Annotated in this window: 87 protein-coding genes and 17 pseudogenes (1 of these 104 running past the window's edge); 49 read left to right on the top strand and 55 right to left on the bottom strand. The window is 39.4% G+C overall.

The features are described 5' to 3' along the window. Window positions 1-296: the 5' end (the start) of a 4'-phosphopantetheinyl transferase family protein gene (locus AC0VZ4_RS12265; RefSeq protein ID WP_475439807.1), read on the bottom strand. Its footprint begins 463 nt before the window's first position; the window shows 296 of its 759 coding nt (coding positions 1-296); it begins with the start codon at window positions 294-296; its stop codon lies off the left edge, out of view. Between the two features lie 141 nt (window positions 297-437). Between AC0VZ4_RS12265 and AC0VZ4_RS12260 the strand changes: the two genes are divergently transcribed. Beyond that, on the top strand, window positions 438-1,760 hold the full coding sequence (locus AC0VZ4_RS12260; RefSeq protein WP_007581906.1) for a sodium-dependent transporter: 1,323 nt from the start codon (window positions 438-440) through the stop codon (window positions 1,758-1,760). Window positions 1,761-1,855: 95 nt separating this feature from the next. On the opposite strand, the pseudogene AC0VZ4_RS12255 reads toward AC0VZ4_RS12260, so the two are convergent. Then, window positions 1,856-2,835, bottom strand: a pseudogene (locus tag AC0VZ4_RS12255) (2-hydroxyacid dehydrogenase). An 83-nt stretch (window positions 2,836-2,918) separates the two neighbouring features. Beyond that, on the bottom strand, window positions 2,919-3,479 hold the full coding sequence (locus AC0VZ4_RS12250) for a glutathione peroxidase (RefSeq protein ID WP_475439806.1): 561 nt from the start codon (window positions 3,477-3,479) through the stop codon (window positions 2,919-2,921). Between the two features lie 121 nt (window positions 3,480-3,600). On the opposite strand from AC0VZ4_RS12250, the gene AC0VZ4_RS12245 reads away from it, so the two are divergent. Continuing rightward, a complete protein-coding gene (locus tag AC0VZ4_RS12245) occupies window positions 3,601-4,482 on the top strand; it encodes an NAD(P)-dependent oxidoreductase (protein WP_033028744.1) in 882 nt (293 codons plus the stop codon). 476 nt (window positions 4,483-4,958) lie between these two features. Here the strand turns inward: AC0VZ4_RS12245 and sbcB are convergent, their stop codons facing one another. Beyond that, on the bottom strand, window positions 4,959-6,404 hold the full coding sequence (gene sbcB / locus AC0VZ4_RS12240) for an exodeoxyribonuclease I (RefSeq protein WP_475439805.1): 1,446 nt from the start codon (window positions 6,402-6,404) through the stop codon (window positions 4,959-4,961). A gap of 495 nt (window positions 6,405-6,899) precedes the next feature. On the opposite strand from sbcB, the gene AC0VZ4_RS12235 reads away from it, so the two are divergent. The 15 genes from AC0VZ4_RS12235 (at window position 6,900) to AC0VZ4_RS12165 (ending at window position 26,693) form a co-directional block, all read left to right on the top strand. After that, window positions 6,900-9,629 (top strand): type I restriction-modification system subunit M, encoded by a 2,730-nt coding sequence (locus AC0VZ4_RS12235; protein ID WP_475439804.1) that lies wholly within the window; start codon window positions 6,900-6,902, stop codon window positions 9,627-9,629. Further along, a complete protein-coding gene (locus AC0VZ4_RS12230) occupies window positions 9,622-10,956 on the top strand; it encodes a restriction endonuclease subunit S (protein ID WP_475439803.1) in 1,335 nt (444 codons plus the stop codon). The genes AC0VZ4_RS12235 and AC0VZ4_RS12230 overlap by 8 nt, the downstream gene beginning before the upstream one ends. 9 nt (window positions 10,957-10,965) lie before the next feature. After that, on the top strand, window positions 10,966-14,991 hold the full coding sequence (locus AC0VZ4_RS12225; protein ID WP_475439802.1) for a type I restriction endonuclease subunit R: 4,026 nt from the start codon (window positions 10,966-10,968) through the stop codon (window positions 14,989-14,991). Beyond that, window positions 14,984-15,676, top strand: a complete 693-nt coding sequence (locus AC0VZ4_RS12220) for a M48 family metallopeptidase (RefSeq protein ID WP_033028747.1) — start codon at window positions 14,984-14,986, stop codon at window positions 15,674-15,676. Before AC0VZ4_RS12225 ends, AC0VZ4_RS12220 begins: the two co-directional genes overlap by 8 nt. Before the next feature lie 44 nt (window positions 15,677-15,720). Beyond that, on the top strand, window positions 15,721-16,533 hold the full coding sequence (locus tag AC0VZ4_RS12215; RefSeq protein ID WP_475439801.1) for an alpha/beta fold hydrolase: 813 nt from the start codon (window positions 15,721-15,723) through the stop codon (window positions 16,531-16,533). Between the two features lie 188 nt (window positions 16,534-16,721). Beyond that, window positions 16,722-17,129: a hypothetical protein gene (locus tag AC0VZ4_RS12210; protein WP_475439800.1), complete on the top strand. Its 408-nt coding sequence runs from the start codon at window positions 16,722-16,724 to the stop codon at window positions 17,127-17,129. 303 nt (window positions 17,130-17,432) lie between these two features. After that, window positions 17,433-18,401 carry an IS30 family transposase gene (locus tag AC0VZ4_RS12205; RefSeq protein WP_475439697.1) on the top strand — a complete coding sequence of 323 codons (969 nt, stop codon included), beginning with the start codon at window positions 17,433-17,435 and terminating at the stop codon, window positions 18,399-18,401. Window positions 18,402-18,927: 526 nt separating this feature from the next. Further along, window positions 18,928-21,057, top strand: a complete 2,130-nt coding sequence (locus AC0VZ4_RS12200; RefSeq protein ID WP_475439799.1) for a ferritin-like domain-containing protein — start codon at window positions 18,928-18,930, stop codon at window positions 21,055-21,057. A 110-nt stretch (window positions 21,058-21,167) separates the two neighbouring features. Then, on the top strand, window positions 21,168-22,073 hold the full coding sequence (gene bufB / locus AC0VZ4_RS12195; RefSeq protein ID WP_244958506.1) for an MNIO family bufferin maturase: 906 nt from the start codon (window positions 21,168-21,170) through the stop codon (window positions 22,071-22,073). A 23-nt stretch (window positions 22,074-22,096) separates the two neighbouring features. Continuing rightward, on the top strand, window positions 22,097-22,948 hold the full coding sequence (locus AC0VZ4_RS12190; protein ID WP_475439798.1) for an HvfC/BufC family peptide modification chaperone: 852 nt from the start codon (window positions 22,097-22,099) through the stop codon (window positions 22,946-22,948). 180 nt (window positions 22,949-23,128) lie between these two features. Next, a complete protein-coding gene (locus AC0VZ4_RS12185; RefSeq protein ID WP_475439610.1) occupies window positions 23,129-23,890 on the top strand; it encodes an IS5 family transposase in 762 nt (253 codons plus the stop codon). Window positions 23,891-24,013: 123 nt separating this feature from the next. Beyond that, window positions 24,014-24,352 carry a methanolan biosynthesis protein EpsI gene (locus AC0VZ4_RS12180; RefSeq protein ID WP_149604929.1) on the top strand — a complete coding sequence of 113 codons (339 nt, stop codon included), beginning with the start codon at window positions 24,014-24,016 and terminating at the stop codon, window positions 24,350-24,352. Then, window positions 24,345-25,682 (top strand): SPFH domain-containing protein, encoded by a 1,338-nt coding sequence (locus AC0VZ4_RS12175; protein ID WP_475439797.1) that lies wholly within the window; start codon window positions 24,345-24,347, stop codon window positions 25,680-25,682. The genes AC0VZ4_RS12180 and AC0VZ4_RS12175 overlap by 8 nt, the downstream gene beginning before the upstream one ends. Before the next feature lie 152 nt (window positions 25,683-25,834). Next, a complete protein-coding gene (locus AC0VZ4_RS12170; protein ID WP_182673482.1) occupies window positions 25,835-26,101 on the top strand; it encodes a YrhK family protein in 267 nt (88 codons plus the stop codon). Window positions 26,102-26,177: 76 nt separating this feature from the next. Then, window positions 26,178-26,693: a M23 family metallopeptidase gene (locus tag AC0VZ4_RS12165; protein WP_475439796.1), complete on the top strand. Its 516-nt coding sequence runs from the start codon at window positions 26,178-26,180 to the stop codon at window positions 26,691-26,693. 110 nt (window positions 26,694-26,803) lie between these two features. Here the strand turns inward: AC0VZ4_RS12165 and AC0VZ4_RS12160 are convergent, their stop codons facing one another. Beyond that, entirely contained in the window at window positions 26,804-27,751 is a 948-nt protein-coding gene (locus AC0VZ4_RS12160) for a sodium-dependent bicarbonate transport family permease (RefSeq protein WP_475439795.1), read from the bottom strand. 149 nt (window positions 27,752-27,900) lie between these two features. On the opposite strand from AC0VZ4_RS12160, the gene AC0VZ4_RS12155 reads away from it, so the two are divergent. Then, entirely contained in the window at window positions 27,901-28,845 is a 945-nt protein-coding gene (locus tag AC0VZ4_RS12155) for a LysR family transcriptional regulator (protein WP_475441650.1), read from the top strand. Window positions 28,846-28,864: 19 nt separating this feature from the next. On the opposite strand, the gene AC0VZ4_RS12150 is transcribed toward AC0VZ4_RS12155, so the two are convergent. The 3 genes from AC0VZ4_RS12150 to AC0VZ4_RS12140 all read right to left on the bottom strand — a co-directional run bounded on the left by AC0VZ4_RS12150 (window position 28,865) and on the right by AC0VZ4_RS12140 (window position 32,828). Further along, entirely contained in the window at window positions 28,865-29,866 is a 1,002-nt protein-coding gene (locus AC0VZ4_RS12150) for a LacI family DNA-binding transcriptional regulator (RefSeq protein WP_475439794.1), read from the bottom strand. Between the two features lie 74 nt (window positions 29,867-29,940). Beyond that, window positions 29,941-31,467 carry an MFS transporter gene (locus tag AC0VZ4_RS12145; protein WP_475439793.1) on the bottom strand — a complete coding sequence of 509 codons (1,527 nt, stop codon included), beginning with the start codon at window positions 31,465-31,467 and terminating at the stop codon, window positions 29,941-29,943. A gap of 32 nt (window positions 31,468-31,499) precedes the next feature. Beyond that, entirely contained in the window at window positions 31,500-32,828 is a 1,329-nt protein-coding gene (locus AC0VZ4_RS12140) for a GH1 family beta-glucosidase (RefSeq protein ID WP_475439792.1), read from the bottom strand. A gap of 238 nt (window positions 32,829-33,066) precedes the next feature. On the opposite strand from AC0VZ4_RS12140, the gene AC0VZ4_RS12135 reads away from it, so the two are divergent. Then, window positions 33,067-35,643 carry a glycoside hydrolase family 3 protein gene (locus tag AC0VZ4_RS12135; RefSeq protein WP_475439791.1) on the top strand — a complete coding sequence of 859 codons (2,577 nt, stop codon included), beginning with the start codon at window positions 33,067-33,069 and terminating at the stop codon, window positions 35,641-35,643. 256 nt (window positions 35,644-35,899) lie between these two features. Beyond that, on the top strand, window positions 35,900-37,078 hold the full coding sequence (locus AC0VZ4_RS12130; RefSeq protein WP_475439790.1) for an IS4 family transposase: 1,179 nt from the start codon (window positions 35,900-35,902) through the stop codon (window positions 37,076-37,078). 167 nt (window positions 37,079-37,245) lie between these two features. On the opposite strand, the gene AC0VZ4_RS12125 is transcribed toward AC0VZ4_RS12130, so the two are convergent. From AC0VZ4_RS12125 to AC0VZ4_RS12115, 3 genes are all read right to left on the bottom strand, one after another. After that, complete coding sequence (locus tag AC0VZ4_RS12125; RefSeq protein ID WP_475439789.1) at window positions 37,246-38,733, bottom strand: tryptophan halogenase family protein; 1,488 nt, start codon at window positions 38,731-38,733, stop codon at window positions 37,246-37,248. Next, on the bottom strand, window positions 38,726-40,276 hold the full coding sequence (locus tag AC0VZ4_RS12120) for a tryptophan halogenase family protein (RefSeq protein WP_475439788.1): 1,551 nt from the start codon (window positions 40,274-40,276) through the stop codon (window positions 38,726-38,728). Before AC0VZ4_RS12120 ends, AC0VZ4_RS12125 begins: the two co-directional genes overlap by 8 nt. A 102-nt stretch (window positions 40,277-40,378) precedes the next feature. Continuing rightward, window positions 40,379-43,345 carry a TonB-dependent receptor gene (locus tag AC0VZ4_RS12115; protein WP_475439787.1) on the bottom strand — a complete coding sequence of 989 codons (2,967 nt, stop codon included), beginning with the start codon at window positions 43,343-43,345 and terminating at the stop codon, window positions 40,379-40,381. 475 nt (window positions 43,346-43,820) lie between these two features. Here AC0VZ4_RS12115 and AC0VZ4_RS12110 point away from each other — a divergent pair, with 475 nt between their 5' ends. Beyond that, the gene (locus AC0VZ4_RS12110) at window positions 43,821-44,918 is read left to right on the top strand and encodes an ISAs1-like element ISPsesp1 family transposase (RefSeq protein ID WP_475439786.1); all 1,098 of its coding nucleotides are present in this window, start codon (window positions 43,821-43,823) and stop codon (window positions 44,916-44,918) included. A gap of 683 nt (window positions 44,919-45,601) precedes the next feature. On the opposite strand, the gene AC0VZ4_RS12105 is transcribed toward AC0VZ4_RS12110, so the two are convergent. From AC0VZ4_RS12105 to AC0VZ4_RS12090, 4 genes and pseudogenes are all read right to left on the bottom strand, one after another. Continuing rightward, window positions 45,602-45,781 carry a DUF6435 family protein gene (locus AC0VZ4_RS12105; protein ID WP_007375469.1) on the bottom strand — a complete coding sequence of 60 codons (180 nt, stop codon included), beginning with the start codon at window positions 45,779-45,781 and terminating at the stop codon, window positions 45,602-45,604. Between the two features lie 165 nt (window positions 45,782-45,946). After that, window positions 45,947-46,147 (bottom strand): annotated as a pseudogene (locus AC0VZ4_RS12100) (PQQ-dependent sugar dehydrogenase); the annotation flags it as partial. After that, a complete protein-coding gene (locus tag AC0VZ4_RS12095) occupies window positions 46,148-47,407 on the bottom strand; it encodes an IS4 family transposase (RefSeq protein ID WP_337119945.1) in 1,260 nt (419 codons plus the stop codon). Between the two features lie 90 nt (window positions 47,408-47,497). Further along, window positions 47,498-48,253, bottom strand: a pseudogene (locus AC0VZ4_RS12090) (PQQ-dependent sugar dehydrogenase); the annotation flags it as partial. An 82-nt stretch (window positions 48,254-48,335) separates the two neighbouring features. Here AC0VZ4_RS12090 and AC0VZ4_RS12085 point away from each other — a divergent pair. After that, window positions 48,336-49,220: an IS982 family transposase gene (locus AC0VZ4_RS12085; RefSeq protein WP_475441613.1), complete on the top strand. Its 885-nt coding sequence runs from the start codon at window positions 48,336-48,338 to the stop codon at window positions 49,218-49,220. On the opposite strand, the gene AC0VZ4_RS12080 is transcribed toward AC0VZ4_RS12085, so the two are convergent. Continuing rightward, window positions 49,217-49,489: a hypothetical protein gene (locus AC0VZ4_RS12080; RefSeq protein WP_475439785.1), complete on the bottom strand. Its 273-nt coding sequence runs from the start codon at window positions 49,487-49,489 to the stop codon at window positions 49,217-49,219. The genes AC0VZ4_RS12085 and AC0VZ4_RS12080 overlap by 4 nt on opposite strands. A 292-nt stretch (window positions 49,490-49,781) precedes the next feature. Here AC0VZ4_RS12080 and AC0VZ4_RS12075 point away from each other — a divergent pair, with 292 nt between their 5' ends. The 3 genes and pseudogenes from AC0VZ4_RS12075 to AC0VZ4_RS12065 form a co-directional block, all read left to right on the top strand. Continuing rightward, the gene (locus AC0VZ4_RS12075; protein WP_475439784.1) at window positions 49,782-50,825 is read left to right on the top strand and encodes a flavin reductase family protein; all 1,044 of its coding nucleotides are present in this window, start codon (window positions 49,782-49,784) and stop codon (window positions 50,823-50,825) included. Then, window positions 50,822-51,874 carry a fatty acid desaturase family protein gene (locus AC0VZ4_RS12070; protein ID WP_475439783.1) on the top strand — a complete coding sequence of 351 codons (1,053 nt, stop codon included), beginning with the start codon at window positions 50,822-50,824 and terminating at the stop codon, window positions 51,872-51,874. Before AC0VZ4_RS12075 ends, AC0VZ4_RS12070 begins: the two co-directional genes overlap by 4 nt. A 168-nt stretch (window positions 51,875-52,042) precedes the next feature. Beyond that, window positions 52,043-52,609: pseudogene (locus tag AC0VZ4_RS12065) on the top strand (IS982 family transposase); the annotation flags it as partial. A gap of 18 nt (window positions 52,610-52,627) precedes the next feature. Here AC0VZ4_RS12065 and AC0VZ4_RS12060 read toward each other — a convergent pair. After that, window positions 52,628-53,960: pseudogene (locus AC0VZ4_RS12060) on the bottom strand (IS1634 family transposase). A 96-nt stretch (window positions 53,961-54,056) separates the two neighbouring features. On the opposite strand from AC0VZ4_RS12060, the pseudogene AC0VZ4_RS12055 reads away from it, so the two are divergent. From AC0VZ4_RS12055 to tnpC (AC0VZ4_RS12045), 3 genes and pseudogenes are all read left to right on the top strand, one after another. Beyond that, window positions 54,057-54,380: pseudogene (locus AC0VZ4_RS12055) on the top strand (transposase); the annotation flags it as partial. A gap of 132 nt (window positions 54,381-54,512) precedes the next feature. After that, on the top strand, window positions 54,513-55,514 hold the full coding sequence (locus AC0VZ4_RS12050) for a branched-chain amino acid aminotransferase (RefSeq protein WP_475441649.1): 1,002 nt from the start codon (window positions 54,513-54,515) through the stop codon (window positions 55,512-55,514). Window positions 55,515-55,619: 105 nt separating this feature from the next. Beyond that, a complete protein-coding gene (tnpC, locus tag AC0VZ4_RS12045) occupies window positions 55,620-57,059 on the top strand; it encodes an IS66 family transposase (RefSeq protein WP_475439782.1) in 1,440 nt (479 codons plus the stop codon). Window positions 57,060-57,151: 92 nt separating this feature from the next. Here the strand turns inward: tnpC (AC0VZ4_RS12045) and AC0VZ4_RS12040 are convergent, their stop codons facing one another. Beyond that, window positions 57,152-59,722, bottom strand: a complete 2,571-nt coding sequence (locus tag AC0VZ4_RS12040; RefSeq protein ID WP_475439781.1) for a TonB-dependent receptor plug domain-containing protein — start codon at window positions 59,720-59,722, stop codon at window positions 57,152-57,154. Window positions 59,723-60,441: 719 nt separating this feature from the next. Further along, entirely contained in the window at window positions 60,442-60,756 is a 315-nt protein-coding gene (locus tag AC0VZ4_RS12035; RefSeq protein WP_475439780.1) for an Mpo1-like protein, read from the bottom strand. Window positions 60,757-60,923: 167 nt separating this feature from the next. On the opposite strand from AC0VZ4_RS12035, the gene AC0VZ4_RS12030 reads away from it, so the two are divergent. Beyond that, window positions 60,924-63,080, top strand: coding sequence for a prolyl oligopeptidase family serine peptidase (locus AC0VZ4_RS12030; RefSeq protein WP_475439779.1), 2,157 nt, complete (start codon window positions 60,924-60,926; stop codon window positions 63,078-63,080). Between the two features lie 270 nt (window positions 63,081-63,350). Then, window positions 63,351-64,790 carry an IS66 family transposase gene (gene tnpC / locus AC0VZ4_RS12025; protein ID WP_475439674.1) on the top strand — a complete coding sequence of 480 codons (1,440 nt, stop codon included), beginning with the start codon at window positions 63,351-63,353 and terminating at the stop codon, window positions 64,788-64,790. A gap of 722 nt (window positions 64,791-65,512) precedes the next feature. On the opposite strand, the gene AC0VZ4_RS12020 is transcribed toward tnpC (AC0VZ4_RS12025), so the two are convergent. The 3 genes from AC0VZ4_RS12020 to AC0VZ4_RS12010 all read right to left on the bottom strand — a co-directional run bounded on the left by AC0VZ4_RS12020 (window position 65,513) and on the right by AC0VZ4_RS12010 (window position 69,147). Continuing rightward, window positions 65,513-66,481, bottom strand: coding sequence for an IS30 family transposase (locus AC0VZ4_RS12020; RefSeq protein ID WP_475441477.1), 969 nt, complete (start codon window positions 66,479-66,481; stop codon window positions 65,513-65,515). 120 nt (window positions 66,482-66,601) lie between these two features. Next, the gene (locus AC0VZ4_RS12015) at window positions 66,602-67,720 is read right to left on the bottom strand and encodes an ISAs1 family transposase (protein WP_007378406.1); all 1,119 of its coding nucleotides are present in this window, start codon (window positions 67,718-67,720) and stop codon (window positions 66,602-66,604) included. A gap of 134 nt (window positions 67,721-67,854) precedes the next feature. Beyond that, window positions 67,855-69,147, bottom strand: coding sequence for an anti-phage deoxyguanosine triphosphatase (locus tag AC0VZ4_RS12010; protein WP_475439778.1), 1,293 nt, complete (start codon window positions 69,145-69,147; stop codon window positions 67,855-67,857). A gap of 375 nt (window positions 69,148-69,522) precedes the next feature. On the opposite strand from AC0VZ4_RS12010, the gene AC0VZ4_RS12005 reads away from it, so the two are divergent. Further along, on the top strand, window positions 69,523-70,329 hold the full coding sequence (locus AC0VZ4_RS12005) for a glucosaminidase domain-containing protein (protein WP_475439777.1): 807 nt from the start codon (window positions 69,523-69,525) through the stop codon (window positions 70,327-70,329). Continuing rightward, window positions 70,322-70,990: a DUF2987 domain-containing protein gene (locus AC0VZ4_RS12000; protein ID WP_475439776.1), complete on the top strand. Its 669-nt coding sequence runs from the start codon at window positions 70,322-70,324 to the stop codon at window positions 70,988-70,990. The genes AC0VZ4_RS12005 and AC0VZ4_RS12000 overlap by 8 nt, the downstream gene beginning before the upstream one ends. Window positions 70,991-71,061: 71 nt before the next feature. Here the strand turns inward: AC0VZ4_RS12000 and AC0VZ4_RS11995 are convergent, their stop codons facing one another. From AC0VZ4_RS11995 to AC0VZ4_RS11985, 3 genes are read right to left on the bottom strand one after another with little or no spacing between them, the layout of a single operon-like run. Beyond that, window positions 71,062-72,066 (bottom strand): LacI family DNA-binding transcriptional regulator, encoded by a 1,005-nt coding sequence (locus tag AC0VZ4_RS11995; protein ID WP_475439775.1) that lies wholly within the window; start codon window positions 72,064-72,066, stop codon window positions 71,062-71,064. A gap of 23 nt (window positions 72,067-72,089) precedes the next feature. Beyond that, window positions 72,090-73,412, bottom strand: coding sequence for a glycoside-pentoside-hexuronide (GPH):cation symporter (locus AC0VZ4_RS11990; protein WP_475439774.1), 1,323 nt, complete (start codon window positions 73,410-73,412; stop codon window positions 72,090-72,092). A 46-nt stretch (window positions 73,413-73,458) separates the two neighbouring features. Beyond that, window positions 73,459-74,787 carry a GH1 family beta-glucosidase gene (locus AC0VZ4_RS11985; protein WP_475439773.1) on the bottom strand — a complete coding sequence of 443 codons (1,329 nt, stop codon included), beginning with the start codon at window positions 74,785-74,787 and terminating at the stop codon, window positions 73,459-73,461. Window positions 74,788-75,054: 267 nt separating this feature from the next. Between AC0VZ4_RS11985 and AC0VZ4_RS11980 the strand changes: the two genes are divergently transcribed. Together AC0VZ4_RS11980 and AC0VZ4_RS11975 are read left to right on the top strand one after the other, a co-directional pair. Further along, window positions 75,055-76,329: a sugar MFS transporter gene (locus AC0VZ4_RS11980; protein ID WP_342864333.1), complete on the top strand. Its 1,275-nt coding sequence runs from the start codon at window positions 75,055-75,057 to the stop codon at window positions 76,327-76,329. Beyond that, window positions 76,329-78,880: pseudogene (locus tag AC0VZ4_RS11975) on the top strand (glycoside hydrolase family 3 protein). Before AC0VZ4_RS11980 ends, AC0VZ4_RS11975 begins: the two are co-directional and overlap by 1 nt. Before the next feature lie 186 nt (window positions 78,881-79,066). On the opposite strand, the pseudogene AC0VZ4_RS11970 reads toward AC0VZ4_RS11975, so the two are convergent. Then, window positions 79,067-79,957, bottom strand: a pseudogene (locus tag AC0VZ4_RS11970) (TIGR01777 family oxidoreductase). 170 nt (window positions 79,958-80,127) lie between these two features. Between AC0VZ4_RS11970 and AC0VZ4_RS11965 the strand changes: the two are divergent. Then, window positions 80,128-81,165: an AI-2E family transporter gene (locus tag AC0VZ4_RS11965; RefSeq protein WP_008138322.1), complete on the top strand. Its 1,038-nt coding sequence runs from the start codon at window positions 80,128-80,130 to the stop codon at window positions 81,163-81,165. A gap of 44 nt (window positions 81,166-81,209) precedes the next feature. Here the strand turns inward: AC0VZ4_RS11965 and AC0VZ4_RS11960 are convergent. Further along, window positions 81,210-81,824 (bottom strand): annotated as a pseudogene (locus tag AC0VZ4_RS11960) (FAD-dependent oxidoreductase); the annotation flags it as partial. Between the two features lie 14 nt (window positions 81,825-81,838). Further along, window positions 81,839-82,129 (bottom strand): annotated as a pseudogene (locus AC0VZ4_RS11955) (transposase); the annotation flags it as partial. Between the two features lie 48 nt (window positions 82,130-82,177). Between AC0VZ4_RS11955 and AC0VZ4_RS11950 the strand changes: the two are divergent. Then, window positions 82,178-83,275: an ISAs1-like element ISPsesp1 family transposase gene (locus AC0VZ4_RS11950; RefSeq protein ID WP_475439755.1), complete on the top strand. Its 1,098-nt coding sequence runs from the start codon at window positions 82,178-82,180 to the stop codon at window positions 83,273-83,275. A gap of 30 nt (window positions 83,276-83,305) precedes the next feature. Here AC0VZ4_RS11950 and AC0VZ4_RS11945 read toward each other — a convergent pair. The 3 genes and pseudogenes from AC0VZ4_RS11945 to AC0VZ4_RS11935 all read right to left on the bottom strand — a co-directional run. Beyond that, window positions 83,306-83,935: pseudogene (locus tag AC0VZ4_RS11945) on the bottom strand (IS982 family transposase); the annotation flags it as partial. An 89-nt stretch (window positions 83,936-84,024) separates the two neighbouring features. After that, window positions 84,025-84,324, bottom strand: a pseudogene (locus tag AC0VZ4_RS11940) (flavin monoamine oxidase family protein); the annotation flags it as partial. A 7-nt stretch (window positions 84,325-84,331) separates the two neighbouring features. Beyond that, window positions 84,332-85,444, bottom strand: coding sequence for an IS4 family transposase (locus AC0VZ4_RS11935; protein WP_475441648.1), 1,113 nt, complete (start codon window positions 85,442-85,444; stop codon window positions 84,332-84,334). Window positions 85,445-85,488: 44 nt separating this feature from the next. Between AC0VZ4_RS11935 and AC0VZ4_RS11930 the strand changes: the two genes are divergently transcribed. Beyond that, the gene (locus tag AC0VZ4_RS11930; protein ID WP_475439649.1) at window positions 85,489-86,238 is read left to right on the top strand and encodes an IS5 family transposase; all 750 of its coding nucleotides are present in this window, start codon (window positions 85,489-85,491) and stop codon (window positions 86,236-86,238) included. Here the strand turns inward: AC0VZ4_RS11930 and AC0VZ4_RS11925 are convergent. The 7 genes and pseudogenes from AC0VZ4_RS11925 to AC0VZ4_RS11895 all read right to left on the bottom strand — a co-directional run bounded on the left by AC0VZ4_RS11925 (window position 86,227) and on the right by AC0VZ4_RS11895 (window position 90,026). Beyond that, window positions 86,227-86,601, bottom strand: coding sequence for an IS4/Tn5 family transposase DNA-binding protein (locus tag AC0VZ4_RS11925; protein WP_475439772.1), 375 nt, complete (start codon window positions 86,599-86,601; stop codon window positions 86,227-86,229). The genes AC0VZ4_RS11930 and AC0VZ4_RS11925 overlap by 12 nt on opposite strands. A 76-nt stretch (window positions 86,602-86,677) precedes the next feature. After that, a pseudogene (locus AC0VZ4_RS11920) lies at window positions 86,678-86,866 on the bottom strand (NAD(P)-binding protein); the annotation flags it as partial. Window positions 86,867-86,905: 39 nt separating this feature from the next. Then, window positions 86,906-87,316, bottom strand: coding sequence for a hypothetical protein (locus AC0VZ4_RS11915; RefSeq protein ID WP_475439771.1), 411 nt, complete (start codon window positions 87,314-87,316; stop codon window positions 86,906-86,908). After that, entirely contained in the window at window positions 87,303-88,640 is a 1,338-nt protein-coding gene (locus AC0VZ4_RS11910) for an ATP-binding protein (RefSeq protein ID WP_007375448.1), read from the bottom strand. The genes AC0VZ4_RS11915 and AC0VZ4_RS11910 overlap by 14 nt, the downstream gene beginning before the upstream one ends. Then, window positions 88,634-89,308, bottom strand: coding sequence for a response regulator transcription factor (locus AC0VZ4_RS11905; RefSeq protein ID WP_007375447.1), 675 nt, complete (start codon window positions 89,306-89,308; stop codon window positions 88,634-88,636). Before AC0VZ4_RS11905 ends, AC0VZ4_RS11910 begins: the two co-directional genes overlap by 7 nt. A gap of 3 nt (window positions 89,309-89,311) precedes the next feature. Then, window positions 89,312-89,575: a PepSY domain-containing protein gene (locus AC0VZ4_RS11900; RefSeq protein ID WP_475439770.1), complete on the bottom strand. Its 264-nt coding sequence runs from the start codon at window positions 89,573-89,575 to the stop codon at window positions 89,312-89,314. A gap of 148 nt (window positions 89,576-89,723) precedes the next feature. Continuing rightward, window positions 89,724-90,026, bottom strand: a complete 303-nt coding sequence (locus AC0VZ4_RS11895; RefSeq protein ID WP_033022975.1) for a YciI family protein — start codon at window positions 90,024-90,026, stop codon at window positions 89,724-89,726. Between the two features lie 189 nt (window positions 90,027-90,215). On the opposite strand from AC0VZ4_RS11895, the gene AC0VZ4_RS11890 reads away from it, so the two are divergent. Further along, on the top strand, window positions 90,216-91,640 hold the full coding sequence (locus AC0VZ4_RS11890) for a sodium-dependent transporter (protein WP_475439769.1): 1,425 nt from the start codon (window positions 90,216-90,218) through the stop codon (window positions 91,638-91,640). A 69-nt stretch (window positions 91,641-91,709) separates the two neighbouring features. On the opposite strand, the gene AC0VZ4_RS11885 is transcribed toward AC0VZ4_RS11890, so the two are convergent. Continuing rightward, window positions 91,710-92,351: a CPBP family intramembrane glutamic endopeptidase gene (locus AC0VZ4_RS11885; RefSeq protein WP_306724450.1), complete on the bottom strand. Its 642-nt coding sequence runs from the start codon at window positions 92,349-92,351 to the stop codon at window positions 91,710-91,712. Window positions 92,352-92,417: 66 nt separating this feature from the next. Then, a complete protein-coding gene (locus AC0VZ4_RS11880) occupies window positions 92,418-92,993 on the bottom strand; it encodes an inner membrane-spanning protein YciB (RefSeq protein ID WP_475439768.1) in 576 nt (191 codons plus the stop codon). 191 nt (window positions 92,994-93,184) lie between these two features. Here AC0VZ4_RS11880 and AC0VZ4_RS11875 point away from each other — a divergent pair, with 191 nt between their 5' ends. Further along, window positions 93,185-93,454: an HU family DNA-binding protein gene (locus AC0VZ4_RS11875; protein ID WP_077538106.1), complete on the top strand. Its 270-nt coding sequence runs from the start codon at window positions 93,185-93,187 to the stop codon at window positions 93,452-93,454. A 2-nt stretch (window positions 93,455-93,456) separates the two neighbouring features. Here the strand turns inward: AC0VZ4_RS11875 and AC0VZ4_RS11870 are convergent, their stop codons facing one another. Then, window positions 93,457-93,702, bottom strand: a complete 246-nt coding sequence (locus AC0VZ4_RS11870; protein WP_475439767.1) for a hypothetical protein — start codon at window positions 93,700-93,702, stop codon at window positions 93,457-93,459. 139 nt (window positions 93,703-93,841) lie between these two features. Here AC0VZ4_RS11870 and AC0VZ4_RS11865 point away from each other — a divergent pair. Beyond that, window positions 93,842-94,419, top strand: a pseudogene (locus AC0VZ4_RS11865) (type 1 glutamine amidotransferase domain-containing protein). A 25-nt stretch (window positions 94,420-94,444) separates the two neighbouring features. On the opposite strand, the gene AC0VZ4_RS11860 reads toward AC0VZ4_RS11865, so the two are convergent. From AC0VZ4_RS11860 to AC0VZ4_RS11830, 7 genes are all read right to left on the bottom strand, one after another. Then, on the bottom strand, window positions 94,445-95,206 hold the full coding sequence (locus tag AC0VZ4_RS11860) for an IS5 family transposase (protein WP_475439610.1): 762 nt from the start codon (window positions 95,204-95,206) through the stop codon (window positions 94,445-94,447). A gap of 194 nt (window positions 95,207-95,400) precedes the next feature. After that, window positions 95,401-96,222, bottom strand: a complete 822-nt coding sequence (gene trpA / locus AC0VZ4_RS11855; protein WP_475439766.1) for a tryptophan synthase subunit alpha — start codon at window positions 96,220-96,222, stop codon at window positions 95,401-95,403. Then, complete coding sequence (gene trpB, locus AC0VZ4_RS11850) at window positions 96,219-97,403, bottom strand: tryptophan synthase subunit beta (RefSeq protein ID WP_475439765.1); 1,185 nt, start codon at window positions 97,401-97,403, stop codon at window positions 96,219-96,221. The genes trpA and trpB overlap by 4 nt, the downstream gene beginning before the upstream one ends. 7 nt (window positions 97,404-97,410) lie before the next feature. Further along, a complete protein-coding gene (gene trpCF, locus AC0VZ4_RS11845; protein ID WP_475439764.1) occupies window positions 97,411-98,775 on the bottom strand; it encodes a bifunctional indole-3-glycerol-phosphate synthase TrpC/phosphoribosylanthranilate isomerase TrpF in 1,365 nt (454 codons plus the stop codon). After that, the gene (trpD, locus tag AC0VZ4_RS11840; RefSeq protein WP_475439763.1) at window positions 98,768-99,805 is read right to left on the bottom strand and encodes an anthranilate phosphoribosyltransferase; all 1,038 of its coding nucleotides are present in this window, start codon (window positions 99,803-99,805) and stop codon (window positions 98,768-98,770) included. Before trpD ends, trpCF begins: the two co-directional genes overlap by 8 nt. Before the next feature lie 11 nt (window positions 99,806-99,816). After that, complete coding sequence (locus AC0VZ4_RS11835; protein ID WP_475439762.1) at window positions 99,817-100,419, bottom strand: aminodeoxychorismate/anthranilate synthase component II; 603 nt, start codon at window positions 100,417-100,419, stop codon at window positions 99,817-99,819. 1 nt (window position 100,420) lies between these two features. Further along, window positions 100,421-101,989 carry an anthranilate synthase component 1 gene (locus AC0VZ4_RS11830; protein ID WP_475439761.1) on the bottom strand — a complete coding sequence of 523 codons (1,569 nt, stop codon included), beginning with the start codon at window positions 101,987-101,989 and terminating at the stop codon, window positions 100,421-100,423. Window positions 101,990-102,453: 464 nt separating this feature from the next. Here AC0VZ4_RS11830 and rnm point away from each other — a divergent pair, with 464 nt between their 5' ends. The 5 genes from rnm (at window position 102,454) to AC0VZ4_RS11805 (ending at window position 106,042) form a co-directional block, all read left to right on the top strand. Further along, on the top strand, window positions 102,454-103,308 hold the full coding sequence (rnm, locus tag AC0VZ4_RS11825) for an RNase RNM (RefSeq protein WP_475439760.1): 855 nt from the start codon (window positions 102,454-102,456) through the stop codon (window positions 103,306-103,308). Beyond that, entirely contained in the window at window positions 103,305-103,925 is a 621-nt protein-coding gene (locus AC0VZ4_RS11820; RefSeq protein ID WP_475439759.1) for an L-threonylcarbamoyladenylate synthase, read from the top strand. The genes rnm and AC0VZ4_RS11820 overlap by 4 nt, the downstream gene beginning before the upstream one ends. Window positions 103,926-103,931: 6 nt before the next feature. After that, entirely contained in the window at window positions 103,932-104,768 is an 837-nt protein-coding gene (locus AC0VZ4_RS11815; protein ID WP_008138354.1) for a segregation and condensation protein A, read from the top strand. 145 nt (window positions 104,769-104,913) lie between these two features. After that, complete coding sequence (locus AC0VZ4_RS11810) at window positions 104,914-105,465, top strand: cytochrome b (protein ID WP_475439758.1); 552 nt, start codon at window positions 104,914-104,916, stop codon at window positions 105,463-105,465. 1 nt (window position 105,466) lies between these two features. Beyond that, a complete protein-coding gene (locus tag AC0VZ4_RS11805; protein ID WP_008138356.1) occupies window positions 105,467-106,042 on the top strand; it encodes a YceI family protein in 576 nt (191 codons plus the stop codon). Between the two features lie 67 nt (window positions 106,043-106,109). On the opposite strand, the gene AC0VZ4_RS11800 is transcribed toward AC0VZ4_RS11805, so the two are convergent. Next, complete coding sequence (locus AC0VZ4_RS11800) at window positions 106,110-106,946, bottom strand: TIGR02285 family protein (protein ID WP_475439757.1); 837 nt, start codon at window positions 106,944-106,946, stop codon at window positions 106,110-106,112. A 133-nt stretch (window positions 106,947-107,079) separates the two neighbouring features. Further along, window positions 107,080-107,247, bottom strand: coding sequence for a hypothetical protein (locus tag AC0VZ4_RS11795; RefSeq protein ID WP_007375427.1), 168 nt, complete (start codon window positions 107,245-107,247; stop codon window positions 107,080-107,082). A gap of 367 nt (window positions 107,248-107,614) precedes the next feature. On the opposite strand from AC0VZ4_RS11795, the gene AC0VZ4_RS11790 reads away from it, so the two are divergent. Further along, a complete protein-coding gene (locus AC0VZ4_RS11790; protein ID WP_007375426.1) occupies window positions 107,615-108,163 on the top strand; it encodes a hypothetical protein in 549 nt (182 codons plus the stop codon). Here AC0VZ4_RS11790 and AC0VZ4_RS11785 read toward each other — a convergent pair. From AC0VZ4_RS11785 to AC0VZ4_RS11775, 3 genes and pseudogenes are all read right to left on the bottom strand, one after another. After that, complete coding sequence (locus tag AC0VZ4_RS11785; RefSeq protein ID WP_475439756.1) at window positions 108,158-108,409, bottom strand: hypothetical protein; 252 nt, start codon at window positions 108,407-108,409, stop codon at window positions 108,158-108,160. The two genes, AC0VZ4_RS11790 and AC0VZ4_RS11785, sit on opposite strands and share 6 nt — an antisense overlap. A gap of 11 nt (window positions 108,410-108,420) precedes the next feature. Further along, window positions 108,421-110,040 (bottom strand): IS1634 family transposase, encoded by a 1,620-nt coding sequence (locus AC0VZ4_RS11780; RefSeq protein WP_475439728.1) that lies wholly within the window; start codon window positions 110,038-110,040, stop codon window positions 108,421-108,423. Window positions 110,041-110,137: 97 nt separating this feature from the next. Next, a pseudogene (locus tag AC0VZ4_RS11775) lies at window positions 110,138-110,704 on the bottom strand (M61 family metallopeptidase); the annotation flags it as partial. A 97-nt stretch (window positions 110,705-110,801) separates the two neighbouring features. On the opposite strand from AC0VZ4_RS11775, the gene tnpC (AC0VZ4_RS11770) reads away from it, so the two are divergent. Both tnpC (AC0VZ4_RS11770) and AC0VZ4_RS11765 read left to right on the top strand, forming a co-directional pair. Next, complete coding sequence (tnpC, locus tag AC0VZ4_RS11770; protein ID WP_475439674.1) at window positions 110,802-112,241, top strand: IS66 family transposase; 1,440 nt, start codon at window positions 110,802-110,804, stop codon at window positions 112,239-112,241. A gap of 204 nt (window positions 112,242-112,445) precedes the next feature. Next, window positions 112,446-113,129: pseudogene (locus AC0VZ4_RS11765) on the top strand (isocitrate/isopropylmalate family dehydrogenase); the annotation flags it as partial. A gap of 15 nt (window positions 113,130-113,144) precedes the next feature. On the opposite strand, the gene AC0VZ4_RS11760 reads toward AC0VZ4_RS11765, so the two are convergent. Continuing rightward, complete coding sequence (locus AC0VZ4_RS11760) at window positions 113,145-113,894, bottom strand: IS5 family transposase (protein WP_475439649.1); 750 nt, start codon at window positions 113,892-113,894, stop codon at window positions 113,145-113,147. Between the two features lie 53 nt (window positions 113,895-113,947). On the opposite strand from AC0VZ4_RS11760, the pseudogene AC0VZ4_RS11755 reads away from it, so the two are divergent. Next, window positions 113,948-114,568: pseudogene (locus tag AC0VZ4_RS11755) on the top strand (isocitrate/isopropylmalate family dehydrogenase); the annotation flags it as partial. A gap of 12 nt (window positions 114,569-114,580) precedes the next feature. Here the strand turns inward: AC0VZ4_RS11755 and AC0VZ4_RS11750 are convergent. After that, window positions 114,581-115,012, bottom strand: coding sequence for a hypothetical protein (locus AC0VZ4_RS11750; RefSeq protein ID WP_033028414.1), 432 nt, complete (start codon window positions 115,010-115,012; stop codon window positions 114,581-114,583). Window positions 115,013-115,343: the final 331 nt, after the last annotated feature.

Genomic DNA, 115,343 nt, shown 5'->3' with positions numbered 1-115,343 from the left:
GCCTCGTCAAATTTTGTACTCATTTTATTAAGGGGTACGTGCGTATGTTGCGGCTGCGTTATTTTAATAAGATGTTTTAACAATAACCGCGTAGCTAAATACTCTTGCTTAGCTTGTGGGCTTTTACGGCGGTTTATAATGGTTAACTCAAATGGGCTTAAGCAGTCGGGCAAACTAAAGTCACTAAGCTCAAGTGTTTTAGCATTAAATAATAAAACACTGTTACTCGCTAAAGACAAATTTGCCAATTGAGTTGAAGTAATACTCAAGGCATTTTTTAAATAGTGTTCAGTCATAAAAGCCCTAAAGCAAAAGAAGTCGCTGATATTGTGAGCGGTTAGCGCCACTAACAAAGGCTGGGTACAATTTTATTACTCAGCTGGCATGAAATATGGTTTAATTCACAATAATCAAAATAATAACAGATTTGTAGATGTATGGCACAAGTGCGTGATGGGTTTCAAAGCCGACTTGGTTTTGTTTTAGCCGCTGCTGGCGCAGCAGTGGGTTTAGGTAATATTTGGGGTTTTCCTACGCAAGCGGCCAACCATGGCGGCGGTGCTTTTTTACTGGTTTATTTTATTGTTATATTTTTACTTGCGCTACCTGCGCTGTATACCGAACTTTATTTAGGTCACAAAGCACAAGCTAATCCTGTAAAAGCATTGGGCGATGCATGGCAAAACACTAGCCGTAAAGTAGGTGCAGCAGCCGGTTACATAGGTCTTGCGGGCGCAGTTGTTATGCTAAGTTTTTATTCAATAGTGGCAGGGTGGATGCTCTCGTACGCTATTGAACCCATAACCACCTTTTTTGGGTTTACAGGCGCAAGCGAATTTTTACATAGCGACTCAGTGCTGCGTAATTTTGTATTTACGCCGCTTATGCTTATTTTAACCGCCAGTATTATTTTAAAAGGGGTTAAATCGGGAATCGAAACCTGGTCGCGCCGATTAATGCCACTGTTACTTGTGCTGCTTGTTGGTTTAATTGCCTACATTGCAACACTCGATGGCGCAAGCGAAGGTTTTGCCGCGTATTTAATTCCTGATTTTAGCCAAATACTCGACCCTAATTTAATTATTGCGGCAATGGGGCAAGCGTTCTTTTCGCTCTCACTAGGTGTGGGCTGTATGATGATTTACGGCTCATATTTACAACCAGATGCTAATTTACCAAAGCTCACAGCAGGTGTTGCACTACTTGATACTGGCGTTGCTTTTTTAGCGGGGTTACTCATTATTCCTGCTATTTATGTGGCGCAGCACAACGGTGTAGAGGTATTTAGTGGTGGTAAACTGATTGGCGAAGGGCAACTAATTTTTGCTATTTTACCTGAGCTATTTAGCACCATGGGCGAAATTGGTTTATTAGTTGGTTTATTATTTTTTGTATTAATGTCTATCGCATCGGTTACGTCAACTATATCGACCACTGAAATTCCGGTAGCGTTTTTAGTCGAAAACCACAACGTTAGTCGCACCAAAGCAACATGGGCGGTAAGCGCTGTTGTACTTGTGTGTGCAAGCGCAATTATACTAAATTTTGATTGGTTATTTGGTTTGGTAATTATGCTATTTACTCAATACCAATTACCGCTTATGGGTTTATTTTACTTTATTACAGTAGGGTGGATGTGGCAGCGTGGTAACAAATTACACCAAGCAACAACAGGCGTACATTACTGGTTTGCTCAGTATATTCGTTTTGTTTGCCCAATATTAATGACCTTAGTATTCGCAAACGTTGCCTTTGGTTAATTTTATCTAATCCCAAAAAATAGATTAATAAAGCGAAGTGAGTTTAAAACGCACTTCGCTTTTTTGTGCCTGAAATTTAGGTATAGCTTATGTCTTTATAAAACCTCATTAGTCAGAGGCCTACCTTCATTCACTTCAAGCGCGTTAAGTAGGGTTGTGTTTGCTATCTCGGTGAGTGCTTCCTGGGTAAAAAAGCCCTGATGGCCTGTTACTAAAACATTTTTAAAGCTCACTAAGCGCGAAAATATATCGTCTTGGTTTATTTCGTCACTGTGGTTTTTAAAAATAGCTCCGACTCTTGCTCGTAAACGTCGAGCCCTAAATACCCTAATTTTTTCGTTTTAAGTGCATTAATGCACGCTTTGCTGTTAAGCAGTGCCCCGCGAGAGGTGTTAATAAGCATAACGCCGGTTTTCATTTTACTAAATGCCTCATCATCTATTAAATGATGAGTTTGTTCCGTTAATGGGCAATGCAAAGAAATTACATCGCTTTGGCTAAGTAAGGTGTCTATATCGGTAATTGTATAATTGCCAGGTTGTGCGTATGGGTCGCACACTAATACTTTAGCGCCAAAGCCATTTAAAATGTTGCACAGCGCAAGGCCAATTTTACCGCAACCTACAATACCCACGGTTTTATTGTGCAAGTTAAAGCCTAGTAATCCGTTTAAATCAAAATTGTCTTCGCGTACGCGGTTATACGCTTTATGGGTTTTACGGCTAAGCGTTAGCATAAGTGCAATACAATGCTCGGCTACGGCTTCAGGGCTGTAAGCTGGTACACGTAATACTTTAATTTTATGTGCTTTTGCTGCAGGTAAATCAACGTTATTAAATCCTGCACAACGCAGTAAAATAGTATTTATGCCTTGGCTTGCCAGTTGTTCAATAACTGTGGCGTTTACGGTGTCGTTTACAAATACGCATATGGCATTAAACCCGTTTGCTAAAATAGCCGTTTGTTCGCTCAGAGCTTGCTCAAAATACGTTATTTTTATAGCAAGGTGATCGCGTGTACTTTGTTCGAAAAAAGGCAGTTCGTACTTTTGAGTACTAAAAAAAGCAATGTTCATTGTAATAGCTCCGACGCTTAATAAGTATCAATACAATAAACTACTTTATAAAAACGTGCCTAATTAGTTCTCCTGTTACTAATTTAAGCTTTAAGCGAAGTAAATATAGGTGCTTTTGGCGATATTCTTTTATCACTTTTTGCTGTGTTTACCTTTGCTGCTTGCAGTAGGTTGCTTTCTATTACTTGTTTAAGTGTTTCGGGCTTAGTGCGCGGCGCATAGCGAGCAACCTGCTGACCTTGCGAGTTAATTAAAAATTTAGTGAAGTTCCACTTAATAGCACGATTTTGTGAAATACCCCGAGTATGTGATTTCAAATAATTAAACAGCGGGTGAGTTTCTGGCCCATTTACCATTACTTTACCAAATATCTCAAACGACACATTAAACTGGGCTTGGTAAAAGTCTCTAATGGCTAAATTATCAAGTGGCTCATTTTGACCAAACTGATTACACGGAAATGCCAATATTGTAAATCCGCTACTTTTATATTCTTGATATAGCTTTTCAAGCGCACTTAATTGCACCGAAAAATTACATTTACTCGCTGTATTAACAATCAGTATGGTTTTTCCCTGTAGCTTACTAAGAGGAAAGCTTTCGCTGTTGTAAAGTGGTGCATTAAATTGATAAATACTATCCATAGGTTACCTACTTACATTTCCGATTAAGGAAATTTTATAAAGATTTTCATTCGCTTTTTTACCAGTCGATTGACATAATCGAAGCCTAGTTTCTAAGTTATCAGTTAAATAGGTCATTTTTATGTCAATGAAAGTCGCATTTATAGGTTTAGGCGTAATGGGTTACCCAATGGCGGGGCATTTAGCAAAAGCAGGGCACAGCGTATGCGTTTATAACCGCACTCAAGCTAAAGCACAAGCGTGGACTGCAGAACATTCAGGAAGCTTTGCACCAACTCCGCGCGAAGCTGCCAGCAATGCTGACATCGTATTTATGTGTGTTGGTAACGATGACGATTTACGCTCAGTAGTGTATGGCGAAGACGGCGTGTTAGCGGGCATGTTGCCACACACTGTTTTGGTTGATCACACCACAACCTCAGCGGAAGTAGCACGCGAAGTGGCTGCTAAAGCGGCTCTGCAAAATATCGACTTTATAGATGCGCCTGTATCGGGCGGACAAGCTGGCGCCGAAAACGGCGTATTAACGGTTATGGCAGGTGGCAGTGAAGCCGTATTTGCTAAAGTGCAGCCAGTTATGGCGGCGTTCAGCCGTTTTAGCCAATTACTAGGCGGCGTTGGCTCGGGTCAACTTTGTAAAATGGTTAATCAAATTTGTATTGCGGGCGCAGTACAAGGGTTAGCCGAAGGCTTACATTTTGCCAAACAAGCAGGACTCGATGGTGAAAAAGTTATAGAAACCATATCTAAAGGCGCAGCCGGTTCGTGGCAAATGGAAAACCGCTACAAAACAATGTGGGCGGGTGAATACGAGTTTGGTTTTGCCGTCGATTGGATGCGCAAAGATTTAGGCATTGCACTTGATGAAGCTAAAAACAACGGCGCTACTTTACCAATGACCGCAACGGTCGATCAATATTACGCCGACGTACAAGCACTTGGCGGCGGTAGATACGACACCTCAAGCTTACTAGCACGCATTGAAGCGCTGCATAAAAAGTAACGCTGTAGACGCAAAGCTTGCTTGCGTATAAAAACACAGTTTTAAAATGGTAAAGATATTAAAAGCTGCACTTTTCACGTGAGCAAGCTCAACGTCTACCGCCAAAGTGCAGCGGTGATTTTTACTTGTAGACGCAAAGCTTGCTTGCGTATAAAAACGGAGTTTTTAAAAAGGTAAAGGTATTAAAAACTGCACTTTTCGCGTGAGCAAGCTCGACGTCTACCGCCAAAGTGTAGATATGAGTTTACTTGTAGACGCGAAGCTTGCTTGCGTATAAAAACGGAGTTTTTAAAATGATAAAGATATTAAAAGCTGCGCTTTTCACGTGAGCAAGCTCTACGTCTACCGCCAAAGTGTAGCTGTGAGTTTTACTTGTAGACGCAAAGCTTGCTTGCGTATAAAAACAGAGTTTTTAAAATGACAAAGATATTAAAAGCTGCGCTTTTCACGTGAGCAAGCTCTACGTCTACACCGAATTACATGCTTTGAGCGTAGTTATATAGCGCCTTTAAAATTGTAAGATTTTTTTCGCTGTCGTCATGTTCATGCGCTAGGTTTTCAAGGGTTATCATAAAATCTTGCGCGTTAATCGATGGTTGATCTTCGCCGTGCATTAACTTGTTTTGGCAATACTGGCGCCATTGGTCAAGCTCTTGCTGGTTTAGCGTTTCAGGCCAGTTACGGGCGCGGTATCTAAATAATAACGTATTGAATTTTTTATCTTCAAAGTCTAAATTCAAACCGGCTAATTCATCTGGTTTTGCATCACGAATAATTGCAAACTTAGCCTTGTCGGCATGGCTTGTAAAGCCATCGTAAAGTAAGTAGTCAACGTTAGTGGTTGCGCTGTAATCACCTTTTTCGTTAAACACCTCCGTTACTTTATCGCGAAGGTTGGTATTGGCTTTTAAAATAGCTAAATTAGCGAGGCACTGCTCGCGATCAATCCCAAGGCGGGCGGCATTTTCAGGTAATAATGTTTTAGCTGGGGCTAAAATAGGGCACTTGTTTAAATGCACCAGCTTTAAACCAACAGGTAAATCGCCCTCGGCTAAATCAACACGTTTGGTGTATAAACGTTTGCGTAATTCTTCTACGTTTAAATCAATGAGTACTTGCGGGTTTTGGGTTAAATCAAAACAAATAACCGCGTTCTTATTAACCGGATGAAAGCTCATTGGTGCAACCCAGCTTGTACAGCCTTGTGTTGCAGGTATGCGCGACGTGGTATGCACCAGCGGCGTCATGTTAAATACATCAACTAATTCAGCAAGGGCTTTTTTATTACGCAGCCCAAAAAAGAAGTTATATAGCTTTGGCTGTTTTTCTTTTATTAGTTTAGCCAGTGCAATAGTGGCGGTTACATCGCTTAGTGCGTCGTGCGCAGCGGCGTGTTCAATACCATTGGCTACCGTTAAATGTTCTAGCTTAAAGCTTGGGCTGCCGTCTTCTTTTAACGGCCATTCAATGCCTTCAGGGCGCAGCGCGTAACAAGCGCGTACTAAATCAATAATATCCCAGCGGCTATTGTTATTTTTGTATTCGCGCTCGTATGGGTCGTAAAAGTTACGGTAAAAGCTATAACGGCTTACTTCGTCATCAAACCGAATACTGTTATAACCGGCAACACAGGTGTTTGGCACGCTAAATTCGGCATGAATTTTTGCTATAAACTCAGCTTCAACTAAGCCTTTTTTCATCGCCACTTGTGGCGTAATACCCGTAATTAAACACGCCTCAGGGTGAGGCAAGTAATCCGCTTGCGGCTTACAATATTCAATAAGTGGCTCGCCAATAATATTTAAATCAAGATCGGTACGAACACCCGCAAATTGGCTCGGCTTATCCTTTTGAGGGCTTGCCCCCCAAGTCTCGTAGTCGTGCCAATAGATTGTTGCTTGATTTTGCTCTTGATATGCCATGCTGAAAACCCTGAGTAGTTAACTTTAAAGTGCCTAAATACGCGCCAAGTTACTAAAATAATGAATTATTTAGATTATGGCATATGGGCGAAGGAGTTTATAGGTTTAGGGCCGGGTTTAATTTTTGCTTGTAGGATTTCAAACGACATGATGCTGATTTTTAGTAATAATATATACAATAGATATTTTTACTTACTCAACTTTGCCGAAAAAGAGGAGTTTAGAGTGTTAATATAATGATTACATTGACCATTTATAGGTTTGGATTTATTCTGTGAACATTCAGATATGCTGCGATTGTCAGCCAAATACTTAATTAAGCCTGAACAATAGTGTGTAGTATTTAAAAGCTGATTTCAGCAGTGTAAAGATAAAAATTTAAAGAGATAAACATTTTACAAATTTCAATATTCACGGTGCAAAAATATTGCTTACTTTAATGAATAATTCTTTTGTATAAAATAAACAAACCGCTTTAAGAAGTAGCAAATATAAATGACCCAAAAACTAACATTACAAAAATTATCAAGCACCTTATTTGAAGCCTGCGACATACTGCGTGGCAAAATGGATGCGTCGGAATACAAAGAATTTATTTTCGGTATATTGTTCTTAAAACGTATGTCTGATCAGTATGAAAAAGACTACAGCGACAAAGCCAAAGCCTATCGTGAACAAGGCGTATCCGATGAAAAAATTACTAAGCTACTACAACCCTCTGCTTTTGATTACTTCGTACCAGAAAACGCCCGCTGGCAACAAATTGAGCATTTAAAAGAACGAGTGGGTGACGGATTAAACAAAGCACTTTCAGCATTAGAAGACGAAAATAAAGGCTTAGAAGGCGTTCTTAAACACATCGACTTTAAAAAGAAAGTCGGTAAAAACACCATCAACGACAAAACACTCATTCGTTTTATTCAGCATTTCAACGGCCTTACGCTAACAAATGACTGCTTTGAATTTCCTGATTTATTAGGCGCGGCTTACGAGTATTTAATTAAGTACTTTGCCGACAGTGCCGGTAAAAAAGGCGGCGAATTCTATACCCCTTCTGAAGTCGTACGCTTATTGGTTGAAATACTCGAACCGCAAGAAAAAATGGAAATATACGACCCAACCTGTGGCTCGGGCGGTATGTTGATCCAAAGTTTACGCTATGTGCAAGAATCCGGTGGCGACGCAAATGAAATAGACTTGTTCGGCCAAGAAGACAACGGTGGTACTTGGTCTATTTGTAAAATGAACATGATTTTACATGGTATATCAGGTCGAGGGATCGAAAACGAAGACACCCTCCTGCGCCCACAGCATCATAACGACAACGGTACATTAAAATCGTTTGATCGTGTTATTGCTAACCCGCCGTTCTCACAAGACTATGCTGAAAGCGAAATAGAAACAGACAAGCAACGTTTTAACACCTTTATGCCAGAAAAAGGCAAAGCCGATTTTATGTTTTTACAGCATATGATCGCTTCGCTAAAAGGGGATGGTAAAGCCGCGGTGATTTTACCCCATGGTGTGTTATTTCGTGCAGGCGATGAAGGCAGTTACCGCAAGCGCCTTATTACTAATGGGTTATTAGAAGCGGTGATAGGTTTGCCTGCTGGTTTATTTTACGGCACAGGCATTCCGGCTTGTGTTTTGGTGATTAACAAAAAAGACGCAGAGACCCGTAAACAAGTATTGTTTATTAATGCCGATCGAGAATACAAAGAAGGTAAAAACCAAAACAGCTTACGCCCTGAAGACATCGAAAAAATCACCAGTGTTTATAAATCGTTACTCCTTAAAACAAATAGTGATAACAATAATGACAGCAAGGTTGAAAAATACGCAGCGTTAATTCATCAAGACACACTCGCAAAAGAGAACTACAACCTTAATATTCGCCGTTATGTTGATAACAGCCCAGCGCCAGAACCACAAAATGTACAAGCCCATTTAAACGGTGGCATCCCGACAGAAGAAATTAACGCACTATCAAAATACTGGCACGACTACCCGCATTTAGAAAACGAACTGTTTACAGAACAAGCGCCCAATGCCATCAACCCATCGCCAGAATTTCAGCAGTTTAGCCCGCGAATCAAAGACAGCAGTGACATTAAACAAGTGATAGAACAATCAACCAATGTCACGGCCAAACATGAAGCATTTACTCAGCTCCTTGAAACATGGTGGCAAAGCGAGCAACGTTTATTTGCCAAACTGGGAGACGAAAAACAAGGTAACAAAGGCGTATTTTACATTCGTAAACAAGGGTTGAATAGCATAGAGCAGCAATTAGCGCCGTTAGCACTATTGAACAAATACCAAGTAAGGGGCGCGTTAGCAAACTGGTTTAAACAGCGTGAAGCCGATTTTAAATCTATTGCCGCCAGTGGTTGGAATGCCGCGTTAATTCCTGACGAAGTGTTATTTAATAGCCAATGCCCTGAGATTGTTGACCAGCTACAACAAAACCAGCAACGTATAGAGCAACTCATCACGCTGTTTAGCCAAGCAGAAAGCAATGATGAAGACCAAGACTTAGAGTTAGCCATTACCGACGAACTTGATGCTTCACCGACAGTCCTACCTAAAGAAAAGGTCGCTAAATTAAAACAACAACAAAAACACTTAAAAGCAGACATTACCGATGTAATTAAACGCCTAAAAAGCCAAATCAACGATGCCCACGTCGAATTTTTAAGTCATACCCCTTTACCTAAAGGTGCTAAGAAAGGGGATTTAACCCAAGGCTTAAACGCAAAAGACAGGCACTTTTGTGTGAGCGAAAAAATCCTTACGCTGGCCGAGAAACATAACACTTCACTATCTAACCAAGCGCGCATTGCTGAATTACAGCAACAAGGCGAAAAGCAATCTGTGCAATTACTTAAAGTAGAGAAACAACTCGCACAACACCTCGCATTAGAAGCTGAGTTACGAATCCTAAAGCAACAAAACAGCGCCATAGAAAAGCAAATGGGCGACTTAATTATTGCGGCTCGCAAATCCATCAGCCCAGAAGAGGCCAAAGCATTAATTATAGACGACATGAAACAGGCCTTATTCAGCGAATACCAAGGTTATATACGTGCCAATACACTCCACTTAATTGCCGCTATAGAAACGCTATTTGCTAAATATTCCGTTACCTTAAAACAGATAGTGCAAACACGGGACGAGCAAGCGCAGTTGTTGTCTGAGTTTATGTCGGGGTTGGGTTATGAGTAAAACTATAACCTTGCCAGATAATTGGCAATTAAAGCCATTATCAGAAATGTGTACTGTGGTAAGTGGAGGAACGCCGAGCAGGGATATTCCTGAATATTGGAATAATGCAAATATTCATTGGATTACACCAACTGATATCACAAGAAATAATCATAGAATCCTTTACTCTAGTAAAGAAAAGATATCTAAAAAAGGCTTTGAATCTTGCTCTGCTAAAATGCTTCCAGCAGGCACCTTACTTATGACATCAAGAGCAACATTAGGTGAAATAAAAATGTCAGCGATAGACTGCTGCACGAATCAAGGGTTCAAAAGCCTATTACCAAAGAAAACCATTGAACCATGGTTTTTGTATTACCAGCTGAAGAGAAAACAACCTGAATATGCCAACCTTGGAATCGGAAGTACATTTCTTGAAGTAAATAAACAAGATACCGAAAATTTTCTAATAGAAATTCCACGATTAGAGAACCAACAGAAAATCGCGAAAGTACTATCCACCATAGACAACCAAATCGAGCAAACTCAAGCCTTAATTGAAAAGTACACGGCGATTAAACAAGGGTTAATGTCGGACTTATTTAGCCGTGGTGTTGATATAAACACCGGCAAACTTCGCCCAAGTTACCAACAAGCCCCTGAACTTTATTGGGAGAGTGAGTTGGGTTGGATGCCGAAGGATTGGAAACTAGGGGAACTTCAAAATTTTTGTTCTGATATTATTGACTGTCCGCACAGCACACCAATATTTTCAAATGATGGTTTTTTAGTCGCTAGAACATTTAATATTTCCAATGGAATATTTTTAAAAGAAAATGCAAGTTTTATTAATGAACAGGGATATAAAGATAGGTGCAGTAGACTGGAACCAAAATCATCTGACATTATTTTTACAAGAGAAGCTCCTGTAGGTGAGGCTTTTGTCATTCCTGAAGGCATGAAAATATGTCTTGGACAGCGCGTGATGTTAATCAGAACACAACCTAAAAAATTAATATCGCACTATATGCTTCAATACATATATTCCCATAAAGCCAAGAGCTTGATAGCTGACAAAGTGGGAGGAACAACAACGCCACATTTAAATGTATCAGATGTTAAAGCTTTTTTAACAATAGTTCCCGACGTTTATGAGCAGCGCCTCATAGCTGAAAAGTTGATTGCTATCGATGATAAAGTAAAAAAATATAATCAGGAAAAGCAAAAGCTAAAATCCCAAAAACAAGGCCTCATGCAAGATTTGTTAACCGGTAAAAAGTCAGTAGATAACTTGCCTGATAGCATCTTAACGCCAACGTCATCCTCTCAAGAAGTAGCACAATTATAAGGAAAGCCTGTGTCTGAATATCAGTTTGTCGAACAGCCATTATTAGCCCAATTAAAGTCATTGGGCTGGAAGGTATTAGATTTAGGGGAAGGTATTCCACAAGATCCTGCCACTAGCTTGCGTGATGATTTTCGGGAAACGGTGATAAAAGCCTTGTTTGTGCAAGCGGTTTATCGGCTAAACCTGATAGCAGAAGGTGAACATAAAGGTAAGCCTTGGTTAACGGATGAACAGTTAAACACCATATACGATGACTTTACCCGTTTAGGCAGCGACAAACTGCTGGCCGCTAATCAACAGTTTTTAACTTGGCTGTCTGACTACCAATTGGATAAAAACCATGTCACGGGAGAGAACAACCCGCGCGTGACCATTATTAATTTTGACCACTGGCAAGCCAATAGCTTGTACGCCATAAACCAATTTAGAATAGACACGCCGGGCAGTAGCAAAAAACAGATCCGCCCTGATATTGTGTTATTTGTGAATGGCTTACCCTTGGTGGTAATTGAATGCAAACTCCCCGATGCCACCAGCGCTAATCCCATTTATGAAGGCATTGAGCAACTGCGCCGTTATGCGGATTTGCGTGAACCCACCCACAGCGCCAACAGAGAAGGCGAACCTAAGCTTTTTTATACCAACCAGTTAATGATCATCACCTGTGGTGAACACGCCAAATACGGCACGATTACTTCTAAACAAGAACACTACTTTGATTGGAAGTTAGAAGATGCAGAGCCGCGTAAACTCAACGCACAGCAAGCCTTAGTCGAAGGCATGTTACACCCTGCTCAGTTGCTCGATATTACTAAAAACTTCACCTTGTTTATGGGCGCAGCAGGCAAACAAGTTAAAGTGATTTGCCGTTACCAGCAATATCGTGCGGTGAATAAAATTATTACGCGTATGCACCAAGGCGAAACCGGTCTAGAACGCTCTGGCGTGGTGTGGCACACCCAAGGCAGTGGTAAAAGCTTAACCATGGTGTTTTTAGTACGTAAGTTACGTACCGATAAAGCCTTGCAGCAATATAAAGTATTAATGGTCAATGACAGGCGTGACTTAGAAGAACAACTGGGTAATACCGCCATATTAACCGGCGAATATATCACTAAAATAACCACACTCGCTCAAGCAAAAACGGAACTAGCCAAAAGCAGCTCTAATCTAAATTTAGTGATGATGCACAAGTTTAGAGAAGACGCCGCGAAACACTTGCCACCAGCCGTTAGAAAACAACTGGCGCGACTAGAAGACAAAGGCGAATACGATGCTGAATTAGACATTCAGTTGTTTAAGCCTTTTGACGTGATTAATAACGACCAGCGCATTCTCATTTTAGTGGATGAAGCCCACCGGACTCAGCGTGGTGGTAAAGACAAACCGAGTTTGTCTGATAATTTAATGGATGCGTTTCCACAAGCAACGCGTATTGCTTTTACGGGTACACCGTTAATTGCAGAACACCATAAAGAACCCACATGGAAACGCTTTGGCATTGACCAAGAGTCGGCTTACATCGACAAATATAAACTCAAAGATGCCGTCAGTGACGGGGCTACTTTACCGATTATTTATGAAGGTAAAACCGCAGATAGCGCCCTTGAAAATAAATCGGAATTTGATCGCAAATTTGAAGATTTATTTAAAGAACGCAGCGATGAAGAGTTACTTGAAATTCGCAAAAAATACGGTGCAGAAGGCGATATTTTAGAAGCTGAAAAGCGGATAAAAGCCATTACTCAAGATATTGTGGAGCATTATACGAGTCGCATATTGCCAGCCGGCCTTAAAGCACAAATTGTCTGTTCAACCAGACAGGCGGCGATTTATTATCAAGACTATTTTAAGTTGGCACTGGACGCGCTAATTGAACAAAAGCAGCAAACCTCAAAAAGCGATACTGAGATAGAACAGCTTAATTTATTAAAATTTGTTAAAACCGCTGTGATTATTTCATCAGGGGATAATAATGAAAGTACCGCCCAGCTAGCGGCAAGACGGTACAGCTCAGAGCACAATGCGATTGAGAACTTTAAGCGCCCCATTGATTTTACTGAACCGGATACTGGCATTTGTATTTTGATTGTCTGTGACATGCTGCTAACTGGCTTTGATGCACCCATTGAACAGGTTATGTATATAGACAAGAAAGTAAAAGAGCATAACTTATTGCAGACCATTGCGCGGGTAAACCGAACTTACCCAAACAAAACCCATGGCTTTATTGTAGATTATATTGGTTTAACCAATGCGTTAGACGATGCCTTAAAACTCTATAACTCTGATGATCAAGCCGATATTCGCTCAGAACTAGGTAGCATTGAAGATGAAGAGCCTGTTTTAGCCCAGCGTTACCAACGTGTTTTACAGTTATTCATTGAAAATAAAGTCAAAGATATTGAATTGCTGGTTACACAGCAACTCGACAGCGAACGCCATTATAAAATACAAACCGATGCCATTGACTGCTTAGACGACATTAGATTACGTGAGCAATTTACGGTTTTTTATAAGAAGTTTCTACAAAGCATGGATGTAATTGTGCCGCATCCACAAGCTGACAAGTACAAAATCCCTATGTACCAGTTTGCTCGCCTTCAGCAGTTAGCTAAATTACGTTACCGAGACGACAGCCTTAACTTTTTTGGTGTCGGCGCTAAAATTCGTCAGTTAACCAATGAACATTTAATTAGTTTAGGTATTAATCCGACCATAGCACCGGTTGATTTATTAAGTGATCAGTTTGAAAGTAATATAAAGACTCGTGTTGTAGCAGAAGATAAAAAATCGACAGCCAGTGAAATGGAACACGCTATTCGTAAACACTTAAAAGTAGAAATGGATAGCGATCCCGTTTTTTATAAAAAAATGAGCGATAAGTTAGAAGAGGTTATTCGTAAACATGCCGGTAACTGGGAGCAAATGGCGCTGTTATTAGGAGATTTGCGTGTTGAAGTGCTACAAGGTCGTGGCCCAAGTGCAGGCCAAGATGAACCCTTTTTTGATTTAATTACTGATCTTGCCTTTAAAGACGGTGGCTTAGCTGAGCACATTGAAGAAGTGCAGGCGATTAGTAAAAATGTTGTTGAAGATATTATTCATAACATTAATGGGATGAATTTTTGGGATAGAGAAGACGAGCTTGTTAAGCCGTTGCGTCAAAAATTACGTGAGCATTTTATTTTAAGTGATGTACCACAGCTTGAAGAACATGCTGAACTACTCGCCACTGAAATTTTAAGTTTAGCTAAAAAGCGCGATCAAAAAATAAAAGAGTTTATTGATTTGCCTAGCATGAACAGCGATTCTCACATTGATTGGGAAAGTTTAAAAACCCATGTTAACGGCACCGATTTATACTTTGTTGAGGAATTGGCGAAACAAGTTCCTTATATCTCTATTGGCGAATTAAGAGTTAAAACCGATATTGAATATGATGCGCCATACGAGTCTAATTATTTAGTCCCTGAAGGTTTTGCTCGTTATGGTATTCATAACGACAAGGTATTAAAAGGCTGTACGGATTTAATACAGCTTTGTAATGAGCATTTGATCGTTGGTGAGAGCGTTGGTGTAGAGCATATTAAAGAGCTGGATGGTGAGCCAGTTAAACTTTTTTGGGCTATACGCAAAGCCGAGAAAGGCTCTACAGATATTACCTTAGAGTTAATTGCTGTTGTTTTTGCTGGCATTGGCATGTATCAAAGTGTTGAACTAATCGGCGTCAGATTGTGGGGGCTTTTACAATGGTCAGTTAAGACCATTGGCGGATACTTACCTGCGCTGAAAGAAAACAAAGATATTAGAGATCGTATAGAGCCTTATATTGGTGATTCCTTTAATATTTTGGAAACGAGTGATTCCATTGATAATAATCAACCTCCCGAAGAATCTATAAAAGTAGCTGTTAAAGAAGGTAAAGCACGAGCTAGGCTTCTAAGTGACGGAACTTATATATACACACCTGCTATTTGTTCTACAAAAGGAATAACAAAGTCAGTTAAAAAGATAGAAGGCAAAAATGATTGAAGCGCTTAAGTATAAAGATATAAATTACTCGTTAAAAAAGAGTGATCGCAAAACTATCAGCATTTTTATCGAGCGTGATGGTTCGGTGAACATTTTAGCACCTGCACCTTACCAGTTAGAAAAAATAGAAGAAGTTATAGAAGCAAAACGCAGTTGGATTTACCGAAACCTTGCTGAATGGGAAGACTTAAACCGTACTCAATTACAGCGTGAGTTTGTTAATGGTGAAGGCTTTATATATTTAGGTCGTAGTTATCGTTTAAGTCTTGAAGAAAACCAAGAAACAGATTTACTGTTGAAACGCGGTCGGTTTTTATTAAGAAGAGATAAAATTCATAGAGGCACTGAGATTTTTAAAGCTTTTTATAAACAAAAAGGGCTTAAAAAAATTAAAGAACGCATAGCGTTATATGCTCCTAAAATTGGAGTGAAAGTTAATAATATAAAAGTACAAGAATTACAAAATCGCTGGGGTTCTTGTAGTGCTGAAGGTAATCTAAATTTTCATTGGAAATGCTTAATGGCACCCGTTTCAGTACTCGATTACATTGTTGTTCATGAACTTACGCATTTACAGCATAGAAACCATGACAGCCACTTTTGGAATACTGTTGATAAAGTCATGCCGGATTATCACAAGCATATGAAATGGCTTAAACATAATGGTGCGGACATGAGTTTATAAACAAGTTTCTGTACTTAGTAGGTTTTAATTATAGGGCGGCTAGTTTGTTAAAAAATCTCGGAAAATCTATTTTTTGCTCACTTTTCATATCTACTAGTACTTTAGCTGGACTGGCTAAAGTTCAAGTAAATGGCTTTGACGTTGAATACGAGCTAGCAGGTAAAGGTAAACATACTATTTTACTTGAAGCGGGCGGTTCTGCTGGTTTAAGTGACTGGGATCCGGTTTTTGAATCACTTACCAAGCACGCTAAAGTTATACGGTATTCTCGTATTGGTAATGGCGGTTCTGCACAAATAAAGAAAAACTATAGCTCAGAAGAATATGCAGCTGAGGCTTTGTTATTACTCAAAACACTGAAAATAGAAGAGCCAGTTGTGTATGTTGCGCACTCTTATGGTGCTTATATTGCGCGTGTATTTGCTGCAACATACCCTAATAATATTAAAGCATTAATGTTAATTGAGCCTGCATCAGAGCACGATGTAGATATTATGCGCGCGATTGACTTGCCTCGTGCTGAAAAAGAAATTGCTGCAATAAAGCTCGACGATATGAAAAATGGAATGTCAAATCAGTATTTAGATTTTTGGGCAAAACGCCCACTATCTGATTATCCACAAATTGCTGACATACCCGTGACAGTAATTGCCTCAGTTAAAAAATATAAAAAGCCATCGGTATTATTTTTTACCGACAAAGCGCGTGAAATGTGGGGCGATTTACACTCAAAGTGGGCTAATGCATTTCCTCAAGGTGAAATAGTAATAACAGATAAAAGCTATCACTACCCGCAAAATGATGAGCCAGAAATGGTTGTAGCCCAAGTAGTTAAGTTACTTGAGCGCACTAAATAAGGTGTGGGTTTGGTTGCGAATTATATAAATATCAATTGACGTAAATTAGTGGTTTGGCATTAGACTAAAGTCTATAGATTAATTTTCTTCACTTATTAGGTTTGTTTTAATCGTTTGTCGTTTTTGTGTTAATTCTCTAAAGTTCAGTTGTCGGCAACAAGCACGGCTTAACCAACAGGACTACGACCATGAAACTTACTCTTATCAAAACTATCGCTATTAGCTCACTACTTACATGTTCAGCTGCTGCAGTAGCTGATGCAAGTGATTACAAATTAATGGTTATTGAAGCTGCCACAGCGCCACAGCCACTTGAGCAATCATTTAACAGCTGTGCATTGAATGTTAAGTCAAAAAATTATGCAGAAGCTGAAACAATTTGTACACAAGCAATCGCGCTTTTAAAAGACGCAGATGGCCCTAAATTTAAAGTACGTCAACTTACATCGTTTGCATTAAGCAACCGTGGTGTAGCACGTTTAAAAGCGAACAACGACACTGCTGGCCTTGCTGATTTATACGAAGCAAACCAAATGTCTACAAGTACAATGGTATCGCACAACTTAACTCGCGCTAAAGAAGATCTTTCTTTATAAGATTTATTAATAAAGTGCTTACTAAAGCATGATATAGATAGCGAGAGTAAAAAAGCCCATATTAGGTTAGCGCCTAATATGGGCTTTTTTGTATTTTTTGGGTTTATCATACGAGATTGAATGATGCCTAAGTTAGATCAACACGCTCTAAATTAAACCAATAAACATTGGCTATATTAGATATTTTACATGTAATAGACCACAGTTTTAGCATACCTAAATTCGGATAATAAGTGCAATTTCTCAGATTAGATGGCCAGCTGTTATAATTCGGCCATTCTCTCGCCAAAGGAAATTGCTTTAATGAAATATAAACAGCTGACACAAGCAGAAAGATACCAGATTTACGCGTTAATAAAAGCAGGAAATAACCAAAAACAGATAGCTGATGAACTCACTCGTTCACCGTCATCTATCTCTAGAGAGTTAAAACGCAATAAAGGGCTTAAAGGCTATCGACCTAACCAAGCCAATAATTTTGCAGAGCAAAGACGCAAGTCATCTTTCAAAGCAAGTAAGTTAACAGATGATGTTACTGACTGGATTAATAAATTGTTGGTTGACGGACTTTCGCCAGAGCAGGTGGCAGGCCGCTTAGCTTTAGAGAAAAAGGTCGTTTTGCATCATGAAACGATTTATCAATATATTTACAGAGACAAGGCTCGTGGTGGTGAACTACATAAGACACTCACTCGTGCATGTAAAAAGTATAAAAAACGCTATGGAAGCTACGATAAACGTGGACAGATAGTTAATCGAGTCAGTATTGATGAACGCCCAAGTATTGTGGATTCAAAGTCTAGGATTGGTGATTGGGAGGGCGATACAGTGATAGGCAAAGGGCGTAAAAATGCCCTTGTTACAATGGTTGAACGTAAAACGTTATATACAGTCGTTCACAGAATTGAAAGCAAGCATGCGAAAATAACAGCCGATGCGCTGATCAAGTGTATGACACCCTATAAAGGTAAGGTTATTACCGTGACTTTAGATAATGGAAAAGAGTTTGCTCACCATGAGCATGTTGCACAAAAATTAGAAGCGGATGTGTATTTCGCTCACCCATATTCATCATGGGAGCGGGGCATAAATGAGAATACCAACGGCTTACTTAGACGCTTCTTCCCCAAGGGAACTGACTTTATGTCGCTAAGTGAAGCAGAAATACAGGCGGCAGTTGATAAGCTCAACCATCGGCCAAGAAAAACAAGAGGGTATAAAACCCCTCATGAGTTATTTACGGGGCAATCAGAAGTTCTGGTGGCTGCATAATGATTGCACTTAATACTTGAATTCAAGATAGATAAAAACCGAGTTTAACGCATTTACACTGTTTTTTAATTTGGCGTAAATACAAAACCACAGATAACGTACGTATTACGAAAACAATTGAAGGGCAATGGGTTAGAGATACTCGCCGAGAAGATGGAACAATGCGAATAGTTTCTCCTTAAAGTATGAATGTTAATTATTTATGCTAATTAACCTGAACTCTGGATAATAAATCTATCTCAAGCGGCTATTTTCAGCGCTTTGAATAAAACGACAAAATGTTCAACATTAAAAACCACGTTAGGTTAATACCTACCGTGGTTTTTTTATTTTAACTAAAGGTGCTTATAAATCATGTGGTTATGTTATTTTAATCTCAGCTGTAACGCATGTAATATTGGTGTAATAGTAAGATTTTATCCCGTACGCTAAAGTATTTTAGAAGGAACATATTTAGAAATACTTAAATGATCCGTGTTTAAGTTTTTAGGGTGTTCGGGGTATTAATATCTAGGAGAAAACTACAATGCAGCAAGAAGCAATAACTAAACTTAAAAACCGTAACATTAGTCACCTCAAAGCCGATTTAGCGTGCGTAAAAGCAATAGCTCAAGCTGCTATAAATGTTGAGCTTTTCACTATTCCGCTTTATATGGTATCGCTTTATTCTATTAAGGGAATGCATCAAATTAACAGTGCCGGAAGTAAACTTTACACTGGGCGCTGGTGGCCAGGCTCTGGTGCAACGGCCGCAACTAAGGAAAAACCACGAACAACCAATGAAAATGTATTTAATAAGGTATACAGCGTTTTTATTGAAGAGATGTTGCATCTACAGTTAGCTTCTAATATGGCTAGCGCGATAGGTGTCACGCCTATTTTTACAAGTAAAGCATTACAAAGCGACGATTATGGTTGGCATTGTTATAAAGCAAATTCAACATTAATACCGCATATCTTAGATTTTACAGACTGGAAGGGCAAAGATCCTGATTTAAGTAAGTTAACAGTAGAGCTGAGGGCAATGAATGAGGCGCAGGTCGATCTTTTTTTAGCGATTGAAGAAAAAGCTGAGCGTGGACATGAGATGTTATTTAACCCTCCAGTAAAGCGGAAAAACGGCGATGTGGGAACGAAGTATTTTGAATCAGCGCCATTTAATTGGTTTACACCGAGTATGGGAGAAACTGATTTACCATTATTTGGCTCTATTGGTCATATGTACTTGTGTTATTGGGATTACTTAGAGATTACTTATTCCGATGGTAGTCATTTACTATCGCACTTAATTTCACCTGCAAAAGACAATGGCTTACAGCGAGATCAATTTAATAATACCCCACCGAGAGAAGCTAAGCAGTATCCAGGTATTAAAACTGAAATAGAATGTACAACTCAAGATTTGAATAACGTAAAACTACAGCTCATCAATAATATTAATGCTATTACTGACCAAGGTGAAGGTGATGATGTGGTTAAAACGATTATAGAACGTTGGGTAACTGAGCCTTGGGCGGTTTCGTTTGAGAAAGCTCAAACAAAAAAAGCGGGTATGCTCAGTAGCGTGCAATCTAAGTTTCAGCCGAGTAAAGAGGGCTTAATTAAAGATTACCCAGGGTATGATGATCAAGGAAATCCTACAGCGGCTGCATCAGGCTCTGCTCAAGCGCGCTTTGATAATGGGGGGAAAGATCATTTTGAACTATTCGACGAAGTTAAAAGCTTAATAGCTAAAGATGATTATATTACCTGGGATGTATGGCATGAAAATAACCCAGATAAACCTTGGAATGATGCAATGCTAGGTATTGATGGTGCACCTCACCTACCTAAAACATCCGATATTGCAGCGGCTTTAAATCGATTAGGTTCACCAGCAGAAATAGATAATACGTTTACTATTTTTAGCTCTTCTGCTGTTGGTACCATTAAAGGAATTACAACATCACTGAACAAATATTGGGCTGATCCTAAGTCACAATTTCCTTCGCCTGCGATGGGTGGCTCTGGAGATCGTGTTTCTATTTGTTGGGCTGTTACAGGCCGTTGTCCTGATCTAGTTACAGGCATTGAAAATCAAACAAAACAACAGTTGTATCATGCGTGTCAAGGTATGGCGATAGATGAAAGTAGTGGTGATGATAAGAATGTGTGTGCTGATAAATTGGCGTATCACAGCTGTAAAGGGTCGAACGAGTGTAAGACACAAGGTGGTTGTGGCTTTGTGCAAAGCGCAACGGGTGGCGGTAATTGCGGTAGTTCTGCGGTAGCAGGATTAAAAAGCGCGCCAGCAGATAATTTATGTGGCAGTTTGGGAGGTTGCGCTGTGCCTATTTCAGCATCACAACTTTACCCTGCACAAAGTGATGCTAATTATGAAATGCAGTTATATAAATTTGGCGAAGCCCCACACTTTCATGGACAAGAAATACAATGGCCAGAATTAGTTGCAAGAGATATGTTACCTCCTACTGTTGTTGAAAAAAACTCTATGCCTTATCACCAAGGTGAAGCTGTTTACGATGTTGCATGGCGCAGCTACTGTGCTGCAAAAGGTTTGGTGAAAGTGCAAGGTAGTGGCCATAATAAATCCATTCATATTCCTTCATCGCCGGCACCATCTGATATTCGCTTGGTATTACCGCCTTCAACTTAAGCGATTTTTTCAATAGCAAAATTAGTGTAATCAATTCAGTGCACCATTACACAGCTATAAACCGTAAGGCTCCTTTATGGGGGCTTTACTCATTTATAAGGACCAACATTTTGACGAAAAATATGCTTAATTTAGAGCCATTGGGATTTGGGGTTGGATTAAGAACACAGCATTTTCCTTATCTCATGAATGAAAAAGACTGGGGGATTGATTGGTTTGAAATAATTAGTGAAAATTTTATTGATAATTATGGCTATGCTCGTCACGTATTAGAAGAAGTCCGTGCAAAAAAACCGATTGTAATGCACGGTGTGTCAATGAACATTGGCAGTACAGATCCCTTAAATCAGGTATACCTTGAAAAGCTAAAAAAACTTGCTCATGAAATCGAACCTGAATGGATTTCAGATCACCTTTGTTGGACAGGTACAATGGGTGTTAATAGTCACGATCTTTTACCTATGCCACTAACTAAGGAAAGTTTTCAGCATGTGGTTTCAAGAATTCATTATGTGCAAGATTTTTTACAACGCCCATTAATACTTGAAAACCCTTCTAGTTACTTAGAATTTCAACAAAATACTTTTACTGAATGGGACTTTTTATCAGAACTAGTTAATCAAACTGGCTGCGGACTGTTGCTAGATGTAAATAATGTTTATGTGTCATCTTATAATCATGGTTATGACCCTGAAACATTTATTAAAAATCTCCCTCATGATCACATTGTGCAGATACACCTAGCAGGACCCACATTAATGGGGGACTGCCTTATTGATACGCATGACAGACCCGTGCCTGAAAAAGTGTGGTATTTATATCGACTGGCTCAGTCACTTGCTGGCGGTAATATTGCTACTTTATTAGAATGGGATGCCAATATACCTGACTTTCCTACGTTAGTGACTGAATTGAATAAAGCGCGTTCAGTTCTTAGAGGTGTCGTGCCAAGCACAGATAATATTTTTAGTACAATGAATAACACAATAGTACTCTCTACTCCAATAGTCCGTTAAATAACATATGGTTAGATTAAAGTATGAATGAAGTAACGCTGAAGAAAACACAAGAATGGATGATGACGATGTTAGTTGTACGTGGCGATCTTAGAGAAAAAGTGATGCAAGCTTCTGCACATACTGATATATCTTGGGAGTTATTAACCGAAGGTAAAGAAAGATCAACATTTTTTCGTCGCTTAAACATATATGCTGCAGGGTATGTTATGCGCTTAGTTGAGTGCTTAAAATCTGAATATCCAACTCTTGAGAGCTTTATGGGGGAAATAGTTTTTGCAGATTTTGCAAAAGCATACATTGTTACTCTTCCCTCGCAAAAGCCAAGCTTGTATGACTTAGGTGCTGGATTTTCACTGTTTCTTCAAAGTACTCGCCCAGAAGGTAATTATAGCTCTGAGGAGGAAGCCTTTTTTTCTTTGCCGGCTGAAATTTCTCGTGTTGAGCGAGCACAGGCGGAGGTATCATTAGCTAAAGGATTTGAAGGAGAGCAAGATGAACTCGCTGTATTAGATTTTTTTTCGATACTACAACAAAAGCTTACTGTAAAAACACCTCCTTGTTTACGTTTAGTTGAATTAGCTTACCCAATTATACCATTGATGAAAAAGCTCCAATTACATGATGGATATGATATGCCTGTAGCAAAATTAAATTTTGTCGCTTTTTCTCGTATTAATTATAAATTAAGTACATTAGCGCTTGAATCTTGGCAGTTTGAATTTTTAAAAGTGTGTAAGCAAGAGCCTCTTTTATCAAATTGTATTGAAATTACGTCAAAAGTCACTGGTTTAGATAAAGGTGATTTATTAGCGCGTTTATTGTTCTGGCTGCCCAACGCTACTGTGCATGGATTACTTAAAGTAACTTATTAATATAATCAAAAATATCACTTTATTCCGGCTTTTAAATTACAGCTTAAACTCTATTTTATTTATTAAACACTTTTTAATCTGTTTTTTACCTAGGGCGTGTTGATCTTTGCGGTATAAAAAACAAACAGCATAAGGATAAGGTATAATTGAATTCGCTAAAAAACGTTACACCGAACCCTCATGCCAAGATTAATGTTAACAGACGCGACATGGAATGTCTTATCAAAAGTAATGCACTTAAGTGGTCGAATTTATAATAAGCCTGAGCATAGAAAAACGCTCGAAGGCATACTCTATAAGATGCGTACCGGTATTCCTTGGCGAGATTTACCGTCTTATTTCGGCTCGTGGAGTGCTATTTATAGACGATTTAATTTATGGTCCAAAAAAGATATTTTGAATGAATTATTTCGAGTGTTATCCCACTATGCTGATATGGATTGGATCTTTATTGATGGCAGTATTGTCAGGGCTCACCAGCATAGTTGCGGTGCAAGAACCGCTGACAATGAATCAATCGGTAAGAGTCGAGGTGGTAATTCGACTAAAATTCATCTTGCAGTAGATAGCGGAGGATTGCCTGTTTATTATGAATTATCCTGTGGAAATACGCATGATATCGTCCATGCAGAGTCACTTGTAGCCAATTGCCCAACGAGTAATGTTGTTGTCGCAGATAAAGGCTACGATAGTGAAAAACTAAGAGAGTTTATTCGTGACAATAGCGCTACACCCGTTATTCCACGCAAGGATAACAGTTTAGTGGGTAATGAAGATATTGACTGGTGCATGTACAAATATAGGCACTTAGTTGAGAATGCCTTTGGTCGGATCAAACAATATAGAGGGATAGCCACACGGTATGAAAAGCTTGAGCGGAATTATCATTCCATGCTCGCTTTAGCATTCACTATGATGTGGCTACCAATATGGGCTGATTAATATATATACTACAAAGATCAACAGCCCCTAGCATTACTGTAAAATTATCGGCTTAACATTTGTATAGCAATATTTACAATTGTTATTGCTCGTTAAGTATTTAAACTAATTTAAGTAGAGCTTATGATTTTTTACATTATAGGGTTAAGTTTACTTGTTATTATTTTATGCGTTGCGCTTTATGTAATTTACAGCAATATAAATAAAAGTCGGGTAAGAAAATCCAAGGAATACAACGTACTGTTTGATAAAGATACGATAGTGGATGAACTAATCACTCAACTAACAGAAAAAAATCAAACACAAGAAAACCAAGATAAAACAGCTAAAGGTAAAGAAGAAATCCTCGCAACATTTGTTGAACTACATCGTTCAGGCAGTTTTTGCGCGCACTTGAGTGAGCAGGAAATCATTTACTTTGTTAAAAAGAAATTAAACATGGAGAGTAATAAAAATGGATAGCGAGAAAAAAGCGGTTCCAGCAGTAAAAAGTGATTCATTTATGAGTCGATTTGGTCGTCGAAATGTAATTTTAGTTTCATCAATTGTTATTGTGTTAGCGGTAATCGCAACACTCACATCACAAGTTATTTCATGGAATGAAGCCGATGAGCGTTTAGTACATCAATCGGCTTTTACCGGCAATTTAACAGTAATAAATCAGGCTGGCCCTTATTTAAAAGCGTTTGGTACTACATCGGCCTATAAAAAAGTGATTTCGATTAACTTTACCGGTGACGCAAATGCAACAGCAAGTGCAATTGTACCGCTCATTCCTATTCGTTTTTTAGATACCACAACAGGTGGAGCACGCGGTGTATCGCGTTTTAGATTACCAGGTAATGTGCCTGCAGCTGAATCAGGTGCTTTGCGTGGTTTACTTAAAATCCATGAAGAATTTGGTTCACAAGAAACATTAATATCTAATTTATTAATGCGTGCGACCACTGAAAATGTAAAAGCGTCGGCGCGTATGATGTCGGTAGAGCAACATTATTCAGGTGGTAATGGTCAATTAAGCCAAGATTTTGCTGATCAATTAACCAACGGTATTTTTGTTACTGAACAAATTATTAGTACCGGTGAGCGCGATAAATCTGACGATTTAGGTAATTTAAGTAAACAGCAACGTGTCACTATTAATATTAAAATGGACGATGAAGGTAATACACTGCGTAACGCACCTATTTTAGGCGCTTACGGTATTACAGTAGTTGATGCCAGCATTATTGACTACGAAAGCAAAGTAAATGCTCGCCTTGAAGCCCAAAAGCAAGCTGCTGCTGATGAAGCACTAGCGCGTCAAAACCTTAAAAAAGCTGAGCAACAAGCACGTACTGAAGTGGCTTTAGGTGAACAAGCCATCGCTAAGCAACGTGCTGAATCTGAAAAGCTAAAAATCAAAGAGCAAATTGATGCTGAACGAATTAAGGCAAATGCCATTATTTCTGCGCAGCAAAGAGTGGCTGTAAAAGCGGAGCTTGCAAAAGAGCAAGAAGAGATTTTAAAGCAACAACGTTTAGAAGCATTAGGTATGGACGTTTTAGCTGAAGCTCGTTTAAGAGCTAAATCTGCGGCACTTGATCCTAAGTATGTATTTGATGAAACGCTAAAAGCAGAAGTTAAAATTCAAACCGCTTTATTTACAAGCTTAGGTAATAGCCGTTTAGTGCCTGAAATTGTAATAGGCGCAGGCCAAGGAGAGCAAAGCAATGGATCTGAGTTTATGCGCTTATTAGCAGCCGATGCAGCATTGAGTCTTAAAAAGCGTTTAGAAAAAGAGAAAAAATAAACGATTAGTTAAGTATTGCACAAAGAATAAAAACGTTGGCTGATTCGCATTGGCCAGCGTTTTTTATTGCGTAAATTTTGTTATTGTATGGTGCGGCTTAGCTTGTGAAAACAAGCTTTTTAAATTATGAAATAAAAGAGTGAGCAGTACTTATGGACTCCAGTAATCAGTTTATTTTAGATTTAGGGCAAGAGCATATTACCATTCAGCGGCGATATGAAGCGCTGGGAGCGTTTAACGATTTTTTGATTGCTGTGTGGTTTTTAATTGGCAGTTTTTTCTTTTTAAATGACTCATTAATAGAGAGTGGCACATGGTTGTTTATAGCGGGCAGTGCTCAATTGCTTATAAAACCTGTTTTGAAGTTGATCAGCTTAGTACATGTTAGTCGGGTATTTCATTCAAATAAAACATCATAAATACGACTCATGATGAGTTCAGTTATTATGGCTAATAATTTACCAGTATAAGTTATTAAATATCAAGGATAGAAAAGTGAAAGTACTTAAGTGGATTGCAATTGGAGTCGTTACTTTATTAATAGTAGGCTTACTAATTCCCGAAAAAATAATGATTCCGGTACAAGGTGCCACAAGTAAAGATTGGAACCATAACACGTTTTGGTACGAGCCTTGGGGTAGGTCGGGTGTGCACAAAGGAATTGATATTTTTGGCATAAAGAACACTCCTGTAGTTGCCTCAACAAACGGTGTTGTTATATTTGCAGGTGAGTTAAGCCGAGGTGGTAAAGCGGTTGCAGTACTTGGGCCAAAATGGCGTATACATTATTTTGCGCATTTAAATGACTACTCGGTAAGTACAGGTGATGTGGTAAGCATAAACAGTCAAATTAGTTTACTGGGCGATACTGGAAATGCTGCAGGAAAACAGCCTCATGTGCATTATTCTATTTTATCATTAGTGCCCATGCCGTGGCTTTTTACAACGCAAAATCAAGGGTGGAAAAAGATGTTTTTTTTGAGCCCACATAAAAAATTAACGATTAAGTGACCATTGTATTTACTATAAAATGACCTTTTTAATTTAGCTGTTAATCCCGTATAAAATGGGCTTAACAGCTTCAAAGTAATAAATTTTAATTATTAATACTGATTTTTCGTTTACTGCATTGCTACTGCGAGCTGGTGGTATAAACCAATACCAACAATCACATTAAACGGAAAAGTTACACCGAGTGAACTCAGCATAGCAAGACCAATATCGGCTTTAGGGATTGCCGCTTTTATTGCAGCGGGCGCGGCTATGTAAGAGGCGCTGGCTACTAAGCTTCCCAATATAACTACCGAGCCTAATTCTAAATTTAAAAGTGTGCCTACTGCTGTGCCAATTGTGCCTAAAAATAGCGGGGTGACGATAGCAAATACCGCTAGTTTCCAATGTTTCCAAGGGATAGGGCGTAGAGTTTGCGCGGCTACTAAACCCATTTCTAGTAAAAATAATGCCAGCACAACCTTAAAGCTGCTTGTTAAAAGGCTAGTTACTTGGCTACCTTGCACCGTGCCGTACATCATACCGATAACCACGCCGCCAACGAGTAAAATCACACTTTTGTTAGTAAGTGTTTCGTGCCAAAGCGCTTTTAACGACAGCGTACTTTTTTGGCAGTTTTCTTTATCAAGCTTTCGGTAAAGCAATAAACCAACAATGATTGCAGGGAGTTCTAGCATCACTAAATACAGGGTTACTTCTGCGCCTACTACTAATTTAGCTGATTCAGCATAAGCGAACGCAACAGCAAATGTACCTGCACTCACTGAGCCGTAATGTGCGGCAATACTGGCGCTATTAGCGACAGAGAGTTTAATCACGTATTTTAAAATAGGGTAAAGCATAAGGGGTATAAGTGCGCCAAGCAGCATTACCGATCCCATTTCGGGCAGTAGTTGCCAGCTTAAGTTACCGTGCAGCACCATACCGCCTTTTAAGCCTATGGTTAACATGAGCAATAAGCTTAGTGTGTCGTAGGTGGCTTTTGGAATGGCCAAATCAGAGCGTAAAATACCCGCCACTAATCCTAAAATAAAAAACATAACAACAATATCTGGCACTGGCTTTCCTTACTAGGTGGTAAATTAAGTGGCGCTATTGTAGATAAAACTTTGTATAGTAAATAATAAAATAAATACGAGTTAGTTATAGGTGTTTATCTATGAGTTGCTTATTAGGTAGCTATTATAAGGTACATTATGAGGTAGGTATGGATTTACGACATATATCGTTTAGGTTGCTTGAAGTATTTATGAGCGTGGTTAAAACGGGCTCAATAAGCGAAACCGCAAGGCGTTTACACCTAACACAACCAACGGTATCGCTACAAATAAAGCGACTGCAAGAAGCGGTAGGCGAGCCACTACTTCTTATACAACAGCAAAAGCTACACGTGACCGATGCAGGGCTTGAACTGTTTAAAACCTGCCAGCAAGTGTTTGGACATTTTGAAGATTACCAAGATTTTTTAACCGAGCTTAATGGCGGAGCACGCGGCCGTTGTAAAATTGCCATGGTTAATACGGCGCAATATATTTTACCAAAACTGCTTGGCCCCTATAGTAATTTACATCCCCATGTTGAACTCCCGCTTGAAATAGGTAACAGGGCAGAGGTGCTTGATAGGTTTGAGCGAGGAGAGGACGATATTTATGTATTTAGCCACCCGCCGTCCCTTGAACACGCACAAGCTGCGCGCTTTTTGCATAATCCACTTGAATTTATAGTGCCGCTAAACCACCCGTTAGCTCATGTAAAAGCCGTTGAATTAACTGATTTAATGCAGTATCGCTTTTTACTTCGAGAAAATGGTTCAGCAACACGTATGTTATTTGAAAGCGAGTTACAAAGCCGAGGGTTAGTTCTGAGCGATAGCGTGCAAATGGCGAGTAATGAAGCAATACGCGTCGCGGTTGCATCGGGGATGGGCATTGCGGTTTTATCACGCCATGTACTTGCAACAGACGATACTAGTTTTAAAATTTTAAACGTAACCGATACCCATTTAGCGAGTCATTGGTATTTTGTAATGCGAACAGATAGGCACATATCGCATGCTACACGTAACTTTTTAAAGTTTTCGAAGCAGCACGTAGAGCAATATTTAGATACGCAGTGGGTGCGTAATGAGTTACATAACTTAAATTTAAACTAGATTTAAATTAGGTTTAAAGTTAATTAATGTCCGGTGTTGAGTCTCTTAAAATAAGCTTTGGCTGAAACACGTGCTTTACTGTTATGCCGCTTTTTTTATAAATGTCCTTAAGTACTAAGTTAGCCGCAGCTCGGCCCATTTCGGGAACTGGGTTATCTATTGTAGTCAGTGTTGGGTAGAGGTAATTGGTAAAAATTACGTTATCGAATCCAATAATGGCTAAATCTTTTGGCAGGTTAAAACCGTGTTCGCGGGCGTATTTCATAGCACCCGATGCCATTTCGTCATTGGCACATACAAGGGCGGTTATCTGTGCTTTATTTTGAATAAAATGCCTTAAGCCGTCGCTGCCGCCGGTTTCTTTAAAGTCGCCTATATAAAATAGGTTTTCGTCAAAGGTTAGGTTGTACTCTGCTAGGGCTTGTTTGTGACCTTTTAAACGGTTTGACGCGTCTTCTTTAAATTGCGGGCCTGCTATGTACGCAATGTTTTTATGGCCTTTGTTGATCATGGCTTTAGTGGCTAAGTAGCCGCCCATTACGTTGTCGAGGCTAATGCAGTTTTCTTCAATTTCTTTAACGTAGCGGCTCATTAAGTAAATAGGGGTTTTGCCTTTACTTAACTCAATTAGATACTCGTTTGATACAACTTCTACGTGGGCAATAATAGCGTCGCAATTACGGCCTATTAAAAACTCAAAGCCGCTTTTTTCTTTTTTCTCGTCACTGTGTCCAGGGGTAATAATCACGTGTTTACCCGCGATACGAAGGTGCTCTTCAATGGCTGACATCATTTGACCAAAAAACGGACCATCCAACTCAGAAACTAAAATACCGACGCTGTTTGTAGTGCTAGACGCCAAAGAGCGAGCAATAGAACTTGGCTGATAGCCTAGCTCTTTCATTGCTTCTAATACCTTTTTTTTAGTTTTTTTGCTTACGTAGTCGTTGTCGTTAAGTACCCTTGAAACAGTTGATAAAGACACACCTGCCATTTCTGATACTTGATAAATTGTCGCCATTGATGTCCTAGCTTATATGTGTTTTTAATCGTGCTTTATAAAATATAAAGCGCGAAGGGTCATTAAAAGTTAATTTACACATTACTGCGTCTAATTGCTAAGTCTTCTGTTATTTTTTGCGTCATCGCTGAAGTAAGCGGATAAATAAACATCAATGCGGCGCCTAAAAAAGCAAATGCGGCAGGTATCCAGCTCATAAGTAACTGCATACCAGGTAGGGCTTGTGTGATTGTTAGCTCATCCATGCCGTTGTAGCCGTAGCCTGCAAGTACCACTAATACTAATGCACCTGCAAAACCACCTCCGGTTTTTTGCACAAATGTACCCGCAGAATAAATAAGGCCTGTAGCGCGGCGTTTGTTTTTCCACTCTGAATAATCGGCTGAATCACCAAGCATACTAAAAAATAATGTTGGCATCATCGCGGCAAAAAATTCAGCAGCGCAACCAAAGGTAAATACAGCAACTAGGTTATCGCTAGGCACCCAGTAAAATGCAGTAGTGAGTATGCCGCTTAGCATTAATGATGCAATAAATAGGTTTCGTTTACCCATAATTTCGGCCAGTTTACCTGTGGCAAGTGCGCCTAATATAGATACAACCAATAAGGCGATAAAGTATTGCCCAGCCATGAGTTCATTGGCTACGTGGTACTTAAAGTAGTACGCAATTACACCGTATTTTATGCCATTAAACATCATGGTTAAAAAACCAATGCCGAGTAACACCAACCAAGGTTTATTGGTCAGAAGATCAACCATATCGCGCTGTGATCCCGTTAAACTTTGCTTATCTTTATTGAGTAGTTTTTTAATAACGAATGTCATTGCAGCCATAACAAGGGCAAAAAATACGCCGCTGTATAAATCGCGGTAATAAAAAAAGAGGGTGGTAGCAAGTAGAGGTAGGATTATAAACGGCAGGCTTTTGGTTAAATCAAACAACTCTGATTTTAAATTGCCTTCATTTGAGGCGTGCGGTGTTACACGCTCTTTGGTGGTCGCAAACGTTATAACCATTAAAATAATAAGTAAGCTGGCAAATAAGTACATAGTAAGCTGATAGCCTTTGGCGTTGTCGCCGCCACCAAAAAATGCCACTAGCTCAGGTAAAAAACCCATAACCAATAAGCCACCAGTAAACGCACCTGCAAACCTAAAACCAGAGAGCTTTGTGCGTTCTGTATCGTCTGGTGTCATAACGCCCATAAGTGCCGAGTAGGGCACGTTACTTACTGTGTAAGCAAGCGTTAAACCTATGTAAGTTACGTAGGCATAAATAAGTTTGTTGGTGGTGCTAAAATCGGGTGTAGTAAAACACAACACCATAAACAAGCCCAAAAATGGTGCGGAGTAGAGTATCCACGGGCGAAATTTACCAAAGCGCGACTGCGTTCTGTCGGCAATCATACCCATAATAATATCGGTGACGCCATCAGATAGCCTTACCACCAAAAACAGCATGGCAGCGGCGGCTGCCGATATGCCAAATGTATCGGTGTAAAACACCGCTAAATAAGCAAGCGCACCGCGCCATACTAAGTTAGCGCCGGCATCGCCCATGGCGTAGCCGACTTTTTCGTATAAAGGGAGTTTGTTCACAGTGTGTGTTCTTATTGTTATAAGCCGATAAATTATCGGCTAGTTATTAGGTTACTGTACGCTTTACCGCTGGCTTTAACAGTTCGTTTTTGTGTGTTGTAGTCTACGTGTACTATTCCAAAGCGCTTTAAATATCCTTCTGCCCATTCAAAGTTATCCATTAGGCTCCACGCAAAGTAACCATCTACTTTTACGCCTTGCTCTGTTGCGTTATGTAGGGCATTTAAATGCTCGTGGTAATATTCAATACGGTCGTTATCTCTCACTTCACCGTTTTCAAATTCGTCAGCCATGGCTGCGCCGTTTTCGGTAATATAAATAGGTGGTAGGGTGTATTTTTCGTTTAACGATACAAGTAATTCTGTAAGCGCTTTAGGATAAATTTCCCAGCCTATATCGGTCATTGGCGCTTTATGTGGCAGCTCATGGTAAAAGTCGGTTTCGCTTGCTTGATAATGCATGCGGGTATAAAAGTTAACCCCTAAATAATCCAGCGGTTGAGCAATTATTTCCATGTCGCCATCTAAAATATCTGGGCGGTGGGCTTTAGGTAACTGCTTAATAATATCAGGGTATTTACCTTGCATTACAGGCTGCATGTACCATTGGTTTATATAGTCATCAGCAAATGCAGTGGCTTTTAAATCTTCTTCGCATTGGGTAACGGAGTAACAAGGCGTAAAGTTAAGTACAATACCGTTTAGCGTATTTGGGCTATTTTTAGCAAGTACTTGCATAGCCAAGCCGTGACCCAGTAATAAGTGGTGCGCGGCTTTACGACCAAATTCGCGACCTACTATGCCAGGCGCATGTACGCCTATTTCGTAACCTAAATAAGAGCTACAAAACGGTTCGTTTAAGGTGGCGTAAGAGTGCACACGTTCCCCAAAAGCTTTAGTAATTAAATCTGTGTAATGCGCAAATTCGTAAGCGGTGTTACGGTTTAGCCAACCACCTTCGTCTTCAATGTGTTGTGGTAAATCCCAGTGGTACAGCGTTACGAAAGCTTTAATGTTACGGCGTTTTAATTCATCTAAAATGTCGGTATAAAACTTAACGCCTGTCGGGTTTAATTGACCGCTTTTAGTCATTACGCGTGGCCACGAAATTGAAAGTCTGTATGCGTCTACACCTAAAGACTCAATTAAGTTTATATCATCTTTCCAGCGAGTGTAGTGCTCGCAGGCTACATCGCCATTTGAATTATCGACTATTTTGCCTTCTTTACTGCAAAAAGTATCCCAAATACATGGCAAGCGATCAGCTGCGCCGCCTTCAATTTGAAATGAGGCCGTAGCTACACCATAAGTAAAATTTTTGGCTAAAAGTGGTGAGCCACTAGGTAAAGATAATTGTTTCATTAAGAGAAAACCTCTGCTTCTTTGTAGTAAATTTTGCTTTTATTTATAGTTTATAAATTTCATTGGTGGAAGCGCTTCCATATTTAATTTGATTAATCACTAAGTATGGTATTTAATAACTTTAAGGAAGCGCTTCCATATTTAGATTAGTGGCTATTGTTAAGCAGGTCAATAGTTAAATTTAAATAACAAATAGGCGCTTCACAAAAACACACTGACACAACACAGGGCTATAAAAATGAAAAAAAGCTTAAACACTAACAGGTTACACATGTTCCCCATTTTAATAGGAGGATTGTGCGTTTTAAGTGCGTGTAATAAACAAGAGGTTAACGCTAATAATAGCCAAAGCGCCGTAGCCAAAAAGGCTGAGCATGAGCAAGGTGGTTTATCACTTTGGCCAACGCTTAAAAGCAAGGTAGTTAAAACGCCTGAAATTGAAAATAAGATTGCACAGTATTTAAAAACAATGACGCTTGAGCAAAAAGTAGCGCAGATGATCCAACCTGAAATTCGCGATATAACCGCTTCAGACATGCGCAAATATGGCTTTGGTTCGTATTTAAATGGCGGTGGCTCGTTCCCAAATGCTAATAAGCATGCAACGCCTGCAGATTGGATAATGCTTGCTGAGAGCATGTATCAGGCATCAGTTGATGACTCAATTGATGGCAGTAAAATTCCAACCATGTGGGGCACTGATGCAGTACATGGCCATAATAATGTGATTGGGGCGACGTTATTCCCGCACAATATTGGTTTAGGTGCTGCTAATAACCCCGCATTAATTGAGCGCATTGCAGCAGCTACTGCAATAGAGGTAATGGCAACAGGCATAGATTGGGTATTTGCACCGACTGTTGCGGTTGTTCGCGACGACCGATGGGGCAGAACGTACGAAGGCTACTCAGAAGATTCAAGCATAGTACGTGAATATTCCGCCGCAATTGTAAACGGATTGCAAGGCAGAGCCGATGAGGACTTTTTAAGTGACAAACGTGTAATTAGTACCGTTAAGCACTTTTTAGGCGATGGCGGCACTGTCGATGGTGACGATCAAGGCGATAACATTGATAGTGAAGAGGTGTTATATAACATTCATGCGCAAGGTTATATAGGTGGCTTAACCGCAGGTAGTCAGTCGGTTATGGCATCGTTTAATAGCTGGAATGGTAAAAAAAATCACGGCAATAAATACTTACTTACCGATGTATTAAAAACAAAAATGGGTTTTGATGGCTTTGTTGTAGGTGACTGGAACGGACACGGACAAGTTGCAGGCTGTACAAATGAAAGTTGCCCACAGGCTGTTAATGCGGGGCTTGATATTTTTATGGTGCCAACGGGTGCTTGGAAACCACTTTATGAAAATACAATTAAACAAGTAAAAGCGGGCACAATAACAATGGCGCGAATAGATGACGCCGTGGCACGTATTTTACGCGTTAAATTACGTGCAGGTTTATTTGATAAACCAAGCCCCGCAAATCGAAAATATTCAGGTAAATTAGAACTAATAGGTGCGCCTGCACATCGCGATATTGCCCGCCAAGCGGTACAAGAGTCGTTAGTACTACTTAAAAACAACAATCATTTATTACCGCTTAACCCGTCTAGTAACATACTGATTGCAGGCGATGCGGCCGATAACATAGGTAAGCAATCGGGCGGTTGGAGTATTACGTGGCAGGGAACTAATAATCAAAATGCAGACTTTCCTGGAGCAACGTCTATTTATGCGGGGCTAAAAACGCAAATAGAGGCTGCTGGCGGTAACGCTATTTTAAGCCCAACGGGTGAGTTTAATACCAAACCCGATGTAGCCATTGTTGTATTCGGTGAAGAACCGTACGCAGAGGGGCATGGCGATAAAGACAACCTTGAGTTTGAACGTAATAATAAACGCTCTCTTAAAATATTAAAAACATTAAAGCAGCAAAATATACCCGTTGTTTCTGTGTTTATATCGGGCAGACCAATGTGGGTTAACAGCGAGCTAAACGCGTCAGATGCATTTGTAGCAGCATGGCTTCCTGGCACTGAAGGGCAGGGCATTGCAGATGTTTTACTAGCGGATGCAAGTGGGAAGGTACAATACGACTTTAAAGGTAAGTTGTCTTTTTCGTGGCCTAAATCGCCACTTCAAACCGCAGTAAATAAGGGCGATGCTGATTACTCACCATTATTACCCTATGGCTTTGGCTTAACGTATAAAGATGAAAGTACGCTTGGCAATAATCTAAATGAAGACTCAGGTGTTGATATTAGTAACCTTGCGCCGTTATCTATATTTAATGGCAGCTTTAAAACACCGTGGCGTTTGTTTTTAAATTCAAACAGCGAGCAGCACCAAGTAGCAAGTAACAGTGTAAAGCTCGGCGGCATTACTTATCGCACTGAAGACAAAGCGATTCAAGAAGATGCGATGCAATTTAATTTTGATGGCACTGCAGCCAGCTATATCGAAATTAATAGTAACTTTACCGAAGACAAAGTGGCCTACATTGAAGCAAATTCAGCCCTTAGCTTTAGCTATAAAGTAAACCAAATACCTAGCTCACAAACATACCTTGCAATGAAGTGCGAACAAGGCTGTGGTGGCGAGCTTGATATTACCAATGAGCTTAAAAATGCTGATTTAAATACATGGCAAACCATGAGTATAGATTTAACGTGTTTTGCTAAAAAGGGCGTTGATTTTGCCAGAGTAACCAGCCCTTTTATTATTAAAACGGCAGGAGAGCTTAGCGTTTCAGTTGCAGATATTAGTTTTGAACCACAAGGCGCTAAAAGCGCCGTGGTTAAGTGTGAATAATAAAACGTAAAAGTTGTTGTGTGTACCCAAAGCCCTGAGGGCGTGTTGATCTTTGTGGATTGAAATTTGTTCAATCTAGGGGCAATTTAATCGCGGCGAGAGGTTTGTAACCTAGTGGGCTAAGTAAAAACCGATCAACAAAGAGTAAATTGCCCCTAGGCAGAACCCTACGGGCTGACGAATCCCCAAAACGTGACAGGCACAGCAATTTATGATCTTATGTAAATCACCACAACCCACATAAGTCACAACTGCTATGCCTGACACATCAGTTTGCCATAAGTACTTTAAACATGCATTAGCGCCATTCAATAATGCCAGAGTAAAAACATTACTAAGCTGCAGTAATGCATTAATTTCGGGCAATAAACTTACCTTAACTGAAATCGGCAGAAATTTGTCTGGCGCTGTGGATGTAAAACATAAAATAAAACGCGTTGATCGCTTCTTAAAAAATACTCACCTCTACAATGAAAGGGTCGCTATCTATAAAGCATTAGCTCATCCTATTATCGACTCTTTACCAATGCTTGCAATTGCCGTTGACTGGAGCCGTGCCTGTGGTCACGACTATCACTTACTGCGAGCAAGCTTACTTGTGGATGGGCGCTCTATCGTGATTTATAACATGATTGTTGAGCAGAAGAATTTTGATAGCCCAGCAACCAACAGCCTGTTTTTAGATGAACTTTATGAAGTGCTTGGACGACATCCTAGTGTCTATATTGTAACAGACGGCGGCTTTCTTACGCCTTGGTATAGTAAAGTACGCGAACTTGGTTGGCATATGATAGGTCGATTAAGAGGCTCAATGAAGTGTAAACTAGCCATGCAATCACAATGGCATACATTAAAACAACTTAGGGCTGGTGCCAGCGATATACCAAAGGCGTTAGGTCAAGCACGACTAACTCAGTCCAGCCCGACAGCATGCGATGCATTTTTACACGTATATCATGGAAAAAATAAAGGAAGAAAAGGAAAAAGCAGATTTACGAAAGATACAAAAATGTATCAAAACTTAGCGAAAGAGCCATGGTTACTCGCGACATCAGACAATACAATGACGAGTAAGCGAGTAGTTGGTTTATATAGTAAAAGAATGCAAATAGAGCAAAATTTCCGCGATGACAAAAGTTTGAGATATGGTTTTTCGTGGCGTTTTAGTAAAAGCACCGGCATAAATAGAATAGGAATATTATGCTTGATAGCCACAATAGCGAGCACTGCGTTATGGTTTATAGGGAGTGAAGCAGAAAAAAGAAAGTGGCATATAAAATTTCAAGCAAATAGTGTTAAGAATCGCCGAGTTCTTTCATTTTTAACCTTAGCCAAGCAAGTCATAAAGCTATGTAAGAGACGTATTACACAAAGCTATATAGAAAAAAGTTTAAAAAACTTTATTTTTAATTATCAAAAAGAGGCCGCTGGATAAAGTGGGGATCCCTCAGCCCTTAGGGCAGCGCATGTTTGGCATTTATGCTACGTTATCGCCTATTTATGGGGAATAACCACACTACATAGGCTCTGCCTTGCCTAAAAACCAAACATACTGCTGCAAATTCAACCACCAAAGAACAACACGCCCTAATAAGGGCTTTTTTATGCTGGGCAATATTGCTTTAAAAACTCATGATGAGGCGGTAATTGGCTTACGCGTTGCTCTATTTGTTGTTTAATACCGTGTAAAAAACGGGTGAGTTCTTCGTCGCTCATCATGCTGGCTATTAAATGATGTTGATTAGGCTCAATGCCTTGACCAAGCATAACTTGCACCCACGAATCGACTCTAAAAATGTCGCCATCGTCTAAAAATACACGGCCGGTTTGTTTAAACAAATCAATTTTATGCTGAAGTGTTTTCGGCACTCCCATGGCGTTACAATGCTGCCAAAACTCGCTGTCATCGCGATTAGTTACTTTGTAGTGCAGCACGATAAAGTCGCGAATATTTTCAATTTCGCTTTTAAGCTGTTTGTTGTATTCGTCAATTGCGTGATTGGTAATGCCATTAAACGGAAATAAACGCATAAAGCGAATAATACCCGACATAATTAAGTGAATGCTGGTGGACTCAAGTGGTTCTACAAAACCGCTAGCAAGGCCAAGCGCTAAGCAGTTTTTGTTCCAGCCTTTTAAGCGCCGCCCTGTTTTAAATTTAATAATACGCGGCTCTGTAAGCGCCTCGCCCTCAATGTTATTTAATAGTAGCGCTTTGGCTTGTTCGTCATCCATATATTGGCAGCAATAAACTAATCCGTTGCCGACACGGTTTTGCAGCGGTATACGCCATTGCCAGCCGCTTTTGTGGGCAATAGAGCGGGTAAGTGGCAATACGGTCTCGCTGGTTGATTTTGTTTGCACCGCAATGGCGCTGTTACACGGTAGTAAATGCGACCAGTCTTCGTAGCCAGTATGCAATGCTTGCTCGATTAATAAGCCTCTAAAGCCGGTGCAATCAATAAAAAAGTCGCCGTTAATGTGCTCGCCATTATTTAAAGTAAGTGATTCTATATGGCCCGTTTTAGTATTTTTTATTACTTTTTGTATTTTACCTTCAATGCGTTTTACACCTAATGGTTCTGAAAATTCACGTAAAAACTGCGCGTAACGCGTGGCATCCATATGGTAAGCATAGTTAATGGGGTTTTGCTGATTAAACGCAAATTTACCGCCTTTAGCAGCTTGTAGCTCGTAGCAGTAATCGCCAAAGGGGTTATCTATTCCTAAAGTTTTACCTTGCAGCCAAAAGTGATGAAATTCACCCGCCCAACATTCTTTGCCCGTTGCGCCAAATGAGTGAATATAATGCGTGTTTTCATCACCCCAGTTTTCAAAGCTAATACCGAGTTTAAAACTGGCTTGAGTGGCTTTCATAAATGCTTGCTCGTTTATACCCAGCAATTTATGAAATGTACGAATAGGCGGAATTGTTGCCTCACCAACACCCACAGTGCCAATATCGTCAGATTCAACAAGGGTTATGTTTATATTGTTACCAACTAGTTTAGCAAGGGCTGCTGCGGCCATCCAACCTGCAGTGCCGCCTCCAGCAATTACTACGTTTTTAACAGCGTTTGTTTTAGTCATTATGTGGCTGCCCATTATTTGATAAAAGATGATTTAAAAGCGTGCGATTACTTGGCAGTCCATTTAAACACTGCGCTATTTTTTCGCGATTTTGCTGATAATAGTAATCCCCAGCACGTGGGTCATTAAATCTATTTTGTGCAGATACTGTTTGTGTATTAAATCCCATGCCATATAAAACGTATTGGTAACTGCTTGATGAAAACACTTCTTCGTTTTCAATAAAATCAAAGCGGCTAGGGGGCTGAAGTTGCCAAAGTTTAAGTAAGTCTTTCAGGCGCTTGGACGCGGTATTTAAATCACTAATATCTTGCCAATAAGGAGTGTCGTCGCGCTCGCTTAGCACATAATGAAGTTTTAAAAACTCAATAACGCGCTGCCAACGAGTGCCAAAACGGTCATTAAAACGCGTTTCAAGCTGACTCATGTGGGTGCGGTTTTGCGGTAGTTGCTCGCTTATCATGCTAATTGAAAGTTCAACCATAGCAAGAGCTGACGCTTCAAGTGGCTCTAAAAAGCCTGCAGACATGCCTACGGCAACACAGTTTTTAATCCAAAATTTTTGCCTGTAACCAGGGCTGAATTTTAATACACGGTAGTTAAGTTGCTCAGCTTGTTGCTCACTGGTACTTTTGGCTATGTAGCTTTTTAGAGTATTTGTTGCGCTTTCATCACTTTGATATTTACTACTAAATACATAACCTGTACCACGGCGTGTTGGCAGGGCTATATCCCAAATCCAACCGTTACTTTGTGCTGTAGATAGCGTAGCAGAGGCGATTGGTTGATCTGTGTGTGCATTAGGTATTTGCGCCGCAACAGCGCTGTTATTAAATAAAATATGATCTTGCGCTATAAACTCACTATTAAAATGCTCACCAATTAAACGAGCGCAAGAGCCTGAGCAATCTATAAATAAATCACCTGTTATATCGCCATTATTATTTGTTTTTAATGCGGCAATATAGCCATGATCGTCGTTAATAACCTCGGTTACATCGTCAGTAATATGCGTAACATTTAGATTTTTAACGCAGTGATTTTTTAAAAACTCAGCAAATTTACCTGCATCTAAATGATAACCATAGTTGGTGACTGCTGCGTATTCGGGTGTTTGTAATTGCTTTGGTGCAAGTACTGCTTGGCATACAAAGCTTTGTATATTAACAACGTCGGCAAACTTTTGATTAGGTGCAATGCGTTGCCAGCTGGCGTGTAAATTAGTGTGCTCGTAGCCTTGTGGATTCATAAAAGGGTGGTAGTAGTTTTCTCCCTCGCTGAGGTTGCGCCAATTTATAAATTTAGAACCTTGCTTAAATGATGCGTCGCACTGGGTTATAAAATCAATTTCTTTAATGCCAATGCGCTGTAGCGTGTTACGCATTGACGGCCACGTGCCTTCGCCCACACCCAATATAGGCACATTTGCCGACTCCACTAACGTTACATTAAGGTGCGGGTGTTCGGCGGCTAATAAGCCTGCGCTTAGCCAGCCGGCAGTACCACCACCTAAAACGACTATTTTTGTTATTGGTTTGGTCATGAGTTAACACCCTAAAATTGATAACAATTAAACTAGCATTAATACTGTTTTAAATACAAAAAAGCCGCTAGTAAAAACTAACGGCTTTACTTTGTATTACCTTTAGAAGTTGTAACGCATACCAATATTGTAACGTGCACCTAGCTGTTGTAGGTTCCACAATTGTACTGACGTACGGCCATGTTCGCGGCTGTTTTGTTCAGTAATGTTAAGGCCTTCAACAAAAAACGATAGTTGTTCGCTGTAGTTGTACGCAACATTAAAGTCGATTTGATAATATTCTTCGGTAAAGCCAGGCTCGTTTACGTATCGAGCTGCGCTATTTAAAAACTTATCACGCCAGTTGTAAGCAATACGTGCTTGAAAATCATCGTTTTCGTACATTGCAATAAAGTTAGCTGTATCGCTTAAACCCACTAGTGCAAATTGCGTAGTAGTAGGGTCAGCGTTTACATCAAAGTCTATGTCGCCATTAACAGTGGTGTAGTTTGCTTGCACACCAAAACCGCTTTCACCAAAAAAGTGCTGAAAGGCAATTTCGAAACCATCAATAGTGGCATTTTTATTGTTGGTAGGTACTTGCGCTGTAAATTCTAGTAATGGGTCATCGCTGTTAGCAATTACATCGTAAGCGGCTTCAAACTCTTCGTAAGTCATAGAGTCAAAATCAACGCCATTTTCTGTTGCGGCAACCATTTGAAATAAATTTGAATCGGTTAGAGCAAGTCCGCGAGATTCTAGCTCAGCAATGGCAGCTTGAGCGCGAGGGCCCGCTGTTGCATCGCGTAATCCGTAGTAGTTTTGCGTCATGGGAGTTAAACCAATAAAGTTTTCGATGTCTTTAGTGTAATAACCTACCGACACATAACTTGTTTCTGCAAAGTACCACTCAGCCGATACATCAATATTATCTGATTCAAGCGGCACTAAACCAGGGTTACCCGTTGACGCTGTAGCCGGTGATGACCCCGCTAAAAGAGTAGGGGCACCTGGTACACCAACAGTCGCTGCTGAACTTAAGTTGTCGTAAGTTGGGCGAGCAATTGTTGTGCTATAAGAAAAACGCGCTTTAACGTTTTCGATTACTTCTATGTCAAAGTCAAAGCTTGGTAAAAAGTGATCGTAGCTAGATTTAAGCGTGAAATCTTCTTTATCTGAGCCAAAACGAACGTTAAAGTCGTTATTACCTTCCCACGCTACTGCGTTAGGTAAGTCGATATTAGCCGTTGAGGTAATATCGGTAGACTCTTGGCGCGCGCCAATAACAATGTTGTATGGCATATCGCCAATGTAACCGTTGTAAGTAAATTGCACAAACGCAGCGGTTATATCTTCCTCAATGGTGCGGTTAGTTGCAAATGCGCCATCGGCTGCAAAGTTAAAGCCGTATTCTTCACCTGCCCAGTAACCAACTTGCGATGCGCTGCCAGTATAACCTTGGTTGAACGAGCCCGATGTATCGTAGTCATCAAACTCAGCTAAAAAGTTTGTTGGGTTTAGGTAGCCGTCAGGTAGTTCGCCTGGGTTTTCGATACCCCAGTTACCCATTGTATTACGTGTAAGTGATTGCAGTGAATGGCTTTCCATAGAGCGAGACTCTATACCGAAGTCAATTGCACCGTTTTCAATTTCGTATTTACCATGGATTCTAAATTCTGTTATTTCAGACTCTTGGCGAGCAAAGTTAGAATCTAAAATAGACGTACCCACATCAGAGGCATCTAACGTGTTATTACAATTTAGGTTGTCTCGGCGGCAATCATCAAAATCGATACTCATTGATGGAAGTTCGCGGCTAAAATCAACTTCTTGTGCGTTAACTACGTTTGCGCCCAAGCCTGCGTTTACCCAGCTGCCGTAAGGTGCATCTGGTTTGCTAGTGGCTTTTGAATTGTGCGCATCAAACATAAAGCTCAATTCTGAATTGAAATAGTACTCAAGGTTTAAACCAATAGAGTTGTTTTGATTAACTTGGTTTAGCTCTTGAAACGCTAAACCTAAATCACGTGTTTGCTGATCGCGACGTTCTTCTCGGTAATAAATAGGGGTTTTTACCGTGTTATCGTCAAACGTTAGCGCGCTTTTATAGTTATCCATCCATATTGATTGCTCAGCACGGGCTTCGAATAAATCTTGCTTAGAATATGTGTAATCAAGCGTGGCTGTTAAATCGTCAATAGGGCTGTACTGCAGCGTTAATTGCGCGTTTGTACGAGTACGTTCTCTGTCGGCAATAGTGTAGCGTAAATCTGATGGCATTGAATAAAGCTGACCTACAGCGGGTGCATTAGTTAAAACAATATCGTCTGCAGCTTGTGGGATTGTGCCGTCAAAAGCTGATGTATTCCATTGACTTACAAACGCACCTGTTGATGAGCTATCGCGCTGTTGCATGCTTGCAGTTAACGAAGCACCAAATTTAGCTTCACTGTCGGTCCAACTAATTAAACCCGAAAGCTCTGGTGTTATGTCATCACCAACGCGGTTTGTTGAGTCGTGTAATGCTTTTACGCCTACGCTTGAAATAAAGCCTGGGTTATCAAGTGGGCGAGCCGTATTAATATTAATTGTTGCACCAATACCACCTGATGCAATACTTGCTTTACCTGTTTTGTATACTTCAACCGACTTAACGCTATCAGATGCTAAGTTTGCAAAGTCAAAAGCACGAGAGCTTGGTGTACCACCACCTGCAGGCAAAGATGCTGCCGGCATTGTACGTCCGTTTAGGGTTACCATATTGTAGTCGGGGCCAAAACCACGAACCGTTACTTTAGAGCCTTCACCATTTGAGCGATCAATCGACACACCTGTAATACGCTGTAGCGACTCTGCTAAGTTGGTATCTGGAAATTTACCAATATCTTCAGCTGATATAGCATCTACGACACCAGCAGCGTCGCGTTTTAAACGAGTAGACTCTTTAATACTGCTTTTAAAACCAGTAACTTGAATTACTTCAACATCTGTATTTGCTTCTTGTGCATATACAGGTAAAGAGATTGATGCGCCTAAAATCAGAGATAGGCTAGTGGCTATCTTTGTTTTTCTTACAATATGGTTGGACATTCGGTTTCCCTCGCACTTTTATCATTATTATTAACAGCTGTATGGGGCTGTTATTGTGTAATTATAAACATTGTCAAATGTATGGAAGCGCTTCCAGAAAGGTCTGTTTAACTAGGCTTTGTGGAAGCGCTTCCAGAAATGCTAGTTTAAATTTTGTATAGGGTCAACTATTGTTTTAATAAAATGAGACTAAATTGTTTTTAAAATGTATGTTTATTGGATTTGATTTTATTTAAATTATAAATTACAGGTGGTTATAAAAAACCATTTGAAATGGTGGTGTAACAACATTTTATTATAAGGAAGCTGGTTATTGATTCATTTAGTTATTTACACACTGTTATAAGATGTTTAAATCAGCTTTTAATATAAGCTAAAATTAATAAATCGGCCATTGGTCCAGGGCGGGATCACACTTTGTAAATAAACAAATTTTATGATCTAATACCATAAATTTCATCACCTTAAACTTATTATGTCACTCTTCTCACATTTAGAACTCGTCAAAGATAATCGTTCACATATAAATCAGCACCATAACTTAGTTGATGTGCTTTTTCTTATTATTACTGCCGTTACATCAGGGTGTGAAAACTGGCAAGACATTGAAGTCTATGGCGAAAGTAAGCTTAATTGGTTAAGAGGATTTCGTTCTTTCAAAAATGGCATACCCACTCGACATAGTATTGCTCGGATTTTTAGAACCGTTGATACTGACTCATTACTACTCGCGATGTATAGCTGGGTCAATCAAAACCGCGTTAAGTCAGCGCATCCTGTCATTGCCTTCGATGGCAAAACTATTCGCGGAGCAAGTAAACACATTGCTGATAAATTACATCTCGTCTCAGCATTTGATTGTGAAGCAGGTCTCACATTATTCCACCAAACAGTTGGCAGTAAGACGAATGAAATACCGGCAGTTCGGGATTTATTGAAAATACTCGATATCAATAACACCGTCATTACACTTGATGCTTTGCACTGCCAAAAAGAAACGCTAAAACAGCTAATTAGCAGACATGCAGATTATCTAGTGCAAGCAAAGGGTAATCAAAAGAAACTTTATAGCGCGATTCAAGATGCATTTACACACCAGTATGAATCTGAAAACTCAGAGATACTTAGTCATGTAACACAAGATGAAGGGCATGGGCGAAAAGAAGTACGTACGATAGATTGTCTTGATACGCGTTTATTACCGAGTGAAATTAAAGAGAGCTGGCCATCAGTTAGGACAATCGTTGCGGTGCAGCGAGAGCGAACGAAGGGTAATAGAACGAGTATTGACACACATTACTACCTAACATCGTTGACAGACAATATATTGATAAGTAAAGCAATAAGACAACATTGGCTGATAGAAAATCAGCAACACTGGATACTGGATGTCGTATTTAAAGAAGATGCCTGTCAAATACATGAGCCATTAAGTGCGCAACATATGGCACTATTTAGACGCGTCGTTAGGAACATGATAAAGCAGCATACGAAAAGCAAGGGGTCAATAAGAAGTAAGTGTGTAAGAGCTTGTTATGATGATGCTTTTAGAGAAGAACTTCTTTTTGGTTAACATTTTTAACAAAGTATGCTCGCGCCCTGGCTCATCATCAGTAATTAAATCGAGTGGTTTATTAAAATAATGGCTGAGTTTAAGCAAATGCTCGCAGTAACTTTTACAGGTACTTTGTGAATAACCACGGTAGGCTATTTCAGTTTTGACTTGTTCAATGAGTGTATTCATGACTTACCTCCAAATATGGGATAACCCCAAGGTAAGTGTGGCTCAAATGGTCAGAATAGGATCTCCGCGTAGCGGCTTAGTTCAACAGCTTTATCAGAGGACACTTTCCTCTTTTTATGAGCAATGTATGTCCTCTTAATTATTTTTAATATTAATAACAAATCCTGTAACACATTGCGAGTATTAAACTTTAAGTCGGGCTGTTCTTTTAATAATATGCAAAAAAGAGGAAAACGTCCTCATTTTTTGACTTAGGAGGAAAAACGCCAGGGCGGTACATAAATGGAGCAATTAAATATTTAAAATGAAAACCAAATCCGATTTTAAATCATTTAATAGTCACTAAAAAACGCCAGCGAAAATGCAAGTAACCGCTTTAAGTACACTTGTTTGTGTAAGCATATTATAGAAGGTGGTTTAGGGTCGGTGGAAGCTGTAAAAACGGGGTCATGGATTATTTACTAAACGCGTCTTCCTTTTTTTGAAACAGGGTAGACGCGTTTAAATATTATTTATTTGGCTTTTTTAGCCTCTAGAGTTTCTATTTCACTCCAGATTTTTTCGGCTTCTGCGCTTAACATTGCAAAGCTTTTAATGTCGCCTTTTCTTTGTGCCTGCATGCCTTGCTCTAGTTTTACGTCGTATTCTTTACGCAGTTTTTTTACGGGATCAGGCTTTAAAAATGAAAACATTAGTATTCTCTTAATTTATTAAATTATATGTAATTAGTGTACGCATTAATGGGCTTAATAGTTCTTTGTTTGGTGAAAATGTTTACTTTGCGCTTTAAAAGCGCAAAGTAAACACGGTGTAATTATTAACGTACTGTGTGCTAGTTCTGGTTCTAGTGCTAATGTTTACATTTCTGGCTCTAGGCGTTTAATACCTTGCCCATCAATACCTAAATAAATAAAACCATTACTGCTTTGGGCTAAGCTGCGTACTCTGCCAATTCCATCGAGTATTTTATATTGCTTAACAACCTTACCTTTTGAGAGCTCTAGTGCGCTAATGAATGCAAATTTCATTGATGCTAGTAATAGCTCATAGCTTAGTTCTTAAGGAACACAGACCGTGTGACTTCCTATCTTAAAACGGCAAATATCATTGTTTTTCTCAATGCTTTGCCGCTTACAATTTACCGCTAGTAGCTCAAATACACGATGTATCTTATGGCTGCACCGTGTTTGTTCTATGCAATCCAGAATATCATCCAACCAAAGATAACTGCACTTACTCGCTCTAAATGTCGAGATCGCACACTTAAACATACCCGCTGCACTATGGCAGATAAAACGCTTGATAAGTGTTTGCAGTATGCTCAGCCAAACCAATGATTCGGCAATATGAGGATCTCGTGTGATGAACCCTTTAAGGTTATTCCATGACTTTAGTTCTTTGAAAAACAACTCAATTTGCCAACGAGTTGCATATATATCGAGTAGTTCGTCAAAGCTAAACTGTGCCTCTTTTAAATTAGTAACAAGGAAAACGGGGCGCTTTTCATTCGGTAAATAGATAAGCCTGTACTCGGGCCCATTTTTCTTCCAACGTACTGTTAATTCAAGTGGTTGGCTTGCGAATTTATCGAGTAACGTTTTGATTTTAATGTTCTTTTCTTTAAGTTCTATACCCGCGCAATAAGCTGATGTAACGATTGGGTTAATGTTTTTATTTGCTCTGATCAAAAAATATCCGCCATCTTGAGCTACTTGCTCAAAGTAATCTAAGTCAAAATACCCAGCATCAGCAAGTAATAACGTATCTTCAAGTGTGTGGCTACCTGGTAAAAAGGCGCGCTCAGTTTCAACATCAGGACGAATATCTATTTCGCAGGGTTGTTCATTAAATAGGTCATAGGTAACGTGCAACTCAATTGCGGCAGGACTTACAGCAGTAAAACGACCAGCAAAAACCTGCGCTAATTCATCATGTAGAGCAAATGAAGAACCATCTTGCAATAACACTCGCTGTATTCCTCGCTGGGTAAAAAAGGTTTTATCCAGCGTGTTTACAGTCAATTTAGACATCGCTTGAATAACGAGCTCACGGACAAGCTCAGTCAAGGCTGGTTTTCGAATTTGATTATGAAAGGGTTTATAACTTATCGTGCAATCAGCCTGCGTTCGCAAGTTTTGATGGATATCTGACAAGTTAGCGTCTTGCAGGCAAGATAAGCTTTTAAATACGGCTTTGAGCAGAGAAACGATCGACAGGCAACGGTGTCGAACTTGAAATCCAGAGGTTTTTGCAAGCTCAATGAGGTGTTTTTCTGAGATAAGGGCTTTTAATTGGTTTGAAACTTGGTTAATCTGCATGTGAACTCTGTTTTTAGTCATGTTTTTATTGGCGTAACTATTTGATCATTAACAGAGTTCAACTTCAAGTTTTCTTAAGATCCAACCTATGAGTAATAGCTTACCTTTAAGCTTTGGGTATTTATCACTCGTTACATACAACATATCGGAAGGCGCAATAGAAGGGGTCCAGTGTAATGCAGGCGATTGCATGCCGTCTTTTTCTTTAAGGTCGGTAAACTTGGTACCGCTGTAGTTAACGCCATAGCTTACTAAAGGCCATCCGTAGTTAGCGCCTTTTTTTATAATATTAAGCTCATCGCCGCCGCGTGCTCCGTGTTCGTGAGACCATAAAATATTATTTTTATTATCAAACCACATGCCTTGTGGATTACGGTGCCCATAAGACCATGCCGCATGTTTTGCATCTTTTTGTTTAACAAACGGATTGTCGCTTGGGATATTACCGTTTTCGTGTAAGCGATAAACTTTACCGCCATCACGCGTGAGATCTTGCGGGTTTATGTCGCGCGAGCCGCGATCGCCAATTGAAAAATAAACATAACCTTCATTATCAAACACAATACGGCTGCCGTAGTGCTGGCCTTTGGTACTATTATGCTCGCCTTTGTATAGCAATTGCTGATCAGACAGCTGCGTATGATCGCTATTTAGCTTGGCGCGCATTAAGGCGGTGTTACTTCCGCTTCCTTTGCCCTCACTACTTGAGTAACTAAAGTACAGCCATTGGTTTTGCTTACTATCGGTGTGTAGTGATAAATCAAGCAACCCACCTTGGCCATTAGCATCAATGTCGGGAAGCCCAGAGACCTTAGTTAATTTAGTGGTATTTTTAGGTAACCTGAATCTCGTTTAAGAAATTGAACTAAATGCCTGTTCCGAGATCCGATCTTTCGACCAAAAACGATTGGATAAGCAAGGAACAGGCATGATTAAATTAGTTGAATTATTTTGCGATGTCGATGATTTTTGCAAAGTATTTATACCCCAATGGGAAAAACAATTACTCGAAGATGGCACCCAAAAACGTCAGCGTTCAGGACGTATGACGACCAGTGAAATTATGACTATTGTTATTAGTTTTCATATGTCACATCACCGAGATTTCAAAAATTACTACCTTGGCTATGTATCACTTATGTACAAAAGTGAATTTCCCAACTTGCTCAGTTACACACTATTTTTAGCCGTTATGCCAAGGGTAATTGTGCCGATGTGTGCCTATTTTACTTCACTTAAAGGTAAACCCACAGGCGTTGAATTCATTGACTCCACATGTATTAAAGTGTGCCATAATATTCGTATTCCAAGACACAAAACCTTTGATGGAATAGCCCAGCGTGGCAAAGGAACAATGGGATGGTTTTATGGCTTCAAGCTACATTTAATCGTTAATCACCATGGTGAAATTGTTGCTGCGAAAGTGACAACAGGAAATGTACATGATACTCAACCAGTGCGTGAGTTAGCGAGCTGCCTGACGGATAAATTATATGGTGACAAAGGGTATTTAAGTAAAGCTTTAGAAGCCGATTTACTCGATAAAGGGGTAAAGCTCATTACGACGGTTCGCAAAAATATGAAGGCAAAAGCGATGTCATTATGGGATAGAGCAATGCTTTCAAAACGCTTTATAATCGAAACAATTAATGACCAGCTCAAGAACATATCCTTCATTGAACATTCAAGACATCGGAGTATGAACGGCTTTATGTTGAATTTAGTCGCTGGATTGGTGGCTTATTGCTTGAAAGAAAAGAAGCCACACCTTAATTTAACTGACGTAGAGCTTAACGCATTAGTTATCGCTTAAGCAGAACTCAGGTTAGGTAATAAAAATAACGTTCCACTGCGCTCTGATATTAGCAAATCACCATTAGCTAAAGGCTCAATAGCCCAAGGTATAACCACACCTTCTGCCGCTGTTACTGCGTTAACGCTAAGCGATAAGGTATCGAGCTGTTTATAATTTTTTACGTAATCGCTTTTTGCATTTGCGGGTGTATTAATAGCAAACATAGCAACGGTTAAGCCTGCACTTATTATTTTAGGGAGTGTGTTATGTAACCTTAACTTTATCATTATGGCTTCCAAAATTAATCCAATCTTACATAACCTTATCATGGCATAAATAAATTTGTTAAGTGTTGAGTTGAATGAAAAATACACACTTACATATTTTAAAATTATCTCTTTACAGGAAATTGTTTAAGCAAATTGCGCTAATAAAAATTGAATAATTACTCTATTAGGGTTGAAAACTTAAAATTTGAGCGTACACTTGTGCGCTGAAGTTTGGGCGTACACTTGTGCGCTGAAGTTTGGGCGTACACGTGTAAGTTCAAAGTAATTAAGATTTGATAGAGATTTAACCATGATGACTCAAGTATTAAACCAATTTTCAAAATGGTTTTTACACCATCAAAGTTTTGCAGGCTACATAGAGCCAATAATGCAGGTGTTTAAACCTGCGTGGCGTGCAGGGCAGTTTAGAGCGCAAGTAGTTAGTACCGCTGTGCTTGATGGCGGTTTTTTAAGTGTGCAACTCAAACCAAGCAAACAATGGCAGGCGCATACGTCAGGGCAGCATATAAGTTTAACGGTTGAAATTAATGGGCGATTACTAACACGCGTTTTTACCGTGGCCTCAAGCGCTCAGCAATTTAAAAATACAGGTTTGGTGCGCTTACTAATCAAAACAAATGCGCAAGGGCGCTTTACAGGCTTACTCAGCAGTGCATTAAAAGCGGGGTTGTGGTGCAATATTTCTGCGCCAAGCGGCGATTTTGTATTTAAAAACACACATACGCCAGCCACTTTTATTGCAGGCGGCTCGGGTATAACACCTATGCTGGCTATGCTTGATGATTACTTAAGCCAAACTACGCAAAAAGTCTCGTTGGTGTATTACGCAAAAGCCACTGAGCATCAATGTGTTGATGAGCTGAGTGAGTTGGCAGCGCAATTTGAGCATTTTTCGTTTTTATTATTAACGCGTGAGCAATCAAGCGACATAACCAGCAATATTAAGACGTGGGAAAACCCAGATATTTACTGCTGTGGCCCTGCAGCATTTATGCAAACGGTGAGTGATTTTGCTAAAACGCATAAGCTAAATTACTACCAAGAGGCCTTTGGTTTAGCGTTGCCTAGCTTAAACGACGACAGCCAATTTAATGTAAAAATTAACGCCAGTGCCCATGTTGTATCGGGCAACGATGTTTTACTACCTCAGTTTGAAGAAAAAAAGCTACCCGTTAAACGCGGTTGCGGTATTGGTATTTGCCATCAATGCCAATGTATTAAAAAGTCAGGCGTGGTACGTAATTTAAAAACAGGTGAATTGAGTGACAACGGCGAGCAATTAATCCAACTTTGCGTAAGCCAACCTGTTAGTGATTTGGAGTTACAATTATGAAAAACATTAACTATGACATGCTCGCAAGTGAGCTAGATGCCATTAAAATGGAGACCCTTGGCAAAGTTGGCCAACAAGATGCCGACTACATTCGCTCTGTTGTACGCAAGCAGCGAGTGTGTGAATGGAGCGGGCGAATTTTGTTAATGCTTGGTTTTATTCAGCCATTATTGTGGGTTGCAGGCGTGCTGCTATTAGCGCTTGCTAAAATTTTAGACAATATGGAAATTGGCCACAATGTAATGCATGGTCAATACGATTGGATGAACGACAAGCAACTTAACTCACAACATTATGAGTGGGACATAGCGTGCGATGGGCAAAGTTGGCACCGTATTCATAATTTTGAGCACCATACTTATACTAATATTATTGGTAAAGACAGAGACTTTGGCTATGGATTATTACGCCTGAGCGACGATTTTAATTGGCGTTTAAAAAATGTATGGCAGTTTATTACGTATATTAATTTAAGTGTGTTATTTCAGTGGGGCGTGTCGTATCACGAATTGGCTGCAGAGCGTGTTTTTATTGGTAAAAAGAAAGAAAACCGCGAAGGGCTTGTTTCACACTCTACATTAAAGCATCGCTTTTTTAGTAAAGGCGCTCGCCAATTAATTAAAGATTATGCGATATTTCCGTTACTTGCAGGACCTTTATTTTTATGGGTATTGGCGGGAAATTTAGTAGCAAACTTAATCCGCAATTTATGGACATCAACCATAATATTTTGTGGTCACTTTACTGAAGAAACGCAGACCTTTAAACAAGAAGACTGCGTAAACGAAACCCAAGGGCAGTGGTATTACCGCCAAGTACTGGGCTCGTCTAATATTAAAGGGCCGCATTGGTTTCATGTTTTAACAGGGCATTTGAGCTGCCAAATAGAGCATCACTTATTTCCTGATATGCCGTCTTCGCGCTATCAAGAAGTAGCGCCTCAAGTACAAGCTGTTTTACAAAAACACGGTATTGATTATCATACGGGTGGCTTTTTTAGGCAGTATAGCTCGGTATTAAAACGTATTATTAGGTATTCGTTCAAGTAAATTATTTACCTTTAAAAAATCGGCTAGTGCAACTGCATTAGCCGATTTTTTTGTTTATAGCACCCAGTGCGGTTAATTAACCTGAATCTCGTTTAAGAAATTGAACTAAATGCCTGTTCCGAGATCCGATCTTTCGACCAAAAACGATTGGATAAGCAAGGAACAGGCATGATTAAATTAGTTGAATTATTTTGCGATGTCGATGATTTTTGCAAAGTATTTATACCCCAATGGGAAAAACAATTACTCGAAGATGGCACCCAAAAACGTCAGCGTTCAGGACGTATGACGACCAGTGAAATTATGACTATTGTTATTAGTTTTCATATGTCACATCACCGAGATTTCAAAAATTACTACCTTGGCTATGTATCACTTATGTACAAAAGTGAATTTCCCAACTTGCTCAGTTACACACGATTTTTAGCCGTTATGCCAAGGGTAATTGTGCCGATGTGTGCCTATTTTACTTCACTTAAAGGTAAACCCACAGGCGTTGAATTCATTGACTCCACATGTATTAAAGTGTGCCATAATATTCGTATTCCAAGACACAAAACCTTTGATGGAATAGCCCAGCGTGGCAAAGGAACAATGGGATGGTTTTATGGCTTCAAGCTACATTTAATCGTTAATCACCATGGTGAAATTGTTGCTGCGAAAGTGACAACAGGAAATGTACATGATACTCAACCAGTGCGTGAGTTAGCGATCTGCCTGACGGATAAATTATATCAGGCATTGATCAGACCCCTAGGCAACTTTTTGGATTTTATATAAATGCAACGCATGTCCACCAATGAGCCTTATTATCTTTTCCCTGAACTCATCAAAACCATCCAAGCTGATTTTGTCGCCTTGCTGGAGTAGATTAATTCCCTCAAAACACTGAAAGACCCAACGTAATGTTGGGTTAGATATTTCTTTATTGATTTGATTCGCTTTCGTTTTCTTCAATTTCTGCCGTGATTTGCCATTCAATATTTTTTACTGGCGCATCTTTTTTAGGTCGCCCTTTACCTTCATAGACTTTATGCTTAATAAATTGCTGAGTCGCTATTTGATGATGCTTCATCTTTTTCGCTAATTTATCTAATGCGCGTTGTGCGTCAGTTTGACAAGCGAAACGTTGAGCTTGTAAATGGAAGAGGTCTTTTTTGATGCCTGTGTGTGCTCGCTCAACTTGTCGAACAATGCTTTTTTGTGCTCGGCTATTAGCTGCTTTTGAATAAATAATCATCCATCTTTGCTTTATCCCCATATGCTCAATCTCTTCAACAACATATTGATAGTTATCATCAATATTAACCCATTGGTTGGCTGCTATGGCTGTACTTATAGAGGATTTTTCAAGAGAAATTGTTGAAGGTACTAGCGTGAGAAATTGAATTTTGGTTAAAAACTCAGCATTACTTTTATGATAAAGTTTACAGTCCGCCACAAGGTATTTAGGAGCTTGGCTTTTTTTGAACTCGTCAACAAGCGCCTTACTTCGCGCTTTAAAAATAGCGGTGTCTGCGCTGTTACCATCCCAGTTTTTACATGCAAGCGGGATCCCACCATCTTGGCTAACAATGATTTCTTGTACGACTTGTTTTAAATCAGGACGGTGAGCCTTGCTATAGCCATGAGTAATTTTAATGACGTTTTCATCACTATCTCCATCATCAAAAGCATATTCACCTGTCAGTGAGTGACTCGTTGTATCAAGTGATTCAAAGGTTTTATCAACTTGTTCTATTTCACATGCTTGTCCGGAGACTAATGAAAATAAGCTTTCACAGCCAAACTCGAAGCATTGATCGAGAGTTCTACCAAGTTTGTGACGATTAAAATGTGATGCTTGAACCCCTTCACGAAATAAATGTTCAAGAGGCAAGTTAGTAAAAAATTGAGGGCTGAGTGATAAAGGTCGATTGGCAAAACCGAGTCCATTCATGATCATGCCTTTTACAGCTTCACCGGGGGTGATTTCTTGTTTATCGTCTTGAGGTAAGTATTGATCTAAAAGGCTGACAATTTTTAAGTCTTCTATAACACCTGAAACAATACCGTGATGGTCTAACCGTTTGATTTTTAGATTCATATACACCTCAAAGTTGAGATGTTATTTTATCAAATTAAAGAGAATTAAGCGTTTAAATTAAATCGAAATTTTTGAAATTGGTCTGATCAATGTCTGTTATATGGTGACAAAGGGTATTTAAGTAAAGCTTTAGAAGCCGATTTACTCGATAAAGGGGTAAAGCTCATTACGACGGTTCGCAAAAATATGAAGGCAAAAGCGATGTCATTATGGGATAGAGCAATGCTTTCAAAACGCTTTATAATCGAAACAATTAATGACCAGCTCAAGAACATATCCTTCATTGAACATTCAAGACATCGGAGTATGAACGGCTTTATGTTGAATTTAGTCGCTGGATTGGTGGCTTATTGCTTGAAAGAAAAGAAGCCACACCTTAATTTAACTGACGTAGAGCTTAACGCATTAGTTATCGCTTAAGCAGAACTCAGGTTAATTAGTAAACAGCACTTGCAAAAATTTCTCATAGTTAATTAAAAAAGCCTTACTTTAGCTATGGTTAAATAGCGTGTGATTGTCATACAATGGAGGAAAATAGACCACACAAGAGAGATTAAAATGGCCGCATTTGGTACCGTGTTTATGCCGCAGATGATTCAAGCTCGTTTTTCTGATAATAAATGGAGCGAAAGCTCAATTGTTCCTTGCGATAAACTTGAACTTCATGCTGGTGCGCACGTTCTTCATTATTCAAGTACATGTTTTGAAGGCTTAAAAGCCTTTCGCCATGAAGATGGTTCTGTTTATCTTTTTAGAATGGATGCAAACATTGCACGCATGCAACAAAGCTCAGCGCTATTAAGCTTACCGAGTTTTGACAGTGATATGCTAAAAACGATGATTATCGATATTATGCGCGAATACGCAAATGAAACGCCATTACCGCCGGGCTCTATGTATATTCGCCCAACGCACATTGGTACTGAGGCTGCCATTGGTAAAGCGGCAGCGCCATCAATGAGCTCGCTTTTGTACACGTTATTATCGCCAGTAGGTGATTACTTTGCCGGTGGTGCAACTGCACTGCGTGTACTGCTTGAAGAAGATGGCATGCGCTGCGCTCCGCACATGGGTATGGTAAAAAGTGGTGGTAACTACGCCAGTGCACTAGCACCTATTAGCGCTGCACGTATAAAGTATCAAGCCGATCAAATTTTATTTTGCCCAGGTGGCGACGTACAAGAAACCGGTGCTGCTAACTTTATTTTAATTGATGGCAACGAAATTATTACTAAAGCGCTTGATAGCACGTTTTTACATGGTGTAACGCGTAATAGTATTTTAACCATAGCCAAAGATTTAGGTATGACGGTAAGCGAGCGTAACTTTAGCGTTACTGAGCTACTAGAACGTGCTGCTAAACCAGGTACTGAAGCCGCGCTTTCGGGCACTGCAGCTGTACTAACTGCTGTGGGGACGTTTATTCATAACGATAAAGAATACAAAGTAGGTACTGGCGAGCCAGGCCCAACGACTGCGCGCCTTCGCCAAGCATTGAACGATATTCAATGGGGTAAAAGTGAAGACAAACATGGCTGGTTAACTAAAATTTAGGTAACTATTCACCATGGTAAATTATTTTCAAAGGAACTTTTTTAACTATTGACCGATCCCGCCAGTATGCCAAGATAGGGCTATGACCTAATAGCCCTAGCTTCAATGAATTTAAACAGCATCAACATCGACGAAATCGTTGAGAAAACCAAAGCTCAATTACAAGAAGGTAAAACTCTCACGCCTGCGCTGAAGATGTCTATTGAACTCATTCTGGTTGTCGTTGTTATGTTGGCAAGTAAATTAGGACTTAACAGTAACAATAGCAGTATCCCGCCATCAAAAGACATCAACCGAAAAAAACAAGACAAAGAGAAATCAGCCAACTCAGCGGGTGGTCAAAAAGGCCGAGCAGGTAAAACACTAACCCAAACACAGACGCCTGATGAGATCAAAGTCATCCTAGTTGAACGTGATTTTTTACCGAAAGGTCACTACCGTGAAATTGGCTTTCAAAAACGACAGGTTGTCGATATAGATATCAGAAAAGTGGTCACTGAATACCAAGCACAAATTCTGGAAAATGAGCAAGGTAAGCGTTTTATTGGTGAATTTCCAGAAGACGTTAACAGTCCTATTCAATATGGGGTTGGTGTAAAAGCCCATGCAGTTTACCTATCCCAATATCAATTACTCCCTTACAACCGCATTGAAGAATATTTTTGTGATCAACTCGGTATTCCAATCAGTGCGGGTAGTTTATTTAACTTTAATGAACAAGCAGCGGCCTTGGTAAAGTCCTCCGGCGCAGAAGCCGCGCTCAAGAAAGCCCTGAAAACGACTTATCAAGCCTTACACGTTGATGAAACGGGGATTAATATAGGTGGTAAACGACGATGGCTTCATGGTGCATCAACGACGTGGTGGACGTATTTTTACCCGCATGAGAAAAGAGGGAAAATAGCGATGGATGACGCCGATATTTTACCTCACTTTACTGGGGTACTATGCCACGACCACTGGAAACCGTATTATCAATATACACAGTGCCAACATGCCTTGTGTAATGCACATCATATCCGAGAGTTAGAAAGGGCATGGGAGCAAGACGGTATGCAATGGGCAAAGGATTTGCAAACCCTACTGACTGAAATCAATAAACATCAAATAGATAACCCCGAGCTAGATGCAGACACAAAAGCTCACTATATAGAGAAATATCAACAAATATTGGCTCAAGGTGACATTAAATGCCCTCCACCGGATAAAAACAGCCGAGTAAAAGGCCAGCGAGGCAGATTGAAACGAACAAAGTCTAGAGCGTTGTTAGAGCGGTTAAGAGATTATCAAGATGATGTCTTACGGTTCATGACGGAAACGGCGGTGCCTTTTAGCAACAACCAGGGTGAGAATGATATTAGGATGACCAAGGTTCATCAAAAGATATCTGGGTGCTTCAGAAGCATGCAAGGTGCAGAGATGTTTTGTTTAATCAGAAGCTACCTCTCGACTTGCAGAAAACAGCATGTATCAGCAAGCCTAGCCCTTGAGTTACTCTTCAAAAATCAGTTACCTGATATATTTATTGAAAATGTGGCTGAATAGTTACAAATTTAGTTTTTAATTTAACCCATTAAAAAAGCCACCTAATTAACTTTAATTAGGTGGCTTTTTACGTCGTTTTACAATTTAGCGAATTAGAACTTCATTTCTATTTTACCGTACACGTAGCGTCCGTTAAATCCATACGCTGAGAAGCTAGAGTAAGCAAATAAACGCGAGAAGGTTGTTAAATCGTCAACATTTTCACGGGTTGCGTCTGGGTAAACATCAAAAATGTTATTAGCACCTAAGCTCAGCGATACGTTGCTAGTAAGCGAGTAGGCCACATCTAAGTCAGTTATCCATTTAGGTTTAAGCACTTCGTTACGTTCTGGGTTATCTGATGGGTCTTGTGTTTCACCGTAACGCGTTGTTCTAAGCGTGGTGCGCCATTGATCCATATTCCATGTTGCACTTAAATTGTATTTATTACGCGGTGTACTTACTTCAAAACGACGTAGTTCGTTACCAGAGAATAAGTTGTCTTGATCGAACCCAGCACCTTGCAGAGCTGCTGGTGGGTCAATTATATCGGTAACTTCATTTTTACCGTAGTTATAACCTAAGTTAAAGGCAACATCGCCGTAACCATCGGTTGGTACATTATATGAAGCTACAACATCAACACCGCGCGTTTTACTGTCAATTGCGTTTAAGAAGAAACGACCTTGGTTAGCGCCTGTACCTTCAAGAAGTTGCTCAATAGCAGCGCCCGATAAGTTGTTTGATAGCACAATGCGGTCATCAATTAATATTTGGTAGTAATCAACCGATAAGCTGAAATTAAAGTCGGTAGACCATGTAAAACCAACGCCGTAGTTTGTGGCTTCTTCAGCATCAAGACCCGGTGAGCCCAGTGCTTTTGCTACATCGCTGCTTGGTGCAAAGGTACCTGTTTCGGTTGGTTCGCCATCAACAAATACAGTGGCCACTGAGGTAAAGTATTGCTGCTGCAAAGAAGGTGCTCTAAAACCAGTAGAAACAGAGGCGCGTAGTGCTAAGTCTTCAGTTAATGAGTAACGAGTTGCAATTTTACCATTAACGGTATCGCCAAAGTCTGAGTAATCCTCGTAACGAGCGGCAACTGTTAGGTTCCAATCATCGGTAAGGTAAGTTTCAAGGTCTATATATAAGCTCACGTTATGACGGCTATTATCACCTTCGGATTCGGGTGTAAACCCCGGGAATACTTGTGCCCCCGCTGCGCCAAATGGGCCATCAACTGGGTCGGTTACTGCGCCTCCTGGGCCAAATGTGCCTTGTGCATATGATGCTTCTTCGCCTGCATCTATTTGGTATCCTTCGCGGCGATACTCAGCACCTACAGCTACGTTTACAGAGCTTTCTAAAAAGCTGACGTCTACCTCGCGGCTAAAATCAACGTTTAAAGTAAGTTGATCGTAGGTAAGTGTTCCTGCATCAAAGCTTGTTTGGCTAGTAGGGCCGTATGAAGTATTTAAGCTGTTGGTAACACCAAATTCAAATGCATCTTGACCATATACGGCCGATACATCGTAATTCCATTCGCTTACGAAGCCTTTAACACCCAGAGCTAATGAAAAGTCATTTATATCTGAGGTAATAACCGGTAAAAAACCATCAGGATAAATCTCTTCTACGTTACGACTATCGCTTGCGCGACGATAAAAACCACCACCTTCACCTTCACGTTTGCTGTAAGAGCCAAATGAATATAAATCGGCGTTGTTTGTTAACTGGTAACCCGCGTTGTAAAAAACAGAGAAGTCTTCAACATCGCCATTACCAAAATTATGGTTATAGCGATTTACGGTCAGTTCGCGTGGGTCGAGTGAGCCATCTTCTAATCGTGCATAGTTTTCACGTTGGTCGTAGTCTGAGCGGTTAGTTGAATGGCGGTCGCGGTATTCTGTTGAGATGTTTAAAAAGCCATTATCGCCTAGTTCAAAACCCATATTACCTTGTAGGGTTAATGTTTGACCGTCGGTTAACGAGCGATCGCTACCCTCGGTAAAGGCTAAATCACCATCACTGCCTTCAGATACTGATTTTAGCTGTGGTACACCATCCATTTCAGTAACGTTTGCGCCGTAGTTTGCTGAAAACGAGCCACCGCTGCTGGCACTTTTAAGTACAATATTAATAACACCGGCTATAGCATCAGAGCCATATTGCGCAGCTGCACCATCACGTAATACTTCAATGCGGGCAATAGCATTTGCTGGTATCGCATTTAAATCAACCGATGATGAACCACGACCCGTTGAGCCATTTAGGTTAAGCAGTGCATTACTGTGGCGGCGCTTGCCATTAACAAGCACTAGTGTGTGATCGGGTGCTAAGCCACGAAGCTGAGCGGGGCGTACATGGTCGCTGCCATCAGTAAGTGATGCTTGTGGGAAGTTAAAGCTGGGTAATAAACTGCTAAGCAGGGCATTCGTTTCAGTAAAGCCTGAATTTTTAAGTGCATCTGCACCAATTATATCGATGGGTACTGCGCTGTCTTCTACTGTACGGCCTAATCGGCGAGAGCCAATTACGCTTATTTGTTCGATGTTTTCTTCTGCTTTAGTGTCTTGCTCTGCAGCATTTACTGAGAGCGAACCAAGTAGTGCAGCAGACGCGCTCATTGCGAGTAATATTTGTGGTACCGATTGCTGTAATTTAAATAACGGTTTTCTATTCATGCTGTATTTCCCCATACCCATTGAATTATTTTAGTTTTGTACAAAAAGATTAATAATACCAAGCCGCAATAATACTTAATCATTTTTAGGGGCTAAACGTGTCGCTACCTGCATTAAAAAATTCTCATTTACGACTGCATGGATGCAGAAGGTAGAGCAATGCAGGAGCAATTGCCGAGAACAACTTAATAGCGAATTTTTTGCCTAGCTATCAACACGTTTTTCCATCCTCAAAATAGATCACTTAATTAAGCGAATTGGTATAAACTTTTTTGTTACCTTGAACATATACTTAATTAACAAAGTCAGTCAATTGAATAACATTCAATTAATTTAAGGATTTTTATAATTACATTTGGTTGTTTTTTATAATGATCATTGTTTTAGTTATATAGCGAAGGTAATTGCTAAGTAATTGATGGATAATGAATTATATTTAAAAGTTAAATTTAACGTTTAATTAACTGGTAAGATGAGGTTGATGGGTTGAATTAATTTAGAGTAGGGAGCCGTTTTTATTGGGCTGACAATAAACAACAGTTGATCTATAAATATTTTTAAAAATATAAAATACAAACACACCTATTAAATGTTAACTAAATTAACATTTAATAGGTGTGTTATAAATTATGTACTACTTATTAGAACCTATACTTTAAAGCATGAAGCAATTTTGTTTTTATAAGTAATTGGTATAAAAAAGAGTGCTAAAAATAGTGTTAAAATTTAATTTTTCCTACAAGCATATCTTTAAACATTACCCAATCTCCCCACAAACTGTAAAAAGGGTGTTTAAAAGTAGCAGGGCGATTTTTTTCAAAAAAGAAATGCCCGACCCACGCAAATCCATATCCAATAACAGGTAACAGCCATAATAAACTGTATTGTTGTTTTATTAATGCTATTGCGCTTACAGCAAGAATAAGTGTACTTCCTATAAAATGTAAGCGGCGGCAAATAACATTGCGGTGCTCTTTTAAATAATAAGGGTAGAAGGCTTTAAAGCTTTTAAACGTGGGGTTTGTACTTTGCATAGTGTGCTCTTTTATTGTTTTTTATTTTAATGAGAGTTGTGCTATTAAAGCGTAAGTTTACATTTGTTTACAGCGATAAATGGCGCTTAACGCATCTAAATAGACAAAAGGGCTAAAAGTTAATAACTTAGATACACTATTGATAATAAATAAGAACGAAGTTCATCATGTTTAAGCAAACCCTAGCATGTGCTGTAATTGTAGCGCTTAGCGGCTGTTCAGAGCCAACTAATACGCTAACTCAAGAAGAAGTAAAAGCACCTATGAAGCAAGTTAACGCAGTTATATACCCAGAAACAAAAAAAGGCGATATCGTAGACACCTACTTTGAAGAAACCGTTAGTGACCCATATCGTTGGCTTGAAGATGATATGAGCAGAGAAACTGCCGATTGGGTTAAAACGCAAAACAATTTAACGTTTTCTTATTTAGAACAAATTCCTTATCGCGATAAGTTAAAGCAGCGCCTTGAAAAACTAATGAATTACGAAAAAATAGGCCCTCCTTTTACTGAAGGTGATTACACCTATTTTTATAAAAACGATGGTCTGCAAAATCAATATGTTTTGTACCGCAGTAAAGATGGCGGCGACGTTGAAGTATTTTTAGATCCAAACAAGTTTAGTGACGATGGTACGACGTCTATGTCGGGTTTATCGTTTTCAAAAGATGGCTCATTGCTCGCATATCAAATATCTGAAGGTGGCAGCGATTGGCGTAAAATTATAGTTATTGATGCACATACTAAAGAGCAAGTTGAAGAAGCGCTTGTTGACGTTAAATTTAGTGGCATTGATTGGTTAGGCAACGAAGGTTTTTATTATTCAAGTTACGAAAAACCTAAAGGCAGTGAACTTTCGGCTAAAACAGATCAGCATAAAGCGTATTACCATAAGCTAGGTACTGCACAATCTGCTGATAGTGTTGTACTTGGTGAAACTGATGAGCAAAAACATCGCTATGTAGGCGCCGATGTAACTCATGACGGCCGCTACCTATTTATTTCGGCAAGTACATCTACTTCAGGCAATAAGCTGTTTATAAAGGACTTAACAAAGAAAAACAGTGAATTTGTAACGGTTGTTGGAAATACTGATTCAGATACATCAGTGATTGATAACGAAGGCAGCAAGCTGTTTTTAGTTACTAACCTTAATGCACCAAACAAAAAAGTAGTGACGGTTGATGCAAGCAACCCAAGCCCTGAAAATTGGGTTGATTTAATTCCTGAAACCAAAAACGTACTAAACCTTACAAAAGGTGGCGATACCTTTTTTGCCAACTACATGGTTGACGCGATTTCGCAGGTAAAACAGTACAACAAAAAAGGCGAGCTAATTCGCGAGATTACATTACCAGGCGTGGGTACTGCAGGTGGTTTTGGCGGTAAAAAAGATCAAACAACGCTTTATTATTCGTTCACTAACTACAAAACACCAGGTACTACTTATACGTTTGACGTAACTACGGGTGAATCGGGTGTTTATCGTAAGTCGGCTATTGATTTTAATAGTGATGATTACACGTCTGAGCAAGTGTTTTACACCTCAAAAGACGGTACTAAAATACCGATGGTAATTACCTATAAAACAGGCATTAAGCTTGATGGTTCTAACCCTACAATTTTATACGGTTACGGTGGTTTTAATATTAGTTTAACGCCAAGCTTTAGCCCCGTTAATGCAGTATGGCTTGAGCAAGGTGGTGTGTACGCCGTTGCTAATATTCGCGGTGGTGGTGAGTACGGTAAAGACTGGCACAATGCAGGCACTAAATTGCAAAAGCAAAATGTGTTTGACGACTTTATTGCCGCAGCTGAGTACTTAAAAGATAAAAAGTACACGTCTAAAAAGCGCTTAGCACTTCGCGGTGGATCTAATGGTGGTTTGTTAGTTGGCGCAGTGATGACGCAGCGCCCAGACTTATTTCAAGTGGCTCTACCTGCTGTAGGCGTACTTGATATGCTGCGCTACCATACATTTACTGCGGGCGCTGGTTGGGCATACGACTACGGTACGAGCGAGCAAAGCAAAGAAATGTTTGAATACATTAAAGGTTATTCACCACTTCATAATGTAAAAGCAGGTGTTGAGTATCCAGCTACTATGATCACAACTGGCGATCATGATGACCGCGTTGTCCCTTCGCATTCGTTTAAGTTTGCCGCTGAGCTTCAAGCAAAGCAAACAGGTAATAATCCAACGCTTATTCGCATAGAAACCAATGCGGGGCATGGTGCAGGTACACCAACGAGTAAAACAATTGAGCAGTACGCTGATATATTTGGTTTTACGTTGTACAACATGGGCGTAGAGTCGTTATAAAAACACGCTAACTAAATAGTCAAAGCAAAAAGGCCGAGTAAATTAAATTTACTCGGCCTTTCCTGTTTTTAGTGTAACCTTTAAATATAAAGTATTTTTGAGTGTTCTTATTTGGGGTAATACTAAAAACATCAGATTATAAGATTCTAGAAAGGAAAGTTAGCTGTAACTATTCACCATGGTAAATTATTTTCAAAGGATCTTTTTTAACTATTGACCGATCCCGCCAGTATGCCAAGCTAGGGCTATGACCTAATAGCCCTAGCTTCAATGAATTTAAACAGCATCAACATCGACGAAATCGTTGAGAAAACCAAAGCTCAATTACAAGAAGGTAAAACTCTCACGCCTGCGCTGAAGATGTCTATTGAACTCATTCTGGTTGTCGTTGTTATGTTAGCAAGTAAATTAGGACTTAACAGTAACAATAGCAGTATCCCGCCATCAAAAGACATCAACCGAAAAAAACAAAACAAAGAGAAATCAGCCAAGTCAGCGGGTGGTCAAAAAGGCCGTGCAGGTAAAACACTAACCCAAACACAGACGCCTGATGAGATCAAAATCATCCTAGTTGAACGTGATTTTTTACCGAAAGGTCACTACCGTGAAATTGGCTTTCAAAAACGACAGGTTGTCGATATAGATATCAGGAAAGTGGTCACTGAATACCAAGCACAAATTCTGGAAAATGAGCAAGGTAAGCGTTTTATTGGTGAATTTCCAGAAGACGTTAACAGTCCTATTCAATATGGGGTTGGTGTAAAAGCCCATGCAGTTTACCTATCCCAATATCAATTACTCCCTTATAACCGCATTGAAGAATATTTTTGTGATCAACTCGGTATTCCAATCAGTGCGGGTAGTTTATTTAACTTTAATGAACAAGCAGCGGCCTTGGTAAAGTCCTCCGGCGCAGAAGCCGCGCTCAAGAAAGCCCTGAAAACGACTTATCAAGCCTTACACGTTGATGAAACGGGGATTAATATAGGTGGTAAACGACGATGGCTTCATGGTGCATCAACGACGTGGTGGACGTATTTTTACCCGCATGAGAAAAGAGGGAAAATAGCGATGGATGACGCCGATATTTTACCTCACTTTACTGGGGTACTATGCCACGACCACTGGAAACCGTATTATCAATATACACAGTGCCAACATGCCTTGTGTAATGCACATCATATCCGAGAGTTAGAAAGGGCATGGGAGCAAGACGGTATGCAATGGGCAAAGGATTTGCAAACCCTACTGACTGAAATCAATAAACATCAAATAGATAACCCCGAGCTAGATGCAGACACAAAAGCTCACTATATAGAGAAATATCAACAAATATTGGCTCAAGGTGACATTAAATGCCCTCCACCGGATAGAAACAGCCGAGTAAAAGGCCAGCGAGGCAGATTGAAACGAACAAAGTCTAGAGCGTTGTTAGAGCGGTTAAGAGATTATCAAGATGATGTCTTACGGTTCATGACGGAAACAGCGGTGCCTTTTAGCAACAACCAAGGTGAGAATGATATTAGGATGACCAAGGTTCATCAAAAGATATCTGGGTGCTTCAGAAGCATGCAAGGTGCAGAGATGTTTTGTTTAATCAGAAGCTACCTCTCGACTTGCAGAAAACAGCATGTATCAGCAAGCCTAGCCCTTGAATTACTCTTCAAAAATCAGTTACCTGATATATTTATTGAAAATGTGGCTGAATAGTTACAGTTAGCTTTCCTTATTATCATGATATGAGTTGTTATTATTTAATATTCGCTCGATCACAAAACACATACACTGTAATAGCAGCATGCTAGCACTAACCCACTGTAATCCATCATAGTTAAATATTATTGATATCAAAAATAAGCTACCAAATAGCCCAAGATACAATTTGTAATATCCTAAATTAATAACTCTTATTTTACAATTTTCATATGAAAGTATAGTTAACAATAAAATACTAAAAATTAAATATATTAAGGTAATAATGTAAGAGCTTGTTGAACCAAAAGCAAAAAAATACAACCATAAAAGATAGTAATTTATAAAACTTTCAAATGTTTCTTTACCAGAAAGTTCAAAAACTTTAATACAAATAAAAGGTGATATAAGCGGTAATAAAAATATAAAAAGTATATGTATATCCATAATAACATCCCAAATCGGAGGGTAATTTTTTTAGATTATATGATTAATGACAGACTTGTTTTATTATGTCTCCCCCACCAGAATTAGTCCAGACGTTCATACATACAAAGCCCCTTTCAAGATTTTAGACTCCATTCCAGTTACTTTCACCTTCAGAGCCACATCCTGATGATTGGCTTGAACGTACACTAATCAATTTACCAACCTTAATGACTAGCTTTTAAATTTACGGTTTTATTTGTATAAATATTTTATCTTTTGTTGTTCTTGAATTCAAGTATTAAGTGCAATCATTATGCAGCCACCAGAACTTCTGATTGCCCCGTAAATAACTCATGAGGGGTTTTATACCCTCTTGTTTTTCTTGGCCGATGGTTGAGCTTATCAACTGCCGCCTGTATTTCTGCTTCACTTAGCGACATAAAGTCAGTTCCCTTGGGGAAGAAGCGTCTAAGTAAGCCGTTGGTATTCTCATTTATGCCCCGCTCCCATGATGAATATGGGTGAGCGAAATACACATCCGCTTCTAATTTTTGTGCAATATGCTCATGGTGAGCAAACTCTTTTCCATTATCTAAAGTCACGGTAATAACCTTACCTTTATAGGGTGTCATACACTTGATCAGCGCATCGGCTGTTATTTTCGCATGCTTGCTTTCAATTCTGTGAACGACTGTATATAACGTTTTACGTTCAACCATTGTAACAAGGGCATTTTTACGCCCTTTGCCTATCACTGTATCGCCCTCCCAATCACCAATCCTAGACTTTGAATCCACAATACTTGGGCGTTCATCAATACTGACTCGATTAACTATCTGTCCACGTTTATCGTAGCTTCCATAGCGTTTTTTATACTTTTTACATGCACGAGTGAGTGTCTTATGTAGTTCACCACCACGAGCCTTGTCTCTGTAAATATATTGATAAATCGTTTCATGATGCAAAACGACCTTTTTCTCTAAAGCTAAGCGGCCTGCCACCTGCTCTGGCGAAAGTCCGTCAACCAACAATTTATTAATCCAGTCAGTAACATCATCTGTTAACTTACTTGCTTTGAAAGATGACTTGCGTCTTTGCTCTGCAAAATTATTGGCTTGGTTAGGTCGATAGCCTTTAAGCCCTTTATTGCGTTTTAACTCTCTAGAGATAGATGACGGTGAACGAGTGAGTTCATCAGCTATCTGTTTTTGGTTATTTCCTGCTTTTATTAACGCGTAAATCTGGTATCTTTCTGCTTGTGTCAGCTGTTTATATTTCATTAAAGCAATTTCCTTTGGCGAGAGAATGGCCGAATTATAACAGCTGACCATCTAATCTGAGAAATTGCACTTATTATCCGAATTTAGGGTTTTTAATCAGGGCAAGAGCATGAAAAAAGTCTATGCGTTCAGTACCTTTTCAAGGTAGGCTGTACTGCGCATAGCTTTTTTCTGTTTTGCGGGCATGCCTTTACTAAAACTTTTTTCTGCTTTTAGCTGATTAAATGCGATGTGTCTCAGCCCCGCAAATACAGGTGCTGCACCTTCGCGCCTAATTCGACACTCATCTTCTTTAAATCCTACATCTAAACGCCAATGTAATCCATTTTCTATTTGCCAATGTTGTCGTGCTCCTCTCGCGAGTTCTTCCGCTGTTAAATTCGCTGAACTAATATAGTATCTATAGCATAACTCATTGCTTAATTTACCTTTTTCTTTTCTATAAGAAACAATAACACCCACTGTTTTTACACCTTCCCAGTGTATCGTTTCTGATAAACCGCTCACGTTATGGCTCACTGCACAGCACCTAAATTCTTCTCTATTTTTTTGATAATCGGCTTCGTTAAACAAGAGCCCATCAGATGCTTGTCGTGCTACCTCAGGTAATAACACATCTTCTATTTGTGACAGTAGCCTTTTATGGTTTGCTTTTACCGCAAGTAAGTAATCGGCTTCTTTACCAACTATTTTTTTTGCAATTGATTTTTGACACCCCATAGCGTCAATCGTTACTAAGCAGCCTTTTATCTCTAATAATTCAAGCAGCTCTGGCAACGCTTTTATTTCATTCGACTTTTTATCAACAGGGCATTGTGCCAAAACAACACCATTTTCGCATGCAAATGCACTGATCATATAAAGCGCATCGCGTCTATCTGACTGATTAAATGAACCTTTCAATCGTTTACCGTCAATAGCAACTACACCGCCTTGAGTTAATTTGGAGCAGGCTTTCATCCAAGAAGAAAAGGAATCTTGGAATTGCGTCATGTCAATACGGCTCATTACACGAGCAATTGTGTCATGGCGAGGGATCCCTTGTTCAAGAAGAACATATTTTCTGAGCCAATCTAGTCTATCATGACCAAAATCTTCAATCTCTTCCCAGCCCTGACAGCCTGAAACAACAGCGCTAACAGCTAAGAATATGATATCAAATAGTTTATGAACAACTTTACCTTGTTGGCGAGGGTCGTCGATTGATTCGAAATATTTAAATAGCTGAATGTTAGACATGGGGATGCTCCTTAAAAAAGGAGTATAAGATCATACTTTTAAGTCAAGGTAAAGTTCGTGATCTTGCCCTGGGTTTTTAATCTAACAGATGAATAATTTTAAAATTAGTTTGAACCTAACCTCGTATTACATTTTTATTGCATAGGTGAAAACAATCGTTGATACGTTTTATAAGCGTACTCGTCGGTCATTCCGCTTAAGTAATCGCAAATTATACGCATCCCTTGGTTTTGCTTTTGCGCTTCTATGTATTGTGCTTGTGTTGTTTCGGGCAATAAACGCAGCGGATCGCTAGCAAAAGCGGTAAATAACTCTATTAGCAAATTTTGACCTTTAAATTCTATTTGCTGCATTTCGGGGTCACGTATTAAACGTTGAAACACAAAATGCTTAAGTATTTGCAATACACTGTCGTATTGGGCATCTAATTTAGCGGTGTACTTTAAAATAGGGCATTCAAAGTTATCGTTTTGAATATCCAAATGTATATGAATAATAAAGGTATTAACCAGCTCACCTATGGCATCTTTTCGCTCATAATCATTTTTTGAAAACAAGCGCTGGGTCAGCGATTCAAGCATGGCGTTTAGCCAGTCAAAGTTTAGTGCTTTTAAATGAGGCAGAGCATGAGTTTGCCAATCGTCTAATGTAAGTACATAGGTTGCAATGGCATCTTCTAAGTCATGAACGGCGTATGCTATATCGTCGGCATGTTCCATTATGGCGCTATCGAGCGATTTATACGTTGTTTTAGCGCGGTACTTATCAATAGCGGCATGGTTACCTAGCAACGCTTTATCGTTTTGACTCAGTGGCTCTACTATCCAATTGAATATGGCTGCATCGTCGTTGTATAACCCTTTGGCAGGTCGCCAATCATCCGCTTTTATAAATGCACGACCGGTTGTAGCATCGGGAATGGTATGCCATAGCTTATTAATAAACGCGGGGTATTTTATAAAACCTAATAAAGTACGACGAGTTAGGTTCATGCCGTGGCCATTACTGTAGGGCTCAAGTTTTGCAACTATGCGCAGTGTTTGTGCGTTACCTTCAAAGCCACCGTGGTCGCGCATCATGTAATTTAGCGCTATTTCGCCACCATGACCAAAAGGTGGATGGCCAATATCGTGCGCTAAGCACAGTGTTTCGAGCAGCCCTGTTGATGGAAAGTGCGTAAAGTCGCTATGTTGCGCTTTTAAGTGACGCAATATGCCGGTACCAATTTGCGATACTTCTAAAGAGTGGGTAAGGCGAGTGCGGTAAAAGTCGTTTAGGCCAATGCCCATAATTTGGGTTTTAGCTTGCAAACGCCTAAATGCAGCGGCATGAATAATACGCGAACGATCGACCTGCCACGGCGAGCGGTTATCGTTAGGACGATGTTTATATTGCTCTATTATTCGGCTTTGCCATTGTTTATCCATACTGCTTACCCACATATAGTTAATATTATTAAACTCAGCTCAGTATACCCATGGACTTATAAATTGCGAATGAACAAATGCACTACTTTTCGTTATTCGCGTTTATAAAGTGGCTTAGGTATAATGCGCCTTCGTATGCTTGTGTATAAACCATGCATAACCAGGGCGTGTTGATCTTTGTGGATTAAATTTGTTCAATCTAGGGGCGATTTTATCGCGGCGAGAGATTTGTAACCTAGTGGGCTAAGTAAGAATTGAGCAACAAAGAGTTAATCGCCCCTAGGAAGAACCCTTTGGGCAGCATAAATGCCAAATACACTGCTGCAAACTTAATCACTAAAGGTCAATACGCCCTAATATTAATAGAGAGAATAGATGTTAAAAACGATTTTTAAGCTTTTACTAACTGTATTTTTTGTTTGGGCGCTTGCTTACCCGTTTATACAAAGTGACGATGTTGAATCGGAAGAACAAACGTCAGAACAACCAAAAAAAGTGAAGAAAAAAGAAAAACCATTACATAATGTAAAATTACCAAAATTTTCAGAATTTAGTGATGTTAAAGAAAAAAAACATGCATTTTTTAGCTTTATTCGTCCGCACGTTGAGGCCGAAAACAAAAAAATATTACAGCAACGCGCTAAGCTTGAAATAGCACGCATGATGCTACAAAACGAATTACCTTTAGAAAAAAAGCAAAGCAAAGATATTGCAGCAATATTAAAGTCGTACGGCTTACCAACCACGATTAATACGCTAATACTTACGCAAGCACTGCGCCGTGTTGATATAATTCCTAAAGAATTAGCGCTTATGCAAGCTGCGAATGAATCTGCGTGGGGCACATCACGTTTTGCACGTATTGGCCTTAACTTTTTTGGTCAGTGGTGTTACACAAAAGGTTGTGGCATGGTACCAAAACGCCGTAATACTGGAGCTGCACACGAAGTTGCTGCGTTTAAATCGGTAAGAGCAGCTATAAATTCTTACTTTAAAAATATCAACACGCATCCTGCTTATAAAGATTTACGCGCGATTCGCGAAAATTTACGCCTTGAACAAAAGCAGATCAAGGCGACAAAACTAACGCAGGGTTTAATGTCATATTCTGAGCGTGGTGAAGCGTACATTGAAGAATTGAACACTATGATCAACCAAAATAGAGCTTACTTTGATGAATAAACGTATTCTAAATTGCGCGAATGTTATCTCGTTGTTGTTGCTTAGTACGACGGTATTTAACGCCAATGCGAGAGAGTTTGTAATGTCGTACGACGGTTTTTACGATCGCTTAAAGGTAGTTAACAAAGGCGATTTTCAATATGCCCGGGTTAATTTTTATATAAGTGATATAGCAACTAACGAAGCGTGCGCAATAAAAAGCGGTACTATTTTAACCGAAAAAAACGAGTATCCGCTTAACTTTACCGATAAAGCTCAGCTACTATTACCGTTCGATAAACAACTTGATAGCGATAAAGCGGTGATTGTAGTTCAGCCACAAAACCCTGAGCATGATTGCCAATTAAAGTTACAAATAGAAGCAAATGAACTTGAAGGTTTAGCGTTTTCAAAACAGTTGTTATATACCATTAACGAAGAACTTGATGAGCTGTTAACTGATCTGTCGGGCTTTTTTGTAAGCAAGTTAATGTGGTTTTTATTACCAGAGCAAAAAGGCGTAGCAGTTACATTTAAAAGCCCAATGCAATTTGATGATAAGAGCATAATGTGTGAAAAGTCAGTGTGTTACTTTGCAGTTGAAGATAGCTGGGAAGATGATAACGCGGTACTTGGCGATATATCGCACGTTATTAAAGTAACGCCTTGGATTGTTAAGTAGCTCACATATAAAAAGCGGCATTTAGCCGCTTTTTTGTACCAAAATCAGTACTCGTTTTTAGTCTTTAGTTTTTATTTAATAAGTGGTGCTGATGAATCTCGCTGCATTAAAGTGGGTTCAAAAAAGCGATTTATAACGAGGTTTTTATTTTGATAAACATCTTTAAGCACTAATTTAGCAGCCATCTCGCCCATTTTTTCGATCGGATTATCAATCGTCGTGAGTGTAGGGTACAGGTAGTTTGCAAAAATAACGTTATCAAATCCAACAATTGATAAATCGTTAGGTAAATTATAACCGTGCTCTCGTGCATACTTCATAGCACCGGAGGCCATTTCGTCATTGGCGCATACCAGTGCGGTAAAGCTAAGTTTTTCATCAATAAAATGTTTTAATCCTTTACTACCACCGATTTCGTTAAAATCGCCAATATAATAAAGCGCAGGGTCAAATTTAATACCAGCCTCTGCGAGTGCTTGTTTATGACCTTCTAAGCGGTTAAAAGCATCGGCTTTAAACTGCGGGCCTGCAATGTACGCTATTTGTGTATGGCCTTGATTTAATATCGATTTAGTGGCTAGGTAACCACCTAATTGATTATCTAGACTGATACAGTTGTCTTTTAGTTGCTCTACGTAACGGCTCATTAAATAAACGGGCGTAGAGCCTTTACTTAGTTTTATTAGGTAGTCGTCTGAAACGGCTTCTACGTGCAAAATAATAGCATCGCAGCGTCTGCTAATTAAAAACTCAATGCCTTCTTGTTCTTTGTCTTCTTCACTGTGCCCTGTGGTAATAATAACGTGTTTACCCGCAGCACGAAGCTCCGACTCAATACCTGCCATCATTTGGGCAAAGAAAGGACCATGTAACTCAGACACTAAAATACCGACACTGTTAGTACAGTTAGAGGCTAAAGATTGCGCTATTGAGTTAGGCTTGTAGCCAAGCTGCTCCATGGCATCAAGCACTTTTTGTTTGGTTTTATCGCTTACACGGGTATTTTTGTTCATCACGCGAGAAACGGTGGCTAACGATACGCCCGCAAGCTCTGAGACTTGATAAATTGTTGCCATGTTATTTGTTCACTCGCTTATCCTTAACTAGTTGTTAGTTTAGATTGAATATTTTCAACAACCTGATTAGTCAGTGTATATTTTTTCATTATGTAGGCAACAAATAAAGATCCAAAAGCAGGTAAGACAGTAAATGAAAGTAAAATACCGTGTTGAGTATCAATAGTTTGTACTACATCAGCCTGATAGCTATAAAAAGATAACAACCAGCCTGCAATTGCGCCGCCTACCGCCACGCCCATTTTAATAAAAAATATGACACCTGAATAAACTAAACCCGTAATGCGTACACCTGTTTTTTCATGCCCGTAATCTATAGTGTCGGCCATTTTTGCCCACAACAACGGGGTAGCCATATCTAAAAAGAATTTCCATAAAATAAAGGCAGTAAATGCGAGTACTAATTGATCTTCACTAATAAAGTAGCTAAAGCCGCAAATAGCGGCAGCAATAACTTGTAAGCTTATATAGGCTTTTATTTTACAAAAGCGCTTTGCAAGCGGTTGAGCTAAAGCACACCCTAGCATGCTTGCTGCAACGCCTAGAGTCATAAAGAGGGTGATTAAATCGTCTCGACCTAAATAGTATTTTACGTAGTAAACAGCAAGCGTAAGCCTTAATACTTGACCGGTAAGTAAAAAGAACGCAGCTAAGCAAAGCGTTCGCCATTGATCGTTTTTAATTAATGCTTTAACACTTTGTGTAAAAGGAATGTTTTGCTCTTTTGGCTGTTGTATACGCTCTTTTGTGCCTAAAAAACAAAGTAAAAACAGTACAAATCCTAAAATGCTCATTGCAGTCATTGTGTATTGATAGCCCTTGGCTGCATCGCCTTGGCCAAAGTACTCAACCATTGGCATAGTACAACCCGCTACTATTACACCGCCTAACATACCAAATACAAAGCGGTAAGACTGAATAGTCACGCGCTCTTTTACGTCGCTTGTAAGTACACCGCCCAGTGCACAATAAGGAATATTGATAGCGGTGTAAGCCACCATTAGCAGTGTGTAAGTAGTAAAGGCGTAAACTATTTTATCGGTGCCTTCTAAATTAGGCGTAGTAAACGCTAAAATACTAATAATGGCAAAAGGAAGTGAAAGCCAAAGTAGGTAGGGGCGAAAGTGCCCCCAGCGAGTATGTGTTTTGTCAGCAAGGTTGCCCATTAATGGATCGGTTACGGCATCAAAAATACGTACTGCTAAAAACATAGTACCGACAACAGCGGGTGATAAACCCACTACGTCTGTGTAGTACAGCATTAAAAACATCATAACTGTTTGAAAAATAATATTACTGGCGGTGTCGCCTAAGCCATACGCTATTTTTTCTTTTACACTGACCATGATTATTTATCCCGCTTTATACTTGTTTTTAGTTATGGGTATATTCTTATCTTTTAGAGATGAGTTCTTTATAAGCTAAGCCACTATTTTTGATAGTGCGTTGCTGAGTTTTATAATCTACATACACAATACCAAAACGTTTTAAATAGCCTTCAGCCCATTCAAAGTTATCCATGAGGCTCCAAGCAAAGTAGCCATGTATAACAACACCTTGCTCAACCGCATTATGAACCGCGTTTAAATGAGTATTATAATAACTTAAACGGTCTACGTCGTTAACTTCACCATTATTATACGTATCGGGCATGGCTGCACCATTTTCGGTTATATAAATAGGCGGTAAGGTATATATTTTATTAAGCGATACGAGCAAGTCGGTGAACGATTGCGGGTAAATTTCCCATCCCATATCAGTGAGCGGACCCTTAGGTGCAATAGGCTCATAAATGTCAGTAGGGTGCGCTTTATAAACTTGGCGGGTATAAAAGTTAATACCTAAGTAATCAATAGATTGAGAAATTAGTTCCATATCGCCCTCAAAAATCTCAGGCTGATGGTTTAATGGTAATTGATTAATTATATCAGGATATTGGCCATCAATTATTGGTTTTATATACCACTGATTAAGATAGTCGTCTGCAAATGCTGTGGCTTTTAAGTCTTTATCACTTTGAGTAAGGCTATAACACGGCGTAAAGTTAAGCACTATGCCATTTAAAGTATTAGGCGAGTTTTGCTTTAATACGCTCATAGCGAGTCCGTGGGCTAATAATAAGTGGTGCGCTGCTTTACGGCCATATTCTTTGCCCACTTTACCTGGGGCATGAATACCAATTTCGTAACCTAAAAATGCACTACAAAATGGTTCATTCAATGTGGCATAAGAGTGAACGCGATCGCCAAAGGCTTTAGTAATTAAATTTACGTAATGTTCGAAAGCGTAAGCTGTTTGTCTGTTAAGCCAACCGTCTTCATCTTCAAGATGTTGCGGTAAATCCCAGTGGTACAAAGTAACAAAGGCTTTAATATTGCGACGTTTTAGCTCATCTAAAATATCAGTATAAAACTTCACGCCTACAGGATTTAACTTTGCGTCTTGGGTCATCACGCGCGGCCATGAAATAGAAAGCCTGTAAGCATCTACGCCAAGTGACTCAATAAGGTCTATATCATCACGCCAAAGGTTATAGTGATCGCACGCGGTATGACCGTTTGAGCTATCGACTATTTTATTGGGCGTATCGCAAAAAGTGTCCCAAATACATGGGAGACGATCTTGTGATCCGCCTTCTATTTGAAAAGAAGCCGTGGCCACACCGTACACAAAGTTTTTAGATAAAAGCTGTGAATGGGGCGGTAGTGATAATTTTGTCATTAATAACAAACCTTTTGTTGGTCATTTACAGAGAGATCAGCCCTGTGTTTTTACTTAATTAATGCTGTATGCGTGGTACAAAAAATAAAAAGTGTTGAAATATACAGCTTGTTCGTATTTAATTGCACATGAAAGCGCTTACATTTAAGGTTAGTGTTTATTAATTCTTAGGTCAACTCTTTAATGCTTCTGGATGGTTTAAAGACAGCTAAAACTAAAACAGAGCAGCTTAAGAATAGATTTATAATAATAAAATACGGAGAACACATGGCAAGTTCAGCACCAGTGACAACACACACACAGTCGCAAAACTATCAGGATAAAAATTACAGTTTTGCATTAACGTCTTTAACAACATTATTTTTTATCTGGGGATTTATAACCTGCTTAAATGATATTTTAATCCCACACTTAAAAGCCGTATTTAACCTAACGTATGTACAAGCAATGCTTGTGCAGTTTTGCTTTTTTGGCGCTTACTTTTTAATGTCACTTCCAAGTGGACACATTGTTAAAAAGCTTGGTTATAAAAAAGGAATCGTGGTTGGGCTTTTAATTGCGGCAGTCGGGTGTATATTATTTTACCCAGCAGCGTCTTTACATAGTTATCCTGTCTTTTTATTCGCTTTATTTGTACTTGCCAGTGGCATAACGTTATTACAAGTATCTGCAAATCCTTATGTAAGTTTGTTGGGTTCAGCAAAAACAGCGTCGTCTCGACTTACGCTTACCCAAGCTTTTAATGCCTTAGGTACTACTGTTGCGCCATCATTTGGTGCTCTGTTAATTCTGGACTCAGCGTCGGATGCCTTTTTAACACCGGCTCAAAATGCAGAGTCAGTTCAACTTCCTTACCTCCTTTTAGCTGCGATGCTTATTTTACTAGCAGGTATTTTTGCTTGGCTTAAATTACCAGACATTATGAGCGAGCAAAAAGCAGAAGCCGAAAAATCAGAAGCAATTGAAGGCAGTGCTTGGCAGTATCGCCATCTTGTATTAGGTGCTGTGGGTATATTTATGTATGTAGGCGCCGAAGTGGCAATTGGTAGCTTTTTAGTAAGCTTTTTAGCACAAGAAAATATAGCAGGGCTAAAAGAGCATGTTGCAGCTCATTACATCACGTATTATTTTGGTGGTGCTATGGTTGGGCGTTTTATTGGCGCTGCTGTAATGCAAAAACTACCCGCAGGTAAAGTACTTGGCTTTAACGCAACCATGGCTATTATTTTAGTCATTATTGCCATGAGCACGTCGGGTCAATTAGCAATGTGGTCAATACTATTGGTTGGTTTATTCAATTCTATTATGTTCCCAACTATTTTTAGTTTAGCGTTAAATGGACTTGGTAAGCATACCGCGCAAGGCTCTGGTATTTTGTGTTTGGCGATTGTAGGTGGTGCAATAGTGCCACTTTTACAAGGTGCGCTTGCTGATAGTGTGGGTGTTCAACTTTCGTATGTTTTACCTATTTTATGTTACATATTTATTGTTTTTTACGGCCTACGAGGCAGCAAACCAGTATTAGTGAAGGAGCCATCATAATGAAAACGACTTTTAAACTTAATGCATTAGCAATTGCAACGTTAGTAGGAAGTGTTACTGCACTAAGCGGATGTACTAACGAAAGCAATGTTGAAAAAGTAAATGTTGAAGCGCAATCAAAGCTTGAGAAAATTTGGCCAAAACTTTCAATTGCAGTGAAAAAAGATCCAGTTATTGAAGCTCAAATTGTCACGTTTTTAGAAAATATGACGCTTGAGCAAAAAGTAGCGCAAATGATTCAACCAGAAATTCGTGATATTACCGTTGAAGACATGCGTAAATATGGTTTTGGCTCTTACCTTAATGGCGGTGGTGCTTTCCCTAATGGCGATAAGCATGCAACGCCAAAGGATTGGGTTGCACTTGCAGAAAAAATGTATCAAGCATCTATTGATGACTCAGTGGATGGCAGCAAAATTCCAACTATGTGGGGCACCGATGCAGTACATGGTCATAATAACGTAATTGGCGCGACACTTTTTCCACATAATATTGGTTTAGGCGCGGCTAATAACCCAGATTTAATAGAGCAAATAGCGTCTATTACCGCAGCAGAAGTAATGGCTACGGGGATAGATTGGGTATTTGCACCCACTGTAGCAGTAGTACGAGACGACCGATGGGGCAGAACGTACGAAGGCTATTCTGAGGATCCAAAAATTGTTCACGATTACTCAGCAGCGATTGTAAATGGATTGCAAGGTAAAGCCGATGGCGACTTTTTAAGTGATAAGCGCGTTATTAGCACGGTTAACACTTTATTGGCGATGGCGGCACTGTTGATGGGGATGATCAAGGAAATAATATAGACAGCGAGCAGTCGCTATTTGATATTCATGCCCAAGGTTACGTAGGTGGTTTGTCGGCGGGTAGTCAATCTGTTATGGCGTCTTTTAATAGCTGGAATGGCGTTAAAAATCACGGCAATAAATACTTACTTACAGATGTATTAAAAACACGTATGGGTTTTGATGGTTTCGTAGTGGGTGATTGGAACGGCCATGGGCAAATTAAAGGCTGTACTAACGAAAGCTGCCCAGAAGCGGTAAATGCTGGCCTTGATATTTTTATGGTGCCAACAGGCGCGTGGAAGCCGCTATATGAAAATACAATTGCACAAGTAAATGCAGGTAAAATAAGTATGAGCCGCATTGATGATGCGGTTGCACGTATTTTACGCGTTAAGTTACGCGCTGGGTTATTTGATAAACCAAGTCCGGCTAAGCGTCTTTACTCGGGTAAAACAGAGCTTATTGGCGCGCAAGCGCATCGCGAAGTAGCACGTCAAGCTGTGCGCGAATCGCTTGTATTACTTAAAAATAAAAATAACCTATTACCTATCGCAGCTAATCAACGCGTGCTTGTTGCAGGTGATGGTGCCGATAATATAGGTAAACAGTCGGGTGGTTGGAGTATTGCGTGGCAAGGGACTAATAATAAAAATGCAGACTTCCCTGGAGCAACGTCAATTTACAAAGGGCTTGAAGAGCAAATATCTACAGCAGGTGGAAGTGTTACTTTAAGTGCTGATGGTACGTTTGAACAACGTCCTGATGTTGCCATTGTTGTATTTGGTGAAGAACCTTACGCAGAAGGGCACGGCGATAAAGATAACCTTGAGTTTGAGCGCGGAAATAAAAAGTCATTAGCACTTTTAAGCTCGCTAAAAGAGCAAGGTATTCCTGTTGTATCGGTGTTTATATCAGGTCAACCTATGTGGGTTAACAGCGAGCTTAACGCATCTGATGCGTTTGTGGCTGCATGGTTACCTGGTACAGAAGGTGCAGGTATTGCTGATGTTTTATTAAAAGCGGCAGACGGCACCATCCAAAATAACTTTAAAGGTAAGCTATCGTTTTCTTGGCCTAAATCGGCGGTACAAACTGCGGTTAATAAAGGCGATGAAAATTACGAACCATTACTTCCTTATGGTTTTGGTTTAACGTATGGCGATAAAAACGTGCTAGCTGACGACCTTGATGAAGACTCTAAACTTGATAACTCAGGGCTTACGAGTATGGATATACTTGTTGGTGCACCTGTAGCACCATGGCGCTTATTGTTAAAATCGGGCGATGAGCTTTTAGATGTATCGAGTAGTACCCATGAATTTGGTGCAATTAAATACCGAACTGAGGACAAAATAGTACAAGAAGACGCGCGCCAATTTAACTTCAGTGGTGCAGAAAAAGCCAGTGCTGAAATAGTAACAAGCTTTGCAGAAGATACCATTGCCTACGTTGAAGCAAACAGTGTGGTTAGCTTTGATATTAAATTAAACGAAGTACTAACGAGCGATATAGCACTTGCTATGACTTGCTCAGGTGAATGTGGTGCAAGCATTGATTTAGCAAACGTAGTGGACAAAGCTATTGAAAATAAATGGCAGTCAGTATCAATCGATTTAGGTTGTTTTGCTGATAAGGGTGTTAACTTTGCAAACCTAACAAGCCCATTTAGCTTACGCAGTAATGGTAAAACATCAATTTCTGTAGCTAATATTCAGTTTTTGCCAAATATGGCAGGCGAGGCTACGCTCTCTTGTAAGTAGTTTATTAACTCTATTGTGTGTTTACCAAAGCCCTTCAAATGAAGGGCTTTTTTTATGTAGAGGATTAATACTAACCTGCATAAATACTTGAGTAATTTAACGAATTAAATAATTCTTAAACGTTGTTAATTTAGAACAACTAGATACAAAATCTAGCTTAATTTTGGCGCAGTTTATTTATAATGACTAAGTCAAACTTTCTAGGGCTGATTTAATATCAGGGTGATGAAAGCGATAATTATGAGCTTGGGCCTTACGTGGGATAACAAATTGCCCAGTGGTTAATAAATCTGACATTTCACCCATTAGCAGTTTAAGTACTGCGGTTGGCATAGCGATAAATGCAGGCCGCGACAATGCATTCCCTAAGCTTTTACTAAACTCGGCATTACTGACCGGGTTTGGTGCTGTTGCGTTAACTGGGCCTGAAATTTCTGGATGCTTAATTATAAAGAGTATTAGCTGAATCATATCGTCAATGTGTATCCACGACATACCTTGCTCTCCGTTACCAATCGGGCCGCCTAAGCATAATTTAAAAGCGGGTAGCATTTTACCTAATGCCCCACCTTTTTTAGCTAAAACAATACCCGTTCGTAAAAGGCACACTCTGGTTTGTTCTGATTGCGCGAGTAAAGCTGCATTTTCCCACTCTTTACAAAGCTGGTGGCTAAATTCGTCGTGTGGGTTTTCAAAAGTTTCATCAATAGGGTTACTATTTTGTCAACCATAAAAACCAACGGCACTACCTGATATAAAAGTATGTGGGGGAGTGTTACTGGCTTTAATTGATTCACTAATTTGCTGTGTAACACCAATACGGCTGTCTCGTATTATGTGTTTTTGTTTGTCACTCCAACGTTTATTAACAATCGGTTCGCCAGCTAGATTTATAACAATATCAACGCTGTTAAAATCCACTGAATTAACATTGCTTACGGCTTTAACTTTATGGCCCAATAATACGTTTGCTTTAGTCGGGTTTCGGCTAAGCACAGTAACCGTGTTATGGTGAAGTAAAAAAGGGCATAAGTGCTTACCAATTAATCCGGTCGCGCCAGTAACAAATATATGCATTATTAATCCTTACAATAAAATAGTAGCAAGTGATTAAAAAACATACTCGCTAGCAAACAGCTTTGCAAATTTATACGTAAAGCATACTTTTATGATCACTTGGTAATTATTTCATTTCATTAGCTTTTGCCTTACACTGGGACAATATAATTAATAAAAGGATTAGTGAGTTGGCAAATTTAACTGGAGTGAATAAAAGTTTAATAGTTTTTGCTGCCTTGGTCGTTGTACTTGCGGGTATAAAATCAGCAAGTGTAATTATTATTCCATTTATTCTAGCGGCGTTTATTGCCATTATTTGTAATCCATTTATTAAGTTTTTCGCGCGATATCGAATTCCCAAAGGTATTGCTGTTATGTTAGTGGTACTAATTATTGTTGGTTTAGGCGTAAGCTTAGGTGGGCTTGTTGGGCAGTCCATAAACGATTTTTCGCAGCAGCTTCCTGAATATAAAACACAGCTTAAAGAAGAGTTTGTATGGCTGGTCGATTTAGCATCTCAATACAACATATTGATTAATAAAGAACAGTTAATCAATATGTTCGATCCAGGGAAAATGGTCGATGTAGCCACGGATATGCTCACTGGTTTAGGTGGGGTAATGGCCAACATGTTTTTAATTATTTTAACGGTTGTGTTTATGCTGTTTGAAGGGCCGATGCTGAGTAATAAAATACACATGGCCCTTGATGATCCCGATAGTAAAATGAAACAAATAGACCGCTTCTTAGAATCGATAAACTCCTATCTTGCTATTAAAACATTAGTGAGTTTAGCCACCGGTATAATCGCTGCATTTTATTTATGGATTTTAGATATCGATTATTTTGTACTGTGGGGAGTATTAGCGTTTATGTTTAATTACATTCCTAATATTGGATCAATTATCGCAGCTGTACCTGCGGTATTACTTGCCCTTATTACTCAAGGCCCATTAGTGGCAGGACTTGTTGCTGCAGGGTACTTAACGATAAATACGGTAATGGGCAATATTGTAGAACCTAAATTTTTAGGTAAAGGGCTGGGTCTTTCAACATTAGTGGTGTTTTTATCATTAATATTTTGGGGTTGGTTACTAGGCACTGTAGGTATGCTTTTATCTGTGCCATTAACTATGATTGTAAAAATAGGCTTAGAAGCCAGTGCCGAAGGTAAGTGGGTTGCCACTTTATTGGGCAGTGGTGAAGACGCCGCCAAAAATAACTAGTCGCTGTAACTATCAAGGGCTGGATAAATTACAGCTCTTGATTGCTAAAGACTAATTATTGAATTAATAGCTTCGTCAACTGCATTTATTGCACCCTCTAAGTATCCTGCTTCTTGTTTTGCAAATTCACTCGCTACAAAATGAATATTTAGGTTACTTAGCTGCTCATCCAAGCCTGAAAAATTAAATTCAGGGTGTTGTGAAGGCTGAGTACGGTCGTCCTCATTGGCTACAAGTTCATCCTCTGCCCAGTCTTTAATAAAGTACCCTGTTGCCTTTTTAGCATCCTGACCATAAAAGTAGCTAAGCTGCTGGACACAGGCTTGAATTAACTGCTCTTTAGTTACTTCGCTTCGTGATAAGTAGGGCACACCTATAAAACCAAATAATGCGGCGTAATTATCATCTTCAGCACTGGCATCGTGAATTTCGACCATAGGGCCGACACGGCTAAAGCATTGTCCTGATAAGTTATTATCACGCCAAAATGCATGTTCAAAAGTAGCTATAAACTTGGCTTGTCCTGCCATCCATGTAGGTACGCTGTTGAGGCGGCTTATGAGTGTTGGAGTAGCCCATTGTTCAGGTGTTAAATGGGCTGTCACCATGCGTGCAGGAATTGCTGACATTAGTTTGTTCGTATTTAAGTGTTTTATATTAACCTGAGTTCTGCTTAAGCGATAACTAATGCGTTAAGCTCTACGTCAGTTAAATTAAGGTGTGGCTTCTTTTCTTTCAAGCAATAAGCCACCAATCCAGCGACTAAATTCAACATAAAGCCGTTCATACTCCGATGTCTTGAATGTTCAATGAAGGATATGTTCTTGAGCTGGTCATTAATTGTTTCGATTATAAAGCGTTTTGAAAGCATTGCTCTATCCCATAATGACATCGCTTTTGCCTTCATATTTTTGCGAACCGTCGTAATGAGCTTTACCAGGGCGGGATCACACTTTGTAAATAAACAAATTTTATGATCTAATACCATAAATTTCATCACCTTAAACTTATTATGTCACTCTTCTCACATTTAGAACTCGTCAAAGATAATCGTTCACATATAAATCAGCACCATAACTTAGTTGATGTGCTTTTTCTTATTATTACTGCCGTTACATCAGGGTGTGAAAACTGGCAAGACATTGAAGTCTATGGCGAAAGTAAGCTTAATTGGTTAAGAGGATTTCGTTCTTTCAAAAATGGCATACCCACTCGACATAGTATTGCTCGGATTTTTAGAACCGTTGATACTGACTCATTACTACTCGCGATGTATAGCTGGGTCAATCAAAACCGCGTTAAGTCAGCGCATCCTGTCATTGCCTTCGATGGCAAAACTATTCGCGGAGCAAGTAAACACATTGCTGATAAATTACACCTCGTCTCAGCATTTGATTGTGAGGCAGGTCTCACATTATTCCACCAAACAGTTGGCAGTAAGACGAATGAAATACCGGCAGTTCGGGATTTATTGAAAATACTCGATATCAATAACACCGTTATTACACTTGATGCTTTGCACTGCCAAAAAGAAACGCTAAAACAGCTAATTAGCAGACATGCAGATTATCTAGTGCAAGCAAAGGGTAATCAAAAGAAACTTTATAGCGCGATTCAAGATGCATTTACACACCAGTATGAATCTGAAAACTCAGAGATACTTAGTCATGTAACACAAGATGAAGGGCATGGGCGAAAAGAAGTACGCACGATAGATTGTCTTGATGCGCGTTTATTACCGAGTGAAATTAAAGAGAGCTGGCCATCAGTTAGAACAATCGTTGCGGTGCAGCGAGAGCGAACGAAGGGTAATAGAACGAGTATTGACACACATTACTACCTAACATCGTTGACAGACAATATATTGATAAGTAAAGCAATAAGACAACATTGGCTGATAGAAAATCAGCAACACTGGATACTGGATGTCGTATTTAAAGAAGATGCCTGTCAAATACATGAGCCATTAAGTGCGCAACATATGGCACTATTTAGACGCGTCGTTAGGAACATGATAAAGCAGCATACGAAAAGCAAGGGGTCAATAAGAAGTAAGTGTGTAAGAGCTTGTTATGATGATGCTTTTAGAGAAGAACTTCTTTTTGGTTAACATTTTTAACAAAGTATGCTCGCACCCTGTGAGCTTTACCCCTTTATCGAGTAAATCGGCTTCTAAAGCTTTACTTAAATACCCTTTGTCACCATATAATTTATCCGTCAGGCAGCTCGCTAACTCACGCACTGGTTGAGTATCATGTACATTTCCTGTTGTCACTTTCGCAGCAACAATTTCACCATGGTGATTAACGATTAAATGTAGCTTGAAGCCATAAAACCATCCCATTGTTCCTTTGCCACGCTGGGCTATTCCATCAAAGGTTTTGTGTCTTGGAATACGAATATTATGGCACACTTTAATACATGTGGAGTCAATGAATTCAACGCCTGTGGGTTTACCTTTAAGTGAAGTAAAATAGGCACACATCGGCACAATTACCCTTGGCATAACGGCTAAAAATAGTGTGTAACTGAGCAAGTTGGGAAATTCACTTTTGTACATAAGTGATACATAGCCAAGGTAGTAATTTTTGAAATCTCGGTGATGTGACATATGAAAACTAATAACAATAGTCATAATTTCACTGGTCGTCATACGTCCTGAACGCTGACGTTTTTGGGTGCCATCTTCGAGTAATTGTTTTTCCCATTGGGGTATAAATACTTTGCAAAAATCATCGACATCGCAAAATAATTCAACTAATTTAATCATGCCTGTTCCTTGCTTATCCAATCGTTTTTGGTCGAAAGATCGGATCTCGGAACAGGCATTTAGTTCAATTTCTTAAACGAGATTCAGGTTATATTACCTAAATGATTCACTGTAATTTGCCAGCTATCACCGCTCTTTTTAAGCTCAGTGACATTGTGGTTTAACAATACAAAATCTGGATTAAGTTGCTCATACAATGCAGTTATTAAGGTATTCATACCGTGTTTGAGCCTAAATAATTGCATCTCTCCAGCGCCTGCAATTTGTTGTGGTTGCTCTGAATGTGGCGATTGGTATAACACATCGCCTTTGGTGTATTGCTCAAATAGACTTAAGTTGAGTGACTTGATTAGCGCTTGAATTTTTGGCTGGTGAGGAAATATCCCTGTCTCTTGATCACAACTTTTCTGTCTGCTGAATTGATATTAACAATTCGGCAGATTCGACCATTTCTGCTAATTTCAACCACCCCTTCCAGAGTGCTTTTACGCCAACTCGACCATTTCTTTTACTGTCATACCACCCTCCCAATTTCGCTAAACTATAGTATAGCCAATGGAGAGACGGTACTTTATCCGGCAACACATCCTTTTCAACCTTTGCCCATAGTAATTTCCACGTCATCTCTTTAACACAAGTTGTACATCTCACTTCTTTGTCTAATTCACTCCTTTGCGCCATATTTTGCAGCTGTAATAACCTGACAGCAATAAACGCTTTAATGATCGCAATTCGTAAAATATTATCACTGTGCTGCAAACGTAAATCTTCTACTTCGGTTCCATCTGTTTTCCATGTTTTATGAAACTCCTCTACACGCCAGCGAAGTTCATAGTATCTTACTAATTTCTGGGTATCTTCTGCTGTATTTACGGGCTCTGTCGTATATAAAATCCAACATAATGGATTTTTTTGCGTACTTTCTTTTTCCTGACAGACAATGACATTGACGCTCAATGTCGGTGATTCTTGCCCTTGTACTCGCTTAGGCTTGGCGAGTGTTATAGGTTGATAGCTCAATGTAATTCGGGCCTGACGCGCTTTTCTTCCCGCACGTTGCGCTATATTAATAGTGTAACAACACTGACCCTGCGCTGTTTCTATTAACTGATTGAGATTGCATTGAGGCTCTATTAATTTTCTATTTTCTTTTGCTCTGACTAAAAATCGATGCCCTTCATCTTTTTGGTAAGTCATGTACTCATAAATGTCAGCTTCTCTGTCGCAGATGTTAAGTATATTTGATAATTCACCTGTACGTTTTTTTATATCCATTAATGTTTGTTGCCAGCGATAGCTTTCTTTCTCTTCGTAAGGGCGTTGCTGTTGTTGATCTTTAGTCCCTTTAACCTTTGATTTCCTAAACCAATAGTACTGGTCGAGTAAACCAATAACGTGCTCCGTATCTGCATCAATTGCTAAAGTTGAATGCGCATATAGCGTTCTTGTTTTTGATGGTTTTCCTAGGGGCTGTTGATCTTTGTTTGAATTTTGTGCGTAAGCGGTAATCTCGTATAATTTACTTCGCCAAAAACAAACCTTACGAGATTACCATGCCCCGATTAATGCTCACTGATAAGTTGTGGTCGAAGCTAAAATCAATTTTGCTTGAAGATAGAGTTTATAACAAGCTTGAACACAGACAAACGATGGAAGGAATTTTATATCGCTTACGTGTTGGTTGCCCATGGCGTGACCTCCCTGAGTGTTTTGGTTTATGGAATACTATTTACCGCCGATTTCTACTTTGGTCTAAAAAAGGAATATTAATAAGGTTGTTCAAATCATTATCCGCCAATAGTGACACTGAGTGGGAATTCATTGATGGCAGTTATGTTAAAGCACATCAACACAGTACAGGTGCTGCGTCTCAACAAGAACAAGCGATAGCATTAAGTCGTGGCGGTAATACAAGTAAAATTCATTTAGCTGTTGATAGTTATGGCTTACCAATTGAATTTATTATTACAGGCGGCGATGTTCATGATAGTAAAGTGGCAAATGAACTGATTGAATTATTGCCCCAAGGCGATTTTGTTATCGCAGACAAAGGCTATGATAGTGAAGTCATTAGAAATAAGGTTCGAGAGAGAAACTCAAGCCCAGTGATCCCTAGAAAGAAAAACTCAAAAACAGGTAATGGTGATATTGATTGGTGCTTATATAAATATAGGCATTTAGTTGAAAATGCCTTTGCAAGGCTAAAGCACTTCCGTGCTATAGCGACAAGGTACGATAAATTGAAATTACAGTTTGAGAGTATGTTAGCGCTGGCATGTGCAATGATTTGGCTACCAATGTGAAAGATCAACAGCCCCTAATGTATTTGTACAGTTCACATCGCCTAATTCTTTGCAAACACTGTGTTTAAATGTCAATCCTGTCGTATCTTGGATAGCGAGAACCAAAGGCAACTGCTTTACCGCTTCACTCGTTTGTGAGAATCCTGAATAGGCAATCGCTTGAGGGGATATTTTCTCATTTCTAATGAAACGATAAGCGGCTTCAATTTTTGCGGGTGTATCAGAAGCCTTAACAATTGAGCTGTCTGCATTCTCAGCCATATCGCTTGCTAGTAGAGCTAATCGTCGGGTGCGTCTCGGATCTCCTAAATTAGCGTTACCAAAAATTAATTGAGCCCATTCTTCAGAAGTGTTTGTGTGCATATGATAAATCTATGAGTGATGATGATCGATTAGATCACAGACTTAACGATATTCAAAGACTTGTGTATAAGAGACAGGGAAATATCCACGTAGGGCCCAAATCAAAACTAACACCACCATTTATTGGTGATTGCGCCGAATAAATTCTGCCACCTAATTGCGATTTAGCTTCTAATAATAAATATGGGGTATTAAGTAGTTGCAACTGATACGCACTGTATAAGCCTGCCAGCCCAGCACCTATAATAATTACAGTTTTAATCATTTTATTACCTATAAGCAATCTATTAGTAAATTGCTTGTTTTAAAATGGTTTTTTAAGTGCATCAGTAAATTGGTTGATAAGTTGGATTTCACAGATTTTATAACTAATAGCCGCAGTTGTTGCATTAGGGAGTTTTAATAAATAACGCCACTGACAAGCGCTTTCTATGTACTTTTCATTATTACTAATGCTGCGCATAAATAATGGAAGTATTTGGGTATTACCTGTACTTTCTTGTGATGTAGTGAGTTCGTATTTACGCTTTTGTATCCAACTGCCTTGTACTAGTTTTGCTTTATTTATTTGTGTATCTAGGCATTGGATATAACGCTTAGCTTCATCCGTGGTTGCTTTTTTTACTAAAGTACACGCTTCATTAGCAAAACTGTATTGGCTAATTACTAACAGTACAATTGCAGTTAGTCTTAATAAATTATTACTTTTTATCATTATAATTAAACTCTAAAATAAATTGAGCACCGCCCAAGTTATCAGCTTTAGTGATAGTGAGAGTACCGTGATACGACTTAACTAAATCAGATACAATTGCCATACCCACACCGTGTCCGCTTTCATATGTATCTAGGCGTGTACCACGAGTGAGTAAAGACTCGCGCTTGTCTTCTGGTACTCCAGGACCATCATCGCTAATACCAATACACAGAGTTTTACTTTGGGCTACTTGTATTTCGACTTGTGAACGACATGCTTTACAGGCGTTATCAATTAAATTACCCAATAGTTCCATTAAATCGGTTTGATCACCTAAAAAGTAGTCTTTATCTGTTACTGTGCAACTAAAAATAATATCTTTATCACGATACACTTTTGCCATAGCACTTAAAATAGAATCGAGAACTGGCTTAATTGGCGTTTGTTTTTTCCAAGTATCAGAGGCACCGGTTGCTGCGCGTTTTAATTGGTGCTCGATCATCACATTAATACGGTCAAGCTGTTCTTGTGCATCTGCATCATTAGCCAGCGGGCTTGATTTCAAAACAGCTAGTGGTGTTTTAAGCGCGTGTGCAAGGTCGCTCAATGAGGCTCTGTATCGCTCTTTCTGACGTTGTTGAGAATCAAGGAGTAAGTTTAAATCGGACTTAATAGTTTGCAACTCAATGGGGTATAACCCTTTAATTTCTTGGATATCGCCAGACTCGATCGCTTTTATTTCTTTATCAAGTCGTTGCAGTGGCCGTGCACTCCAAATAAAACCAACCGCCATAAGACCCGCGATTGCAATGCCCATTATAAACATCCAATCAACAAGTGTTTGCTTAAAACCGTCCATTAAACGCAGTAGGGCATCGTTACGTTTAACTAATATGAAGCGTGCCTGTTCTGATTGATCTATGTTGTTTAAAATAACAGTAAGGCTAAGTTGCCAGTACGCAGTGTTTTTATATTCAACTCGTCTAAAGTCCGCTGCACCTGCTTTTGTTTCTACTTGCTGAGGTACAAAATTAACGTTAACTGCTGATTCAGAATGCCAAATGGGTTCATCGTCACGATAGATCATTGCGTAGGTATCGGAGTTTAGTCTATTTAACTCAGGCGCTAAAATTGTACTTGGCATAATAATGCCATGCTCAGTAAAGTCAACTTCAGATATAAGCGAATATAGCTGTGCTTCGAGAGTTTTTTCTGTCGCATCAACAAGTGAAGCGTAATACGCTTTGCCAATTGAATAAAACAGGATTGGGAGTGCGACTAATAAAACAAAGACAAGGATAAATCCTTGCCTTATTTTTAACGATATTTGCGGTATTACCACTGACTTTTAAGCCTGTAACCACGACCACGTAGTGTCTCTACTGGGTTTAATACACCTTCAGGGTCAAGTTTTTTGCGTAAACGCAGTACAAATACTTCGATAACATTTGAATCAAGGTCAAAATCTTGATCGTAAATGTGCTCAGTCAATTCTGATTTTGAGATTACTTTTTGCGGGTTTACCATTAAATATTCAAGCACTTTATATTCGTAAGCGGTTAGGCTGAGCTCTTTATCATCAACCCAAACTTGCTGCGAGCGTGTATGGATTTTGATTGGGCCTGCTGTCATTTCTGGGTTTGCCTTACCGGCACTTCGACGAATTAATGCATTACAACGTGCAATAAGCTCTTCAACGTGAAATGGTTTTGTAAGATAATCGTCTGCACCAGCATCTAAACCTTCTACTTTGTCCTGCCAGCGATCACGTGCTGTTAAAATCAGAATAGGGATAGTAATACCTTGTGCACGTGCTTTATTAATCAGTTCGATACCGTCTATTTTAGGTAAACCTAAATCAACAACGGCCATATCAAGCGGATATTCAGTAATATGGAAAAGACCTGCTTCACCATCGTGGCATAAATCCACGCTGTAACGTTCTTTTTCTAAAGCATTACGTAGGTTATCTGCTAAATGTAAATCGTCTTCTATAACTAAAATTCGCATCAGTTAATCCTTTTTTACTTCGCCAGTTTTTTTATTTATATGTAAATCGACGACATGGCCGTCAGATTTGAGTATTCGCACTGTATAAAAGTCAGTTTGTTCAGAAATTTTAAGCGTTTTACCTTTAATGGTTTGTTTTGCGAGTATTACAGCCTTCTTTTTGCTTACTTCAGCTTTAGCCGTTGGATTTTTGGATGTTGTATTTACTTGAGAAAAACTAGCAAAGCTAGTACAAGCAATAAAAGTAAGACTTAATAATATGCGCATGATAGAACCCCTAGACCAAACACACTTAGTTTAATTAACTAAGTTACTAAAATTCAAGTAAAAACACTAAATTAGCTTTTACTTTAACAATTTTAATTAAAAACCCGTGAACAAACCCTGAACTATGTTAATAAGCGATTATTTATAGTTAAGCAGGGAACACTTTTTTAAATGGTTTAACAACAGTATTTTCATATACGCCTGCGGCAACATACGGATCAGCCGCAGCCCATTCACGCGCGGCTTCTATTGAATCAAACTCAGCCACAACGAGTGAACCGGTAAAACCAGCCTCTTGAGGATCTTCACTGTCAACTGCTGGAAAAGGACCTGCAGTAAATAAGCGATTTTGTGAATCAAGCTCATTAAGACGTTCCAAGTGTGCTGGGCGTGCTGCTTTTCTAAGCTCTAAGCTGTTTTCAACATCTGTTGAGTGAATCATGTACAACATAAGAAATCTCATAAAAATTGTTAAATTTGATTAACGCAATACTATCACAGCGTTGAAAATTGGTGAATTAAAAGCGTATTTAGGCAGGTTTACACTTCGATTTTATTTTTACACTGTATTTGCTTGAAAATATCTGTGTAACACTGGTAGAGTCGCTGAAATATACAAAATAATAAAAAGGTTTTATGCATGAGCGATAATAGAGAGCGATTTAGTTCCCGTCTCGGATTCATACTAGCGGCAGCAGGTTCTGCTGTGGGTATTGGTAATTTAGTTGGTTTTCCTGTTTCTGCTACCAAAAATGGTGGTGGCGCATTTTTATTAATTTATGCTTTATTTGTCGTATTCATTTGCTTACCTGTCATGATGGCTGAAATGGCAATGGGCCGTAATGCTCAAAAAGATCCACTCGGCTCGTACAAGTTGTTGGCAAACAATGACAAAAAGTGGAAGTTTGCAGGGTTTTTAGCTGTGCTTACACCATTTATGATTGCAGTGTTTTACATGGTAATTACAGTGTGGATTTTCGGCTACTTAATGCAAACTGGTTTGGGGAAGTTAGATTTACTCGCTGAACCTAGCCATTTTGGTGTTTTTATTAACAGCTACACTGTTTTTGGTTACATGGCGGTAGTGGTAATTATTGTTAACTTAATTTTACTAGGGGGTGTTAAGCAAGGCATAGAAAAAGCCGCTAAATTTCTGATGCCAGCACTTCTAGTCATGCTTCTTGCTTTAGTTATTTATGTATTAACACTTGATAATGCAATGGCAGGTGTTAAATATTATATTATCCCTGATTTTTCTAAAATGAGTGCAAGCGTACTTAATGGGGCGCTAAGCCAAGCATTTTTCTCGTTGTCGTTAGGTATGGGTATATTAATGACTTACGCGTCGTATATATCTAAAAAAGATGACATTGTAAGTAGTGCAAAAGTGGTAGCAATTACTGACTCGTTAGTCGCCTTTGTCGCAGGTCTTATGGTGTTACCGGCTATATTTAGTTTTGATCCAAACACAGACCCATCAGCACTTTCTGACTCGTCAGTTTCGATGATTTTTGTGTATTTGCCGAAAATATTATTAGCACTGCAAAATGATATCGGATACGTAGGCGCATCAATTGTAGCATTCTCGTTTTTCTTGTTGGTATTTTTTGCTGCAATTACGTCATTGGTATCTATTGTTGAAGTACCGACAGCCACATTAAGCGACCGCAAAGGAATTAGCCGTAAAAAAGCATTGGGTATTTTAACACTTACAACTGGCGTGCTAACTATTTTATGTACTATGTCGTTTGGTATGATTGACAGCCTTACCTCGTTTACCAGTTATGGCGGTGTAAATAAGAGCTTTTTTGATATTATTGTTGATGTATTCTACGACACAATTTTACCGCTTAACGGCTTAATGGTGTGTTTGTTTGTAATGTACCGCTGGGAAAAAGCACGTTTAACACAAGAGCTAAGCTTAGGCTCGCCTAATTATGCTGGTAGCTTAATGGAAAAATACGTTAATTTTTCACTTTCAACGTTTATTCCAATTATTTTAGCGGTGATATTTATAAATACAGTCGCGACTAAGTTTTTTGCTCTAAAAATATTTGGCTTTTAAATACAGACCCAATTATATAAGCCGTACTTGTTGCGGCTTTTTTGTATGTAAATTTAAATAAAGGTTACTTTAATTAAATGCGCCTGAGTCGAGGTAGCTGCCAATGCCAAGGGTAAACATCCAAAGCCCCCATAAGCTATGCTCAATAACGCACACAAAGGTTGAGCGGCTTTTTGCGTAGGTATAAGCAAACAGTAAGCCACCTAAAAATGCTAAGGCTACTGCAATCCAATTTGCATACACAATATGCGCCAACGCAAATACACTCGCACTAACTACAATACGCACTGCTTTTTTTTGCATAATGCGTTTATAACGATGAAAAAAATACGTTCTGAATATTAATTCTTGAGGAATAACCGACAGTATTGGGTACAGCACCAACAGTAAAAGCCAATCATTAAATGAGTTACGGGGAAGGGTAAACCAGTTGCCTTGATGAATAATCCCGTAAAACATGCCTGAGAACAGCGCACCTAAAAAAAAGAAGCTAAACACACGCCTTTTAACAGCAGAAAATTGCCCAAGGCTTGTGAGTCTAAACCGTTTAAAATGGGGATCGCCTAGTAGCAACATACAACACACACTCATAAGTATAATAAGCGCAGGGATAAGCCAATTAGCTAAATGCTCGCGTAATCCAAAACCCAACAAGGGCAGCAATATAAAAATGAGGGTAAATTCAAACCAGCGGTATTGATTAGCGTTCAAGGTCGTCTCAACTTGCTTTTTTTAATAAGCTAGCAAGCTAAGACGACACTTTTATGACGAGGGGGCTTACTTTGCTGTTTCCTCTTCATCAGGGAGGTATTTGTACAAGGCAATAATGGTGGCAAAAATACTTACAAAGGTAATACCCATTAAACCAAATACTTTAAAGTTAACCCAAAAGTCGAGCGAAAAATTGTATGCAATATAAATGTTTAGTGCTGCGATGCCAGCAGTAATTACAACCCACATTAAATTAAGCTTATCCCATAACGGTTCTGGGACAACAATGGCTTGTTTTGTATCATTAGCATTTTCGAGGATTGAGCTAAGCGCTTTTTTAACGAGATTTTTCTTAAGTACATAACGGCTAACAAGTAACGTTAAACTTAAACCTGCATATATGAGTGTTGCTTTCCATTTAATGTATTGCTCATCATGAAGTACCAGCGTTAACGTACCAAACACGGCAGCAATGCCAAAAAATATCCAATGGCGAGTAGGCACATTGCCATGTTTAAAGTAGCTATAAGCAACTTGAATAAGCGTAGTGGCCATTAATAGACCGGTAGCCCAATAAATATCGACGAGTTTAAACACTGCAAAAAACAGTATGAGTGGAATGTATTCAATTAATGCGTGCATATACTACCTAAATTATACAAAAAAGAGTCAAAGGCTTTTTACCACATAAAGCTTAGCAACTACAAGGTTGACTTGTTGCCCTGTAACCCTTAGCCTGCGTGGCTTTATTACCAATTCGGTTTGGTATTTTTCATATCATCATATTCCCACGCTTAACCAACACTGATTTGGCGTGTATTTAGGAGCCTAAAATGAATAAAGCAGAACTCGTTGCTGCCATTGCACACAAAAGTGAATTAACAAAAAAAGATGCTCAAGCGGCACTTTCAAGCTTGCAAAAAGTCATTACTAAATCGCTTTCTGAGGGCGATCAAGTTCAAATTAATGGCTTTGGTACCTTTGCGCTAAGTTATTACCCTGCGCGTACTGGGCGTAACCCACAAACAGGGGCTGCAATTGAAATAGAAGGCGCAAATAAAGCTGTTTTTAAACCGGCTAAAGCGTTAAAGGATTTACTTTAAATTTATTTAAGGCGCGGATTTAAACCTCGTATTGATAGATAAGTTACATGAGCGCGAAGTAAATTCGCACCTACGGGTATATGCTGTAGTTCAGGATTACACGTCGCGTTTAATGGCTTTAAATTACATGAGCGCGAAGTAAGCGCACCAATGTGGAAATATGTTGTAGGTGAGGTTTTACACCTCGCTTTTGGTGGTGTTAAATTACATGAGCTGGAAATAAAGTGGCACTTATGTACATTATTCATAATCTCTAAATAATTTACATGGTAGCATAAACTCTATTTCAATTTACTCCTTTATTTTCAATTGCTTGTTATCGGCACGCATCGTGCTTTTTTGATTGTGTATTTTAAATATAACTTTTAAGAAAATAAGGAGATCTCAATGAGTACATTACAAACAAGCACACGTTTACAAGGCAAAAAAATCGCAATTTTAGCCACTGATGGATTTGAGCAAAGTGAGCTTTTATCTCCACGCAGCGCATTACTTGATGCTGGTGCAAACATCGAAATAGTATCAATTAAAGAAGGCCAAATTACTGGCTGGGATGAAGACAAGTGGGGCGATAAAGTAACAGTAGATAAACTAGTTACAAATGCAGACCCCGCTGATTACGACGCGCTTATGCTTCCTGGTGGTTTATTTAATCCAGACAGTTTACGCCAAGATAAAGATGCTAAAGCATTTATTGATGGCTTTTTTGGCGCAGAAAAAACAAACCTGTTGCTGCTATTTGTCATGCGCCTTGGTTGTTAGCTGAAATTAATAAATTGCGCGACCGTACCATTACTTCTTTTCCAAGTATTAAAAGCGATTTAATTAATGCAGGCGCTAATTGGGTTGACCAAGAAGTATGTGTAGATAAAGGCTTAGTAACAAGCCGAAGCCCAGCCGATTTAGAAGCATTTAATGCTAAATTTATTGAAGAGATTTTACAGGGTAAACACCAAGCTCACTAGGGGCTGTTGATCTTTGTAGTATATATTAATCAGCCCATATTGGTAGCCACATCATAGTGAATGCTAAAGCGAGCATGGAATGATAATTCCGCTCAAGCTTTTCATACCGTGTGGCTATCCCTCTATATTGTTTGATCCGACCAAAGGCATTCTCAACTAAGTGCCTATATTTGTACATGCACCAGTCAATATCTTCATTACCCACTAAACTGTTATCCTTGCGTGGAATAACGGGTGTAGCGCTATTGTCACGAATAAACTCTCTTAGTTTTTCACTATCGTAGCCTTTATCTGCGACAACAACATTACTCGTTGGGCAATTGGCTACAAGTGACTCTGCATGGACGATATCATGCGTATTTCCACAGGATAATTCATAATAAACAGGCAATCCTCCGCTATCTACTGCAAGATGAATTTTAGTCGAATTACCACCTCGACTCTTACCGATTGATTCATTGTCAGCGGTTCTTGCACCGCAACTATGCTGGTGAGCCCTGACAATACTGCCATCAATAAAGATCCAATCCATATCAGCATAGTGGGATAACACTCGAAATAATTCATTCAAAATATCTTTTTTGGACCATAAATTAAATCGTCTATAAATAGCACTCCACGAGCCGAAATAAGACGGTAAATCTCGCCAAGGAATACCGGTACGCATCTTATAGAGTATGCCTTCGAGCGTTTTTCTATGCTCAGGCTTATTATAAATTCGACCACTTAAGTGCATTACTTTTGATAAGACATTCCATGTCGCGTCTGTTAACATTAATCTTGGCATGAGGGTTCGGTGTAACGTTTTTTAGCGAATTCAATTATACCTTATCCTTATGCTGTTTGTTTTTTATACCGCAAAGATCAACACGCCCTAATTTGGTTTTTAAACACTTAGTTATTAAAAAACGTTTGGTAAAAAACAAAAAAGGGCATTTTAAATGCCCTTTTTTAATGCGTATAAAACACGCCTTAGTTAGCTTAAAGCGATGTAGCTGCTTTCATATCAGCAACAAATGCTTTTAGCTGAGCGGTCATTGTTGGTAAATCATTAAGGTTAGCTTCAATGATTTTAACTACAGCAGAGCCTGAAATAGCACCTGCTGCGCCTGCGTTGAGTGCGGCTTTTACATCATCAGGTGTTGAAATACCAAACCCTAAAAGAGCAGGGGCTGCATGGTATTCTTTTAACTTAGTGACAATATTACCCGCTGGCATTTGTGCTTTAGTATCGGTACCGGTAACACCAGCGCGCGATAGTAAATACGTATAGCCACGACCGTAAGAGGCGCATTGGCGAAGTGTGTCGTCATCTGCATTAGGTGTGGCAATAAAAATTGGGTCTACACCATTATCCATTGCCGATTTTCTGAATATTTTAGATTCATGCAAAGGCACGTCAGCCACTAAAATAGAGTCTACACCTACCGCTTTTGCATCTTTGTAAAATGCTTCTATGCCGCGCTTAAAAACAAGGTTTGAGTAAAGCAATAATCCAATTGGAATCTCGGCGTTATACTCGCGTATTTCTTTAATGATATCAAAGCAATCTTGCGTGTTAATGTGCACATCAAGTGCACGAATATTCGCTTTTTGAATTACAGGACCATCTGCAATTGGATCTGAAAATGGAATACCAAGTTCAAGCGCATCAGCGCCGCCGTCAATTAGGCTTTTAATAATCGCAATACTTTGCTCTTTACCTGGGTCGCCAATTGTTACAAATGGTACAAACGCACCTTGTTTTTGCTCGTTAAGCGCTGCAAACATTTTGCCGTAACGATCCGTTTTTACTTGGCTCATAGCTGACCTCTTTCAGATAGTACATTGTGAACGTGTGCTAAATCTTTATCTCCACGACCACTTAAATTAATAACTATAACACTTTCCTCTGTTTGCTCTTCTGCATACTTAAGTGCATAAGCAAGCGCATGGCTTGATTCAAGCGCCGGAATGATCCCTTCGTTTTTAGCAAGCGATTGAAACGCATCAAGCGCTTCTGTATCGGTAATACCCACGTATTGCGCACGACCGGTTTCGTGTAAAAATGCATGTTGAGGACCAACCGCAGGGTAATCAAGACCCGCTGATACAGAGTAAGACTCTTCAATTTGGCCATCGTCATTTTGCATAATGTACGTATAAGTACCGTGTAATATGCCTTTTGTGCCTTTACAAATTGTTGCACCGTGCTCATGTGTATCAAGCCCTTTACCAGCAGGCTCAACACCAATTAATTTAACACCTGGCTCGTCAATAAAGTCGGTGAACATACCAATCGCGTTTGAACCCCCACCAACACAGGCAATAACAGCGTCAGGTAAGCGACCTTCGGCTTTAAGTACTTGTTGTTTCGCTTCTTCACCAATAACTTTTTGATACTCACGTACAATTGTTGGGAATGGGTGAGGACCTGCGGCTGTACCTAGTAGGTAATGCGCGTCTTGATAATTTGCTGACCAGTCACGCAGTGCTTCATTTACTGCATCTTTTAATGTGCCAGAACCCGCTGTTACCGGAATAACCTCTGCGCCCATTAACTTCATTCTAAATACGTTTGGTTGCTGACGTTCAACGTCTTTTGCGCCCATATAAATACGACATTTTAAACCCAGTAATGCACATGCAAGCGCGGTTGCAACACCGTGTTGACCGGCACCTGTTTCAGCAATTACTTGTTTTTTACCCATGCGCTTAGTAAGTAACGCTTGGCCAAGTACTTGGTTGGTTTTATGTGCGCCGCCGTGTAGTAAGTCTTCACGCTTTAGATACAGTTTTACTTTTGGGTTTTTAACTAAATTGCGCGTTAAAGTAAGTGGGGTAGGACGACCCGCATACTCGTTTAATAATTTACTTAGCTCAGCCTGAAACTCAGGATCTTTTTGTGCTTTGTTAAATTCGTTTTCTAACTGCTTAAGCGCAGGGATAAGTAACTCGGGTACAAACATACCGCCAAACTCGCCAAAATAAGCTGGATTTTGCATTTTAACCTCAATAATTTCTGATGCTTGTAAAAGCATTATGTAATTTGTTAGGGCACTTTTTACCCGCAGATTCTTCAACGCCTGAGTTTAAATCAAGGCCTAAGGCACCTTTAAAAAGCGCATCTTTAATATTGTCTGGATTTAAGCCTCCAGCGAGCATAAACGGTGTAGTTGCATCATGAAGCACCGACCAATCAAATACTTTACCTGTACCGCCAGCTTGTGTATCGCTGTGTGTATCGTAAAGGTGTCGGTCAACGCCATTTACAGGCGTTGGCAATGCATCTTTTATTGCTTGGGCTTTCCAAATCTCGCAGCCGGTAGGTAACTGTGTACGCAACTGAGCGATGTAATCGTCACTTTCTTGACCATGTAATTGAACTGCCGCCAATTTTAGCACACTTGCGTATTGAGCAACTTGATCAATTGGGGCATCTACAAACACACCCACAAAATTAAGCGGAGCACTTTGGCTCAGCTCTTTTGCGCAATCTAAATCAACATAGCGTGGCGATTTAGGATGAAAAATTAAACCACCATAAACAGCACCGTTTTGATATGCCGCTTGTGCATCTTTGGTACGTGTTAAACCACATACTTTATTGTCACCTAAAATAACACGGCGACATGCTTGCTCTAAATCACGCTCGCCCATAAGTGAGCTGCCAATTAAAAAGCCATCGCATAATGGGGCTAAACGTTTTACGTCTTGATGGGTATAAATCCCCGATTCCGAAATAACCACTTTATCAGCCGGAATAAGCTTACGTAGTTTTTCAGTAGTGGCTAAATCGGTGCTTAAATCGCGTAAATCGCGGTTATTAATACCAATAATTTGTGCATCAAGCGCAAGTGCACGGTGTACTTCTTCTTCATTACTTACTTCGGTTAATACCGACATATTTAGTGAATCGGCAACAGCATGCAGTGCTTTATAGCTTTCGTCATCAAGTACCGAAAGCATCAGCAATATAGCGTCACCGCCATAAATACGCGCCATATACACTTGGTACTCATCTATAAAAAAGTCTTTACAGATAAGCGGTTGTTCTACTTGGCTGCGCACAAATTCGAGGTAATCAAAGCTACCTTGAAAATATTTAGCATCAGTTAACACGCTCATGCAGGTGGCGTATTTTTTATAAACTGAGGTAATTTCGGTTAAATCAAATGGCTCTCTAATTAACCCTTTTGAGGGCGATGCTTTTTTACACTCTAAAATAAACTGTGTGCCTGGGGCTGCTAATGCTTTGTAAAAACTACGGCTTGTAGGCACTGCAAGGTGTTTAAAGCTTTCAAGCGGGCGTGCGGCTTTACGCTCAATGAGTTCTAATTTTTTATCAGCAACAATTTTGTCTAATACATTAGCCATTACTTACCTCAATAATTGCATTTAGTGTGTTCATGGCTTGCCCTGAACTTAATAATGTTTGTACTTGTTTTACCCCTTCTTTTAACGTTTCTGCTTTACCTGTTAGGTATAAAAGGGCAGCTACGTTAACCACAATGGCAGCATTATGTGCATCTGTTCCTTTGCCTTGTAAGATGGCAAGGCTAGCATTTGCGTTGTATTGTGGGCCTTCACCAGCGAGTTGTTCAAGTGAATAGTTTGCAAGGTCAAAGTCGCTTGGGTTTAGCGTGTACTGTGTAAGCTCACCATTATTTAGCTCAACTACCGTTGTTGGGCCGTGTAGAGCTATTTCGTCAGTGCCCGAGCCGTGAACAATCATAGCGCGCTTTGTGCCAAGGGTTTTAAGTGTTTGTGCCATTGGCATACATAACGCTTCGTTGTACACACCTAACAATTGCACATCAGGTGCTGCTGGGTTAGCAAGCGGGCCTAAAATATTAAAAATAGTGCGTGTTTTAAGCGCTGTACGCACGGCCATCGCATGGCGTACGCCACTGTGATAGTGCGGTGCAAACAAAAAGGTAAAATTGGTTTGCTCAAGGCATTTTGCTGCCTGCTCTGGGCTCATATCTATATTAATGCCCAGCGCTTTTAGTAAGTCGGCAGAGCCTGAATTACTCGATACACTGCGATTACCATGTTTTACCATGTTAATACCGGCAGCAGCGGCAACTATGGCTGCTGTTGTGCTTATATTAATTGTGTTTGAGCCATCGCCGCCAGTGCCACAGCTATCAGCAAGTTGTGTACTGCTGGTAGTAAAAGCAACAGCGTTATCGCGCATTGAGGCTGCAGCACCTGCTATTTCATCGCTTACTTCGCCTTTAATTTTAAGGCTTATTAGTAGGGCGGTTAGCTCAATCTCGCTCATGTTACCTTGCATTATTTCATCAAACAGTGCTTTGGCGTCTGCGTAGCTTAATGATTGCCCTGTAATTAGTTGTTCAATAGCGTGTTGAACATTTATGGGTTGTTCTGGTTGTGTACTCATAATGTCCTCTTTTATTTAGCGCGTGTTAAGTAAGCGACACTTTGCTGAAGTAGCATTGCGCCGTTTGGCGTCAGTATAGATTCTGGATGAAACTGGTAACCCAAAGCGTTGTCATCATGATGATAAATAGCCATAGGTATATCTTCGTACTGGGCAATAACCTTTATATTATCAGGCACTTTTGTTGCCATTAATGAATGGTAACGTGCTACAGGCATTGTATTGCCCATACCATCAAATACAGGATGTTCGCTTAATTTAATAATTGAAGACTTACCATGTACGGTTTCACCCGCGTGACCGATTACTCCGCCATAGCTTTGTGTTAACGCTTGTTGGCCTAAACAAATGCCTAACATTGGGAAGTGGCCTTTAGAGAGCTCAATAAGCTCCATTAAACAGCCTGCATCGCTTGGTGTGCCAGGGCCAGGGGAAAGTACTAATAGCACTGGTCCTTGCTCTTGGCGCATTTTATTAAAAATAACCTCAGCGCTAATGTTGTTTCTATAAACAACCAGTTCGCAGCCAAGCATCGTAAGCTCATCAACTAAGTTATATGTAAATGAGTCAAAGTTATCTAAAAAATAGATTTTAATAGGATTCGCTTTACTCATTTTATACCGCCTTATACGTAGATTTTATGGCGGTGATAACCGCTTGTGCTTTAGCGCGAGTTTCCTTTGCTTCAGAAATAGGGTCTGAGTCAAACACCACACCGGCACCAGCCTGTACATAAGCTATATTATTTTTAACAAAAGCAGAGCGAATAACAATACAGCTATCCATTGCGCCATCACCGGTTAAGTAACCAACAGCGCCGCCATAACTGCCACGGCGTTTCCCTTCTGTTTGACGTACAAGCTCAGCAGCACGTACTTTTGGTGCACCAACAAGGGTGCCCATGTTCATACACGCTTGGTAAGCGTGTAGTGCATCAAGTTCTGGTTTTAATGTGCCAACAACGCGTGATACTAAATGCATTACCTGTGAATAGCGGTCTACTTTTAATAACTCTTTGGCAAAACGAGTACCTGCAACACTAATGCGGGCTACGTCGTTACGCGCTAAATCAACGAGCATTAAATGCTCGGCGCGCTCTTTTTGATCGTTTCTTAGTTCCAACTCAATGCGGCTGTCTAGGTCTGGGTTTATTTGCCCGTTAGTAAATTTGCCACGCGCTCGAGTTCCAGCAATTGGGTATACTTCTACTTGCTGATTACTTACGTCGTACTTAAGGGCCGACTCAGGAGACGCGCCAAATAATGCAAAGTCTTCATCGCGCATATAAAACATGTAAGGGCTTGGGTTTTGCTTTTTAAGCTGGCTATACGCATGTAAAGTATCAGGGCAAGGTAGTGAAAATGTACGCGACGGCACTACCTGAAAAATATCACCATCTACAATGTTCTTCTTAAGCTTAACAACTTGCTCGCAGTAAGTGTCATCGTCTATATCAACGCTTACCTCACATTCGCCACTTTGCATATCCGCACTAAATTCTGCTGCGTTATCGCAAAGTGTATTTAATCGTTCTAACTCTTTACCTACTTCAAAGCAGTTAGCGTGTACGTCTGGGCCATTAAATACATTACCAATGAGCTCAGTTGTTTGCTTTTGATGATCAATAACAACTAAGGTTTCGGCTAAGTAAAATACGTAATCTGGGCAGGTATTTTCACCATCAGGTACATCACTTAATTGCTCAAAGTTTGCCACCATATCGTAAGCAAATACGCCGCCTAAAAATACCGAAAATGGATTGTTGGTTGTGCTTTTAATACTGTTGATACACGTACGTAGTGCGCTAAATGCGTTATCAGCAACGAGCTTGCTCGCTTCGTCTATATCGCTGCTGGTGTCTTGGTAGTTAAGTGTAAGCGTTGTGTCGTTTAATTGTGAATCACAGCTCTTAACATTTGCTTGTAAGTAGCTTAATAATTGCTTGCCGTTATTAGATTGTGCGCTAACAGTTACCGTTTTACCCTTACATACAATGCGCAGGGCGCTATCAACTAAAATTAAACTTTTTACACTGTCTTTAGAATCAATCTCAGCCGATTCAAGCAGTAGTGAGTTAGGCTTATCAAGTGCCGCGTATAATGCAAGAGGGCTACTAATATAGTCGCGTACTTGCGTAATGCTTGTTACTTCGCCTGGTGTGGTAGTTATATGACTAAAAATCAAACCTCATTCCCTCAAAAAATTAAACCCCGCAATGCGTTAGCAGTGCGGGGTTTGAATAACGATATCTAAATTACAAACAGATCATTACCGTCCCGCTATATCAGGCGCCACCACCAACGATTTGTAAGAGTAAGACCGTTATTCATGTTTTTCTGCCTCAAAATTTATTAAATATTTTTAACGTATATGTTTCGTAAAATTTAGTTATAAAAAAACCCGCATAGTTGCGGGTTTTGAATTTTTGTTAGACACGACAATTCATCACCCGATAATTACGAGTGCCACCACCAAATAGTGTTTAAGTTTGAATTGATCATTATTGTTAATTCTTAATGTGTCTGAAAGTGGCTACAGTAAAACGTATCTTATGCTTTTGTGTCAAGTGTTTATTTAAAACAATTTAGTCAAAAAAGTTGTTATACTTACATAAACACCAGTAACCCTTAATTTTAAGCAGTTTTCTTTTGATAAAATATGATTTACATAGCCATACCACACATTCAGACGGGCGTTTAACGGTTGAAGAATTATTGCATCGCGCTGTTGATAAAAATATTGATGTGTTTGCTATTACCGATCATGACACTGTGGCAGCTATTAAGCCTGCTCAGCAATTTATTAAAGCAGAAAACTTACCGCTTTCATTAATAACGGGTACCGAAGTGTCTACCAAATGGGAAAGCTTCGAAATTCATATTGTAGGTTTAAATATTGATATTAATAATATTGACCTTACCTCTTTATTATCAGCTCAGCAGCAAAAGCGAGAAGAGCGTGCGCTAGAAATTGGCGCACGCCTTGCAAAAAATGGATTTGATGGCATTTACGAGCAAGCTAAAGAGCTGGCAAAGGATGCGCAAATTACGCGCGCACATTTTGCACGCGCCCTTATTGAGCGCGGTGTAGCTAAAAATTTCCCGGGTGTTTTTAAAAAGTACTTAGGGCGTGGTAAAACAGGCTACGTGCCAAGTTGCTGGTGCACTATGCAAAGCGCTATTGAAGCAATACATGCCGCTGGTGGTGTTGCTGTACTTGCGCACCCAAGTAGCTATCAAATGTCAAACAAGTGGCTACGAAAGTTATTAGTAGAATTTAAAAGTGTAGGGGGAGACGCAATGGAAGTTGCACAACCTCAACAGGCGCCAAGCGAGCGCCAGTTTTTAGGTGAATTGAGCCGTGAGTACGAGCTACTTTGCTCGCAAGGGTCTGATTTTCATTTTCCGACAAGTTATTTAGAGCTTGGCAAAAATTTATACCTTCCAAAGGACTGCCAAGGTGTTTGGCAAGCTTGGGAAGAACAAGAAGGGGCGTTAACATGAGTCAATTATTTCATATTCATCCAGATAACCCGCAACCGAGACTGATTACTCAAGCCGTTGATATTATTAAACAAGGCGGCGTTGTTGTATACCCAACAGATTCGGGCTATGCCATTGGCTGTAACATTGGTAATAAGCAAGCCAAAGAGCGCATAGAGCGTATTCGTGGTATTGAAAAAAACGATAATTTTACGCTAGTTTGCCGTGATTTATCGGAGCTATCTACTTATGCACGTGTAGATAACCAGCTATTTAGATTAATTAAAAATAATACGCCAGGGCCTTATACCTTTATTTTTAAAGGCACAAAAGAAGTCCCTAAGCGTTTATTAAACGACAAGAAAAAAACCATTGGCATGCGTGTAATTGAACACCCAATTGCTTGTGCGTTACTTGCCGAACTTGGCGAGCCGCTAATGTCGTGTTCTTTAATTTTACCAGGGCAACAATTTACAGAATCAGATCCTGATGAAATATTAGAGCGATTAGATAAGCACGTTGATTTAATTATTCACGGTGGTTACTTGCCAGAGCAAGCAACCACAGTAATCGATTTGTCAGAAGATGAAGTTCAAATATTACGTGTTGGCTGTGGTGATACAAGCCCGTTTGAGTAATAACAAGTGAGCGAAAATACTGCTGATACAAAAAGTAGTGAAAAGCCAGTGCAGCAAAAGCTGCCACTGGCTTTTTTGCATGGTAAAGCGGTTGTAGATAAACCAGAAGACTTATATATTCCGCCCGATGCGCTCGAAATAATATTAGAAACCTTTGAAGGCCCGCTCGATTTACTGCTTTATTTAATTAAAAAGCATAAGCTTGATGTGCTCGACCTTTCTATTTTTAGTATTACAGAGCAGTATGTAAGTTACGTTGAAATGATGACCGAGTTTCAACTCGAACTTGCCGGTGAATATTTAGTTATGGCCGCGTTACTTGCACAAATTAAGTCGCGCTTATTACTTCCTGTACACGAAGAGCTTGAAGAGGAAGAAGACCCTCGCGCTGAGCTTATTAAACGTCTACAAGAATATGAGTTATTTAAAAAAGCCGCCGAAAACCTCGATGATATCCCCCGTGTTGGGCGTGATATTTTTATAGCGCATGCCGCTATGCCAATAAATGAAGACACAAGTCAAAACCTCCCCGATATTGAACTTAAAGACTTAATGCTGGCGCTGAGTGATGTAATGGCGCGAGCAAAAACGTTTGAACATCATCAAATTACTGCCGAAGTACTCTCAACCCGAGAGAGAATGAGCCAAATATTACAACAGCTATCGAAAGCAAATTCAGCAGTGGTGTTTAATGCGCTTTTTACGCCTGATGAAGGGCGTAGTGGTGTGGTAGTTAGTTTTATAGCCATGCTTGAACTCATTAAAGAAGGACTTGTTACTTGTTTGCAAGTAAGCCCAGAGAGCTTAATTTATGTCAGCTTGAGCGAGCAATCCACTCTATAAACTTATCTGTTTAATCCTCAACTTCTAAAACTGACTTTAATTATCAAAGTTCTGTGCGTATACGCACGTAAAGTGTTTGTAAATGTTATTTTCATTTAAGGCTATGCACTATATTGTAACGTCATAGCATTATAGGACGTTACACATGTTTAAAAATACACCTTCATCTTACGGACTTGTCGCCATTATTTTACATTGGCTCATGGCGTTGACTATTTTTGGCCTGTTTGGTTTAGGTTTATATATGGTTGAGCTTACTTATTACGATAGCTGGTATAAAGGCTCGCTCGATTTACATAAAAGCATTGGTATTACGCTTGTGGCCGTATTCTTATTTAGAATTTTATGGCGTGCTTTATCTACACAACCTAAACCATTAGGTGAAAGTAAAGGCATGAACCAATTAGCACATACTGCGTATATTGCTATGTATATTATTTTGGCTGTTATTGTTGTTGCAGGGTATTTAATATCAACCGCAGACGGGCGTCCAATAGAAGTATTTACTTTATTTAATGTATCAGCGCTTGATTTTGCCTTTGATGACCAAGCCGATATTGCAGGAAAAGTACATTATTACGGCGCGTGCACATTAATCGGGTTTGCAGTATTGCATGCACTAGGGGCGTTAAAACATCACTTTATCGATAAAGATAAAACCTTAATTAGAATGATCAAACCATTAAAGGATGATTAAAATGAAAAAATTATTAGTAAGCACAGCCGTTTCGGCTGCAATGATGTTATCGGTAACAACTGCTAATGCAGCCGACTACGTAATTGACACAAAGGGTGCTCATGCATTTGTAAACTTTAAAATTAAACATTTAGGTTACAGCTGGTTACATGGCCGTTTTAATACCTTTGATGGTAAATTTAACTACGATGCTAAAAACCCTAATGCGTCGCAAATTATGGTTAATATAGATACAACAAGCCTTGATTCTAATCATGCCGAGCGCGATAAACACCTTCGTGGTAAAGAGTTTTTAAATGTTGATAAATACCCAACAGCGACGTTTAAAAGCACCAGTATTAAATTTGAAGACGATTCAGGTCAAGTAACAGGTGATTTTACGCTGCATGGTGTAACCAAAACCATTACTTTTGAAATTGATAAAGTGGGTGAAGGTAAAGATCCATGGGGTGGTTACCGTGTAGGCTTTGAAGGTGAAACAAGCCTTAAGCTTACCGACTACGGTATTGATTACAATTTAGGGCCAGCCTCTACCCATGTAGATATAGGTTTATTTATTGAAGGTATTCGTCAGTAATATATCAAATACTTAATTATAAACAATAAACAGCGTCATTTTTAATGGCGTTTTTTTCTATAAATACTTATTTTTCTATACGCTCTTGCAACAAAGGCCTTAAATGCTCTGGCAACCAGCGCATTAGCACATCATTATAAGCTGGTGTTTTTTTTATTACTTTGAGCTGCTCATTAAGTATTGCTATATCTTTTGCACCTTGCTCATTTTTAGTGCAACCAATAAAGCCATAACTTAACGCAGGGGATTCGGTTAACGGTCGTTGTGTTAAATTTTTATCAAAATTCATTAATTTAGCTAAATAATAATGTTCGCTTGGGTAACCCAATAAAATATCAATCCGTTTTAAATTAAGCATATAAGTAAGGCTCGCTAAGCTGTCGCGAGTAGGTCTTATTACTAAATCTATATCGGGAGTTGTGTTTATAACCGAATCTATCTCTTTTCCATAAGAACGACTCATTGATATGCCGAGTGTTAGCTTTTTATCACGTATTAAATCTAATAATGACACTTCAGTGGCATCAGGCAATTCAAGTGCGTCTGCAAGCTTGCTATGCATAGCAACAGAAGGTGATAGGCCTGTAGTTGAGCTTTCGTCTGTAAAGTAAATATGCTTTTTTCGGTAATTATTTTTATAAAGAGATAATGCGCAAGTATTATTGGACGTATTTGATAGCTCTTGGATTACTTTTCCCGAAGGGATGATAATTTGATTAAAGGTAATAGCGGGTAGTTGTTTTTCAAGTAGGGATATAATGCTTTCATCGCGGCCTTGGTGTTGATATTGGCCATTTAAAATGTAGTACGGTGCAAAGTCGTGCGTTAACCAATTAATGGTTTTAGCATTACTTACAGGGCTTACAAAACAAAACATTAAAAAAAGTATACATAAACGGAGCATTACAGCAGTTGCCAATAATTATTATTGTAAAACTATTGTAACCATTAAAGGGCTAAAAAGTAAAATGCCAGCAACGAGGCTGGCAAAATATATTTTCAATAATCACAATAATAAAAAGCAATTAAAGTTTTGTTTAACTAGCTTTTAGCCATTTAACAAATTGGCGTGCATCACTCGCTTTTTGAAATAATGCATTTTTTAAACCTTGTGTATCACTAAAGATTACACGATGTTTGTTTACTGAAATTGATTGCACTGGATGTGCAATTTGGATCATAGACCCATTATATTTATAAGACATAATAAAACTCACTTTATTCTTGTTATTTATTCTGCGCTATATTTTATAGCTTCGTGCAGTCAATAAATAAACGATGTTGTGTTTAGCTTCATTACAGTGTTGACGATCTTTATGACACTTTTGCGATGATAATAAAATTCATCTCGGTATTATTTAAGGGGTTCTCGCCGTACAATAACTTAGCTTTCAAATATACGTTTTGCGGGGCTTACTGGATCAGGGTAAATGGTTAACCGCGGCGGTTTCTTTAAACCAGAGAGGGAAGGTAACTTATATGTATATTATGTGCAAGCTATTTTTTATATTTATTTATAATACATTTTATCAACTGCCTATGGCCTCCAATTTTATTTACTAAAGGATAAGTATGAATTACCTAATTGCGAGCGATATTTTTGGTTTAACACCTGCTTTTACGCAGTTTACAGAGGGGTTTGACACTAAGGTAACGGTTATTGATCCTTATGATAATGAGTTGCAACCTATTGATAGTGAAGAATATAACTACAATAAATTCATACAGAAATGCGGGCATGATAAATACACCGACAAACTTCAAAAATGTTTTGCGCATTTGCAAGCACCAACAACTTGTATCGCATTTAGCGCAGGGGCAAGTGCAGCATGGCGCGCACAGTTATTAACAGGCAATACACACCTTAAAAAGTTAATTGGGTTCTACCCATCACAAATTCGTAATTATTTAGCGTTAGATGCAAACGTACCCTGTGAGTTTATTTTTCCTAAACATGAGGTACATTTTAATGTTGATGAAGTGATAGCCATTTTAAATAATAAGTCCGCAGTAAAGTGTAATAAAACAAACTACCTACATGGTTTTATGAACGAGCACTCAGTCAATTTTAATGAGCAAGCGTATAACTATTTTAGCCATTACTTAAAAGTAGCGTTATAGCTGATTAATTTGCGCTTTTGTAATATTAGGAAAGTCAGTGCGGTTATTGTATTGTGCGTATAGAGTAGAAAAAACACTGCTTCTAGATTGTTTATCAAGCTCTTTTATAAACATTTTAGCGTTAGAGCGTGCTGGCCTACAGCATAATTGATACGCCTTTATAACACTTGCCAAAGTTTGCCCTTGTTTTTGCAATGCTAGATCTGCTTGGGCAAAAAAAGCTGCGCCTGTCCAGTAAACAGGCATTGATCAGACCCCTAGGCAACTTTTTGGATTTTATATAAATGCAACGCATGTCCACCAATGAGCCTTATTATCTTTTCCCTGAACTCATCAAAACCATCCAAGCTGATTTTGTCGCCTTGCTGGAGTAGATTAATTCCCTCAAAACACTGAAAGACCCAACGTAATGTTGGGTTAGATATTTCTTTATTGATTTGATTCGCTATCGTGGCTTTTTCTTTTTTCATATTCGCTCTCATTCGTCTTTGCGCGATTGAATAAACTAACAATGAAAGTGTCATCACCATCAACAGAGCATCTATTCTACTTGGCTTTTTGATAAATAATGATGAAACAAAAAACAAGGGGTCTTTTAAAAACCTAAACCCTTTTTCTACTTCAGATTGTGCTTTGTAATGCTTAAGTAAACCTACTGGTGAAAGGGCTTCTTTATCAATATTCGTTGCTAATACGAAGCATGACTTTTGTTCTACAATCTGTTTTATTGCGCTTTCGTTTTCTTCAATTTCTGCCGTGATTTGCCATTCAATATTTTTTACTGGCGCATCTTTTTTAGGTCGCCCTTTACCTTCATAGACTTTATGCTTAATAAATTGCTGAGTCGCTATTTGATGATGCTTCATCTTTTTCGCTAATTTATCTAATGCGCGTTGTGCGTCAGTTTGACAAGCGAAACGTTGAGCTTGTAAATGGAAGAGGTCTTTTTTGATGCCTGTGTGTGCTCGCTCAACTTGTCGAACAATGCTTTTTTGTGCTCGGCTATTAGCTGCTTTTGAATAAATAATCATCCATCTTTGCTTTATCCCCATATGCTCAATCTCTTCAACAACATATTGATAGTTATCATCAATATTAACCCATTGGTTGGCTGCTATGGCTGTACTTATAGAGGATTTTTCAAGAGAAATTGTTGAAGGTACTAGCGTGAGAAATTGAATTTTGGTTAAAAACTCAGCATTACTTTTATGATAAAGTTTACAGTCTGCCACAAGGTATTTAGGAGCTTGGCTTTTTTTGAACTCGTCAACAAGCGCCTTACTTCGCGCTTTAAAAATAGCGGTGTCTGCGCTGTTACCATCCCAGTTTTTACATGCAAGCGGGATCCCACCATCTTGGCTAACAATGATTTCTTGTACGACTTGTTTTAAATCAGGACGGTGAGCCTTGCTATAGCCATGAGTAATTTTAATGACGTTTTCATCACTATCTCCATCATCAAAAGCATATTCACCTGTCAGTGAGTGACTCGTTGTATCAAGTGATTCAAAGGTTTTATCAACTTGTTCTATTTCACATGCTTGTCCGGAGACTAATGAAAATAAGCTTTCACAGCCAAACTCGAAGCATTGATCGAGAGTTCTACCAAGTTTGTGACGATTAAAATGTGATGCTTGAACCCCTTCACGAAATAAATGTTCAAGAGGCAAGTTAGTAAAAAATTGAGGGCTGAGTGATAAAGGTCGATTGGCAAAACCGAGTCCATTCATGATCATGCCTTTTACAGCTTCACCGGGGGTGATTTCTTGTTTATCGTCTTGAGGTAAGTATTGATCTAAAAGGCTGACAATTTTTAAGTCTTCTATAACACCTGAAACAATACCGTGATGGTCTAACCGTTTGATTTTTAGATTCATATACACCTCAAAGTTGAGATGTTATTTTATCAAATTAAAGAGAATTAAGCGTTTAAATTAAATCGAAATTTTTGAAATTGGTCTGATCAATGTCTGAGTAAACACGTTGCTGAGCACGTTGTTTCCACATATCGGCAGAGAGCTTATTAAGTGGCTGTGTTTTAGTTTTGGTTTGCAGGCGGGCACGATCAAACCCTGCATTTAAGCGTTGTACAAACTGCGGCTGGGTGATTATACCGCTGTCACGCATTATTACGTTTTGCATATAACTGGCAAAGCCCTCGCTTAGCCAAAAACCGGAGTAGGGAAGTAGCGGCAAATATAAATGTGAAAGTTCATGGTATAGCGTCCAATCTTTAGTGAATGCTTTTAAACTGGCGTAACGATCTATATGTAGTTCTAGCCCATCGGGATTATTTCGCTTTACAGTAGCCCAAGGTACTGGCTCAAAAGCAAAGTATTGCGGTTTTAAATAAATAGGCAAAGTGGTTTGTTTTAAAGGCCCCAGTGTATTTTGTGTTTTTTCAACACTTTGATTCACCCAAGTAGACACCGTCCTTTGACCACTATTTGAGAGTGAATTGAGGTTGTGTATTACTACCTCAACGGCTAACGTTTTAAACGAGTTGATTGATAGTAGCAATATAAAAAAGAGTGTAACTATTCACCATGGTAAATTATTTTCAAAGGATCTTTTTTAACTATTGACCGATCCCGCCAGTATGCCAAGCTAGGGCTATGACCTAATAGCCCTAGCTTCAATGAATTTAAACAGCATCAACATCGACGAAATCGTTGAGAAAACCAAAGCTCAATTACAAGAAGGTAAAACTCTCACGCCTGCGCTGAAGATGTCTATTGAACTCATTCTGGTTGTCGTTGTTATGTTAGCAAGTAAATTAGGACTTAACAGTAACAATAGCAGTATCCCGCCATCAAAAGACATCAACCGAAAAAAACAAAACAAAGAGAAATCAGCCAAGTCAGCGGGTGGTCAAAAAGGCCGTGCAGGTAAAACACTAACCCAAACACAGACGCCTGATGAGATCAAAATCATCCTAGTTGAACGTGATTTTTTACCGAAAGGTCACTACCGTGAAATTGGCTTTCAAAAACGACAGGTTGTCGATATAGATATCAGGAAAGTGGTCACTGAATACCAAGCACAAATTCTGGAAAATGAGCAAGGTAAGCGTTTTATTGGTGAATTTCCAGAAGACGTTAACAGTCCTATTCAATATGGGGTTGGTGTAAAAGCCCATGCAGTTTACCTATCCCAATATCAATTACTCCCTTACAACCGCATTGAAGAATATTTTTGTGATCAACTCGGTATTCCAATCAGTGCGGGTAGTTTATTTAACTTTAATGAACAAGCAGCGGCCTTGGTAAAGTCCTCCGGCGCAGAAGCCGCGCTCAAGAAAGCCCTGAAAACGACTTATCAAGCCTTACACGTTGATGAAACGGGGATTAATATAGGTGGTAAACGACGATGGCTTCATGGTGCATCAACGACGTGGTGGACGTATTTTTACCCGCATGAGAAAAGAGGGAAAATAGCGATGGATGACGCCGATATTTTACCTCACTTTACTGGGGTACTATGCCACGACCACTGGAAACCGTATTATCAATATACACAGTGCCAACATGCCTTGTGTAATGCACATCATATCCGAGAGTTAGAAAGGGCATGGGAGCAAGACGGTATGCAATGGGCAAAGGATTTGCAAACCCTACTGACTGAAATCAATAAACATCAAATAGATAACCCCGAGCTAGATGCAGACACAAAAGCTCACTATATAGAGAAATATCAACAAATATTGGCTCAAGGTGACATTAAATGCCCTCCACCGGATAGAAACAGCCGAGTAAAAGGCCAGCGAGGCAGATTGAAACGAACAAAGTCTAGAGCGTTGTTAGAGCGGTTAAGAGATTATCAAGATGATGTCTTACGGTTCATGACGGAAACAGCGGTGCCTTTTAGCAACAACCAAGGTGAGAATGATATTAGGATGACCAAGGTTCATCAAAAGATATCTGGGTGCTTCAGAAGCATGCAAGGTGCAGAGATGTTTTGTTTAATCAGAAGCTACCTCTCGACTTGCAGAAAACAGCATGTATCAGCAAGCCTAGCCCTTGAATTACTCTTCAAAAATCAGTTACCTGATATATTTATTGAAAATGTGGCTGAATAGTTACAAAAGAGTTTCATTAAAGTGTTCCACTGTAATTTAATAGCTAATACGATAAGGCTAATTAAACAAGACCAACTCATGACGTAAATAGTCACAGTTAATTTGTTATTTTTTTAAATGATAGTAACTATAAAAGTACAAATACAGACACTCCTTAATTAGCATGCTTTAATCATATTTATAGAACCTTTGTAGGTGTTAGCAATGCAGTACCAACATATAAATGTGCCAACGCAAGGTCAAAATATCACGATAGACCAATACGGACAGTGGCAAATTCCGTTAGAACCTATCATTGCTTATATTGATGGCGATGGCGTGGGTTTAGATATCATGCCGGTAATGCGCCACGTTGTTGATAGTGCAATTGAGCATTGTTACAAAAACGCTCGTAAAATACATTGGATGCAGGTTTATAACGGCGAGCAAGCCGCAAAGCTGTATGACGGTGACTGGTTTCCACAAGAAACAATTAACGCAGTACGCGCCTGTAAAATTGCCATAAAAGGGCCGTTAACAACGCCGCTGGGTGGTGGCTTTCGCTCACTCAATGTAGCCCTCAGGCAAGAAATGGATTTGTTTGTAAATATGCGCACTATAAAAGGCTTTAGTGCACTCCCTTCTCCTTTAAAAAATCCTTTTTTAACAAACATAACCGTGCTGCGCGACAGCAGCGAGGATGTGTATTCAGGTATTGAATGGCAAGCAGGCAGTGTAGAAAGCGAAAAAATGCTCGACTTTTTATGCGAAGAAATGGGGGTAACGCGCTTAAGGTTTACACAAGAGTGCGGTATTGGCATTAAAAATATATCCAAAGAAGGCTCTGAACGACTAATGCGCTTTGCAATTAAGTATGCACTTAAAAACGATAGTGAATCCTTAACACTAGGGGCTGTTGATCTTTCACATTGGTAGCCAAATCATTGCACATGCCAGCGCTAACATACTCTCAAACTGTAATTTCAATTTATCGTACCTTGTCGCTATAGCACGGAAGTGCTTTAGCCTTGCAAAGGCATTTTCAACTAAATGCCTATATTTATATAAGCACCAATCAATATCACCATTACCTGTTTTTGAGTTTTTCTTTCTAGGGATCACTGGGCTTGAGTTTCTCTCTCGAACCTTATTTCTAATGACTTCACTATCATAGCCTTTGTCTGCGATAACAAAATCGCCTTGGGGCAATAATTCAATCAGTTCATTTGCCACTTTACTATCATGAACATCGCCGCCTGTAATAATAAATTCAATTGGTAAGCCATAACTATCAACAGCTAAATGAATTTTACTTGTATTACCGCCACGACTTAATGCTATCGCTTGTTCTTGTTGAGACGCAGCACCTGTACTGTGTTGATGTGCTTTAACATAACTGCCATCAATGAATTCCCACTCAGTGTCACTATTGGCGGATAATGATTTGAACAACCTTATTAATATTCCTTTTTTAGACCAAAGTAGAAATCGGCGGTAAATAGTATTCCATAAACCAAAACACTCAGGGAGGTCACGCCATGGGCAACCAACACGTAAGCGATATAAAATTCCTTCCATCGTTTGTCTGTGTTCAAGCTTGTTATAAACTCTATCTTCAAGCAAAATTGATTTTAGCTTCGACCACAACTTATCAGTGAGCATTAATCGGGGCATGGTAATCTCGTAAGGTTTGTTTTTGGCGAAGTAAATTATACGAGATTACCGCTTACGCACAAAATTCAAACAAAGATCAACAGCCCCTAGTGCACAAAGGCAATGTACTTAAATTTACCGACGGGGCATTTAAGCGTTGGGGGTTTGCACTTGCACAAAGCGAGTTTAATGCCACCGCACATGAAAATGGGCGTTGGCTGCAAATAGAGCGAGGACACCAAGCGCCCTTAATTATTAAAGAAGTCATAGCTGATAACATGCTGCAACAATGTTTAATGCATCCAGAGCAATTTGATGTAGTGGTGACGACTAACCAAAACGGCGACTTTTTAGCGGATATGCTAAGCGCACAAGTTGGTGGTGTTGGCATAATGCCCGCAGCTAATTTAAATAATGATGTTGCATTTTTTGAGCCCACACACGGCACGTTTGAACGTATAGCAGGGCAAAATAAAGCAAACCCCAGCAGTAGTATTTTAAGTGCGGTATTAATGCTTAAATTTATGGGATGGGAGGAGGCCGCATTACTGATAGAAAGTGCGTTAGAGCAAACATTTAAAAGTGGTGAAGTAACCTTTGATTTAGCGCAAGAGCAGAGCGATAACTCAAGTATTCATAACTCGACAACCTTAACTTGTACTGGCTTTGCAAAGAAGGTTATCGAGCACTTTTAAACACATTCATTATTAAGCTGCTGAGGCAGTTTTTACTCTGTGCATACAAGGGCGGTTGGTTAACTGCGCTGCACGATGGTAAATATCATGTGCTTGAGGTTCATCGCATTGTGTACCGCTAAGCGTATCCATTAGTGCGACAACAATAATTGCAGGAACCTGGCAGCAATATTCATCTAAAACAGCTTCTGTCGTTTGCGCATCAACATGGCAAAGCGGGTGGTTTTTAAGTTGGTATGCGTTTAATAATGTATCTACTTCTAATACATCATCTGGCTGATGTTTTGTTTTACGACATTTACAACCAAACTCATCAACTAAAGTAGCTAATGCTTGATAAGTCTCAGTGGTGTTAGCTTTAGTGCATAACTGTTCTTCAATAAACTGATGTAAATTAGCATCAATAAATAACCCGTCTTGTTGTGTGAAGCTTGATGTTGTCATAATTATTACTCTTAGTTTGTTGGCTTAACTTCACTCTAGCGCTAAGTGTATTATTAATGAAATTATTGTTTTCAATAACTGATATTGATTTCATCAATAGTAAGTTTTAAAACTAAATAAAAAATAGAAAACATACCTAAATTATACTAATTAATTTGGTGCAGAGTGGTAAAAACGTGCACAAAACTGGAACAAGGGGAGTCATTGAGGAATAAAGATGGATTCTTAGTTAATTGTTTTTATTGAATTTTAATTTTATTATGAAGTTGGTACTAAGCTTGCTAATCATACACTGTAGGTAGACTCCTATATCGACGATTTCCAAAAGCGC

The organism is Pseudoalteromonas sp. QJM3NY_22, assembly GCF_056173065.1.
This window is presented reverse-complemented; position numbering and strand designations above follow the sequence as displayed.

What these genes read in the sequence shown, in the direction of transcription:
- AC0VZ4_RS12030 (WP_475439779.1), top strand. Translation starts at nt 60,924, where the DNA reads ATGTTTAAGCAAACCCTAGCATGTGCTGTAATTGTAGCGCTTAGCGGC.
- AC0VZ4_RS12010 (WP_475439778.1), bottom strand. Translation starts at nt 69,147, where the DNA reads ATGGATAAACAATGGCAAAGCCGAATAATAGAGCAATATAAACATCGT.
- AC0VZ4_RS11875 (WP_077538106.1), top strand. Translation starts at nt 93,185, where the DNA reads ATGAATAAAGCAGAACTCGTTGCTGCCATTGCACACAAAAGTGAATTA.
- tnpC (WP_475439674.1), top strand. Translation starts at nt 110,802, where the DNA reads ATGAATTTAAACAGCATCAACATCGACGAAATCGTTGAGAAAACCAAA.
- AC0VZ4_RS11930 (WP_475439649.1), top strand. Translation starts at nt 85,489, where the DNA reads ATGCCCCGATTAATGCTCACTGATAAGTTGTGGTCGAAGCTAAAATCA.
- AC0VZ4_RS11890 (WP_475439769.1), top strand. Translation starts at nt 90,216, where the DNA reads ATGAGCGATAATAGAGAGCGATTTAGTTCCCGTCTCGGATTCATACTA.
- AC0VZ4_RS12245 (WP_033028744.1), top strand. Translation starts at nt 3,601, where the DNA reads ATGTCAATGAAAGTCGCATTTATAGGTTTAGGCGTAATGGGTTACCCA.
- AC0VZ4_RS12200 (WP_475439799.1), top strand. Translation starts at nt 18,928, where the DNA reads ATGCAGCAAGAAGCAATAACTAAACTTAAAAACCGTAACATTAGTCAC.
- AC0VZ4_RS11835 (WP_475439762.1), bottom strand. Translation starts at nt 100,419, where the DNA reads ATGAGTAAAGCGAATCCTATTAAAATCTATTTTTTAGATAACTTTGAC.
- AC0VZ4_RS12210 (WP_475439800.1), top strand. Translation starts at nt 16,722, where the DNA reads ATGAAACTTACTCTTATCAAAACTATCGCTATTAGCTCACTACTTACA.
- AC0VZ4_RS12130 (WP_475439790.1), top strand. Translation starts at nt 35,900, where the DNA reads ATGCCTGACACATCAGTTTGCCATAAGTACTTTAAACATGCATTAGCG.
- AC0VZ4_RS11925 (WP_475439772.1), bottom strand. Translation starts at nt 86,601, where the DNA reads ATGCACACAAACACTTCTGAAGAATGGGCTCAATTAATTTTTGGTAAC.
- AC0VZ4_RS12190 (WP_475439798.1), top strand. Translation starts at nt 22,097, where the DNA reads ATGAATGAAGTAACGCTGAAGAAAACACAAGAATGGATGATGACGATG.
- AC0VZ4_RS12170 (WP_182673482.1), top strand. Translation starts at nt 25,835, where the DNA reads ATGGACTCCAGTAATCAGTTTATTTTAGATTTAGGGCAAGAGCATATT.
- AC0VZ4_RS11905 (WP_007375447.1), bottom strand. Translation starts at nt 89,308, where the DNA reads ATGCGAATTTTAGTTATAGAAGACGATTTACATTTAGCAGATAACCTA.
- AC0VZ4_RS12015 (WP_007378406.1), bottom strand. Translation starts at nt 67,720, where the DNA reads ATGTCTAACATTCAGCTATTTAAATATTTCGAATCAATCGACGACCCT.
- AC0VZ4_RS11795 (WP_007375427.1), bottom strand. Translation starts at nt 107,247, where the DNA reads ATGTCTTATAAATATAATGGGTCTATGATCCAAATTGCACATCCAGTG.
- AC0VZ4_RS11895 (WP_033022975.1), bottom strand. Translation starts at nt 90,026, where the DNA reads ATGTTGTACATGATTCACTCAACAGATGTTGAAAACAGCTTAGAGCTT.
- AC0VZ4_RS11995 (WP_475439775.1), bottom strand. Translation starts at nt 72,066, where the DNA reads ATGGCAACAATTTATCAAGTCTCAGAGCTTGCGGGCGTATCGTTAGCC.
- AC0VZ4_RS12110 (WP_475439786.1), top strand. Translation starts at nt 43,821, where the DNA reads ATGTCACTCTTCTCACATTTAGAACTCGTCAAAGATAATCGTTCACAT.
- trpB (WP_475439765.1), bottom strand. Translation starts at nt 97,403, where the DNA reads ATGCAAAATCCAGCTTATTTTGGCGAGTTTGGCGGTATGTTTGTACCC.
- AC0VZ4_RS11870 (WP_475439767.1), bottom strand. Translation starts at nt 93,702, where the DNA reads ATGAATAATGTACATAAGTGCCACTTTATTTCCAGCTCATGTAATTTA.
- AC0VZ4_RS12205 (WP_475439697.1), top strand. Translation starts at nt 17,433, where the DNA reads ATGAAATATAAACAGCTGACACAAGCAGAAAGATACCAGATTTACGCG.
- AC0VZ4_RS11950 (WP_475439755.1), top strand. Translation starts at nt 82,178, where the DNA reads ATGTCACTCTTCTCACATTTAGAACTCGTCAAAGATAATCGTTCACAT.
- AC0VZ4_RS11760 (WP_475439649.1), bottom strand. Translation starts at nt 113,894, where the DNA reads ATGCCCCGATTAATGCTCACTGATAAGTTGTGGTCGAAGCTAAAATCA.
- AC0VZ4_RS12155 (WP_475441650.1), top strand. Translation starts at nt 27,901, where the DNA reads ATGGATTTACGACATATATCGTTTAGGTTGCTTGAAGTATTTATGAGC.
- AC0VZ4_RS11980 (WP_342864333.1), top strand. Translation starts at nt 75,055, where the DNA reads ATGGCAAGTTCAGCACCAGTGACAACACACACACAGTCGCAAAACTAT.
- trpD (WP_475439763.1), bottom strand. Translation starts at nt 99,805, where the DNA reads ATGAGTACACAACCAGAACAACCCATAAATGTTCAACACGCTATTGAA.
- AC0VZ4_RS12075 (WP_475439784.1), top strand. Translation starts at nt 49,782, where the DNA reads ATGATGACTCAAGTATTAAACCAATTTTCAAAATGGTTTTTACACCAT.
- AC0VZ4_RS11915 (WP_475439771.1), bottom strand. Translation starts at nt 87,316, where the DNA reads ATGATAAAAAGTAATAATTTATTAAGACTAACTGCAATTGTACTGTTA.
- AC0VZ4_RS12020 (WP_475441477.1), bottom strand. Translation starts at nt 66,481, where the DNA reads ATGAAATATAAACAGCTGACACAAGCAGAAAGATACCAGATTTACGCG.
- AC0VZ4_RS12070 (WP_475439783.1), top strand. Translation starts at nt 50,822, where the DNA reads ATGAAAAACATTAACTATGACATGCTCGCAAGTGAGCTAGATGCCATT.
- AC0VZ4_RS11810 (WP_475439758.1), top strand. Translation starts at nt 104,914, where the DNA reads ATGTTTAAAAATACACCTTCATCTTACGGACTTGTCGCCATTATTTTA.
- AC0VZ4_RS11880 (WP_475439768.1), bottom strand. Translation starts at nt 92,993, where the DNA reads ATGCACGCATTAATTGAATACATTCCACTCATACTGTTTTTTGCAGTG.
- AC0VZ4_RS11820 (WP_475439759.1), top strand. Translation starts at nt 103,305, where the DNA reads ATGAGTCAATTATTTCATATTCATCCAGATAACCCGCAACCGAGACTG.
- AC0VZ4_RS12115 (WP_475439787.1), bottom strand. Translation starts at nt 43,345, where the DNA reads ATGTCCAACCATATTGTAAGAAAAACAAAGATAGCCACTAGCCTATCT.
- AC0VZ4_RS12175 (WP_475439797.1), top strand. Translation starts at nt 24,345, where the DNA reads ATGGATAGCGAGAAAAAAGCGGTTCCAGCAGTAAAAAGTGATTCATTT.
- AC0VZ4_RS12140 (WP_475439792.1), bottom strand. Translation starts at nt 32,828, where the DNA reads ATGAAACAATTATCTTTACCTAGTGGCTCACCACTTTTAGCCAAAAAT.
- AC0VZ4_RS12230 (WP_475439803.1), top strand. Translation starts at nt 9,622, where the DNA reads ATGAGTAAAACTATAACCTTGCCAGATAATTGGCAATTAAAGCCATTA.
- AC0VZ4_RS12095 (WP_337119945.1), bottom strand. Translation starts at nt 47,407, where the DNA reads ATGCAGATTAACCAAGTTTCAAACCAATTAAAAGCCCTTATCTCAGAA.
- AC0VZ4_RS12085 (WP_475441613.1), top strand. Translation starts at nt 48,336, where the DNA reads ATGATTAAATTAGTTGAATTATTTTGCGATGTCGATGATTTTTGCAAA.
- sbcB (WP_475439805.1), bottom strand. Translation starts at nt 6,404, where the DNA reads ATGGCATATCAAGAGCAAAATCAAGCAACAATCTATTGGCACGACTAC.
- AC0VZ4_RS11790 (WP_007375426.1), top strand. Translation starts at nt 107,615, where the DNA reads ATGAATTACCTAATTGCGAGCGATATTTTTGGTTTAACACCTGCTTTT.
- tnpC (WP_475439674.1), top strand. Translation starts at nt 63,351, where the DNA reads ATGAATTTAAACAGCATCAACATCGACGAAATCGTTGAGAAAACCAAA.
- AC0VZ4_RS11900 (WP_475439770.1), bottom strand. Translation starts at nt 89,575, where the DNA reads ATGCGCATATTATTAAGTCTTACTTTTATTGCTTGTACTAGCTTTGCT.
- AC0VZ4_RS11860 (WP_475439610.1), bottom strand. Translation starts at nt 95,206, where the DNA reads ATGCCAAGATTAATGTTAACAGACGCGACATGGAATGTCTTATCAAAA.
- AC0VZ4_RS11750 (WP_033028414.1), bottom strand. Translation starts at nt 115,012, where the DNA reads ATGACAACATCAAGCTTCACACAACAAGACGGGTTATTTATTGATGCT.
- trpCF (WP_475439764.1), bottom strand. Translation starts at nt 98,775, where the DNA reads ATGGCTAATGTATTAGACAAAATTGTTGCTGATAAAAAATTAGAACTC.
- AC0VZ4_RS12035 (WP_475439780.1), bottom strand. Translation starts at nt 60,756, where the DNA reads ATGCAAAGTACAAACCCCACGTTTAAAAGCTTTAAAGCCTTCTACCCT.
- AC0VZ4_RS12105 (WP_007375469.1), bottom strand. Translation starts at nt 45,781, where the DNA reads ATGTTTTCATTTTTAAAGCCTGATCCCGTAAAAAAACTGCGTAAAGAA.
- trpA (WP_475439766.1), bottom strand. Translation starts at nt 96,222, where the DNA reads ATGAGCCAAGTAAAAACGGATCGTTACGGCAAAATGTTTGCAGCGCTT.
- AC0VZ4_RS11780 (WP_475439728.1), bottom strand. Translation starts at nt 110,040, where the DNA reads ATGAATCTAAAAATCAAACGGTTAGACCATCACGGTATTGTTTCAGGT.
- AC0VZ4_RS12260 (WP_007581906.1), top strand. Translation starts at nt 438, where the DNA reads ATGGCACAAGTGCGTGATGGGTTTCAAAGCCGACTTGGTTTTGTTTTA.
- AC0VZ4_RS12235 (WP_475439804.1), top strand. Translation starts at nt 6,900, where the DNA reads ATGACCCAAAAACTAACATTACAAAAATTATCAAGCACCTTATTTGAA.
- AC0VZ4_RS11990 (WP_475439774.1), bottom strand. Translation starts at nt 73,412, where the DNA reads ATGGTCAGTGTAAAAGAAAAAATAGCGTATGGCTTAGGCGACACCGCC.
- AC0VZ4_RS12135 (WP_475439791.1), top strand. Translation starts at nt 33,067, where the DNA reads ATGAAAAAAAGCTTAAACACTAACAGGTTACACATGTTCCCCATTTTA.
- AC0VZ4_RS11785 (WP_475439756.1), bottom strand. Translation starts at nt 108,409, where the DNA reads ATGCCTGTTTACTGGACAGGCGCAGCTTTTTTTGCCCAAGCAGATCTA.
- AC0VZ4_RS11985 (WP_475439773.1), bottom strand. Translation starts at nt 74,787, where the DNA reads ATGACAAAATTATCACTACCGCCCCATTCACAGCTTTTATCTAAAAAC.
- AC0VZ4_RS12120 (WP_475439788.1), bottom strand. Translation starts at nt 40,276, where the DNA reads ATGACCAAACCAATAACAAAAATAGTCGTTTTAGGTGGTGGTACTGCC.
- AC0VZ4_RS12125 (WP_475439789.1), bottom strand. Translation starts at nt 38,733, where the DNA reads ATGACTAAAACAAACGCTGTTAAAAACGTAGTAATTGCTGGAGGCGGC.
- AC0VZ4_RS11800 (WP_475439757.1), bottom strand. Translation starts at nt 106,946, where the DNA reads ATGCTCCGTTTATGTATACTTTTTTTAATGTTTTGTTTTGTAAGCCCT.
- AC0VZ4_RS12080 (WP_475439785.1), bottom strand. Translation starts at nt 49,489, where the DNA reads ATGATAAAGTTAAGGTTACATAACACACTCCCTAAAATAATAAGTGCA.
- AC0VZ4_RS12000 (WP_475439776.1), top strand. Translation starts at nt 70,322, where the DNA reads ATGAATAAACGTATTCTAAATTGCGCGAATGTTATCTCGTTGTTGTTG.
- AC0VZ4_RS12180 (WP_149604929.1), top strand. Translation starts at nt 24,014, where the DNA reads ATGATTTTTTACATTATAGGGTTAAGTTTACTTGTTATTATTTTATGC.
- AC0VZ4_RS12005 (WP_475439777.1), top strand. Translation starts at nt 69,523, where the DNA reads ATGTTAAAAACGATTTTTAAGCTTTTACTAACTGTATTTTTTGTTTGG.
- AC0VZ4_RS11805 (WP_008138356.1), top strand. Translation starts at nt 105,467, where the DNA reads ATGAAAAAATTATTAGTAAGCACAGCCGTTTCGGCTGCAATGATGTTA.
- AC0VZ4_RS12040 (WP_475439781.1), bottom strand. Translation starts at nt 59,722, where the DNA reads ATGAATAGAAAACCGTTATTTAAATTACAGCAATCGGTACCACAAATA.
- AC0VZ4_RS12150 (WP_475439794.1), bottom strand. Translation starts at nt 29,866, where the DNA reads ATGGCGACAATTTATCAAGTATCAGAAATGGCAGGTGTGTCTTTATCA.
- tnpC (WP_475439782.1), top strand. Translation starts at nt 55,620, where the DNA reads ATGAATTTAAACAGCATCAACATCGACGAAATCGTTGAGAAAACCAAA.
- AC0VZ4_RS12220 (WP_033028747.1), top strand. Translation starts at nt 14,984, where the DNA reads ATGATTGAAGCGCTTAAGTATAAAGATATAAATTACTCGTTAAAAAAG.
- AC0VZ4_RS12250 (WP_475439806.1), bottom strand. Translation starts at nt 3,479, where the DNA reads ATGGATAGTATTTATCAATTTAATGCACCACTTTACAACAGCGAAAGC.
- AC0VZ4_RS12185 (WP_475439610.1), top strand. Translation starts at nt 23,129, where the DNA reads ATGCCAAGATTAATGTTAACAGACGCGACATGGAATGTCTTATCAAAA.